The organism is Streptomyces sp. NPDC031379, assembly GCF_055569615.1.
Genome location: NZ_JBVIIT010000028.1, coordinates 1 through 115,343, shown reverse-complemented (window position 1 = coordinate 115,343; position 115,343 = coordinate 1). Strand labels below are relative to the sequence as shown.

The window sequence follows — 115,343 nt, the reverse complement described above, 5'->3', positions numbered from 1 at the left end:
TACTGGTCCGTGGACCCGTATCACCGCGAGATGATGGACGGCGGCTTCGAGCTGAACGCCCCGCTCGAGGGGCGCACGCTCGGCCGGGTCACCGCCTCGCGCACACCGGAACTGTCCGAGGGCGAGATCGTCTTCCACCGGCAGGGCTGGCGCACCCACGCCGTGGTCCGCCCCGAGGAGGTCCGGCGGATCCCCCACCACCCGGGCGTCCCGCTGCCGGCCCATCTGAGCGTGCTGGGCGGCACCGGCCTCACCGCCTACATCGCGCTCACCCGGATCGCCCGGCTGCGTGCGGGTGAGGACCTGTTCGTGTCCGGCGCGGCCGGCGGGGTCGGCACGGCGGCCGGCCGCTTCGCCCGGCTGCTGGGCGCGGGCCGCCTGATCGGCAGCGCGGGCACACCCGGGAAGGCCGCCTTCCTCACGGGCCAGGTGGGTTACGACGCGGCCTTCGACTACCACGCCGGCCCGGTGGGCGACCTCCTCGCCCGGTCCGCCCCCGACGGCATCGACGTCTTCCTCGACAACGTCGGCGGGGAACACCTGGGCGCGGCGATCGGCGCGCTGCGCGTGCGGGGCCGGGTGGTGCGGATCGGCACGATCAGCCAGTACAACACCCCCGACGCCCCGCCGGTCGTCTTCGACCACGCCGCCGTCGTGGAGAAGAGCCTGCGGATCGAGGGCTTCCTGGTGAGCGACTACCGGGACGCGCAGGAGGAGTTGTACGACTTCGCCGTGCCGCACCTGCGCAGCGGGGCGCTGGCGGCGGACGAGACGGTGGTCGACGGGTTCGAGCGGATCGTGGAGGCGTTCCTGCTGATGCTGCGCGGCGGCAACACGGGCAAGATCCTGGTCCGCGCGACCTGACACCACATCAGACGACGTCGCCGTCCCGCCAGTCGAAGACCAGCTCGTGGGCGGGGTCGAGGGGGCCGGCGAGCGCGGGCCACACATGGATGCCCCCCTCCTCCTCCGGCAGACGCACGATCCCGTCCGGGGAGAGGGCGTGCACCTGACCGCTCCACCGCCGCCAGCCGCGGGCGGCGTACAGCAGGGCGCCCTCGTCGCCGGCGGACAGCGCGCCGAAGTCGTAGGCCCGGTCGATCACCCGCTCCAGCTCGGCCATGACCCGCCCGCCGAGCCCGGTCCGCCGTACGTCGGCGCGCACGGCGACGGCTTCCGTGTAGCCGGTGCGCAGCCAGCGTCCGCGGTGCCGGACGCGGCGCATCACGACGGACCCGTGGGCCGCGAGCCCGGCGCCGTCCCGCAGGAGCACATGCATCCCGCCGAGTGCGTGCTCCCAGTCCTCGTCGGAGAGGTCCCCGTCGAACGCGTCGTCCAACAGGGCGCGGAGGGCGCGAAGTTCGTCGGTTCCGAGGTCGGCGGTGTGGGCGAGACGGAGGTGGAGGGTCATGCCACCAGTGTCGCACCCCCTCCCCTCCCTCTAACCCTTTAAAAGCACTTGACCGGTTAGGCAGGTGCGTGCTGGACTGCGTGCATGCCTACGCACCAGGTCCATCACCGCACCCTGACCGTCCGCGGCCACGACGTGTACTACCGCGAGGCCGGCCCCGCCGACGCCCCGGTCCTGCTGCTCCTGCACGGCTTTCCGAGCAGCTCGCACATGTTCCGCGACCTGATCCCGCTGCTCGCCGACCGGTACCGGGTGATCGCCCCGGACCACATCGGCTTCGGCCGCTCGGCGACGCCGGGCGCCTCCGAGTTCCCGTACACCTTCGACGAACTGGCGGCCGTCACCGACGAGTTCACCCAGCTGCTGCGGCTGGAGCGGTACGCCCTGTACATCCAGGACTACGGCGCCCCGATCGGCCTGCGTCTCGCCCTCGCCCATCCCGACCGGGTCACCGCGATCGTCACGCAGAACGGCAACGCCTACGAGGAGGGGCTCGGCGCCGAGGCCTGGGCACCGGTGCTGGCGCTGATCGAGAAGCGGACGCCGCAGACCGAGGCGGCGGTGCGGGAGATCTACACGCCGGACGGCATCGCGTGGCAGTACCTGCACGGCGTGCCGGACCCGACCCTCGTCAGTCCGGACGCCTACGAGCACGACGCCGCCCGGCTCGCCCGCCCCGGCCAGGCGGAGATCCAGCTCGACCTGATCTCCGACTACGGCGCCAACCTCGCGCTGTACCCGGCGTTCCACGCGTACTTCCGCGACAGCGGTGTCCCGCTGCTGGCGGTGTGGGGCGCGCACGACGAGATCTTCGTGCCGGAGGGCGCGCTGGCCTTCCGCCGGGACCTCCCGCAGGCCGAGATCCACCTGCTGCCCACCGGTCACTTCGCCCTGGAGACGCACGCGGACCAGATCGCCGGACTCATGCGGGACTTCCTCGACCGGCGCCTGCCGACCCCCTGAGCCACATGGGAACGGGCCGGGAAGCCTGCTCGATGGTCAGGCTTCCCGGCCCGTGCTCACGGGGGCTGTGGATCAGCCCATGTGCGGGTACGCGTAGTCGGTCGGCGCGACCAGGGTCTCCTTGATGGCGCGGGTCAGCGTCCAGCGCAGGAGGTTCTGGGGGGCACCGGCCTTGTCGTTGGTGCCGGAGGCGCGGCCGCCGCCGAAGGGCTGCTGGCCGACGACGGCGCCGGTCGACTTGTCGTTGATGTAGAAGTTACCCGCGGCGAAGCGGAGCTTCTCCATCGTGTACGCGGCCGCGGCACGGTCGTTGGAGATGACCGCGCCGGTCAGGGCGTAGTCGGAGACCGACTCCATCTGCTCCAGCATCTCGTCGTACTTGTCGTCCTCGTAGACGTAGACGCCGAGGACCGGACCGAAGTACTCGGTGCGGAAGACTTCGTTCTCCGGGTCGGTGGACTCGATGACCGTCGGGCGGACGAAGTAGCCGACCGAGTCGTCGTAGCTGCCGCCCGCGACGATCGTGCAGGTCGGGTCCTCCTTGGCGCGGTCGATGGCGGCCTTGTTCTTGGCGAAGGCACGGTCGTCGATCACGGCGCCGATGAAGTTCGACAGGTCGGTGACGTCACCCATGGTGAGGTAGTCGACCTCGGCGGCGAACTCCTCCTTGAAGCCCGAGTTCCAGATGGAGGCCGGGATGTAGGCGCGGGAGGTGGCGCTGCACTTCTGGCCCTGGTACTCGAAGGCACCGCGGGTCAGGGCGGTCTTCAGCACCGCGCGGTCGGCGCTCGGGTGGGCGACCAGGAAGTCCTTGCCACCGGTCTCGCCGACCAGCCGCGGGTAGGCGCGGTACTTCTCGATGTTGTTGCCGACCGTCTTCCACAGGTACTGGAAGGTCTTGGTCGAACCGGTGAAGTGGATGCCCGCGAGGTCGCGGTGCTCCAGCGCGACCTCGGAGACCTCGATGCCGTCGCCGGTGACGAGGTTGATGACGCCCTTGGGCAGGCCCGCCTCCTCCAGCAGCTGCATGAGGAGGACGGCCGCGTGGGTCTGGGTCGGGGACGGCTTCCAGACGACGACGTTGCCCATCAGGGCCGGGGCCGTCGGCAGGTTGGCCGCGATCGCGCTGAAGTTGAACGGCGTGATCGCGTAGACGAAGCCCTCCAGCGGGCGGTGGTCGAGGCGGTTCCAGACGCCCGGGGAGTTCGCCGGGGGCTGCTCGGCGAGGATCTGGCGGGCGTAGTGGACGTTGAAGCGCCAGAAGTCGACCAGCTCACAGGGGCTGTCGATCTCCGCCTGCTGGGCGGTCTTCGACTGGCCGAGCATGGTGGAGGCGGCGATCGTCTCGCGCCACGGGCCGGACAGCAGCTCGGCGGCGCGCAGGATGATCGCGGCGCGGTCGTCGAACGACATCGCACGCCAGGCCGGCGCGGCGGCGAGCGCCGCGTCGATGGCCTCCTGCGCGTCCTGCCGGGTGGCGTTGCGCAGGGTGCCGAGGACGGCCTTGTGGTTGTGCGGCTGGACCACCTGGAACGGCGCGCCGCCGCCCATCCGCTTCTCACCGCCGATGGTCATCGGCAGGTCGATCGGGTTCTCGGCCAGCTCCTTGAGCTTGACCTCCAGGCGGGCGCGCTCGGGCGAGCCGGGGGCGTAGCCGTGCACCGGCTCGTTGACCGGGGTGGGGACCTGGGTCACAGCGTCCATGAGATCCGTAACTCCTTGTACGTGAGCGGGTGTTCGGGCTCAGCCCTTGCTGACCATCGAGCGGAGGAAGAAGCGCAGGTTCGCCGGCTTCTCCGCCAGACGGCGCATGAAGTAGCCGTACCAGTCGGTTCCGTAGGCGGTGTAGACGCGCATGCGGTGGCCCTCGGCGGCCAGCCGCAGGTGCTCGTCGCCGCGGATGCCGTACAGCATCTGGAACTCGTACTCGTCCAGTTTGCGCCCGGCCTGGTGGGCCAGCTCCTGGGCGATCGAGATCAGGCGCGGGTCGTGGGACCCGATCATCGGGTAGCCCTCGCCCTCCATCAGCGTCTTCAGGATGCGCACGTAGGCCTTGTCGATCTCGTGCTTCTGCTGGTAGGCGACCTCGGCGGGCTCCTTGTAGGCACCCTTGACGAGGCGCACACGGCTGCCGGCCGCGGCGAGGCGGCGGGCGTCGGCCTCGGTGCGGAAGAGGTAGGCCTGGATGACGCAGCCGGTCTGCGGGAAGTCCTTCCGCAGCTCCTCGTGGATGGCGAACATCGAGTCCAGCGTGGTGTGGTCCTCGGCGTCCAGGGTGACCGTCGTACCGATGGCGGCGGCGGCCTCGACCACCGGACGGACGTTCGCGAGCGCCAGCTCGTGGCCGTTCTCGAGCGCCTGCCCGAACATGGACAGCTTGACCGACATCTCGACCTTCTCGCCGAGGCCCAGGACCTCGAGGCGGTCGATCAGCGCCAGGTAGGCGTCCCGGGCGGCGGTGGCCTGCTCGGGGGTGGTGATGTCCTCGCCGACGACGTCCATCGTCAGCTCCAGGCCCCTGGCCGTCAGGTCCTCGATGATCGGGACGATGTCGGCCACGGTCTCGCCGGGTATGAAGCGGTCGACGACCTGCTTGGTCACCGGGGCCGCCGAGATCAGGCGACGCATCCGGTCGCTGCGCGACGCGGCGAGAATCACGGGACCCAGCACGGGGCACCTCCACAGACAAGCACCAAAGCGGCCGTCATCCGACGATTCGGGTACGGCACGGAGAACCACCGTGAAACCTAAGGATCTCTCCGATCGTCAGCCATCGACAGCTGTCACGCATCCGTGCCCGGGATCTCAGACAGATGTATGAAGGCGGCGAGAAATGCGGGAGAATGCCCGAGTGACGGCGGCCTACAAGGGTGACTACCAGGAGCTGGTGGACGAGATCTCGGAGCTGCTGGGCGTTCCGGCGACCCTGGAGAACCGCGACTTCGAGCTGATCGCCTTCGGCGCGTACGACAGCGAGGACGAGCTGGACCCCTCCGCGCTGGACCCGGTGCGCACCCGCTCGATCCTGACCCGGCGTTCCACGGCGACCGTCCGGGCCTGGTTCGAGGGCTTCGGCATCACGCGCGCGACCGGGCCGGTGCGGATTCCCTCCAGCCCGGAGGCCGGGGTCTATCGCGGCCGTATCTGCCTGCCGGTACGCCATCGGGGTGTCGTCCTCGGCTATGTCTGGCTGCTGGACGGCGACCCGGGCCCGACGGACCCCCAGCTGGCCGCCGCCATGCGGGTGGCGGACCGGATCGGCGCACTGCTCGCGGACGAGGCGGAGGCCGGGGCCGGGCTGACCCGCGAACTGCGGGCGGTGCTCACCGCGGAAGGCGGCTGGCAGCGGGACATGGCGGTGGCCGAACTGCGCACCGCCCTCGGTCCTCGGGCGGAGGGCCCGCACACCCTGGTCTGCCTCGCCCCCTGGCCGTCCACCGACCCCGACGACGTCCCCTCTCCGCGTACGGTCCCGCACGCGACGGCACTGTGCACGCTGCCGTGGGGCGCGACGGGCCTGAGCCTCGCGGTCCTGGTACGGCTGCGCAGCACGGACGTGGTGACACCGGCGCTGACGGCGGCCGCGCGGCTGCTGAAGGACGCCGAGGGGGCGGGGGGAGCGAAGGCGCGGGGAACCGGGGCGCGCACGGCCGCCGCCGTGGCGAAGAGGCCCGGCGGGACCGCCGGGGCCGGTGGGGGCGCCGGGTTCGCCGCCGGGGTCGGCGAACCGCGCACCGGTCTCGCCGAGCTGGGCACGGTCTGGCAGGAGGCGCTGGCCGCCGCGCGCGCCGCGCTGGCCGAGCCGCGGTTCGGCCCGGTCGCGGAGTGGGCGCGCATCGGCCCGTACCGGCTGCTGACCACGCTGCCCCCGCAGTCCGCGCACGATCCCGTGGTCGGCCCGCTGCTCTCCCCCGTCCACCGGGAGCTGGCCCGCACCGCCGAGGTCTACCTCGACTGCGCCGGGCAGGCCGGCCGCACCGCCGCCGAGCTGGGCATCCACCGGCAGACGCTGTACTACCGCCTCTCCCGGGTGGAGCAGCTGACCGGGCTCGACCTGGACGACGGGGAGGACCGGCTGCTGCTGCACATGGCGTTGAAGCGGGCGCGGCTGTAGCCGCCCCGGCGGACCGCTGTCAGCCGGGCGCCGGGCGGGTGATCGCGGCGAGGGCGTGGCGGAGGGCGGCCTCGCCCGGCGGGCGGTCGGGCCAGCGGGCGCCGATGTGTCCGTCGGGCCGGACGAGCAGCACCCCGTGCGGGCCGAGGCCGCAGCGGCCGGCGTGCTCGGCGGGAAGTGCCTCGACGCGTACGGGCCAGGGTGCGAAGCGGTGCCGCGCCCAGTGGCCGGGGTCCGGGGTGAGCAGCGCGAACCACTCGCCGCAGGCGTCGAGGGTGGACCGGTCGCCGGTGAGCCAGAGGTGGGGCATGCGGTGGCCCGGCTCCGCGCGGGGGACGTACTCCGTCCCGGTGCCGGCCGGCTCGGGCGGGGCTCCGTCGCCGTCGCCGTCGAGGACCGCGGCGGAGCGGTAGGTGACGCCGAGTACGAGGCCGAGTTGCGCGAAGTACCGCTCCGACCAGGGCAGTTCGATCCGGGCCGGCGCCGCTTCGCCGGTTCGCAGCTGGTCGAGGCGCTGGTTCTGCACCCGCATCATGAGATGGGTGTTGTCCACCGCCTGGCGCAGGGTTTGGTGGGCGACGGGGAGGCGTTCCGTCTCGTAGGTGGCCGGCAGGCCCGGTCCGGCCCACCCGTGCAGGACCCCGGCCAGCTTCCAGCACAGGTTGTGCACGTCGGCGACGCCGGCGTTCATGCCCAGGCCCCCGATGATGGGGACCGCGTGCGCGGCGTCGCCGGCCAGCAGGATCCGGCCGTGCCGGAGACGTTCGGCGACGAACGCGTTCATCGTCCAGTGCTGGACCCGCAGCACGTCGGCCGCGACGCCGGCGCCGGGGCCGAGGGCGCGGGCGACGACGCCGGGCCAGTCGGCGCCTTCGGGGTCCTCGGGTGTCGGACCGAACCAGGCCCAGCCGCCCTCGGGATAGAGCGGGGCGAAGGAGCCGTGCGCGGTGATGTAGACCCCGGCGGGCCGGCGGGCGCACCAGCGGCCGAGATCTGCGTCGAACACGACGGTGGTGAGGGCCGCCAGCGCGCCCGGGCCGGTGGTGCCGATGCCCAGCAGCCGCCGGACGGTGGAGTTCGCGCCGTCGGCGGCGAGTACGTAGCGGGCCCGGACGCGGGCCTCGTCACCGCTTCGACGGTCGACGAGCGAGGCCAGGACGCCATCGGCCTCTTCGGTCAGGCCGACGAGTTCGACGCCGAAGCGCACCGGTGCGTCCGCCGCGCCGAGCAGGGTGGGTTCCAGCCGGTCCTGCGAGGTGACCACCCCGGTCACGGGGCTCTCGGGTACCGGTGCTTCGACGCCGACCATGCCCGCCGTGGCGAAGTCGCGGTCGTACAGGGTGTCCCGGAAGCGGATACGGCCGTACTGCGGCGGGAACGCGCGGGCCGCGATCGCGCCGGCGAGCCCGAGCCGCCGGAAGATCTCCATCGAGCGCACGTTGACCAGCCGGGACCGCGGGAAGGGCGACAGCTCGACGTGCTTCTCGACCAGCTGCGTGGGCACGCCCCAGCGCTCCAGCAGCGCTCTGGCGGTGAGCCCGACCGGCCCGCCGCCGACGATCAGCACCGCCGTCTCGGATTCCGCTACGGGCATCTCGACCACGACTCCGGGAGGGAGGTCCGGCACATGGGGTCAAATCTTCCCCACCCCCCGGAAAGCCGCAAACCGCGCACCGCGTCCGACATCCGGCATCCCGCATCCGGCGCCCCGCGTCCGGCACGGTCGGCCGGGCAGGTCCCTCACGTCCGGGTGGCGGCCTCGATGACCTGGCGCAGGCCCTCGGTGAGCGCCTCCCCGTCGGCAGCGGTCTTCGGGTCGAAGGTCCACTGTGCGATGAGTCCGGTCATCAGCGTGAGGTAGAACCGGCCGAGAGTGTCCGCGGTCTCGTCGGAGACCTCCTCCTCCGGCACGCCCATGAGCAGCGCGACCAGACCGCGTCCGCCCTCGCGCTGGGCGCGGGAGAGGTGCTCGCGCAGCTCGGGGAGGTCGATGGTCATGGCCTCCACGCTGAGCCGCCAGACCGAGCCGCCCCCCCGCATGGACTCGACGATGTTCGACCACACCCACCGGAACCGCTCCAGCGAGCCGGGCGCACCCTCGACCGCCTCGATCCCGGCGCCCTCGAAGCCGTCGGACATGGTCTCCACCAGCGCGACGTAGGCCTGGGCGAGCAGGGCGTCCTTCGAGCCGTAGTGATAGCCGATCGAGGCCAGGTTGGTCCCCGACTCCTTCACGACGTCCCGCGCGGTGGTCCGCGCGAAACCCTTCTCGAGCAGGCAGCGCTTGGCGCCTTCCAGCAGATCCTCACGGTGTCCCATGCCGTTCACCCTACCCCCCGATCCATACATCCGTCCTAGACGCATGACCTATACAAGCGTTCTAGACAAGCGTTTAAGACGCGCGTACATTCCTCGGCATGACGAACTCGACGAGCACCACCACGACCCCGGCCGCCCAGCGCGCCGGCCGCCGCGAATGGACCGCACTGGGCGTGCTGATGCTCCCGCTGCTGCTGGTCTCGATGGACGTCTCGGTCCTGTACTTCGCGGCACCCGCGATCAGCGCGGATCTGCGGCCGAGCGGCACCCAGCAGCTGTGGATCTTCGACATCTACGGCTTCGTCCTGGCCGGCCTGCTGATGACGATGGGCTCGCTCGGCGACCGCATCGGCCGCCGCAGGCTCCTGCTGGCGGGCGCCGCCGCCTTCAGCGCAGCCTCGGTCCTCGCGGCCTACGCGAACAGCGCCGAGACCCTGATCGCGGCCCGCGCGATCCTCGGGATCGGCGGGGCGACGCTGATGCCGTCGACCATGGCCCTGCTGCGCACGATGTTCACCGACCCCGCCGAGCGGGCGAAGGCGATCGGCCTGTGGTCCGGCGTGATGACCGGCGGCATCGCGCTCGGCTCGGTGATGAGCGGCATCCTCGTCGAGCACTTCTGGTGGGGCTCGGTCTTCCTGGTCAATCTGCCGGCGATGGCCCTGCTGCTGGTCCTGGGTCCGGTCCTGCTTCCGGAGTCGAGGAACCCGAACCCCGGCCGCTTCGACTGGCCGAGCGTCCCGCTGTCGATGGCCGCCGTGCTTCCGGTGATCTACGGCCTGAAGGAGATCCCCTCCGAGGGCTGGCACCCGCAGTACGTCGTCTCGGTGACGGTCGGTCTGCTGTTCGCGGCGCTCTTCGTCCACCGGCAGCGCACCGCCGCCTCACCGCTGATCCCGCCGGCCCTGCTGCGGGGCCACGGCTTCACCCCGGCGCTGGTCCTGACCCTGGTCTCGGCGTTCGGCATGATGGGTTCGGCGATCTTCACCACGCAGTACCTGCAGTCGGTCCTCGGCAAGAGTCCACTCTCGGCCGCGCTGTGGAGCCTGCTCCCGTCGGTGCTGATCGGCGTCGCGGGGCCGGTCACCGGAACGCTCGTCGCCCGTGGCGCCAACCGCGGCTACGTCGTCGCCACCGGCTTCGCCGTCTCGGCCGCCGGATACGCACTGCTCGCCTTCACCGGCACCGACTCCCTGTGGCTGGTGCTGGCGGCGGCCGGTGTCCTCGCCTCCGGGGTGGTCATGGTGATGTCCCAGCTGACCGACCTGGCCATGAGCACGGCCCCGGTGGAGCGGGCGGGCACGGCCTCCTCCCTCCTGGAGACCGGCACCGAGTTCGGCGGCGCCCTCGGCATGGCGGTCCTGGGCTCCATCGGTACGGCGGTCTACCGCCACGAGATGCCGGCCGCGGCCCCGGCGGAAGCCCGCGAGACCCTCGGCGGCGCGCTCGCCACGGCCGCCCGGCTGCCCGGCCGTACCGGCGAGTCCCTGCTCGCCACGGCCCGCGAGGCGTTCACGACCGGGATGCACGGGGCGGCGATCGCCGGAGCGGTGCTGCTGACAGTGGCGGCGCTGGGCGCGGCGGTGACGCTGCGGCGGATCGAGGTAGGGGAGGGCGAGAAGTAGGCCGCCGACGACGAACGCCGGACGGGCCGAGGTTCTTCCTCGGCCCGCCCGGCGTTCTCGCGCGGACGCGTCAGACCAGGTTCACGGAGCGGGCGGACGTCGCCCCGATCTCCGCCGCCAGCTCGGCCAGGACACCGGCGGCCACCGTGTCGTCCACGGTCAGCACCGCCAGCGCCTCGCCGCCCGCCCTCGCGCGAGCGACCTGCATGCCGGCGATGTTGATGCCCGCCTCGCCGAGGATGCGGCCGACGGTGCCCACGACACCCGGACGGTCCTCGTAGCGCAGGACGACCATGTGGTCGGCGAGCGCGAGGTCGACGTCGTAGTCGCCGACCGCGACGATCTTCTGGACGTGCTTGGGGCCGGCCAGCGTGCCGGAGACCGACACCTCCTCGCCGGTGCCCAGCGTGCCGCGCACGGTCACCACGTTGCGGTGGTCGCCCGACTCGGAGCTGGTGGTCAGGCGGACCTCGACCCCACGCTCCTGCGCGAACAGCGGGGCGTTGACGTACGACACCGTCTCGTCGACGACGTCCTCGAAGACACCCTTGAGCGCGGACAGCTCCAGCACCTTCACGTCGTGCTGGGTGATCTCGCCGTAGACCTCGACGTCGAGGCGGACCGCGACCTCACCGGCGAGCGCGGTGAAGATGCGGCCGAGGCGCTCGGCGAGCGGCAGACCGGGCTTGACGTCCTCGGCGATGACACCGCCCTGGACGTTCACCGCGTCCGGCACCAGCTCGCCGGCGAGGGCGAGGCGGACGGACTTGGCGACCGCGATGCCCGCCTTCTCCTGGGCCTCGTCGGTGGACGCGCCGAGGTGCGGGGTGCACACGACCTGGTCCAGCTCGAACAGCGGGGAGTCGGTGCAGGGCTCCTTGGCGTACACGTCGAGGCCGGCGCCGGCGACCCGGCCCTCCTTCAGCGCCGCGTACAGCGCGGCCTCGTCCACGATGCCGCCGCGGGCCGCGTTGACGATGCGCACGCTCGGCTTGACCTTGCGCAGCGCCTCGTCACCGATGAGGCCGAGGGTCTCGGGGGTCTTGGGCAGGTGGACGGTGATGAAGTCGGAGACCTCGAGCAGCTCGTCCAGGGACAGCACCTTGACGCCCATCTGCGCGGCCCGCGCGGGCTGCACGTAGGGGTCGTAGGCGACGACCTTCATGCCGAAGGCGGACATGCGCTGCGCGACGAGGGCACCGATGCGGCCGAGACCCACGACGCCCAGCGTCTTCTCGGCCAGCTCCACGCCCGTGTACTTGCTGCGCTTCCACTCGCCGTTCTTCAGCGCGGCGTTGGCCTGCGGGATGTTGCGCGCGGTGGCGAGGAGCAGACCGCAGGCCAGTTCGGCGGCGGTCACGATGTTGGAGGTCGGGGCGTTGACGACCATCACGCCGGCCTTGGTGGCGGCGGAGACGTCGACGTTGTCGAGGCCGACACCGGCTCGCGCGACGACCTTGAGCTTCTTCGCCGCGGCGACGGCCTCGGCGTCGACCTTGGTGGCGGAACGGATCAGGATCGCGTCGACGTCGGCGATGGCGGGGAGCAGTTCGGCTCGGTCGGCTCCGTTGGCGTGCCGGATCTCGAAGTCCGGGCCGAGCGCGTCGACGGTCGCGGGCGACAGCTCTTCAGCGATGAGTACGACGGGTTTCGAGCTCACGTGAGTCCTCACAAGTCCAATGCGGACGGCCGTCCCGACGGCCGCAGGCGGTGGAGGGGCTAGCCGCGGAAGACGCACGACGCTGTGGGCCTGACGCGTGTTGTGCAGCAGTGTAGTGGCGTGGCGGTGGTCGTAATGCGCCTCTACGGAAGGATCACCCGTCCGGGGCTGGACGGGGTGGACAACAGGGGCCGGGGTGATCCGCCCCGGCCCCTGCCTTGAGGCTTACGCCTCCTCGTTGACCCAGCTCATCAGCTTGCGCAGCTGCTTGCCGGTGGTCTCCAGCAGGTGCTCGGAGTCCTGCTGCTTGTACTCGTTGTACTTCTTCAGGCCGCCGTGGTACTCGTCCATCCAGGTCTGGGCGAAGGTGCCGTCCTGGATCTCGGCGAGGACCTGCTTCATCTCGGCCTTGGTGGCGTCGGTGATGATGCGCGGGCCGGTGACGTAGTCGCCCCACTCGGCGGTCTCGGAGACGGACCAGCGCATCTTCTCCAGGCCGCCCTCGTACATGAGGTCGACGATCAGCTTCAGCTCGTGCAGGCACTCGAAGTAGGCGATCTCCGGCTGGTAGCCCGCCTCGACCAGGGTCTCGAAGCCGGCCTTGACCAGGGCGGAGGTGCCGCCGCACAGCACGGCCTGCTCGCCGAACAGGTCGGTCTCGGTCTCCTCGGTGAAGGTCGTCTTGATGACACCGGCGCGGGTGCCGCCGATGGCCTTGGCGTACGAAAGGGCCAGCGGGAAGGCGTTGCCGGTGGCGTCCTGCTCGACGGCGGCGATCGCCGGGACGCCGCGGCCCTCCTCGTACTGGCGGCGCACCAGGTGGCCCGGGCCCTTGGGAGCGACCAGGGCGACGTCGACGCCGGCCGGGGGCTTGATGAAGCCGAAGCGGATGTTGAAACCGTGGGCGAAGAACAGCGCGTCGCCGTCCTTCAGGTTCGGGGCGATGGACTCCTCGTAGACCTGGGCCTGGATCGGGTCCGGGATGAGGATCATGATGACGTCGGCCTCGGCGGCGGCCTCGGCCGGGCTCACCACGCGCAGGCCCTGCTCCTCGGCCTTGGCCTTGGACTTGGAGCCCTCGTGCAGACCGACGCGGACGTCGACACCGGAGTCACGCAGCGACAGCGCGTGGGCGTGGCCCTGGCTGCCGTATCCGATGACCGCGACCTTGCGGCCCTGGATGATGGACAGGTCGGCGTCGGCGTCGTAGAACAGCTCGGCCACTTTGGGTTCTCTCCTTGGTGTGCAGATTGTGCGTCCCACCGTATGCCGGTGGGAGGAAGGGAAGTCTGGGGGTCTCGGCATACGGGCGGGCGGCGATGCACCGACCGCCCGTATTCAGCCTTACGCAGATCGGTCGAGAGCGCGCAGCGAGCGGTCCGTGATCGAGCGCGCGCCGCGGCCGATCGCGATCGTGCCGGACTGGACCAGCTCCTTGATGCCGTACGGCTCGAGCATCTTGAGCATGGCGGACAGCTTCTCGCCGGATCCGGTGGCCTCGATCGTGACGGCCTCCGGAGAGACGTCGACGGTCTTGGCGCGGAACAGCTGGACGATCTCCACGATCTGGGAGCGGGTCTCGTTGTCGGCACGGACCTTCACCAGGACGAGTTCGCGCTGAACGGCCTGGCCCGGCTCCAGCTCGACGATCTTCAGCACGTTGACGAGCTTGTTGAGCTGCTTGGTCACCTGCTCGAGCGGCAGGTCCTCGACGCCCACGACGATGGTGATGCGGGAGATGTCGGGGTGCTCGGTGACACCGACGGCGAGCGAGTCGATGTTGAAGCCGCGGCGGGAGAACAGGGCGGCGATCCGGGCGAGGATGCCCGGCGTGTTCTCCACCAGGACGGAGAGCGTGTGCTTGGACATGGTCTTTTTACGTCTCTCTCGCTCAGTCGTCTTCGTTGTCGCCGAAGTCGGGGCGGACGTCCCGGGCGGCCATGATCTCGTCGTTGGAGGTGCCGGCGGCGACCATCGGCCACACCATCGCGTCCTCGTGGACGATGAAGTCGATGACGACCGGGCGGTCGTTGATGGAGTTCGCCTCTTCGATGACCTTGTCCAGGTCCTCGGGGCGCTCGCAGCGCAGGCCCACGCAGCCCATCGCCTCGGACAGCTTCACGAAGTCCGGCACCCGCGTGCCCTTGGCCTCCGGATTGATGTCGTCCGGGCCGGAGTGCAGCACGGTGTTGGAGTAGCGCTGGTTGTAGAACAGGGTCTGCCACTGGCGGACCATGCCCAGGGCGCCGTTGTTGATGACGGCGACCTTGATCGGGATGTTGTTCAGCGCGCAGGTGGTCAGTTCCTGATTGGTCATCTGGAAGCAGCCGTCGCCGTCGATCGCCCACACGGTCTGCTGCGGCCGGCCGGCCTTGGCGCCCATGGCGGCCGGGACCGCGTAGCCCATCGTGCCTGCGCCGCCGGAGTTCAGCCAGGTGGCGGGCTTCTCGTACTGGATGAAGTGCGCGGACCACATCTGGTGCTGGCCGACGCCCGCCGCGAAGATCGTGCCCTCGGGCGCGAGCTGCCCGATGCGCTCGATGACCTGCTGCGGGGACAGGGAGCCGTCCTCGGGCTGGTCGTAGCCGAGCGGGTAGGTGTCGCGCCAGCGGTTGAGGTCGCTCCACCAGGCGGTGTAGTCGCCCTTGTGGCCCTCGCTGTGCTCCTTCTGCACGGCCTGGACCAGGTCGGCGATGACCTCGCGGGCGTCCCCGACGATCGGCACGTCGGCGGCGCGGTTCTTGCCGATCTCGGCCGGGTCGATGTCGGCGTGGACGATCTTGGCGTAGGGGGCGAAGCTGTCCAGCTTGCCGGTGACGCGGTCGTCGAAGCGGGCTCCGAGGGCGACGATCAGGTCGGCCTTCTGCAGCGCGGTGACGGCGGTGACCGCACCGTGCATGCCCGGCATTCCCACGTGCAGCGGGTGGCTGTCGGGGAACGCGCCGAGCGCCATCAGGGTGGTGGTGACAGGCGCTCCGGTGAGTTCGGCGAGGACCTTCAGCTCGGCGGTGGCCTGCGCCTTGATGACGCCGCCGCCGACGTAGAGGACGGGCCGCCTGGCGGAGGTGATCAGCTTGGCCGCCTCGCGGATCTGCTTGGCGTGCGGCTTGGTCACCGGACGGTAGCCGGGCAGATCCATCGCGGGCGGCCAGGAGAAGGTGGTCTTCGCCTGGAGGGCGTCCTTGGCGATGTCGACCAGGACCGGGCCCGGGCGGCCGGTGGAGGCGATGTGGAAGGCCTGCGCGATGACCCGCGGGATGTCCTCGGCCTTGGTGACGAGGAAGTTGTGCTTGGTGATCGGCATGGTGATGCCGACGATGTCCGCCTCCTGGAAGGCGTCCGTGCCGATCGACTTCGAGGCGACCTGGCCGGTGATCGCGACCATCGGCACGGAGTCCATGTGCGCGTCCGCGATCGGCGTGACCAGGTTCGTGGCACCCGGGCCGGAGGTGGCCATGCAGACGCCGACCTTGCCGGTGGCCTGCGCATACCCCGTGGCCGCGTGGCCGGCGCCCTGCTCGTGGCGGACCAGGACGTGCCGCACCCGGGTGGAGTCCATCAGCGGGTCGTACGCCGGGAGGATCGCGCCGCCGGGAATGCCGAATACCGTGTCCGCGCCGACCTCCTCGAGGGAGCGGATGAGGGACTGCGCACCCGTGACGTGCTCGACGGGGGCGGAGTGCTGTCCTCCGGAACGGGGCCGCGGCTGCGGATGGTGGGCCCCGGTGGCCTGCTCGGTCATCGGCATTCTCTTCTCGATGCTGAGGGTTTTTGCGAGGTTTGGGCGGAGTTCAAGCGCTGCACGAAAGGCGCTCGTGCAACAAAAAACCCCTCGTGCCGAAAGGCAAGCGAGGGGAGCGCGCCGGTGAGGTCGCTGGGGATTCCGGATCGTCCTCCGGTGGGTCCCAGCTCAGCCGACGCGCTGTCCAAGTACGAGAATTCGGGTGCGCATGGCACTGACCCTCCCCCCGGCACGCACCACGTGTCAAGTAGGTGGGACGGGAGTCTCATTATGTGAGCGAAGGGCACTGCCGCCTCCGAGAACAGCGGGGACACCACTTGTGTACACCCCCGCACCCTTGCCCGCGAAGGCCGGTTCGGCCGGTGCGTGCGGCACCGGATAATGGCCGGATCCGAGTGCCCGGCGCAGCCGGTACTCGTCCAGCGGACCGGCGAACGCCATGCCCTGCCCGTGCGTGCAGCCCATCGCGCGCAAGGCGACCACCTGCTCCGGCAGGTCCACGCCCTCGGCGAGGGACTGCAGCCCGAGATCGCCGGCGATCCGCAGCAGACCACTGGTGATCTTGTGCAGGCGCGCGGACTCCACGACCCCCTCGACCAGGCTGCGGTCGAGCCGGAGGATGTCCACGGGCAGCCGCCGCAGAGCGGTGATGGCCGCGTAGCCGCTGCCGAACCCGTCCAGCGCGATCCGCACCCCGAGCCTGCTGAGCGCGGTCAGCCGCCGCTCCAGCTCGTCCAGGGAGAGCCGCGGATCGGTGTCGGACAGCTCGATGACCAGCGCCCCGGGCGGCAGCCCGTGCCGGGTCAGCAGCGCCTCCACGGAGCCCAGCGGCATCGATCGGTCCAGCAGCCGCCGGGCACTCATCCGCACCGTCACGGGTACGACGAGCCCGGTGGCGGCCCGTTCGGCGGCCTGTTCCACGGCCTCCTGGAAGATCCAGCGCTCCAGTTCGGCGGTCTTGTCGCCGTCCTCGGCCACCCGCAGGAACTCGGCCGGCGTGAACAGCACCCCTTGGGAGGAGCGCCAGCGCGCCTGCGCGGAGACCGCCGTGATCCGGCCGTTCTCCAGGCACACCACCGGCTGGTGCAGCAGCGCGAACTCACCGTCGTGCAGCGCGGCACGCAGCCGCGTGGCCAGCTCCGCCTTGCGTACGACGTCCTGCTGCATCTGCGGTCTGTACAGCTCGACCCGGCCCTTCCCGGCCGATTTCGCGCGGTACATCGCGAGGTCGGCGTTGCGCAGCAACTCACCGGCACCGAGCCCCGGCTCGGCGAAGGCGACGCCGATGGAGGCGTTGACCCGGACATCGTTGCCGTCGATGGCGTACGGGTGGGAGAGGGTCACTCTGAGGCGGTCGGCCAGCTCCAGGATGTTCCGCTCCCGGGCGGCACGGTCGCGGGTGCCGTCCCCGACGATCAGGGCCGCGAACTCGTCGCCGCCCAGCCGGGAGGCGGTGTCCCCCTGCCGGACCGCGTCCTGGAGCCTGCGGGCGGCCTGGACGAGCAGTTCGTCCCCGGCCTGGTGCCCGATCGTGTCGTTGACGGCCTTGAAGCCGTCCAGATCGATGAAGAGCACGGCAGTGCCGCGCTGGGCGGCGCCCCGGTCGGTGGCGCGGCGGCCGGACAGCGCCTGCTGGACGCGCCGGGTGAACAGCGCGCGGTTGGGCAGGTCGGTCAGCGGGTCGTGCTCGGCGTTGTGCTGCAACTGCGCCTGCAGCCGCACCCTCTCGGTCACGTCCCGGCTGTTGAAGATCAGGCCGCCGTGGTGGCGGTTGACGGTGGACTCGACGTTGAGCCAGCCGCCGCCGCCCGAGCGGAACCGGCACTCGATGCGCGTGGTGGGCTCCTCCACCGGGCTGGCGGCGAGGAAGCGGCGCACCTCGTGCACCACGCACCCCAGGTCCTCCGGGTGGATGAGCGCGGCCAGCTCCGTGCCCACCAGCTCCTCGGCGGGCCGTCCGTAGACCCCGGCGGCGGCCGGTGAGACGTACCGCAGGATGCCGTTGGGCGCGGCGATCATGATCACGTCGCTGGAGCCCTGCACCAGGGAGCGGAAGTGGTTCTCCTTCTGTGCCAGCTCCTGGGTGAGGGTGATGTTGTCCAGCAGCATGATGCCCTGGCGGATGACCAGCGCGAGCACGACGGCGCCCGCGGTGATCAGCACCACGTGATCGGGCCGGCGGCCGTTGAGGACGTTGTACAGGATGCCCAGGGTGCACACGGCGGCGGCGAGGTACGGGGTGAGCGCGGCGAGGGAGCCGGTGATCGGCCGCCCGGCGAGATACCGGCCGTGCTCGCCCGCCGGGGCGGGGGTGGACGGGTGGTGGCGGCCTGTGCCGCGTTGCCCGGGCAGATGCTCGTGGACCACGCGTGTGTGCCCGTCCGGCACGCGTGCCTCCCGCGCGCCGCGGTGCCGGCGGGCGACCCAGGGGGCGTAGGCGAGCAGCAGTGAACCGGCGAACCAGCCCGCGTCCAGCAGTTGTCCGGAGCGGTAGCTGCTGTGCAGCAGCGGCGAGGTGAACAGCGCGTCGCACATCACGGTCAGCGCGAGCGCGCCGATCGCCGTGTTCACCGCCGTGCGGTTGCCCGGGGCGCGGCGGAAGTGCAGCGCGAGGACCATGCTGACGAGCGCGATGTCGAGCAGCGGGTACGCCAGCGACAGCGCGGTGTGCGCGACGCTCGACCCCTCGATGCGGGCCGCCTGGGCGAGCGCGAGGCTCCAGGACAGGGTGAGCAGCGAGCCGCCGATCAGCCAGGCGTCCAGTGCCAGGCAGATCCAGCCCGCTCGCGTCACCGGGCGCTTGGCGAGGACGAGCAGGCCCACGATGGCGGGCGGCGCGAAGCACAGGAAGAAGAGGTCGGCGTAGCTGGGGCTGGGAACGGGCCGCGCCAGGACGACCTCGTACCATCCCCAGACCGCGTTGCCCAGCGCCGCCATCGCCGAGGAGAGGGCGAACAGCAGCCAGGCGGACCGGAAGCGCACGCGTGCGCTGCGGGCGTACAGGAAGCACGAGACGGAGGCGGCGCCCGCCGCGGCGCTCAGCCCGAAGTCGCCCATGACCAGCGCGACTTCCTCGGTTCCCCAGTCGAACGCGGCTCCGGCGGCGTAGGCCGCGCAGATCAGGGCGAGGACGAGCTGCTCCGTCAGTCGCGTGCCTTCGCGGGCGGGCGGGCGGCCGGGCGGCGGCGCGTCCTGCGGGTGCGGTGCGCGCACCGCTTCGTCGAGGGTGCTCGTCACGGAGGGCGATGCGCTCACCGGGGCCTCCCGGTGAGCGCCGCTCCCGGGTCCCGACGGTCCCGGTGCGCTGGATGGGCATGCCTCCGGCGGCCGCTGTGCCTGCGCTGGTGGTGGCTGTGGTGGCTGGTGTGATGGCCGCGTCTGCGCGTGGCCGTGCGCCAGGGTCGCCGTCGGCGGCTCCGCCGCGTCGGATCGTTCGTCCATAGGCCGTGCATCGCCCGTCGCCCCCCTCACAAATCTGAAATGTCCATCCCCGGCGCCGAACGGTCGGCGGCGCAGCCCCTGTCGGGACGATACACCAGGATCGTCACTCAGGGACATAGGTTCTCTACGCTCCGTGACGACCAGCGGCGATGCGGGTACGGGTCGCGTCCGAAAGATTGCGGAGGGTGCCGGAAGCGGATTACCGCCCGCTTGGTCCCGCCGTGTCAACGTCCGTCGTAAGGATCACGTTCCGCAGGGGCTGCCGGTTCACGAAGCGGGTCAGCTGGTCGGCGAGCAGCCGTTTGGCGCGCGGCAGGAAGGCCGAGGAGGGGCCGCCCACATGCGGGCTGATCAGCACTCCGGGCGCCTGCCACAAGGGATGTCCGGGCGGCAGCGGCTCGGGGTCCGTCACGTCCAGGGCGGCGCTGAGCCGGCCGCGCTCCAGCTCGGCGAGCAGTGCCTTCGTGTCGATGACGGGCCCGCGCGAGACGTTCACGAGCAGCGCCCCGTCCTTCATCCGCGCCAGGAAATCGGCGTCGACGAGCCCCAGCGTGGCCTCCGTGAGCGGGGTGGAGAGGATCACGACGTCCGCGTCCGGGAGCAGGGAAAGCACATCGGTGATCGGGTGCACAAGACCGCGCGCCGTGGTGCGCCGGGAGCGCGCGATGCGCGCCACCCGCGCGACTTCGAAGGGTTCAAGCCGGTCCTCGATGGCGGCACCGATGGAGCCGTAACCGACGATGAGGACGTTCTTGTCGGCGAGGGAGGGATGGAATCCGCTCTCCCAGCGCTCCTGCTGCTGGGCCCGGACGAAGCCGGGGACGCCGCGCAGGGCGGCGAGGGTCAGGGTGAGCGCGAGTTCGGCGGTGCTCGCCTCGTGCACGCCGCGCGCATTGCACAGCTGCACGCCCGGCACGATCGACGACAGCCGTGCGGTGATGTCGTCGACACCCGCGGTGAGCGTCTGGATGACCCGCACGTTGGTCAGCCGCTCCAGCGGGCGGACCTTGACCGGCCACCGCTTCATGTACGGCACCACGTACACGGCGCAGTCCGCCGGGTCCCCGGGAAAGGCCTGGTCACCGTCCTCACCCCCGTCCCAGAACAGATAGCGGGGCCCTTCGGGGAGCCCCTCGATCTCCTCCGGCGGAATGGGAAGCCATACGTCTGCACTCATGGAACGGAGGCTATGTCAGGGGCCCGGGGCGCGGAGGTTAGGTTGGGGGCCGGGCAGAGGGAGGTTCACGAGCAGGTGGAGTGCAGGACGATCGGCGCGGGGGCGCTCGCGGTGGGGGCCGTCGGACTCGGATGCATGCCGATGAGCTGGGCGTACAGCGGGTCACGGCAGCGGGGCGAGGAGTCGGTGAGATGCGTGCACCGGGCACTGGATCTGGGCTCGACCCTGCTGGACACCGCGGACATGTACGGCCCGTTCACCAACGAGCTGCTGCTGGGCCGGGTACTCAAGGAGCGGCGCCGGGACGCCTTCGTGTCCACGAAGGCGGGGCTGCTGGTGGGCGAGCAGCACATCGTGGCCAACGGCCGGCCCGGATATGTGAAGCGCGCCTGCGACGCCTCGCTGCGCCGGCTGCAGACGGATGTGATCGACCTCTACCAGTTGCACCGCGCCGACCCCGAGGTGCCGGTGGAGGAGACGTGGGGCGCGATGGCCGACCTGGTGCGGGCCGGGAAGGTGCGGGCGCTGGGCCTGTGCGCGGTGGGGGCGCGCGGCGGCCGCCGCTCGGGCGGCGGGCTGCACGACACCACCCTGCGCCAACTGCAACGGGTGCAGCAGGTGTTCCCGGTGAGCGCGGTGCAGGCGGAGCTGTCGGTGTGGTCGCCGGAGGCGCTGACCGCGCTGCTGCCGTGGTGCGAGGCGCGGGGCGTGGGCTTTCTCGCGGCGATGCCGCTGGGCAACGGCTTCCTGACCGGCACCCTGCGGCCCGGCGAGGGCTTCGAACCGGACGACGTGCGGGCCCGCCACCCCCGGTTCACGGCCGAGATGATGGCGGCCAACCAGCCGATCGTCGCGGGCCTGCGCCGGGTCGCACGGCGCCACGGCGAGGGCGTCACCCCGGCCCAGGTGGCCCTGGCCTGGGTCCTGGCCCAGGGCCGGCACGTGATCGCCCTGCCGGGCACCAAACAGGAACGCTGGGCCGCACAGAACGCGGCCGCGGCCGGGCTCCGGCTGACCGAGCAGGATCTGGCGGAGGTGTCCGGACTGCCGGCCGCTCTGGGATCGTGGGACTGAGGTCGCCGCGGGGCCGCGTTCTCGGGGTACTCGTGCGTTCCGGCGATCGGTTCTCGCCGATCGGGAACGCGAGCGGGGCGAGCGGTGTATGAGAAGTAGAACCCGCGATGGGATCACCGCCTCGAAGGGACCATGAACGTGCAACGTCGAGCTGTGTCGGCCGTATTGGCCGCGGCCGCCCTCCTGCTGTCGGCCGGCTGCTCCTCCGACGGAGGGGGATCCCCGGACGGCGGGGGGAGTACGGCGCCGAAGGGGACGGCGACCGGCACCGCCCCCTCGGGCAGGGCCACCGAGTCGGCCGCTGCGGCCAAGGGCTCGGTGAGAGTGCTGCGCACGGTCACCGAGGGCCTGAAGACACCGTGGGGCCTGGCTCCGCTGCCCGGCGGCGGTCTGCTGGTCTCCTCCCGGGACGAGGGGACGATCACGCGGATCGACGAGGAGACGGGCAGGAAGACCGAGCTGGGCGCGGTCTCCGGGGTCTCCCCGGCCGGTGAGGGCGGCCTGCTGGGCATCGCCCTCTCCCCGGACTACGCCTCGGACCACATGATCTACGCCTACTTCACCTCGGCCTCGGACAACCGCATCGTCCGCATGATCTACGACGAGCGGAAGCCGGCGGGTGAGCAACTGGGCGCTCCCGACACGGTGTTCAGGGGCATCCCGAAGGGCTACATCCACAACGGCGGCCGGATCGAGTTCGGCCCCGACGGAATGCTGTACGCGGGCACGGGAGAGAGCGGCCAGAAGGGCCTGGCGCAGGACAAGGAGTCTTTGGGCGGAAAGATCCTGCGGCTGACCCCGGAGGGTGAGCCCGCCGAGGGCAACCCGTTCCCGAACTCCCCGGTGTACTCGTACGGCCACCGGAACGTGCAGGGGCTGGCCTGGGACGACAGACAGCGGCTGTTCGCCTCGGAGTTCGGGCAGGACACCTGGGACGAGCTGAACACGATCAAGCCCGGCGACGACTACGGCTGGCCGGACGCCGAGGGGAAGTCCTCCGAGGCGGGCTTCCACGATCCGATAGCCCAGTGGCACACCGACGACGCCTCCCCCAGCGGCATCGCCTATGTCGACGGCGTGATCTGGATGGCGGGCCTGAAGGGGCAGCGCCTGTGGCGTGTCCCGCTGCGCGGCACGGAGGCATCGGCCGCCCCGCAGGCGTTCCTCGAGGGCAAGTACGGCCGCCTGCGTACGGTGGTCCCGGCGGGCGGCGACAAGGTGTGGCTGGTGACGAGCAACACGGATGGCCGGGGGGCGCCGAAGAAGGGTGACGACCGGGTGCTGGAGGTGGAGGTGAAGTAGCCCCGCTCTCCCCCGCTCACGGCTCCGTCGCGTCCTCGTCCGGCTCCTGGTCCGGCTCCGCCCCGGCCGTCTGCCGTTCGGGCAGCCGTATCACGGCCTTCCCGGACGTCAGGTCGATGGGGCCACGGCCGGGGTCGTTGTCCCCCACGTCCTCGCGGGTCAGCTCGAGCCGGTTCTGTTCGTCCCGGGTGTGTTTGCGACCGGGTGCGAACAGTTCCTCGAAGGCGTTGAACACGGCTACTCCCCTTTGCCGGTTTTCTCCAGCGTAGGTCTCAGCCCGTCGATCCGGCAGTGAGCGTCTCGGCAGTGAACAGTTCCAGCCGGTGCGCCACCGCCGCCGCCTCCCCCCGGCCCGAGACACCGAGCTTGCTGAGGATGTTGGAGACGTGGACGCTCGCGGTCTTCGGGGAGATGAAAAGCTCCTCGGCTATCTGGCGGTTGGTGCGGCCGGCCGCGACCAGTCGCAGGACGTCCCGCTCGCGACTGGTGAGGCCGAGGGCCGCGGCCGGGTCGGCGGGAGCGAGGGCCTCGCGCGAGGCGCGGGTCAGGGTGAGGCGGGCACGCTGGGCGAGCCGGGCGACGGCGTCGGCCAGGGGGCGGGCCCCGAGGTGGGCGGCGACCGCGGCGGCCAGCCGGAGCAGTTCCACCGCGCGGTCGCGTTCGTCGTCGCCGCCCTCGGCCAGCAGGGCTCCGGCGAGGCGGTGGCGGACCCGGGCGAGGTCGTAGGGGCGGTCCAGGCACTCGAAGGCGGTGACCACGGGCGACCAGGTGTCGGCGGTGTCCTGGCCCTCGGCGCGGAGCAGTTCGGCGCGGGTCCAGTGGTCGTAGGCCTGCCAGAGGGGGGCGCCGGTGGTGAGCTTCCGTACCGCTTCCCGGAGGCGGCCGAGGCTCTCGGCGCGCTCCGGCCGGGCCGCTGGCAGGGTGCGGGTGTCGGCCTCGGCGGTGGCGGCGGCCAGCAGCAGGGGCCAGCCGTAGCGGTGGGTGCCGGGCGGGAAGCCGACGTCCAGGGCCTGGAGCAGTTCGGTGCGGGCGTCGGCGATGCGGCCCTCCGCGGCGGCGATACCGAGGGCGATGCGAGCCAGGGGCAGGGACTGCTGGGGCATGGGGTCGTGGGTGCCGTAGTGGGCGCGGGCGGCGGCGAGTTGCCGGCCGGCCTCGGCGAGGTCGCCTCGGGCCAGCGCGAGGTGGGCCAGCCTCAGGGTGCCGGCACCGCGGGGCTTGGCGCTGTGGCCGACCCCGGTCGCCCGTGCGGCGGCCTCGGCGGCCTCCTGCCACTGGCCGAGGGAGTAGAGCGCCTCGGACAGGTTGCCCCAGGCCCAGGCCTCGGAATCCAGCAGTCCGTGCTTGCGGGTGAAGGCGATGCCCTCGCGCAGCAGGGGGGCGGCCTCCCGGTCGCGGCCGACGGTCTGCATCACGGACGGCAGGTTCACATAGGCGCGGCCCGCGACATGGTGCACGCCCTCCGTCAGGGTGTCCCGCAGGACCTGCCGCATCTCCTCGAGGCCGGGCTCGTGGTCGCCGGAGTCCACCTTGAGGCCGCTCAGGGTGAGGCGGGCGTGAAGTTCGATGTCACGGGCGCCCACCATGCGCGCGTACTCCACGGCCTGTTCGGCGGCGGCGATGGCTTCGGGGCCGGGCCGGTGCAGCATGGACCAGTTGGCGGCGAGGGCCAGCACCTCGGCGTGCACCTCGGAGGGCGGCAGGCCGCGGATGAGGTCCTGAGCGGTGGCGAGTTCCTGCCAGCCGTCGCCGCGGGCCTGGGCCTGGACCAACCGGGAGCGCTGCACCCAGAACCAGGCGGCGCGCAGGGGATCGGGCTCCTCCTCCAGGAGACGCAGCGCACGCTTGGTGATCTTCAGGGCGCGTTCGCGTTCGCCACCGAAGCGGCCCGCGACGGCCGCCTCGGCCATCAGGTCGAGATAGCGCAGGGGGGTGGTGGCGGGGTCGCAGCCGCACGGCGGGTAGACCTCGGTGTAGTCCACCGGGCGCAGGGCGGAGCGCACCTCCTCGGCGGCGCTGTCCCACAGCTCCATCGCCCGTTCCAGGAGCCGGAGTTGTTCGGTGTAGGCGTGCCGGCGGCGGGCCACGACGGAGGCGCCGAGGACGGCGGGCAGCGCCTTGGCCGCGTCGTGGGCGTGGTACCAGTAGCTGGCCAGGCGCATCACCCGCGCGTCGGAGGCGACGAGCGTGGGATCGGCCTCCAGGGCCTCGGCGTAACGGCGGTTGATGCGGGAGCGTTCGCCGGGCAGCAGGTCGTCGGCGACGGCCTCGCGGACCAGGGAGTGCCGGAAGCGGTAACCGTCGCCGGCCGGGGTGACGGTGAGGATGTTGGCGCCGACGGCGGCTCGCAGCGCCTCGATGAGTTCGTCCTCGGTGAGCTGGGCGACGGCGGCGATCAGCGGGTACTCGACGGTGGAACCGCCCTCGGCGACGACCCGGGCGACCTGCCCGGCGCTCTCGGGCAGCGCCTCGACCCGGACCAGGAGCAGATCGCGCAGGGAGTCGGTCAGGCCGGTGCAGCTGCCCTGACAGGCGGCGACGGCGAGTTCCTCGACGAAGAAGGCGTTGCCGTCGGATCGTTCGAAGATCTCGTCGACCTGGGCGGGGTCGGGTTCGGCGGCGAGGATGCCGGCGATCTGGCGGCCGACCTCCTCGCGGGTGAAGCGGGCGAGTTCGATCCGGCGGACGGTGCGCAGCCGGTCGAGTTCGGCGAGCAGGGGGCGCAGCGGGTGTCGGCGGTGGATGTCGTCGGAGCGGTAGGTGGCGAGGACGTGGAGGCGGCCGGTGCGCAGGGTGCGCAGGAGGTAGGAGAGCAGGTGGCGGGTGGAGGCGTCGGCCCAGTGCAGGTCCTCCAGGACGAGCACGACCGGGTGCGCGGCGGCGACCCGCTCCAGCAGCCGCACGGTCAGTTCGAACAGGCGGGCCATGCCCTGCTCGTCATGGCGGCCGGTGCCGGCCTCGCCCAGTTCGGGCAGCAGCCGCGCCAGTTCCTCCTCCTGGCCGGCGGCCGCGGCGGCGAACTCCACCGGCAGGGCCTCACGCAGGGCCCGCAGCGCGGTGGAGAAGGGAGCGAACGGCAGCCCGTCGGCGCCGATCTCCACACAGCCGCCGAGCGCGACGACCGCTTCCCGGCGGCCCGCGGCCGCGGTGAACTCCTCGACGAGGCGCGTCTTGCCGACGCCCGCCTCGCCGCCGAGCAACAGTGCCTGTGGCTCGCCCGCGGCGGCACGGGCGAGCGCGTCGTTCAAAGTCTTCAACTCGTCGGTGCGGCCGACGAACACGGGGCTGACGGACCTGGTCTCCACGGGCCCGAGCATCGCACGAGGTCCGGACGGCGCGGCACCGGTTTTCCCCGGCTTCGGCGCGATCGCCGTACCGGCGGCCGGGACGGTCGTACCGACGGACGGAAGGGCCGTACGACTCCGCTGGAGAGTCGTACGGCCCGGGTGCGGTGGAGGGCCGACCCCCGTGCGGCCCTCCGCGCCGTCCTTGGTGGTGCCGCCGGGCCCTGGGCCCGCCGGGCCGGCGGTCACGCGGTGCGCGGCTGCCGGTGCCGGCGGGGACTGTCGGTATGGGGCTCGGCGGCCGGGCCGCCGTTGCGGGCGGAGCGCTCCTGGCGGGCGGCGCGGCGGGCCCGGGCGGCCTGGCGGGCCAGGCGCTCCTGCTCGGCCTCGCGGATCAGCTGGGCCGAACGCATCCGGTGGTACTCGATCTCGAACATGGCGTGTCCTTCGAGGAGAGGTGGGTGGTGCGTCGCTTTCTGCGATGCCTCCACTTTCGTCTGCCAGGGGGGTGCGCCACATCGGGAGAGTTCCGCATCTTCGGGCAGCCGCGGGGCCGCACGCGCGCGTAAGGGGCCTTAGGGAGTCCGTAGGGTGCTCACGGATTCCCTAAGGCCCCTGGGACCTGCGGGTTCTCAACCGGCCGAGGGCAGTCCGAGCAGGGCGTCGGAGTACTTCAGGACGGCCAGGAGCAGGCCGATGACGCCGAGCGAGACGCCCGCCCAGGCGACCGACCTGATCCAGGCGGCCTGCGGGCGGCCGGGCACGCCGAACGCGGGCCGCGCGAGCACGACCACGCCGGTGATCAGCGCGGCCAGCGCGAACAGGCCGGCCCACAGGGCGGTGGTGTGCCAGGAGTCGCCGTAGACCTCCTTGATCTGCGTGGCGACGCTCGCCGTGGTGGAGGTCCGCAGCTGGCCGACGAGCTGCTCGCGGGCGCCGGCGATGGTGCCGATCCAGCCTCCGCTGAGCGAGATGAGGCCGAGCGCGGCGGACACGACGGCACCGGCGCCCTGCCCGACGCCGGACCGAACCTTCTCCTCCGGCTCCGGGACGCCGACGGCCTCCTCCTCGACGGGCTCCGCGTCGACGGCCTCGGTGTCCGCCCGCTCCGGGGCGGCTGCCGCGGCCTCCGCCGCCTCGGCCCCCTTCGTCCCGGGTGCCCGCTCCTCCCCGGCGGCGGGGGCCCCGGCCGTCGTCCCGTCGTTGCGCGCCTGGGTGCCGGCCTCGGCGCCTTGCTCTGTCTTCGTTGCCATGCCCGGCACCGTACGGACGCTCTCTGAGAGGCCCCTTAATGATCGTTCTGCGCGGTACGCGCGCGTGCCGCGCGCCATTCGGGGGCGAGCACCGCCCAGATCTCGGTGCTGGTGCGTACGCCGCGGTGCGGGTAGTTCTCGCGGAGCAGGCCCTCGCGGGTCATGTGGAGCCGGCGGGCCACGTCGATGCTGGGCTGGTTCGCCGAGGACACGTGCCACTCCACGCGGTGCATGCCCCGTTCCTCGAAGGCCCAGTCGAACAGGACCCGCATGCCGCGCGTGACGAGCCCGCGCCCGGCCGCCGCGGGTTCCAGCCAGCAGCCGGCCTCGCACACCCCGCCCGGGGTGTCCCAGACACGGAAGAGCAGCCCGCCGACGAGCTTTCCGTCCAGCCAGATGCCGTGCAGGCTGCCGGCGTCGGCGCCGCGTTTGTCGGCGTAGGACCTGAGGTAGGCGCGGGCGGTGTCCAGGTCCGTCACGACGTCCGGCAGGCCGATGTGCCGGCCGATGAAGTCCCGTCCCCGGTCGATGTTCGCGAGCAGCTCCTCGGCGTGCCAGACCTCCAGGGGCCGCAGTTCGGCACCGTCGTCACCCAGGGACATCGCGTACATCCTGTCGCTCTTCCTTCCGCGGTTCGTCGGCCGAGACCTGGCCGAGCCTCTCAGGGGCCGCCCGGCGTTCGGGCGGCTCGATGACGATACGGGGCGGCCGACGCCGTGGCGGGAACGGTGTCGTCGTCCCCGCCCGGCCCCCGGGAGACCGCTTCAGTCGAACTGGTCCCCGAGGGCCATGAACATCGTCCCCGCGATCAGCAGCCACAGGGCCCTGCGGGTACGGCCCCGGTGCCCGAGGACCGCGGCGAGGGCGCACACGACGGCACCGAGCGCGTAGGCGGCGGGCACGAGCACCGGCGCGGACGTGGTGAGCCGCAACAGCGCGGCGGCCAGTCCGGCGAGGCTCAGCACGCCCCCGGTACCGGCGGCCACCCAGCGGGCCCGCCGCGCGTCCTCGGCGTGTTCGTCCTGCTCAGCTGCCTCGGCTATCTCGGGCTCAGCATCGGAATCGGCGCGTCCGCTCATGGCGGTCGAGCGTAACGCCTCCGGCCGGCACCGACGGGAACGGCCCCGGAGGCATGCCTCCGGGGCCGTACACGCAATGCGGGCTCAGCCTTCGCCGACGCCCAGCTTCTCCAGGATCAGCTCCTTGACGCGGGCCGCGTCGGCCTGACCCCGGGTCGCCTTCATGACCGCGCCGACCAGGGCGCCGGCCGCGGCCACCTTGCCGCCGCGGATCTTGTCCGCGACGCCCGGGTTGCCGGCGATGGCCTCGTCGACGGCCGTACCGAGCGCCGAGTCGTCGGAGACGACCTTCAGACCGCGCTTGTCGACGACCTCGTCCGGGGTGCCCTCGCCCGCGAGGACGCCTTCGATGACCTGGCGGGCCAGCTTGTCGTTCAGGTCACCCTTCGCGACCAGCTCGGTGACCCGGGCCACCTGCTGCGGAGTGATCGCCAGCTCTTCCAGCGTCCTGCCGGACTCGTTGGCGCTGCGCGCCAGTTCGCCCATCCACCACTTGCGGGCGGAGGCCGCGTCGGCACCGGCGTCGATCGTGGCGACGATCGGGTCCAGCGCACCGGCGTTGAGGATCGCCTGCATGTCGGTGGCCGAGATGCCCCACTCGGCAAGCAGCCGGGTGCGACGGGCCAGCGGCAGCTCGGGCAGAGCCGCGCGGATCTCCTCGACCCACTCGCGCGAGGGTGCCACGGGGACGAGGTCGGGCTCCGGGAAGTACCGGTAGTCCTCGGCCTCCTCCTTCACGCGGCCCGAGGTCGTGGACCCGGTGTCCTCGTGGAAGTGGCGGGTCTCCTGGATGATCGTGCCGCCGCCTGAGAGGACGGCCGCGTGCCGCTGGATCTCGAAGCGGGCCGCACGCTCCACGGAACGCAGCGAGTTGACGTTCTTCGTCTCCGAGCGCGTGCCGAACTTCTCGGCGCCCTTGGGCATCAGCGACAGGTTCACGTCGCAGCGCATCTGGCCCATCTCCATGCGGGCCTCGGACACGCCGAGGGCACGGATGACCTCGCGCAGCTCACGGACGTACGCCTTCGCGACCTCGGGCGCACGCTCGCCGGCGCCGACGATCGGCTTGGTGACGATCTCGATGAGCGGGATGCCCGCGCGGTTGTAGTCCAGCAGGGAGTGGGACGCCCCGTGGATCCGGCCGGTGGCGCCGCCGACGTGGGTCGACTTGCCGGTGTCCTCCTCCATGTGGGCGCGCTCGATCTCCACGCGGAAGGTCTCGCCGTCCTCCAGCTGCACGTCGAGGTAGCCGTTGAAGGCGATCGGCTCGTCGTACTGGGAGGTCTGGAAGTTCTTCGGCATGTCCGGATAGAAGTAGTTCTTCCGGGCGAAGCGGCACCACTCGGCGATCTCGCAGTTGAGCGCGAGACCGATCTTGATGGCGGACTCGACGCCGGTCGCGTTGACGACCGGGAGCGCGCCGGGCAGGCCGAGGCAGACCGGGCAGGTCTGCGAGTTGGCGTCGGCACCGAGCGCGGTCGAACAGCCGCAGAACATCTTGGTCTTGGTGCCGAGTTCGACATGGACCTCGAGGCCCATGACGGGGTCGTACGACGCCAGTGCGTCCTCGTACGACACCAGGTCGGTCGTGGTGGTCACGGTGAAACTTCCCTCTCAGCCCAGCAGGACGTCGTCGTCGCCCAGCCGCTTCAGCTCGCGGTAGAGGATGGCGAGGCCGGTGGCGATCGCGGCGGCGGACACCGCGGCGTCGATCAGGCGCAGCGTGTCGCTCTCGGCGCGGGCCAGCTTGGCCTGCTTGGCGACACCGACCGCGCCGAACGCGGTCGTGGCGATGGACAGGTACAGGCCGGACTTGGACTTCTTGAAGCCCTTGGCCTTGGACAGTGCCTTGCTCACAGCGACGGAGCCTCCTCCAGCAGCGGGTGTCCCCACTTTTCCACGAAGGCGGCCTCGACGGCGGCGCCCACCTTGTACAGCCGGTCGTCCTTCATCGCCGGGGCGATGATCTGCAGGCCCACCGGGAGGTTGTCCTCCGGGGCGAGGCCGCAGGGCAGGGACATGGCCGCGTTGCCCGCCAGGTTGGTCGGGATGGTGCACAGGTCCGCGAGGTACATCGCCATCGGGTCGTCGGCGCGCTCGCCGATCGCGAAGGCGGTGGTCGGGGTCGTCGGGGAGACGATCACGTCGACCTGCTCGAAGGCCTTCTCGAAGTCCCGCGTGATGAGCGTGCGGACCTTCTGGGCGGAGCCGTAGTAGGCGTCGTAGTAACCGCTCGACAGGGCGTACGTGCCGAGCATGATGCGCCGCTTGACCTCGGGGCCGAAGCCCGCCTCGCGGGTGAGGGAGGTGACCTCCTCGGCCGAGTGACCGCCGTCGTCGCCGGTCCGCAGGCCGTAGCGCAGGCCGTCGAAGCGGGCGAGGTTGGAGGAGCACTCGGACGGCGCGATCAGGTAGTACGCCGACAGGGCGAGGTCGAAGGACGGGCAGTCCAGCTCGACGATCTCGGCGCCCAGCTCCTTCAGCAGCTCGACGGACTCGTCGAAGCGCTGGATGACGCCGGCCTGGTAGCCCTCGCCGCGGAACTGCTTGACCACGCCGATCCGCATACCCGCGACGCTGCCGTTGCGGGCGGCCTCGACGACCGGCGGGACCGGGGCGTCGATGGAGGTGGAGTCGAGCGGGTCGTGCCCGGCGATGACCTCGTGCAGCAGGGCCGCGTCCAGGACCGTACGGGCGCACGGGCCGCCCTGGTCGAGGGAGGAGGAGAAGGCGACCATGCCGTAGCGGGACACCGCGCCGTACGTCGGCTTCACGCCGACCGTGCCGGTGACGGCGGCCGGCTGGCGGATGGAGCCGCCGGTGTCGGTGCCGATGGCGAGCGGCGCCTGGAAGGAGGCGAGCGCGGCGGAGGAACCGCCGCCGGAGCCGCCGGGGATCTTGGTCAGGTCCCAGGGGTTGCCGGTGGGGCCGTAGGCGCTGTTCTCGGTCGAGGACCCCATGGCGAACTCGTCCATGTTGGTCTTGCCGAGGATGACGACGTCGGCGTCCTTCAGACGCTTGGTGAGCGTCGCGTCGTACGGCGGGATCCAGCCCTCGAGGATCTTCGAGCCGACGGTCGTGGGCACGCCCTCGGTGGTGAAGATGTCCTTGAGCGCGAGCGGGACGCCGGCCAGCGGGCCGAGCTTCTCGCCTCGGGCCCGCTTCTCGTCCACGGCGCGGGCCTGGGCGAGGGCGCCCTCGCGGTCGACGTGCAGGAAGGCGTGGACCTTCTCGTCGACGGCCTCGATGCGGGCGAGGTGGACCTCGGCGACCTCGACGGCCGTCAGCTCGCCGGAGGCGATCTTCTCGGCGGTCTGGGCGGCCGTGAGCTTGATGATGTCCGTCATGGTCAGTCCTCCCCCAGGATCTGCGGCACCTTGAAACGCTGCTGCTCCTGGGCCGGGGCGCCGGAGAGCGCCTGCGCGGGGGTGAGCGAGGGACGGACCTCGTCCGCCCGCATGACGTTCGTCAGCGGGAGCGGGTGCGAGGTCGGCGGTACGTCTTGGTCGGCGACCTCGCTGACGCGGGCGACCGCGCCGATGATGTCGTCCAGCTGGCCTGCGAAGTGATCGAGTTCTTCGGGCTTCAGCTCCAGACGCGCCAGCCGGGCGAGGTGGGCGACCTCCTCGCGCGTGATGCCAGGCATGCAGCGATCCTCTGGGGTGAGTGTGTGTGGTTTGGGCCCAATCCTATGGGGCGAGGCCACGTGCCCGTGAAACGGTCGGCCCCGGGCCCTGCCTCACCGGCGCCGCCCGTCCCAGGCCTCGCTCTTCAGGAAGTGGTTGTCGTACAGCTCCTGGACCTCCAGCAGGCTCTCCGGGGTCACCTCGCCGAGGCGGATGCGCTGCAGGTGGCGGAAGTACTCGAAGCGCTCGACACCCGGAGCGATGACGATCAGGAGGTCGGCGGTGCTGCCGGGGGCGGCGGCGAAGGCGTGCGGCCGGTCCGGCGGGACGATGACCAGGTCGCCGCGCCGGGCGGTGACGACGTCGTCACCGGAGAGCAGCTCGGCCTCGCCGTCGAGCAGGAAGAACATCTCGGCGGAGTTGTGGTGCACATGCGGGCGGGCACCGTCGGCACCCTCCGCGAGGGTGACGCGCACGGTGGACAGCGCTCCGCCGCTGGCGCTGCTGTCGGCCAGCAGCCTGACCGTGGTGGGCGCCTGGCCGACCACCTCGGCCTCCGCGTCCCGGACCAGGACGGTGTCGTCGAACTTCGGCACGAACAGCGACATGATTCTTCTCCCCCTGTGAGGTGTCGTCAGACCGCGAAGAGCAGTCCGGCACTGATCAGTACAACGATCGCCGTGGCGAAGTGAATTCCGAACGCCACGGCCTTCGCGCCGCCGTTGCGCAGGACTATCAGGGTGTCGCCGAGCGGGACGAGCGCCACGGCGACCATGAACCAGGCCTCGGCCCGGGCACCGGCGAAGGCGAGCAGGGCCAGGCCCATCAGACCGAAGGTGCCGTCCCGGAGCCCCTTGATCGACAGGTAGGCGCGGGCGTCGCCGGCGGGGTCCGCCGGGACGCCGTAGCCGGCCGCGGCGGGACCCGGCTGGAACAGGAACCGGTAGCCGAGGAAAACGCAGAACAGGTCGAGCAGGACGGCGAGGGTGTAGGCGGTGACGGTCATGTCTCTTCTCCCCTGAACGGTCGCTAGCACTGCTAGGAACAGGAGCGAAGCTAGCAGAGCATCGACAGAAACGCTAGCGATGCTAGAATCACGGTCATGTCGATCCAGACGCGCCGGGAGCGCGAACGAGCGGAACGCGAGCGGCTGATCGTGACGGCCGCCCGGGAGCTGGCGGAGGCCGAGGGCTGGGACGCGGTGACCACGCGCCGGCTGGCCGCCGAGATCGAGTACAGCCAGCCGGTGCTGTACAGCCACTTCAAGGGCAAGGACGCGATCATGGCGGCGGTCGCGGTGCAGGGCTGCGCCGACCTGGCGGTGGAGCTGCGGGCGGCGCGGACGGCGGCGCCGGGCACACGCGACGCGCTGGCGGCGGTGGCGGAGACCTACACGTCCTTCGCGCGGCGCCGGCCCGCCCTCTACGACGCGATGTTCACCCACCTGGTGGATCTGCCGTTCGCGACGCCGGAGGCTCCCTTGGCCCTGCGCGAGGCGTTCGACCAGCTCCGAAGCGTGGTGGAGCCGATCGCGGCGGAGGGCGACGACCCCGGCCTGCTGACGGAGACGTTCTGGGCGAGCCTGCACGGGCTGGCGACGCTGATGCGCAGCGGCCGGCTGCCGGAGGGCGGGCACGAACGACGGCTGGCGCTGCTGATCGGGCACTTCGCCTGCGACGCCTGAGACCGCGGACAGCCGAGGGCCGGAAGGAACGGACGGGCGCGAGGACTACTCGGCGGCCGGCAGCGCCGCGCGCGGCCGCTGCCATCCCCGGGACCCCCGTGCCCGCAGCCACGCCGTCGTCTCGTCGGGGGGCATCGCCGCGGCGACGAGCCACCCCTGCACCGCGTCACAGCCCAGGTCCCGCAGCCGCTCCCACGTCTCGTCGTCCTCCACGCCCTCGGCGACGACGAGGAGGCCCAGCGAATGCGCCAGGTCGACGGTGCAGCGCACGATCTCCGCGTCCTCGGTGTCCACGGCCAGCCGGGCCACGAAGGAGCGGTCGATCTTCAGCTCGCTGACCGGCAGCCGCCGGAGGTGGACCAGGGACGAGTACCCCGTGCCGAAGTCGTCCAGGGACATCTTCACGCCGTGTCCGGTGAGCCCGGCGAGGGTGTCGGCCGCCCGCTGCGGGTCCTCCAGCAGGACGTGCTCCGTTATCTCCAGCTGGAGCGCCCCGGCCGGGACCCCGTGCCGGGCCAGCCGGGCGGCGACCGAGCCGGCGAAGCCCGGCGTGTGCACGTCGCGAGGGGAGACGTTGACGGCGACGGGGACCCTCAGGCCCTGCGCCCGCCACCGGGCAACCTGCCCGAGCGCGGTCTCCAGGACGTACTCGGTGAGATGGGGCATCAGCCCGGAGGACTCGGCGATCGCTATGAACTCGTCCGGCGGAACCTTCCCGCGCTCGGGATGCACCCAGCGGACCAGTGCCTCCAGGCCGGCGACCTGCCCGTCGAAGCGGACCTTGGGCTGGTAGTGCAGCTGCACCTCGTGCGCGTCCAGCGCCCGGCGCAGATCACCCAGCAGGCCGAGGCGGTCCGGGGTGTTGGAGTCGCGCTTGGACTCGTACACCTCGACACCCGTACGGTCCCTCTTCGCCTGGTACATCGCCACATCCGCCCGCCGCAGCAGCCCTTCCGCGTCCAGGGCGTGATCGGGGAAGACGGCGACTCCGGCGCTGGCCTCCAGGACGAGGGTGAGCCCGTCGAGGTCGAGCGGGGAGCTGAGCGCGGCGACGAGGTTGCGGGCGACCCGGGTGGCGGAGGTGGTGGAGTCGGCGACGGGCAGTAAGACGGCGAACTCGTCGCCGCCCAGGCGCGCGGCCTCCGCTCCGCGCGGCAGGGCGAGCCGCAGCCGGTCGGCTATCTGGAGCAGCAGCCGGTCACCGGCGAGATGACCGAGGGTGTCGTTCACCGAACGGAACCGGTCGAGGTCGATCAGCATGAGGGCGGCGCGGGCGCCGATGCGCTCGGCGTCGTCGAGCGCGGTCCAGATCCGGTCCAGCAGCCACTGCCGGTTGGGCAGTCCGGTCAGCGGGTCGCGCAGCTGCTCCTCGGCGCGGGCGCGGGCCATCCACAGGGTGGAGTCGAGGGCTATCAGAGGGATCGCGAACAGCGGGAGCAGGATCGGCTGGGCGTCGGCGACGACACACAGCAGGGGCGCTATGCCGAGCAGCGCCACGGCGACCAGTCCCTGTCTGACCAGGGCGGTGCGGGCGATGGTGGGTACTCCGCCGCCGCGCGGGGCGTGCAGGTACCACAGCAGGCCGCGGCTGACGGCGAGGTAGGCGACCGCGACGAGGACGACCTCGGGCGCGGTGGTGACGCTCCAGGTGTCGGGCCGCCAGGGCTCCTCGACGCTCGGCACCCGGCCGAACGTGCCGAGCAGCAGGGCACCGACGCCGATGCCGAGGATGTCCACCGCGCCGTGCAGCACGCCCTGGCGCCAGCGGTGGCGTCTGGCGATGCCGACGAGGACGACGACGGTGAGGCTGACCATGCCGGCGGGCACCCAGCCGTACAGCAGCAGGACGGCGAGGGTGAGGGCGGCGCCGGAACCGGTGCCGCCCCACCAGCGGGCGCGGCCCAGCATGACGAGGTGGCCGACGATGACGCCGGTGAGCAGGGCCAGCGACCAGCCGACCGTGCCCCCCGGGAAGAGGGCGTGGTGGCCGGTCCAGGCGCGGTAGAAGCCGGCGCCGAGCACGAATCCGGCGGCGGCCACGACGGCCGCGGGCAGTGCGGGCCAGGACAGGTGCCGTTCGGGGTCGGCGTCGGTGAGGCCGGGGGCGGGCTCGACGGCCAGGGGTGTCGGGGCGAGCGGTTCGGTGGCGGTGCCCGGCCCGGCCGGGCGCGGCTGTCCGCCCGTCCGCCCGACGCCCCGTCCCGTCCACCGGTTCCCGCGCCATGCGACCGCACGGCGGCGCAGGCGCAGCCGTGAGTCCGGGGCGACGCTCTCGGTCGGTTCCATTCCCGTCCCTCTCACAGCCGGCGGTGCCCACGCCACGCGGTCCGATGCCCGACAACCATCAGCGGCTCCGCGTCGAAGAAACCTTCCCCGCGCCCTTGTCGGGCAGGGGGATGCCCCAACCGCAGCTGGGCACGGCAGGCGCACATCTCAACAGTAGGCCGCAGAAGGCTTCCACGGGCAGCGGTCGTCGACGGTTGCCCGAATGCGCCCGGGCCACCCGTATGCAACTGATATGCGCCGATCGGGTGGCCTTCAACCGCTACTCCCCGGTCGGAAGCGCGACTTCGGCCGCGGCTTCGGGGCCCTGCTCCAGGAGGACGGCGAAACCGTCCTCGTTCAGGACGGGAACCTTGAGTTGCATGGCCTTGTCGAACTTCGATCCGGGGTTGTCACCCACAACGACGAACGAGGTCTTCTTCGACACCGATCCGGTCACCTTCGCGCCCCGGCTCTGCAGGGCATCCTTGGCCCCGTCCCGGGTGAAGTTCTCCAGGGTGCCGGTCACGACGACCGTGAGCCCCTCCAGCGGGCGCGGGCCCTCGTCCTCACCGGTCGACTGGTCCTCGAGCGGGACTCCGGCGGCCTTCCACTTGCGGACGATCTCGCGGTGCCAGTCCTCGGCGAACCACTCCTTGAGCGCGGCGGCGATGATCGGGCCGACGCCGTCGGTGGCCGCCAGCTCCTCCTCGGTGGCCTGCTCGATGCGGTCGACGGATCGGAACTCGCGGGCGAGGGCCTGGGCCGCGACCGGGCCGACGTGCCGGATGGAGAGCCCGTTCAGGAAGCGGGCGAGCGGCCGGGCCTTCGCCGCCTCGATGTTCTCCAGCAGGGCCAGGGTGTTCTTCTTCGGCTCGCCCTTCTGGTTGGCGAAGACCGTGACGACCTTCTCCTCGCCCGTCCTGGGGTCGCGCTTGGGCAGACCGCTGTCGGGGTCGAGGACGTAGGCCTTGATGGGCAGCAGCTTCTCCACCGTCAGGTCGAACAGGTCGCCCTCGTCCACCAGCGGCGGGTCGGCCGGCTCCAGCGGGCGGGTGAGCGCGGCCGCGGCCACGGCGCCGAAGTTCTCGATGTCCAGGCACTCGCGGCCCGCGAGGTAGGAGACGCGCTCCCGCAACTGGGCGGGGCAGGTACGGGCGTTCGGGCAGCGGAGGTCGATGTCGCCCTCCTTCATGGGCCGCAGCGGTGTCCCGCACTCGGGGCACTCTCCCGGCATCACGAACTCCCGCTCGCCGCCGTCGCGCAGGTCGGCCACCGGGCCGAGGATCTCGGGGATGACGTCACCGGCCTTGCGGATGACCACGGTGTCCCCGATGAGCACGCCCTTGGCCTTGACGACCTCCTGGTTGTGCAGGGTGGCGAACTCGACCTCGCTGCCCGCCACCGTGACCGGCTCGACCTGGGCGTACGGCGTGACGCGGCCGGTGCGGCCGACGCCCACCTTGATGTCGATGAGCTTGGTGTTGACCTCTTCGGGCGCGTACTTGTAGGCGATCGCCCAGCGCGGCGCCCGCGCGGTGGAGCCGAGGCGGCCCTGGAGGCGGATCTCGTCCAGCTTGACGACCACCCCGTCGATCTCGTGCTCGACGGAGTGGCGGTTCTCGCCGTAGTACGCGATGAACTTCCGCACGCCGTCGAGGTCGTCGACCACCTTGTTGTGCCGGGAGGTCGGCAGGCCCCAGGTCTTGAGCAGGTCGTACGCCTGGGAGAGGCGGGTCATGCCCGTGAAGCCCTCCAGGGCGCCGATGCCGTGGACGACCATGTGCAGCGGGCGGGTGGCGGTGACCCGCGGGTCCTTCTGGCGCAGCGAACCGGCGGCGGCGTTGCGGGGGTTGGCGAAGGGCTTGTCACCGGCCGCGACCAGACGTTCGTTGAGTTCGAGGAACTTCTCCATCGGGAAGTAGACCTCGCCGCGGATCTCCACGAGGTCGGGGACCTCGTCGCCGTGCAGCCGGTCCGGGATCTCCGCGATCGTGCGGACGTTGGGCGTGATGTCCTCGCCGGTGCGGCCGTCGCCCCGCGTCGCCGCGCGCGTGAGGCGGCCGTTCTCGTAGGTGAGGTTGACCGCGAGGCCGTCGACCTTCAGCTCGCACAGGAAGTGGTAGTCCTGCTCGCCCAGTTCCCTGGCGATGCGGTCGGCCCAGGCGGCCAGCTCGTCGTCGTTGAAGGTGTTGTCGAGCGAGAGCATCCGCTGGCGGTGCTCGACCGCGGTGAACTCCGTCGCGTACGACCCCGCGACCTTCTGGGTCGGCGAGTCCGGGGTGCGCAGCTCCGGATACTCCTCCTCCAGGGCCTCCAGGGTCTTCAGGAGCTGGTCGAACTCCGCGTCGCTGATGACGGGAGCGTCCTTCACGTAGTACCGGAAGCGGTGCTCCTCGACCTGCTCCGCCAGCTGCGCGTGCTTCTCGCGGGCCTCGGCGGGCACCGCCGTCGTCTCCGCCTGCTTGTCGCCGGCCACCGTGTTGTCCTCCCGTTACTCTGGGTTGTCCGCGAGGGATCTCGCCGCCTGGACGCAGTGGGCGAGCGCTTGGCGCGCGTAGGCGGGGGACGCCCCCGCCAGACCGCACGCCGGGGTGACAGTGACCGCCTCCGCGAGCAGCCCCGGATGCAGGCCCAGCCTGCGCCACAACGTCCTGACACCCATGACGCTACCGGCAGGGTCTGACAATGGGCCGTCCGTGCCGGGGACGACACCGGCGAACAGCCGCGTCCCGCCCTCGACGGCCTCCCCAATCACCTCGTCGTCACGCTCGGTGAGCAGGGCGAAGTCGAAGGAGACGGCGGCCGCGCCGGCCCGGCGCAGCAGGGCGAAGGGGACGTCGGGGGCGCAGGAGTGGACCACGACGGGTCCGCCGCCGTGCGCCCCGATCACGTCCCGCAGGGTGGACTCGACGACCTGCCGGTCCACGGCCCGGTGCGTGCGGTAGCCGCTGGCGGTCTTCACCTGTCCGCGCAGCACGGCGGTGAGGGAGGGTTCGTCGAGCTGCAGCACGAGCCGGGCGCCGGGCACGCGCCGCCGCACCTCCGCCAGGTGCAGGCGCAGTCCCTCCGCCAGCGAGGCGGCGAGATCACGGCAGGCACCGGGGTCCGACAGCGCGGCCTCGCCGTTCCTCAGCTCCAGGGCTCCGGCCAGCGTCCACGGCCCGACCGCCTGTACCTTCAGGTCGCCCTCGTGGCCCTGCGTGAACTCCTCCAGGGCGTCCAGGTCCTCCCCCAGCCAGGAGCGGGCCCGCCTGGTGTCCCGGCCCGGCCGGTCCCCGATCCGCCAGCCGCTGGGCTCCACGCGCGCGTACAGCTCGACCAGCATCCCGGCGGTACGGCCGATCATGTCGGCACCGGGGCCCCGCGCGGGCAGCTCGGCAAGGAAGGGGAAGTCCTCGAAGGACCCGGTGGCGGTCTTGGCGGCCTCGCGCGCATCGCCACCGGGCAGGGACCCGACGCCGGTGGCCCCACCGAACCTGAACACGCTGTTTTCGCTCACCAGGGAAGCCTACGGAACCCTCCGGCCGGGATCAGCGCCCCGGCCGTACCGTCAGGTCGTTGACCTCCGCGTCCCTCGGCAGGTCCAGGGCCGTCAGGATCGTCGTGGCGACCGACTCGGGGTCGATCCACCGCGAGGCGTCGTACTCCTTGCCCTCCTGCTGGTGCACCTTGACCTGCATGGGGCTCGCCGTGCGGCCGGGGTAGACCGAGGTGACCCGGACACCGCCCGCGTGCTCCTCCTGGCGCAGGGAGTCGGCGAGGGCCTTCAGGCCGTGCTTGGAGGCGGCGTACGCGGACCAGCCGGCGTGCGCGTTGAGTCCGGCGCCGGAGTTGACGAAGATCACATGGCCGCGGGACGCGCGGAGCTGGGGCAGGAAGTGCCGGGTCAGCTCGGCGGGGGCGATCAGGTTGACGTTGAGCTGGTGGTGCCAGGACTTCGGGGTCAGGTCGCCGACGTCGCCGAGGTCCACGACTCCGGCGATGTGCAGCAGCGAGTCCACGCGGTCCGGGAGCGTCTGGTGGGAGAACGCCCAGGAGAGCCTGTCCGGGTCCGCGAGGTCGCCGACGAGGGTGCGCGCCCCCGGGAACTCGGCGGCCAGTTCCTTCGCCCGGCCCGCGTCACGCGCGTGCAGCACGAGTTCGTCCCCGCGCGCGTGCAGCCGGCGGGCCACGGCCGCGCCGATGCCCGAACCGGCCCCGGTGATCACATGAGTAGCCATGTCCGCCATGCTCGCATCAGTGGCCGCTGAGGTGCTCCTCCAGGTAGCCCAGGGCACCGGCCGGCTCGTCGGCGAAGAAGACCAGCTCGGACAGCGGTCGCGGCAGGAAGCCCTCGGCCTCCATGCGGCGGAACTGCTCCTGGAGGCCGTCGTAGAAGCCGGCGGTGTTCAGCAGCACGACCGGCTTGGTGGTACGGCCGTGCTTCTTCAGCTCCAGGATCTCGGTGGCCTCGTCGAGGGTGCCGGTGCCGCCGACCATGATCACCACGGCGTCGGCCTTGTCCAGCAGCAGCTTCTTGCGTTCGGCGAGATCGCCGGCGATGACCATCTCGTCCGCGCCGGGCCGCGCCTTGTTCGCGAGGAACTCCACGGAGACGCCCAGCAGCCTGCCTCCCGCCTCCTGCACGCCGTCGGCGACCACCTTCATCAGGCCGACGTCGGAACCGCCCCAGACCAGGGTGTGACCGGCCTTGCCGATCAGTTCCGCGAACTCGCGCGCGGGGCGCGTGTAACGCTCGTCGAGGTCGGCGGCGGACAGGAAGACGCAGATGTTCATGGCCCCTACCGTACGCGGGAAGAACTCGGGGCCGGCCGGCGCTGTCCTGGTATGGCACAAGGACACACGATCACCATCGAACCCGGCGAGCGGCACGTGCGCGTGGTGCGCGGCGACCAGGTGCTCGCGGAGACCGACCGTCCCCTCGTACTGCGCGAGACGGGCTGCCCGGTGCGTTACTACATCCCGGCCGAGGACGTGCGCCTGGATCTGCTGACCCCGTCCGACACCCATACGGTCTGCCCGTTCAAGGGCACGGCGTCCTACTGGTCGGTGCCGGACGCGCCCGATCTGGCATGGGCGTATCCGGATCCGAAACCGGACGTCGCCCGGATCAAGGATCACCTCTGCTTCTACGACGTCGACGTGTCGTGACCGATGAGTCCGGCACCGTGCGGCAGTCTGCACGGCCATGGACAAGAAGACGACTTCCCGCGACGGCACCTCCCTCGCGTACCAGGTGATCGGGCAGGGGCCCACGGTGATCCTGGTGAGCGGCGCGATGTCCACCGGCGGCACCGTGGCGCCCCTGGCCCACCGGCTCGCGGACCGCTGCACGGCCGTCGTCCACGACCGCCGCGGCCGCGGCGCGAGCGGTGACACACCGCCCTACGAGGTCGCCCGCGAGGTGGAGGACCTGGCGGCGCTGATCGACGCGGTGGGCGGCGATGCGGCGCTGTTCGGGGTCTCCTCGGGCGGCGCGCTGGTGCTGGAGGCGGCGGCGAGCGGGCTGCCGGTGAGCCGGGTCGCCGTGTACGAGGTGCCGTTCGCCGACTTCCTGCCGGGCGGCGCCGAGCGCGAGGCCGTCTACAAGGAGCAGTTGGGCAAGGCGCTCGCGGAGGGCCGGCGCGGGGACGCGGTGGAGCTGTTCCTGCGTCTGACGGGCCTGGCCGAGGAGATGATCCAGGGCGCCCGCCGGTCGCCGATGTGGGCCGGTATGGAGGCCGTGGCGCCGAGCCTCGCGTACGACGACGCGGTCATGGGCGACGGCCTGCTCCCCCGGGAACGGCTCGCCGCGGTCTCCGTGCCCGTGCTGTCGGTCGCGGGCGGGGCGAGCCCGAAGTTCCTGCGCGAGGCGTCCCGCGCGATCGCGGACACGGTGGCCCGGGGCACGTACCGGGTCCTGGAGGGGCAGACCCACGTGGTGGAACCGGACGTGCTCGGCCCCGTGCTGGCGGACTTCGTCGCGGGGTGAGGCGCGCTCCCCCGCGCGTGCTAGACCGCCGCCGCCGTCGCGCGCGTGGTCGTCGCGATCGTCGCCGAGCCCACGACCCGCGTGCCGTCGTACAGCACGATGGCCTGGCCGGGGGCGACACCGCGGACCGGCTCGGCGAAGGTGACCTTCAGCTCGCCGTCGACCGGCTCGGCGGTCACCTCGGTCTCGCCGCCGTGGGCGCGCAGCTGGGCGGTGTAGGTGCCCGGGCCGGCCGGGGCGGTGCCGCACCAGCGGGGCTTGATCGCGGTGAGCGCGGTGACGTCCAGGGCGGACGCGGGGCCTACGGTGACCGTGTTGGTGACCGGGGAGATGTCGAGGACGTAGCGCGGCTTCCCGTCGGCGGCCGGGGTGCCGATGCGCAGGCCCTTGCGCTGGCCGATGGTGTAGCCGTAGGCGCCCTCGTGCGTGCCCAGGCGGTTGCCGTCCTCGTCGACGATGTCGCCCTCGGCCTTGCCGAGCCGCTGGGCCAGAAAGCCCTGGGTGTCGCCGTCGGCGATGAAGCAGATGTCGTGCGAGTCGGGCTTCTTGGCCACCGCGAGGCCCCGGCGCTCGGCCTCGGCGCGGATCTCCTCCTTGGTGGTGACCGTGTCGCCGAGCGGGAACAACGCGTGGGCGAGCTGCCTGTCGTCCAGGACCCCGAGGACGTACGACTGGTCCTTGGCCATGTCGGAGGCGCGGTGCAGCTCGCGGGAGCCGTCCTCGTGCACGATCACCTTGGCGTAGTGGCCGGTGCAGACGGCGTCGAAGCCGAGGGCCAGTGCCTTGTCGAGCAGCGCGGCGAACTTGATCTTCTCGTTGCAGCGCAGGCACGGGTTCGGGGTGCGGCCGGCCTCGTACTCGGCGACGAAGTCCTCGACGACGTCCTCGCGGAAGCGGTCGGCGAGGTCCCAGACGTAGAACGGGATGCCGATGACGTCCGCCGCGCGGCGGGCGTCCCGTGAGTCCTCGATGGTGCAACAGCCCCGCGCGCCGGTACGGAAGGACTGCGGGTTCGCGGAGAGCGCGAGATGCACGCCGGTGACGTCGTGGCCGGCTTCCGCGGCGCGCGCGGCGGCGACGGCGGAGTCGACCCCGCCGGACATGGCGGCGAGGACGCGGAGGGGACGGGTGCGCTGCGGGGTGTCAGTCATAGCCCTTCCAGAGTACGGGGGCGCGGGAACCGGGTCCGCCGGATATCCGTTGGAGATCACATGGGGGCGAGCGAGGACCGCGCGGGGGCGGCGAAGGACGACACCGACCGTCGGCTGGGGCGGCGGGCCCTGCTGGCCGGCGGGGCCGCGGCCGCGGTGGGCACGGCCGTGCTGGCCCGCAAGGAGCTGTCCCGGCTGTGGTGGCGGCTGCCGGGCGTGGAGAAGCCACGGGTGGCGGGCGCGGTGGACTTCCGGGGGGCGCGCTGGGTGGCGGCCTCACCGGCGAACTACCGCCTGGCGGACCGGCCGGACGACTACCGCGTGGACCGGGTGGTCGTGCACGTCACCCAGGGCGGCTACGCGTCGGCGGTGAAGGTCTTCCGGGACCCGGCGCACGGGGCGGCCGCCCACTACATCGTGCGCAAGGACGGCCGCGTCACCCAGCTGATCCGAGAACTGGACGTGGCCTTCCACGCGGGCAACCGGCAGTACAACGAGCGCAGCGTCGGCATCGAGCACGAGGGCTTCGTGGAAGACGCCTCCTCCTTCACGGACGCCATGTACGCGGCTTCGGCGCGGCTGACGGCGGCGATATGCGAGCGGTACGGCCTGCCCGTGGACCGCGAGCACATCATCGGCCACGTGGAGGTGCCGGGCACGGATCACACGGATCCGGGGCCGCACTGGGACTGGGGACGCTATCTGAGGCTGGTGCGACAAGCGCGCGCGGCCGGGGCCCGACCGGCACGGCACAGCCGCGCCCTGCCGGCAAAAAAATCAAGGGATTAGCCCTTTTTGTCCGGCTCCGGGAGTTCTATTATGAGGGCAGGCCTACGAGACGAGTGAGGGAGTCCAAGCGGAGTAGCCGACTTCAGCGAGAGACGGACAGTCTCCGCTGGTGCCGACGTCGACGCTCGGGCTGAGAGGCCGAAAGGTTGCTTGGACAGAACCGGACGGCGACCCCCAGATACCTGATCCGGACCATGCCGGCGAAGGGAACCCGCCTCGTAGGTCGTTTCGTGTCTCAGCTCAGCTGAGCCCCGCCGCCCGGGCCCGTTCCACCGCCGGGCCGATCGCCTTGGCGACCGCCTCGACATCCGCCTCCGTGGAGGTGTGGCCGAGGGAGAAGCGCAGGGTGCCGCGGGCCAGATCCGGATCGGTGCCGGTGGCGAGCAGGACGTGGCTCGGCTGGGCGACACCCGCGGTGCACGCGGAGCCGGTGGAGCACTCGATGCCCTGGGCGTCCAGCAGGAGCAGCAGGGAGTCGCCCTCGCAGCCCGGGAAGGTGAAGTGCGCATTGGCCGGAAGACGACCCTCGGGCGCCGGGTCGCCGCCGAGGATCGCGTCCGGTACCGCGTCGCGGACGGCGTCGATCAACTGGTCCCGCAGGGCGCCGATCTCGCGCGCGAACCACTCGCGCTGCTCGGCGGCGAGGCGGCCGGCGACGGCGAAGGATGCGATGACCGGGACGTCGAGGGTGCCGGAGCGCACGTGCCGCTCCTGACCGCCGCCGTGCAGGACGGGGACGGGGGTGTACTCGCGGCCGAGCAGCAGGGCGCCGATGCCGTAGGGGCCGCCGACCTTGTGGCCCGAGACGGTCATCGCGGCGAGACCGGAGGCGGCGAAGTCGACCGGGACCTGGCCGAAGGCCTGGACCGCGTCGGAGTGCAGCGGGATGCCGAACTCGGCTGCGACGTCGGCGAGTTCACGGACCGGCAGGACGGTGCCGATCTCGTTGTTGGCCCACATCACGGTGGCCAGGGCGACGTCGTCGGGGTTGCGGGCGACGGCCTCGCGCAACGCCTCGGGATGGACGCGGCCGTAGGAGTCGACGGGGAGGTACTCGACGGTGGCGCCCTCGTGTTCGCCGAGCCAGTGCACGGCGTCGAGGACGGCGTGGTGCTCGACGGGGCTGGCCAGGACACGGGTGCGGGCCGGGTCGGCGTCGCGGCGGGACCAGTACAGGCCCTTCACCGCGAGGTTGTCGGCCTCGGTGCCGCCCGAGGTGAAGACGACCTCGCTGGGGCGGGCGCCCAGCGCTTCCGCGAGGGTTTCGCGGGACTCCTCGACCGTGCGGCGGGCCCGGCGGCCGGAGGCGTGCAGGGAGGACGCGTTGCCGGTGATGCTCAGCTGGGCGGTCAGTGCCTCCGCCGCCTCCGGGAGCATCGGGGTCGTGGCGGCGTGGTCGAGGTAAGCCATGGTGAGCCGATTCTACGGGGCCCTTGCGGTCGGCCTCGGCCGAGAGTGCCCCCGTCGGCCACGAGCGGCCGCCGTCGACCGGACGGCGCCTCGCGTGAGCCGCAACCGGGCTCGGTGGCGACGCGACCGGCACTGCCGGCGGTCGCGGCTCGGCCGGCCACGGTGGGGACGTGGTCGCGGCTGGGCTGCGGGCCCTTGCGGGCCGCCCCGTCGTCCTCGGGGCGTCAGCTCGTCCTCGGGGCGTCAGCCGTGGGTCACAGGCTCCAGGACACCGTGTGGGACAGCTCCATCGCGGTCACCAGGACCGCCAGGTCGGCCACCCCCAGGGCCAGGCCCAGGTAGGCACGGCCACGGCGGGCCGTCCCGCGCCAGAGGGCGACGGCGGCCAGGGCGATGGCGATCGGGCCGAGGAAGAGGTTGAGGACGAGCAGGCCGAGGAGGCCGAGGATGAAGGACGCGACAGCCATGCCGTCGGCGTCGCGGGTGCGCGGGTGGGGGCCGGCGGCGGTGTCGGTGCGGCCGGGGGCGGGTGCGGTGAGTTGCATGATGCTCAGCTCCTGAGGTCCTTTCCGGCGGTCAGTTGGCCGAGGTGCGGCGACGGCGGCCGTGGCGTTCGCGGATCGCGAAGACGCCGAGCCAGACGGCGATGGCGGCGGCCATCACGGCGGTGACGGTCAGCGGTGCGTGGGCCACGGTGCCCAGCACGACGCCGAACAGCATGAGTGCGGCGACGAGGAACAGCATGGGATCGAATCCCCCCTCCGGGGTGCCTCGTGTTCGGCCGGTGTGAAGTTTCGGTGAACAGTTGTAGTAACAGTTGTTCACTGACTTCGAGTCTAGCGCTTCCGACGGCTTTTCAATTCCAGAGAACAGTTGTTAACTGGATGACATGAGTCACACCCTCGGCATCCGGCAGGCCCAGAAGCAGAAGACCCGGCAGGCGTTCCTCGACGCGGCTCTCGCCCTGCTGGAGGAGCAGAGCCTGAGCAGCCTGGGTCTGCGCGAGGTCACCCGGGCCGTCGGTGTCGCCCCGACCGCCTTCTACCGGCACTTCCGCTCCACCGCCGACCTCGGCGTCGCCCTGGTCGACGAGGCGCTGGGCAGCCTGCATCCGATGGTGCGGACGACGGTGTCCACGACGGGCGACAGCGAGGAACGCATCACGCGTGCCATCGAGTTGATCGCGCACCACGTCGACGCGTACCCGGCACACGTCCGGTTCATCGCCCGCGAGCGGCACGGCGGCGTGCAGCCGGTGCGCGAGGCCATCCGGGACCAACTCGCCCGGTTCGCCGAGGAGGTGAAGGCCGAACTGGCCAAGGACCCGGAGGCGGTGGGCTGGAACGACGACGACCTGCTGATGCTCGCGCACCTCTACGTCGACCAGATGCTCATCACCGCCTCCCTGTTCCTGGAGGCGCTGGAGGCCACGGAGGAGGAGCGGGAGCGGGTGACACAGCTCGCCGTCCGGCAACTGCGGCTGATCAGCATCGGCCGCAGCCACTGGCTCGGCTGAGTCACTCCGCCGGCCGTCGGGACACGCCTTTCGGTTCAGCCCCGCTGGACCTGCCCCGCGGGCTGCCCGCCGGCCTGCCCCCCGCCCGGACCGCCGCAGCCGCCGTCCTGACCGCCACCGGAACGGCCCTGCCCACCCTGCCCGCCCTGGCCACCGGGCGCACCGCTCGGCGCACCCGAAGGCATCCCGCTCGGCACGCCCGAAGGCATCGCGCTCGGCGCACCCGAGGGCATCCCGCCGGGCGTGCCGGACGGCCTGGCCGTGGAGGCTCCCGAGGGCGCGCCGGAGGGAGCCCCGCCGGGCCGGCCGGACGCACCGCCCGTCGGCATCCCGGACGGGGCCCGGCAGCCCTGCTGCCCACCCGAGTCGCCACGGGTGGAGGAGGCGTCGCCGGAGCCGCACGCGGTCAGCAGCAGCGGCGTCGCGGCCAGGAGGGCGACGGCGGGAAGGAGACGGGCACGCTTCATGAGAGTCAGCAGGGCGAAGCGCGCGCCAAGTCCCGGTCCCACCCGGGGTTTCATTCGTCGGCCGGGCTCGCCCCCTGGTACAGGGCCGTGACGGAGCGGGCCCCCGCCAGCAGTTCCGCGCGGGCCTCGGGCGGGTCGAGGACCTCCACCCGGTCGGAGAACGCGAGGAGTTGGCGCACCGCACGCGGCACCGGGTACGACAGCCGGGCGGTGACCCATGCGCTCGTGCCGTCGTCGTCGGGCAGGTCCGTCAGCTGAGCGGCGACCATCCGCCGGAACAGGTCCAGGACCTCGCGCCGGACCCGCACGGTGACCTCGACCCCGTCCTCCCGCTCCTCCACCTGGCGGCGCAGCACCTCCCAGACGGCGCCGAGTTCGACTCCGTCCCGCCGCCGGACGGGCTCGTCCAGCAGCCGGGCCGAGTGCACCCGGTCGGCGCGGAACAACCGGGGGGCACCCCGCCGGTCGGCGACCAGGTACCAGACGCCGGCCTTGGCGACCAGGCCGTAGGGGTCCACGGTGTACGTCCGCGGCTCCCGCTCCCCGCTGTGCCGGTAGCGCAGTCTCAGTCGCCGGTCGGAGAAGACCGCGTCCTGGAGCACCTGGAGGTCGACGGCCTGCCGCGGGCCGCTCTTCCAGCGGGTCGCGTCGACCAGGATGCGCCGGCTGGTCACCTCGGCGGCGGGCCGGTGCGGCGCCGGGAGCGCGGCCATCACCTTGCGCAGGGCCGAGCCTAGGGCCGCGTCGAGACCGAGTGCGGCGTGTGCGCCCTGAGCGGCCAGTACGAACAGGGCGCGGGACTCGTCGGCGGTCAGCCCGGTGACGTCCGTGCGGAAGCCGGCGAGCAGTTCGATGCCGCCGTGCCGGCCGCGCTCGGCGTAGACCGGGACGCCGGCGGCCGAGAGCGCCTCGATGTCCCGGTAGACGGTGCGGACCGACACCTCGAGCCGGTCGGCGAGTTCGTGCGCGGGGACGCGGCCCCGGGTCTGCAGGAGCAGCAGGATCGACAGCAGCCGGCCGGACTTCACCGCGCCAGGATCCCGCCGTGCGGGTGGCCGGGGCAAATGGCCGACGGCCGTTGTCAGGTTCTCCGGGAAGCCCCTGTCGAGCACCCACGCGAAGAAAGGCCGGCCATGCCCACCGATCCCCGCCCGCTGTACACCCGCGCCACGGCCCCAGGCCGCCCGGCTCATCCGGACCGTACGCCCCGACAGCTGACCGGCCCCACTCCCTGTGCCGAGTTCGACGTGCGCACGCCGCTGGGCCATGTCGTCGGCGGCACCCGCCGGATCGCCCTCGTCGGCGAGGGCGGCGACGGTGCGACCGTGCCGCTGTTCGCCCCCTCCCGCTCGACCCGGAGCCGGCCGAGTTCTCCCTCGCCGCCGCGTACGAGGCCCTGCCGGACGGACCGCGTGAGGGCCGTCCCTTCGGCGCACCGGTGCCGGCCCCCGCGGGGGCCGGCGCCTACGAGCGGCTTGCGGCCTGGCTGGGGCGCGAGCCGCTCAGCCGAGCCTGACCCGGGCGAGCTGCCGGGACTGGGCGACCAGGCGGTCCTCGCTGTCCCAGACCTCGGCGTCCTCCTCCAGGAAGCCGCCGGCCAGGTTGCGGGTGGTGATGGACACCCGCAGCGGGCCGGGGGCCGGACGGTGGCGGACGTGGACGGTGAGTTCGACCGTGGGCACCCAGCCCATGAGGCCGATCTCGAAGGCGGTCGGCGGCAGGGCGTCCACCGTGAGCAGCAGGGAGAGCGGGTCGGCGTCGCGGCCGTCGGCGAGGCCGAACCAGGCCCGCATCTCCCCCTTGCCGGAGGGGGCACCGAGCGCCCAGCCGAGGGTGGCGGGGTCCAGCTTGATCATCAGCCGCTCGGTGATGGCCGAGCTGCCCGGCACCGGAGCGGGAGAGTCGTCGGGGCCGAAGCACTGCTCCAGCGGCGGGATCGCGGGCGGGGTCGCCGTCGTACGGACGTCGTCGGGGAGGGCGGCGAGATCGCCGTAGGAGGCGAGGACGCGGATGCGCTCGACCTCGTTGCCCTCGTCGTCGTACTGGAAGAGCGAGGCCTGGCCGGTGGAGAGGGTGCGGCCGGTGCGCACCTGCTCCGTGCGGATGACCGCCGGGCCCGGCTGGGAGGCGGTCAGGTAGTGCGCGGAGACGGTGAAGGGGTCCGGGTGCGGGAGGGTGTCCGCGAGGGCCCTGCCGAGCACGGCCAGCAGATAGCCGCCGTTGACGGCGCTGATGATGGTCCAGCCGGCCGAGAGGTCGATGTCGTAGACGCCGGGCGCGCGCCGGGTGACCGCCGTGTCCCGGTCGAACTCGCTGTCGCCGATCACGGCCCGCGTCGGGGGTCCCCCCGCGCGAGCGAAGCCGAGAGGGGCGGAGGGGGCGGAAGCTGCTTCTGGCATGGATGAACGGTACAACAGGAAATTACTAAGCGGTAGCTTTGGTTGTTGCGGGCGGATGACATCCTCCGGCTGCCGCGCCGCCCCCGGTGGGATCCCGGCAATTTCTCGGTAAGTGTCCCGACACGTCCACAACCCGGGGCCCGTGATTCCCCTCTAGGAGGGCATGAGCCTCACCGGGACCCCGTTCCTCTGCACGGCCGTCGCACTGGCCGTGGTCGCCCTCGTCCTGCCGCTCGCGCTGTGGTCGCGCCTGCGCGGGCCCAGGCCCCTGCGGGCGGCGGCGCGGGTACTGATGCTGCTGTTCGCCCAGGGCACGGCCGTCACGCTGGTCTTCGTCCTGGTCAACAACCAGAACAGCCTGTACGACGACTGGGCCGACCTGCTCGGCACCGGCGACCACGTCCAGCGGGCCGCGGACCTGGGCCCGGACGGTACCGGCGGGATCGCGGTGAAACGGTTGCCCAGGGTCGAGCAGCGCTTCACGGCGGCCCACGGGCCCGGCATGGGTGCGGCCGGGGGCGTCCGGGTCACCCAGCTCAAGGGCCGCGTCTCGGGCGTGAACGCGGAGGTCTACGTCTGGCTGCCGCCGCAGTACGACGACCCGGCCTACCGGCACCGCACGTTCCCGGTGGTCGAGCTGCTGCCGGGCTACCCCGGATCCGCCAAGGCGTGGTTCGGGTCGCTGGGGGCCCACGAGCAGCTGCTGCCGCTGATGAGGAGCGGGCGGGTGGCACCGTTCATCCTGGTCGCCCCGCGCACCAACCTGCTGGCCGGAGCCGACACCGGCTGCGCCAACATCCCGGGCCAGGTCAACGCCGACAGCTGGCTCAGCATCGACGTGCCGAAGATGGTCACGGACAACTTCCGGGCCCGGCCGGCGCCCCAGGGCTGGGCGGTGGCCGGGTACTCGGCGGGCGCGCACTGCGCGGCCAAGCTGGCGGTGGCCCACCCCGACCGCTACCGGGCCGCGGTGAGCCTGTCCGGCTACAACGACCCGATCGGCGAACGCGGCTCCCTCGCCGCCCAGACCCCCGCCCTGCGCGCCGAGAACAATCCCTACCTGCTGCTGAGGAAGGCGCCCGTGCCGCCCCGGGTCGCGCTGTACCTCTCCGGTGAGTCCGGCGACGGCTACCAGGCGGGCGTGGCCCTGGAGTCCGTCGCCAAGGCTCCTACGACCGTGCACGTGGTGTTCCTGCCGCGCAGCGCCGGCGGCCACACCATGGCGCTGTGGCGGCCACAGGTCCCGGAGGTCTTCCGCTGGCTGACCCTGCAGACGGGCGAGAACCACGCCGGGGGACGGGACGGCTCCGGCGGCGGAGCCACCGGTTCCCTCACGCGGACCGAGGCCGGGGCCACCGGATCCACCGCGGCTACTCCTCGGTCACGGTCGACCGGCGGTTCCACGCACGCGGCGCTCGCCAGTGGTACCGCATCGCGAGCAGCCGCAGCACGAAGCCGGTGACGACCGCGAGCCCGCTGGTGAACGGGGTCAGGGCGTCGTAGTGGATGAACAGCACGACCATCGTGGCACCGACGATAGCCGGGACGGCGTACAGATCGCGGTCCCAGCGCAGCAGGGACGGGACCTCGTTGGCGAGGACGTCCCGCAGCACGCCGCCGCCGACGGCGGTGGCGAGGCCCAGGGTCGCCGACGCGGTGAGATTGAGGCCGTAGCTGTACGCCTTCGTCGTACCGCTCACGCAGAACAGGCCGAGACCGGCCGCGTCGAAGACGAGCACCGCCGCCTGGATGCGCTCCACGTGCGGGTGCAGGAAGAAGACGACGAGCGCGGCCAGCAGCGGGGTGACGAAGTACCCGAGGTCCGTGAAGGCGGCCGGGGGCACGGCCCCGATGACCAGGTCGCGGAACAGCCCTCCGCCCAGTGCGGTGACCTCGGCGAGGACGGCGATGCCGAAGACGTCGAAGTTCTTCCGGACGGCCAGCAGCGCGCCGGAGATCGCGAACACGAAGATGCCGATGACATCGAGCGTGTGCTGGACGGAGGGACTGAAGAGTTGCTGGAGCTGCACCCTGACATTCTTACCTGTCGAAGCGCCTGAACCTTACAAAGCCAGGCTCACAGGCTCGGTTTCCCTGTTGTGAACAGCCAGGCATCGAAGAGATCGTCCAGCTGCCGCCCGCTGACGTGCTCGGCGAGGCGGATGAAGTCGGCGGTGTCCGCGTTGCCGTACCGGTGGAGCTTCGTCCAGGCGGGCAGCAGCTCGAAGAAGGCGCTGTCGCCGATCCGCTCGCGCAGCGCCTGGAGCGTCATCGCCCCGCGCTGGTAGACGGCGGAGGCGAACATCGTGTCGCGCTGTGGGTCGGCCACCTCGATCTGCCAGAAGGCGGAGTCGGCCGGGCGGGCGTTGTAGCCGGCCAGGAAGGAGTCGTGGGCGGAGCGGGTGCCCTGGTGCTCCGCCCACAGCCACTGGGCGTAGGTGGCGAAGCCCTCGTTGAGCCAGATGTCCTTCCACCGCGCCACGCTCACCGAGTCGCCGAACCACTGGTGGGCCAGCTCGTGCACGATGGTCGTCTCGCTGCGCACGGCCGAGTAGGCGGGCTTGCTCTGCACCTCCAGCGAGAACCCGGCCTCGGGCATGTCGTCGACGATCGCGCCGGTCTCCTCGAAGGGGTACGGCCCGAAGACCTGGGACCAGTAGTCGGTGGCCGCGGAGGTGACGGCGTACACGTCGACGTTGTTGCTGTTCTTCAGCACCGGGTCGACGGCGACATAGACCGGGATGCCGCCGGGGGTCCGCCCGGTGCGCACGTCGAACTTCCCGATGGTGGCCGTCGCGAGGTACGTGGCCATGGGCCTGCGCTCCCGCCAGTGGGTGTACGTCGAGCCGCCCTTGTCGTACGTCGACACGAGCCGGCCGTTGGAGACGCCGGTCAGGCCCCGCGGTGCCTTGATCCGGATGTCGTAGGTCGCCTTGTCGGAGGGGTGGTCGCTGGACGGGAACCAGGTCGAGGCGGCGTTGGGCTCACAGGCGACGAAGACTCCGTCGTCGGTCTTCATCCAGCCGTACGAGGAGCCGAACACGATGGGGCCGCCGAGGGCCTGCGGCACACCGCCGTAGGTGACGCTCACGGTGAAGTCCCGTCCGGCGCGCAGACTGTGCCGCGGGGTGACGGTGACCTCGTCACCGTCACGGGTGAACCGGGCGCGTCTGCCGTCGACTTCGACCCTGGTGATCTCCAGCTGCTGCAGGTCGAGGTCGAAGGAGGAGAGCTTGCGGGTGGCGCGGGCCGTGAGGGTCGTACGGCCGTCCAGGCGGCCGGTGTCCGGGGCGTAGGCGATGTCCAGGTCGTAGTGCCGGGCGTCGAAGCCGCCGTTGCCCAGCCGAGGGAAGTAGGTGTCGCCGATGCCGGGAGCGCCTGGGGTCGGGGCGGCGGAGGCGGCGATGACGAGGAAGGAGGCCGCCGCGGTGGCGAGCGAGCCTAAACGTGCCGAACGGGAGAGTGCCATGAATCGTCCCTTTCGAGCGTGTACCGATCAGTGGTCGGACACGGACGACTCTGCACTCTCCCGCTCGGGCATGTGCATGACTTTGCCCAGTTGTCATGCGTTACTTGTCGGTTGACTCCTGGGAGTCCTTCCCGGCCTTCTCGGTCGAGACCTTCGCGCCGGGGCCGGTCTTCGCGCCGGACTCCGCCGCGGTCTCGGAAGCAGCGGCCTCCTCGGCAGCCGCCTCGTCCTCGGAAACGGCCGCGTCGCCGTCGGAAGCCGCGTCCTCCGCAGCCGGAGCCTCTTCCTCGGAAGCCGGAGCCTCCTCCTCGGAAGCCGACGCCTCCTCGGACACAGCCGCGTCCTCAGCAGCCGGAGCCTCCTCAGAGACAGCCGCGTCCTCGGCAGCCGGAGCCTCCTCCTCGGAGACGGCCGCCTCTTCGGAAGCCGCCGCCTTCTCGGCGACCGGCTCCTTCTCGGCGACCGGCTCCTTCTCCGCCGCACCGCCGGAGGCCACCGCGTCCGGAACCAGTTCCGACGCCGCCTTCGCCACCGACAGCAGGACCGTGTCCTGCGGCGCCTGGTCGGCGAAGTTCTCCGGGTGGTGGCAGGCGACCCGCTGACCCGGCTTCAGCTCCACGAGCTGCGGCTCGGTCGTCTTGCAGATCTGCGTCGCCTTCCAGCACCGGGTGTGGAAGCGGCAGCCGGAGGGCGGGGCGATGGGCGAGGGCACGTCGCCGCGGAGCAGGATGCGCTCGCTCTTCTGCCCACGGCGCTTGGTGTCCGGCACCGGCACGGCCGACATCAGCGCCTTGGTGTACGGGTGCATCGGCGCCTGGTACAGCGAGCTGCGGTCGGCCAGCTCGACGATCTTGCCGAGGTACATCACCGCGATCCGGTCCGAGACGTGCCGGACGACGGACAGGTCGTGCGCGATGATCACGTAGGTGAGGCCGAGTTCCTGCTGGAGGTCGTCCATGAGGTTGACGACCTGCGCCTGGATCGACACGTCCAGCGCGGACACCGGCTCGTCCGCCACCACCAGCTTCGGCTTCAGGGCGAGCGCGCGGGCGATGCCGATGCGCTGGCGCTGACCGCCGGAGAACTCGTGCGGGTAGCGGTTGTAGTGCTCCGGGCTCAGACCCACCAGTTCGAGGAGCCGCTGGACCTCCTTCTTCACCCCGCCCTCGGGCTCCACGCCCTGGAGCCGGAAGGGCGCCGAGACGATCGAGCCGATGGTGTGACGGGGGTTCAGGGAGCCGTACGGGTCCTGGAAGATCATCTGGATGTCGCGGCGCAGCGGACGCATCTGCCCGGTGCTCAGCCGCGTGATGTCCTGGCCCTCGAAGGTGATCTTCCCGCCGGTCGGGTCCTGCAGCCGGGTGATGACCCGGCCCATGGTCGACTTGCCGCAGCCCGACTCGCCGACCACGCCCAGGGTCTCGCCCTTGCGCACCTCGAAGTCGATGCCGTCGACGGCCTTCACGGCGCCGACCTGGCGCTGCAGGATGCCCTTCTTGATCGGGAAGTGCTTGGTCAGGCCCTCGACCCGGAGCAGCACCTCGCGGTCCTCGGGAGCCGACGCCTGCTTCGGGATCGCGGCCTCGGCGGCAGTGTCCGTCTTCTTGGTCTCACTCACAGCTTCGGCGCAATCTCTTCGGTCCAGATCCGCTGGCGGTCCTCGGTCGAGAGGTGGCAGGCGGACCAGTGTCCGGTGCTCACCTGCTCCAGCTCGGGGCGCACCGTGCGGGTGGCGTTCCCCTTGGGGATGTCCGCGTACGGGCAGCGCGGGTGGAAGGCGCAGCCCGAGGGGACGTTGATGAGGCTCGGCGGGGAGCCCTTGACCGGGATGAGCCGTTCGGAGGTCTCGCGGTCGATGCGGGGCATCGAGCCGAGCAGGCCCCAGGTGTAGGGGTGCTGCGGCTGTTCGAAGACCTCGCCGGCCGGACCGCGCTCCACACACCGGCCGCCGTACATCACGAGGACGTCGTCGGCGATCTCGGCGACCACACCGAGGTCGTGGGTGATCATGATGACCGCGGAGCCGAACTCCTTCTGCAGGTCCCGGATCAGGTCGAGGATCTGCGCCTGGACGGTCACGTCGAGGGCGGTGGTCGGCTCGTCAGCGATGAGCAGCTCGGGGTTGTTCACCAGCGCCATGGCGATCATGGCGCGCTGGCGCATACCGCCGGAGAACTCGTGCGGGTAGCCGTCGACACGCTTGGCGGGCTCGGGGATGCCGACGCGGTCGAGCATCTCGATGGCCCGCGTGCGGGCGACCTTCTTGCTGACGTCGTGGTGCACCCGGTAGGCCTCGACGATCTGGTCGCCGACCTTGTAGTAGGGGTGCATCGCGGACAGCGGGTCCTGGAAGATCATCGCCATCTCGCGGCCGCGGAGCTTGCGCACCTCGTCCGGGGCGGCGGAGACCAGTTCCTTGCCGTCCAGCCAGATCTCGCCGGACATCTGCACGTTCTTGCCGCGGGTGCCGAGCCGGTGCAGGCCCATGATGGCCTGCGAGGTGACGGACTTGCCGGAGCCGGACTCGCCGACGACGGCGAGGGTCTTGCCCTTCTCCAGCGAGAAGCTGAGCCCGTCGACGGACTTGACCAGGCCGTCGTCGGTCGGGAAGTGCACCTTGAGGTCGCGGACCTCGAGGAAGGCCTCGGGTGCCTTGCCGGTGGAGGTGGGCTCGCCCACGGCGGCGCCGGTCTTGGAGAGTTCGGTCACGAGAGCCTCACCCGCGGGTCGGCGGCGGCGTAGAGCACGTCCACCAGGAGATTTGCGATCACGACGAAGAAGGCGGCGAGCAGGGTCACGCCGAGGATCTTGGGCAGGTCGTTGTCGGTGATGCCCTGCACCGCGTACTGGCCGATGCCGGGCAGCGAGAAGACGCTCTCGGTGATCACGGCACCGCCGAGCAGCAGGCCGATGTCCATGCCGAAGACGGTGATGATCGGGGTGAGGGCGGCCCGCAGACCGTGCCGGACGACGACCTTGCGCTCGCGCAGGCCCTTGGCGCGGGCCGTGCGGATGAAGTCCTCGTTCATCGTCTCCAGCATGCCCGAGCGGGTGAGCCGGGCGTAGATGGCGGAGTAGAGCAACGCCAGCGAACACCACGCGGGGAAGAGGGTGTTGGCCCACTGCGAGGGGTTCTCGGTGAACGGGACGTAGGTCTTGCCGAAGATCGGCCATTGGTATTCGAAGAGCAGGATCGCCAGGTTGCCCGTGAAGAACATGGGCAGCGAGACGCCGGCGAGCGCGATGCCCATGAAGCCCCGGTCGAGCACCGAGCGCGGCTTCAGCGCCGAGACGACACCGGCCACCACACCCGAGATCAACCACAGGACGGCGGCACCCACGGCCAGCGAGAGGGTGATCGGAAGACGTGAGGTCAGCTCCGGCCAGACTGCCTGGTGGTTCTTGAAGGAGTAACCGAAGCAGGGCGCGTCGCAGTGCACCGTGGTGGGGCCGAGGTCGTAGGTGGCGCCGGCCACGATCCCCTTGATGAAGTGCCAGTACTGGACGTAGACGGGCTGGTCCAGACCGAGGTTGTGCTTGACAGCGGCGATGTCCGCCTTTGAGGGGCTCTTGCCGATGTACTGCTGCGCCAGCTGGTCCGCTGTCTGGCCGACGAGCCGTGGCAGCAGGAAGAAGATGGCGAAGGTGACCGCGGAGACGACCAGCAGCAGGATCACTGCCGCGAACGTCCGGCGGAGGATGTACGAGATCACGGGGACCGGCGCTGGTGCCCGCGGGCCGCGAAGCCCGCGGGCACCAATGCCTTCACCTGCCTTCCGGGGCTGCTACTTCGACGCGACGCCGATGTTGAGGTAGTCGTACTGACCGCTGAAGGCCGCCGTGGAAACCAGGTTGGTGTAGTTCTGCGGGCGGGCGAGCAGGACCTTGAAGTAGGTCAGCGGGACGAGGACGGCATCGTCCATGGTCTTCTTGTCGATCTGCGTGTAGAGGCTGTTGCGCTCGGTGTCGTCCTGGGTACCGATCGCCTTGCCCAGCAGAGCGTTGACGTCCTTGTTGTCGTACTGCGACAGGTTGGTGTTACCGGACTGGCTGATCGCCTTGCCGTTCAGGATCTGCTGCAGGAAGCCGTAGCCGGAGGGCCAGTCGGCACCCCACTGCATCATCTCCAGGCCGATGTTCTGCTTCTTGGTGAACTTCGGCACACCCGCGTAGTCGGTGAAGTACTTGCCGGACGGGTACTGCTTGAGGGTGGCGTTGATGCCGACGCTCTTCAGCGAGTTGATGATCGCCGTGGCGGCGTCGATCTCCTGCGGACGGTCCGAGCGGGCCGAGATGTTCGTCGAGATCGACGACTTGCCGCAGGCCTTCAGCTGCTCCTTGGCCTTGGCGGCGTCACCCTTGTTGCCCGAGGTGGCGTAGGCGTCGGCCTTCTCGTAGCCCGGGATGTCCGGCGGCAGGACCGTGGAGGCGACCTCACCGCGGATCGGGCCGCCCTCGGCGGTCTGCACCGAGACCTTGTCGATCGCGTACTGCACGGCCTTGCGGCACTCGACCTTGTCGAACGGCGCGACCGTGGTGTTGATCGCCAGGTAGACCAGACGGCCACCGTAGGTGTTGTCCGTGTTGGCCTTCTTCGAGGCGTCGGTGAGCACCTTGGCCTGCGTGGAGGCCTGGACACCCGTACCGGCCAGGTCGATCGCGTCGCCGGCCAGGACGTCCTGGTCGATGGTCTCCGGGTTGACCTTCAGCTTGACGACGATCTTGTCCGGCAGCTGCTTGCGCAGCGGGTCCGTCTTCGCGTCCCAGTTCTCGTTGCGCACCAGGACGGCCTGCTTGCCGTCCTCGTAGCTCTGGAACTTGTAGGAGCCCGAGGAGACGATGTGCTTGACGTAGTCGACGCCGGTGTCCTTCGCCTTGGGCACCGGAGCCGTCTGCGGGGCGGCGACCAGGTAGTCGAACTCCTGGAAGGCCTGCTTCAGGTGGAAGACGATCGTGGTGTCGTCCGGCGTCTGGATGGAGGACAGACCCTTGGCGCTCTTGTCCTTGTACGGGCCCTTGTACTTGTCGCCGTCGGCCATGAACTGCTGGAAGTAGTTCGGGCCGAGGGAGAGCACGTCACGCGCGAAGTTGGAGCGCTCGACGGCGTACTTGACGTCCTTCGAGGTGATCGGCGAGCCGTCCTCGTACTTCAGGCCCGCACGCAGCTTGTACGTCCAGGTCTTGCCGCCGTCGCTCGGGACGCCCTTGCTCGCCGCGAGGTCCGGGACGAGGGTGTTGCCCTTCTCGCCCGCACCGGGCTGGAAGGTCATCAGCGGGCGGGCGTACAGCCGGCTGAGGTTGTACATGTAGGCGTAGTACGTGTTGCCCGGGTCGAACGAGTCCGGGACGTCGGACAGCTCGTAGGTGAGCGTGCCGCCCTTCTTGTCGGACGCGTTGACGACGCCCTTGGTCGCGGCGTTGGCCCCGGCCGACTTGGTGCCGTTCTCGTTCTTGTTGTCATCGGCCTTGCTGCAGCCTGCGAGAAGCAGGCTGACGGAGCCGATGGCCGCCATAGCGGCCAGCGCTGACCTTCGCATGATGGGCGCTTTCCCCTCCATTGTCGGAAACTTTTCGGGCTCTCGGCGGCAGGCGTCAGCGGCTGCGCGGGTCGAGAGCATCGCGGAGACCGTCGCCCAGCAGGTTGAAGGCGAGGACGGTCACGAAGATGGCGAGACCGGGGACGATCATGTACTGAGGATCGACCTGGTAGTAGGTGACCGCTTCGCGGAGCATGCCGCCCCAGGAGGCCTGCGGGGGCTGGATGCCGACGCCGAGGTAGCTCAGGGACGCCTCGAAGAGGATGTTGGTCGGGATGAGCAGCGTCGAGTAGACGATGATCGGGCCGACCAGATTGGGCATCAGCTCCCGGAACAGGATGTACGGGGCCTTGGCGCCCATGCCGCGGGAGGCGTCGACGAACTCGCGCTCGCGCAGGGCGAGGGTCTGGCCTCGGACGATCCGGCCCAGATAGGGCCAGTTGAAGAAGCCGATGACGAAGATGAGCACGCTCAGGTGGAGCGGCAGTCCGTTGAGGCCGAACGCGCCGCCCTGGAGGGTGGCGGAGATGGCGATGGCGAACAGCAGGAGGGGGAAGGCGAGGAAGGTGTCCATCAGCCGGCTGATGATCGAGTCGACCCGTCCACCGTAGTAACCCGCGATGACACCCATGATCGCGCCGATCACGTTGGACAGGATGGTCGCGCCGAAGGCGACCACCAGCGACACCCAGGAGCCCTCCAGGACGCGGGTGGCGATGTCACGGCCGAACTTCGGGTCCACGCCGAGCGGGTGGTCGAGGCTCATGCCGCCCCAACTTCCCTTGGGGAGGGAGGTGTCGGGGGTGATCAGGTCCTGGTGGAAGGCGTTGGGGTCGAGGCCGAACAGGGCCTGGAGGGGGCGCGAGAGGATCGCGAGGGCGATCAGCAGGATCACGATGACGCCGCCGGCGACGGCGACCCTGTCTCTCTTGAACCGGGTCCAGGCGATCCGGCCCAGGGAACGACCCTCGATCTGCCCCTTATCGGCACCCTCCAGCACAGCTTCCGGCTGTGCCTCGGCTGCCGCCCCGGTGGTCTCGATCGGTGCGGTCACGGTGAGCGACCCCTCTCGCCGGTGGTGACCGGCCTGCGCCTGCCGCGGATTGCGGCTTTGTCGACTTGCCATCGATCAGGAGGTCTCGACCTCCTGTCTGACTCGCGAGTCTTCAGCGTCGCTGCGATCACCCGCCAGAGCTGACGGCGAAAGTATGCGCAACCGTGATGCAGTGCAGGGGATTCCGTTATCCGAACAGTGGGTAACGACTCTCGGACGTGGGCCAGTTGGGACAGAACGGCAATTTTGCGCGGTTCGGGACGTTCAGCCGATGTCTACGCGCGCAGAAGTGTGTCGCCTGTGTAAATTCCACACTCCGGCCCCAAGAGGCGGGACACGGAGGGGAGTTGATCAGTAGCCGCCGTGCACCGGCGGATATCCGTATCCGGCGGCCGGGGCCTGCGGCGGGGCCGGGGCCCCCAGCTGGGGCCGGGGCGGGGCCGCGTGGGCCTCGCGGTCGTAGAACGGGCGCGCGTTGGCCCGCATCCACATCACCACCGGATCGTAGTCGTCGGTCATCGCGACCGTGGACACCGGCAGCCCCTCCGGGACCGCCCCGACCGACTGCTGCATCATCGCGCGCACCGAGTCGACCGCGGCCGGCGAGGTGTCGTACACGTCCAGGCCGAGGGCGAGGTACGGCGCCCCGAGGGCCGGCTGCACCCAGGCGCGGCGCAGGGAACGCAGGGCCGGGGTGCGGTGGGCGTTCTGCGCGAGCAGGGCGTAGAACTGCGGGACCTCGATGCCGGGCTCCGTGAGCCGGAGCGGGCCGGCGGGCTGGCGGTCCAGGCCGGTGGCGATACGGCGCAGATCCAGCCATGGGATGCCGACGCCGCCGCCCGGGGCGTGCGGGTTGAGCCAGAGGCCGTAGTGGTCCGGATAGAGGGTGCGCGCCACGTCCAGCCCGTCGACGACCTCGTACGAACGGTTCCAGCCGCTGGCCGACAGCTCCTGGGCGGAGGTCACACAGGGGGCGTAGTGGAAGCCGTCGACCTCCATGTTCCCGTACTGGGCGTCCGGGGAACCGGCCTGGCCGTGCCACAGGAGCATCCAGATCTGGCCGGAGGAGGGGGTGGCGAGGGCGCGCAGCAGAGCCTCGTAGGCGTCGTAGCGCCCGGGCGTGACCTGGCGCAGCATGTGCTCGACGCTGCCGCTGTGGCTCGCGCTCACCTGTCGTACCGGCCCTTCTTTTCAGTGCCCCGCGTTCGGAGACAGCTTAAGCGCCTGGCAACTCGGGTCCTCGGCTTCGTGCTGGGGTGCGGGTGCGTCGTGGTTGGTCACGCGGTTCCCCGCGCCCCTCGAGTCGGCTGCGCCGGCGCCGGCTTTCAGTGGCCGTACTGGTAGAACGGGCGGACGTTCGTCTTCAGCCACTCGGTCACCGGGTCGTCGGCCACGTCGAGGAGGACGAGGTTGACCGGCCACTTGACCGGAACTTTGCCCAGAGCCCTGCCCAGGGCCTCCAGGGGCAGGGCCCGCAGGTCGCCCTCCCACTGGGACAGCTCCACGCCCACGTACATCACCGGGTCCGCCGTCTCGACGGCGGCGAGGCAGCGGCGGGCGCTGAGGACCACGCCGATGCCGGCGAACTCGGCGGAGGCGGCCGAGAGGAAGTCGACCGGGTCTTCCTGCCAGTCGGGCTCGAAGAGGCGGACCCGGCCGCCGGTGCCGGGGCCGTCGAGCGGGGTGCGGCCCACGCGGCACAGCTCGGCGACCGCCTCGGGCGGCAGCGGGATGCCGACCACGCCGCCGGCGTTGACGGCCAGGCCCACCTGCGGGGGCAGGCCCTGGGCGAACTCCACGGCGGGGGCGACGGTGTAGGACATGTGGGAGCCGGCCACCTGGCGCAGCTGCTCCTCGGAGGTGAAGACCGGGACGTACGCCTGGCCGTCGATGTCGACCGTGGGCAGGTCCAGCGGGCCGCTGTGCGGGCCCCCGCCGTTGGGAAGGGGGATCCACAGGAAGCTCCGGCCGAGGACCTCGACGATCCGGCCGCCCGCGGCGGGAACGCCGAGGGAGGCCGAGAGCACCTCCTCCAGTTCGTTGCCGGGCCAACCGCCGTGCGGGTGGGGGTGCGTCTGTGCCGGGAAGTCCGCGGGAATGTCCGCCGGGAAGTCCATCTGCCTACCGCCTGCTGGGAACCATGCTGTGGCTCAAAAGGCTAGCGGGTGGCTGCGACAGTGCCCACGGGGATCAGCTGGAGAAGGCCATGCGGCGCAGGGTGTCCGCCGCGGCCCGGTCCAGCAGGACCGCCGAGCCGCAGCCCGCGGGCAGTTCGCCCCGCTCGACCGCGCCGAGCAGCCGGGCGGTCGTACGGCGGTGGCGGCGGAAGGCGTAGCGGGAGACGCCCCGGCCGCGCTCGCGCTGCCCCGCGCGGGCGGTCTCGGGTGTGACGTCGAGCAGCAGCAGATGCAGGGTGCCGCCGCGGCGGCGGGCCTCGCGGGCGAGCCAGGCGCGCACCCAGGTCTGGGTGCCGCAGTCGTGCACGACGACGCCCTCCTCGGTGCGCAGCGCGCGGCGCAGTCCGGTGTAGTGGGCGAGGCGGACCAGGGGGCGGTAGAGGGCGTACGGCAGGCCGCGGGGCACACGTGCCGCGAAGCGGTCGCGGGCGTCCTGGGAGTCGATGCGCCGGCCGGAGACCGCGCGGTGCATCAGCGTGGACTTGCCGCTGCCCGGCAGGCCGGTGACCACGACGACGTCACGGGGGTCGAAGACCAGGGCGCGGGGGCTGCGGCCGGCCCGGTCGCGCAGATCGCGGACGACCGGGGCGGGGCGCTCCGCGCAGCGCTCGCGGGCGGAGGCGGAGGGCTGCTTCGGCACCGCGACGCCGGTCGTGGTGGCGGGTGCGGCGGCGTACGCCGTGGTCCTCTTCACCGTGATCGTCCTCCCCTGTGGGCTCGGTCATACCCATGCCCGCTGTGTGTAAAGAGAAGGTAATGGCGGAGGGTCGGCGGTTCGGTGCGCGTACTGCCACAGGTCGGTTACAGAAGCGGACCCTGACGGGCGGGGGCCCGGCGTGCAATGATGTGCCCGCCAACTGCATACCGGCCGCTTGAATCCGCGCGGGAGAGTCCCCAGGTCACTGGGGCGCCGAAGGAGCAAGTCCCTCCCTTGAATCTCTCAGGCCCCGTTACCGCGCGGGCGAGGCACATCTGAAAAGCGGGTCGCTGTGACAGTGGCTCCACCCAAGGTGCAAGCCGTGATCGTCCCTGTGGCGGTCGTGGCGAACCTCTCAGGTTCCGATGACAGATGGGGAGGAACGTTCCTCGCCCCGTCCGTGTGCCTTGGGAGACGACCGACCGATGAGCAGTACCGAACCCACTGAGCTGCGCCACACCGCGCTGGACGCGCTGCATCGCTCGCTCGGTGCGACGATGACCGACTTCGCCGGCTGGGACATGCCCCTGCGCTACGGCTCCGAGCGCGACGAGCACCTCGCGGTGCGGACCAGGGCCGGTCTCTTCGACCTCTCGCACATGGGCGAGATCACCGTCACCGGCGCCGGGGCGGCCGCCCTCCTGAACTTCGCGCTGGTCGGCAACATCGCCTCCGTCGGCGTCGGCCGCGCCCGCTACACCATGATCTGCCAGGCCGACGGCGGCATCCTGGACGACCTGATCGTCTACCGCCTGGCCGAGACCGAGTACATGGTCGTGGCCAACGCCTCCAACGCCCAGGTGGTGCTGGACGCGCTGACCGAGCGGGCGGAGGGCTTCGACGCCGAGGTCCGCGACGACCGCGACGCCTACGCGCTGATCGCCGTGCAGGGCCCGGAGTCCCCCGGCATCCTGAAGTCCCTCACCGACGCCGACCTGGACGGCCTGAAGTACTACGCCGGCCTGCCCGGCACCGTCGCCGGTGTGCCCGCGCTGATCGCCCGTACCGGCTACACCGGCGAGGACGGCTTCGAGCTGTTCGTCAAGCCGGAGCACGCCGTGCAGCTGTGGCAGGCGCTGACCGAGGCGGGCGAGGGCGTCGGCCTGGTCCCGTGCGGCCTGTCCTGCCGGGACACGCTGCGCCTGGAGGCGGGCATGCCGCTGTACGGGCACGAGCTGACCACCTCGCTCACCCCCTTCGACGCCGGGCTCGGCCGGGTGGTCAAGTTCGAGAAGGAGGGCGACTTCGTGGGGCGCGAGGCGCTCACCGAGGCCGCCTCGCGGGCCGAGCAGAACCCGCCGCGGGTGCTCGTGGGCCTGGTCGCCGAGGGCCGTCGCGTCCCGCGCGCCGGGTACGCCGTCGTCGCGGGCGGCGCGGTGATCGGCGAGGTCACCTCCGGCGCCCCCTCCCCCACCCTGGGCAAGCCGATCGCCATCGCCTACGTCGACGCGGCGCACGCGGCGCCCGGCACCGAGGGCGTCGGCGTGGACATCCGGGGCAGCCACGAGCCGTACGAGGTCGTGGCACTGCCGTTCTACAAGCGCCAGAAGTAGACACTGGGCGCGGTACGTCCCGACGACGTGACCCTGCGCACATTCCCCCCTGCTCACGAGCAGCTTCAGCAGTCCCCCCTTCACCAGCACTCCCGCGCGTACAGGAGAATTCAGGCCATGAGCAACCCCCAGCAGCTGCGCTACAGCAAGGAGCACGAGTGGCTGTCGGCCGCCGAGGACGGCGTCTCGACGGTCGGCATCACGGAGCACGCGGCCAACGCGCTCGGCGATGTCGTCTTCGTCCAGCTCCCCGAGGTCGGTTCCACCGTGTCCGCGGGCGAGACCTGCGGTGAGCTGGAGTCGACCAAGTCGGTCTCCGACCTGTACTCGCCGGTCGCCGGTGAGGTCACCGAGGTCAACGAGGACGTCGTCAACGACCCGTCGCTGGTGAACTCCGCCCCCTTCGAGGGTGGCTGGCTGTTCAAGGTACGCGTGGCGGAGGAGCCGGGGGACCTGCTCTCCGCCGACGAGTACACCGCCTTTTCCGCCGGCTGAGGAGTCGTAGTCCTATGACCGTCCTGAACACGCCCCTGCACGAGCTGGACCCGGAGATCGCGGCCGCGGTCGACGCCGAGCTGAACCGCCAGCAGTCCACGCTGGAGATGATCGCGTCCGAGAACTTCGCGCCGCTCGCGGTGATGGAGGCGCAGGGCTCGGTCCTCACCAACAAGTACGCCGAGGGCTACCCGGGCCGCCGCTACTACGGCGGCTGCGAGCACGTCGACGTCGCCGAGCAGATCGCCATCGACCGGATCAAGGAGCTGTTCGGCGCCGAGTACGCCAACGTCCAGCCCCACTCCGGCGCCTCCGCCAACCAGGCGGCCCTGTTCGCCCTCGCCCAGCCCGGGGACACCATCCTCGGCCTGGACCTGGCGCACGGCGGCCACCTGACCCACGGGATGCGGCTGAACTTCTCCGGCAAGCAGTTCAACGTGGTCGCGTACCACGTGGACGCCGCGACCGGCCTGGTCGACATGGCCGAGGTCGAGAAGCTCGCCAAGGAGCACCGCCCCAAGGTGATCATCGCGGGCTGGTCGGCGTACCCGCGGCAGCTGGACTTCGCCGAGTTCCGCCGGATCGCCGACGAGGTCGAGGCGTACCTGTGGGTCGACATGGCGCACTTCGCGGGCCTGGTCGCCGCCGGTCTCCACCCGAACCCGGTGGAGCACGCGGACGTGGTCACCTCCACGACCCACAAGACCCTCGGCGGTCCGCGCGGCGGCATCATCCTCGCCAAGAAGGACTTCGCGAAGAAGCTGAACTCGTCCGTCTTCCCGGGCTTCCAGGGCGGTCCCCTGGAGCACGTGATCGCGGCCAAGGCGGTCTCCTTCAAGGTCGCGGCGAGCGAGGACTTCAAGGAGCGCCAGCGCCGTACGGTGGAGGGTGCGCGCATCCTCGCCGAGCGCCTGACGGCCCCCGACGCCCGCGAGGCCGGCGTGAACGTCCTCTCCGGCGGCACCGACGTGCACCTGATCCTGGTGGACCTGCGGGAGTCCGAGCTGGACGGGCAGCAGGCCGAGGACCGCCTCCACGAGGTCGGCATCACGGTCAACCGCAACGCCGTTCCGAACGACCCGCGCCCGCCGATGGTCACCTCGGGTCTGCGCATCGGCACGCCCGCCCTCGCGACCCGCGGCTTCACGGCCGAGGACTTCGCCGAGGTCGCCGACGTGATCGCCGAGGCGCTGAAGCCCGCCTACGACGCGGAGGCCCTGAAGGCCCGGGTGAAGGCCCTGGCCGACCAGCACCCGCTGTACCCGGGTCTGAACAAGTAAGTCGCTTCCGCGGGGTATCGCGCACACTGGGAACCGAAAGGTGTGCGCGATGCCCCGCCGGTGCCCACCCCCGCACCACCACACCCCCCCTCTGCACCACCCCGCAGCACCCCGTCTTGAGGAGTTTCCGTGGCCATCTCGGTCTTCGACCTGTTCTCGATCGGCATCGGCCCGTCCAGCTCCCACACGGTCGGCCCGATGCGCGCGGCGCGCATGTTCGCCCGCCGGCTGCGCAACGAGGACCTGCTCGGTTCCGTCGCGTCCCTGCGCTGCGAGCTGTACGGCTCGCTCGGCGCGACCGGCCACGGCCACGGCACCCCGAAGGCGGTCCTGCTGGGTCTGGAGGGCGCCTCGCCGCGCACGGTGGACGTCGAGACGGCCGACGAGCGGGTGGAGGCGATCAAGCAGGCCGGACGCCTGAAGGTGCTCGGCGAGCACGAGATCCCCTTCTCCTTCGACGACGACCTGGTCCTGCACCGCCGCAAGGCGCTGCCGTACCACGCCAACGGCATGACGGTCTGGGCGTACGACGCCCAGGGCGCCGAGCTTCTGTCGAAGACCTACTACTCGGTCGGCGGCGGCTTCGTCGTGGACGAGGACGCGGTGGGCGAGGACCGGATCAAGCTGGACGACACGGTCCTGAAGTACCCCTTCCGCACGGGCGACGAGCTGCTGCGCCTGACGAAGGAGACGGGTCTGTCGATCTCCTCCCTCATGCTGGAGAACGAGCGGGCCTGGCGCACGGAGGAGGAGATCCGGGCGGGCCTGCTGGAGATCTGGCGCGTGATGCGCGCGTGCGTGCAGCGCGGCATGTCCCGCGAGGGCATCCTGCCCGGTGGCCTGAAGGTCCGCCGCCGCGCGGCCGTCTCGGCCCGGCAGCTGCGTGCCGAGGGCGACCCGCTGGCGCACGCCATGGAGTGGATCACGCTCTACGCGATGGCGGTGAACGAGGAGAACGCGGCCGGCGGCCGCGTGGTCACGGCTCCCACCAACGGCGCGGCCGGCATCATCCCCGCGGTTCTGCACTACTACATCGACTTCGTGCCGGGCGCCGACGAGGACGGCGTGGTCCGCTTCCTGCTCGCCGCGGGCGCGATCGGCATGCTCTTCAAGGAGAACGCCTCCATCTCCGGCGCCGAGGTCGGCTGCCAGGGCGAGGTCGGCTCCGCCTGCTCGATGGCGGCCGGCGCGCTGGCGGAGGTCCTGGGCGGCTCCCCGGAGCAGGTCGAGAACGCGGCCGAGATCGGCATGGAGCACAATCTGGGCCTGACCTGCGACCCGGTCGGCGGCCTCGTCCAGATCCCCTGCATCGAGCGCAACGGCATGGCCGCGGTGAAGGCGGTCACGGCCGCGAAGATGGCGATGCGCGGCGACGGCTCCCACAAGGTGTCCCTGGACAAGGTCATCAAGACCATGAAGGACACGGGCGCGGACATGAGCGTGAAGTACAAGGAGACGGCGCGGGGCGGGCTGGCGGTCAACATCATCGAGTGCTGACCGGCCAGGACGGCGTACCGGCGTCCGCACGGGCTTCGCCGGAAGGGGAGGCGGGTTCCGGGAATCCGCCTCCCCTTCGTCGTCTCGTGTGCGGTCAGCCGGTCGTCAGGGTGGCGTCGTCGACGACGAAGCTGGTCTGGAGGCTGGAGTCCTCGGTGGCGGCGAAGGTCAGCGTGATCTGCCGGCCGAGGTACTGGCTCAGGTCCAGGGTGCGTTCGGTGTACCCGGTGGCCGCGTTGGCGTTGGAGTACGTCTGCTTCGCGGTTCCGTCGACCTTGACCTGGAAGGTGTCGTACGCCGTGGTGCCCGACTCGCCGGTGTCGATGTGCAGCCAGTACTTCAGCGTCGCCTTCGTGCAGCCGGACGGGACGGTCACCGTCTGGCTGATGGTGTCGGTGGCCGCGTAGCCGTAGCCCGCCAGCCACGCGTACCGGGAACCGGAGTGCGCGGACTGGCCGCTGAACGAACCGATCGCACCGGTGTCACCCGTCCACGGCGACGCACCGCTCTCGAAACCGCTGTTGGAGATCACCTGCGCCGCCGTGCAGCCGCCCGCGCCCGTGACGGTCAGCGTGTACTGCGCGGTGTGCGTGGTGGCACCGGTGCCGGTGATCGTGAGGTTGTACGTGCCGGGCGGCACGGAGGAGCCGACGGAGATCGTCGCCGTGGACGAGGCGCCGGAGGTCACCGAGGCCGGGCTGAAGGAGACCGTGACACCCGACGGGGCGCCCGAGGCGGTCAGGTTCACCGTCTGCGCCGAGCCGCTGGTGGTGGCCGTGGAGACGGTGGTGGTCAGCGAGGCGCCCGGGGCGGTGCTGCCCGTGGCGGGGCTCGCCGAGAGCGAGAAGTCGTTCGCCGGGGTGGTGTCCGAGACCGCCTGCTTCCACAGCGTGTAGGCGACGCCGTCGGCGCTGCGGTTGAGCCCGGTGGCGTTGATGTTGCTGGTGGTGTCGCAGGAGGAGTGGTAGCAGCCGTCGTACGCGGCGCCTGCCGTGCCGCCCCACTTGGCCGCCTGCGCCGAGGTCTTGCGGGCGCTCGCGCCCATGGCGTAGCCGGAGGTCGGGATGCCGTAGTTCTCGAAGGAGTAGTCGTCGGAGCGGCCCGCGCCCTCGGTGTTCTCCTCGGGCTGGAGGTTCAGCGAGTCCCAGTACGCCTTCATCGGCTGGGCGGCGGTGGAGGTGAGGTGGTTGATGAAGTAGCCGCCGTTGGGCGAGGCGACCATGTCGAAGTTGTAGTACGCCTTGATCGCCGAGCGTTGCGCGGAGGTCAGCGAACGGACGTAGAAGTCCGAGCCGTTGAGGCCCTGCTCCTCGTCCGTCCACCAGCCGAAGCGGACGCGCGCCGCCATCGACGGACTGGTCTCGGCGAGTTTCAGCGCGACCTCCAGGAGGGTCGCGCTGCCGGAGCCGTTGTCGTTGATGCCGGGCCCGGCGGAGACACTGTCCAGGTGCGAGCCGAACATGTACACCTTCGACGCGTCGCCCTGGGGCCACTCGGCGATCAGGTTGGGTCCGGCGCCGCTGGTGCAGCCGGAGGTGCAGGCCTGCTCGGTGACGGTGTAACCGGCCGCCTGGAGCTTGCCCTTCACATAGGCGACCGAGTCGCGGTAGCCCTGGCCGGTCGACCGGCGCGTGCCGCCGTTGCGGCCGGCTATGGCGTTCAGTTCGGTGAGGTGCGCCTGGACCCTGGTGACGTCGATGTCGGGCGCGGCCGCGGCCAGGGCGGGGGCCGTCGCCGTGTGCGGACCCGCGGGGGCCGCCTCGGCGGTCGCGGGCAGCGCCGCGAGGCCGGCGACGGCCGTGGCCAGCGAGAGGCCCGCCAGGGCGATTCTTCGTAGTCGTAGCACCGTGTCTCCTTGTGGGGTGTGAGGAAACGGGGGGTGGGCGTCGGGATCCGGGGGTGCCGGGCCGCATCGCCCATGATGAGCATGCGCATGCCAACTACAGGTCAAGCCTTGTATCGGTGGACCGGCCCGATCGAGAGGCCGTGCCCACCCGCTCGGCAGCCGTCGGCGCGCATGCCGGGGAGGCGCACCGGGGCCCCGAGAAGTCGGGCGGGCGGCGAAGAGGCTAACGGCAGCGCGGCCCGCCGGCCCCTGTCCGAAACCGGCACGTCCGCTCCTGGCCAGGCGGGCGGCCGGCACAGGTGGCCGAAGCGGCTCTCTGGCCTCCCGTGCGAGGCGCCCCTATCGTGCGCGCATGCATGCGGCGCAGAACCCTCCGCACGGCCGGCGGTCGACGGACTCCGAAGCGAAGGAGGCCTCCGAGGCGAAGGAGGCCTACCTGGCCATGGTGGAGCGGATCGCGATGTCCGGAGTGAGGGATTCCGACACCGAGAAGGAAGAACTCCAGGCAATCTCCACCGAGCTGACCCGATGGCTGGCGGACCGGCGGCTGCTGGACCCGAGCGGTGAGCGGCTCAGCCCTCCGGAACGCGCCCTGCGGCACATCGCCCTGGAGCACCGCCGTCGGCTGCGCGAGACGGTCGAGGAACTCAGCCGCGACGCCCAGGCGATGGAAGACGTCCTGTCCTTGCTCGCGGCCCCGCGGCTCGACGCCCGGGAAGCCGTGGAGACGGAGTACTTCACGGACCGCGAGCACACCCGCAAGCGGCTGGAGGAACTGGACGCGCTCAGCCGGGAGGAGTTCCTGGCGATGCGCAACTCCTTCCCCGACGCACAGGTCCTGGAAGCCAGCCTCGTCTCGGACCTGGAGATGGTGGCGAACGGCGTCCGGATGCGCGTGCTGACCTCTCAGCAGGCCCTGCGGTCACAGGCGCCGGCCCGCTATCTGAACGCGCTGTCCGACGCCGGTGCCGAGGTGCGGGTGGCCACGACGGTGCCGCTCCACATGAACGTCATGGATCGCACCATCGTCGTCATCGGGGCGGGGCCGGGTCCGCAGGGAGAGGGCGGCGACGTCATCCTGCACAGCACGCCCGTCGCCCAGTGCTTCGTCAGGGTCTTCACCCACGCCTGGGACCTCGCACGACCGCACACCGCGCGGCACACCGGGCGCGGGCGCACCGCATACGAACTGTCCGCGCAGGAGCGCGAGGTGCTGGCCCTGCTGGCCACCGGCGCCAAGGACGAGACCATCGCCCGCCGGCTGGCCTGCTCGGACCGCACCCTGCGCCGTGTGATGAACCAGATCATGGAGAAACTCGGCACCTCCAGCCGGTTCGAGGCCGGAGTGACCGCCGCCCGCCTCGGTCTGGTGAGCTGAACCGGGAATGACGTTCCTCCTGGGGCTACCGTGCGGTAACCGCGCGGCCCTACGCTGCGGCCAACTCACCTACGAAAAAGGACAGTTGGCCCATGCGTGGAATGAGACGGACGGCGGCGCTCGTGGGTGCCGCCGCTCTGCTGGCGGTGCTGCCGGGGAACGCCCACGCGGCATCGGCGAAGTTCTCCGAGACGACGGCGATCGGCACGCACAACGCCTACGAGAAGGCCAAGTACCCGTACTTCGCCCAGGCGCTGGACTCCGGCGCCTCGCTGCTGGAGCTGGACGTGTACGTCGACAGCCTCACCCACCGCTGGCGGGTCAGCCACAGCAACCCACTGGGCAACGACAACAACTGCGAGGCGGCCAAGACCCCGGACGAGCTGTACGGCAAGAGCCGCAACCAGGATCTCGGCAGCTGCCTGGACAACATGGCCGCCTGGAACAAGCTGCACCCCGACCATGCGCCGATCGTCATCAAGGTCGAGATGAAGCTGGGCTTCAACGACAGGGCGGGCCTGGGGCCCGACGAGTTCGACACGCTCGTCTCGCAGAAGCTGGGCAGCAGCGTGTACAAGCCGGCCGACCTGCTGGGCGGCTCGCACTCCTCCCTCGACGCCGCCGCCAAGGCGAACGCCTGGCCCGACCGCGACTCGCTGAAGGGCAAGTTCCTCTTCGACCTGATCCCGGGCACGGTGGAGCAGGCCAATCCGTTCGACCACTACTGGACGGACGAGGAGTACGGCGATCATCTGCGGGACCTGTACGCGGCCGGCGACATCGCGGCGGCCCAGGCCTTCCCCGCCGTGCTCGGCGCCGAGAACGGCGACCCCCGCACCAGTCGCTACGACGCCTCGATCCGGCCCTGGTTCGTCTTCTTCGACGGTGACGCGGCCACCTACGTCAACAGCGGCTACGACACCTCGTTCTACTCCACGAACCACTACATCCTGATCGCGACGGACGCCCACAACGTGTCCCCGGCCATCTCCTCCACCGACCCGACGGACGCCGAGGCCGCCGCCCGGCTGGCGTTGCTGGCCGGGAACCACGCGAGCCTGATCACCTCGGACTGGGTGGCGAAGCCGGCGTCCGTGCTGGGTTCGGTGACGACCCGCGGTTGACGCGCCCGGGGCGACCAGTCCCGGCGCCGAGGGATCGTGCGGGCCGCTGCGGGGCATACAACAGTCAACTCCTTTCCCCCCACCAGCGCTTCATGGAGTTGCCCATGCTGCACGGCATCGACGTCAGCGCGTACCAATCCTCGTCGTACGACACGGACGGCCTCTCCTTCGTCTTCATCAAGGCGACGGAGGGCCGCTCGTACGTCAATCCCCGACTCACCGCCCAGACGAAGACCGCCCGTGACGCCGGACTGGTCGTCGGCTTCTACCACTTCCTGTGGCCGGGCAACCTCACCGCGCAGGCCGAGTACTTCGTCCGCCACGCCCCGGACCGCCCCGGCGACCTGCTCGCCGTCGACTGGGAGACGACCGGCGACGGCACCCACGCCGGCAACGCGGAGAAGGACCGCTTCATCCGCAAGCTGAAGGAGCTGCGCCCGGACAACCGGGTCGTCCTCTACTGCAACCGGCACTTCTGGCTGTCCGTCGACACGACCTCCTACGCCGGCGACGGCCTGTGGATCGCCGACTACGTCACCGCGGGCAAACCCCGCATCAAGGCGAAATGGCGGTTCCACCAGTACAGTTCCGAGCCCCACGACAAGAACGTGGCGGACTTCGCCGACAAGGCCTCCTTGCGCAGGTGGGCCGCCCGGGAGTGACGGCCCCGATGCCCGCCCGTCAGCCGTAGACGACGTCACCGGCGAGGACGAAACCGAGCCGGACGAGACGCTCGGCGGTCTCCGGAAGCGGCTGACCGCCTTGGACGGCGAACTGGGAGACGTACCGCAACTTCAGCGGGGTTCCTTGTTCCAGCCACGCGGCACCCGAGCCGACGCTGTTCACGAAACGGAGATCCTCCCACGTCATGCGCTCCAGCAGCGCCACTGCCCGGTCCGAGCACGTGACGCCCAGCTCCGCACATCTCGTCGCCACATCGTGGGGACGGCGCCCGAGCTTGACCACACACGCCAGCACGTGCGTCAACGGAACCGGCGCGCGCCAGTCCAGCCAGGGCGCGTCACCGTCTCTGTCCCGGCTGAGGAGGTCGAGGTCGCTTCGGTCCACCCGCTCGGGCAGGGCCGTCTCGGGGACTCGCAGACCGCACGCCGCCAGGAAGGCAGCGACCTCCGCGGGGCGACGCCGGGTCCGCTCAGCACTCAACAGGATGTGCCCCAAGGACACCGGAGCGCCCCAGTCGAGCCAGGGTTCCTGCCCGTCAAGGCTCTTGCTGAGGTAGACGAGATCGCTGGGATCGAAGACCTCGGGGACCACCGGATCGTCGAGGACGGGGACTCCCAGCTCCGTCAGTCCCCGTGCCACGTCCTCGGGGTGGCACCCGAGGACGTGCGCGGCCACCAGCACCTGCGCCAACGGAACGGGAGCCGACGAGTCCAGCCAGGGCCCGACGCCGTCCAGGTCACGGCTGAGCACGATCAGGTCCTCCGGACGCACCCGTTCGGGCACACGCACGCCCTCCGGCAGGCGCAGTCCCCACTTCTCCAACCGCGACACCACGGCCTGCGGCGTCGAGTCCAGCCGCTCGGCGACCTCCAGTACATGGCCCAGCGGAACCGGCGCAGAGAAGTCGAACGGTGGCGCGTACCCACCCACACCGAGGAGCCTCTGATCGACGGGCAGGGCACTGTCCGGCAGCGTCAGGCCCGGCGGGATCTTCAGCCCGAGGGCCGCCAGTCGCGCCGCCACCACCGCGGGAGACCACCCCGAAGCCTCGGCACAGGACAGCAGGTGTGTCACGGGTACCGGCTCGGCATCGTCCAGCCACGCGGGCTCTGCCTGGCGACGGGCGAAACGGAGGAGGAAGAGGTCGTCCGGGTCCGCCGCCTCGGGCACCACCACGCCCTCCGCCGGCCGCAGCCCCCACTCCGCCAACCGCTGGGCCACCGCTCGAGGCGCACGGCCCAGCGTGGTGGCGGCCGCCAGCACATGGCCCAGCGGCACGGGTGACGTATCGGCGGTCCACGGCGGTCGTCCGTCCCTGCCCCGGCTGAGCAGCACGAGGTCCTCGGGGTCGACGGTCTCGGGCACCCGCACCCCCTCTGCGAGCCGCAACCCCAGCTCCGCCAGGCGTGCCGCCACCTCCCGTGGGGAGCGCCGCAGATCCTGTGCTGTTCTGAGCACATGCCCGAGCGGCACCGGCCCAGTGGGATTGAGCCACGTGCTGCCCTGTCTGTCGTTCGGTGAGGCGTTCGCCGCACTCCCGTCCGCGGCGAGCACGGCATCGTCCGTCGGCCGCGCGACCGGCAGCGCGACGGGATCGACGACGGTCGCCCCGGCGATGGCACCGGCGGCCGCCCAACTGAGTGTGCGCCAGTCCTGGACGGCCGCCGGGACGCTCGCGCCGACGAATCCGCGCATCAGCGAGTCGTCGGTCAGGATCAGGCCCACGTCCGCCGGGAAGCAGCCCACCATCGTCACGTCCAGTTCGTGGCCGTTCACCACCCACGGCCGGTATGCGGCCCGCACCACGGCGTCATGGACCGCGTCGGCCAGCGCCGGCCGGTGCATCACCAGTTCCGAGAGCCAGCCGTGATCCAGCACCTGGCCCTGCTCCAGCAGCAGGGCCGGTATCTCCTGGTACAGCACTTCGGCGACGTGCGCCCGGTCATGGCCCAGCATCCGTCTGCGGTCGACGGTCAGCTGGGGCGCGTACCGCCCGGTGAGGTTGACGACGGCACCGAACAACCGCTCCCCCACCCAGACGCCGTCCGCGAGCACACCGCCGTGGGTACTGGCCCACCACACCTCAGGGCCCGAGGTGGCATCCACCCGCGCGCCCTCCACCCGCGCGGCCTCGACGGAGTAGGGGTCCGAGCCGCCCAACGGCGCCACGGCCGACAACACGTTCGGCTGCCACTCCAGCCTGGTCCCCGCCTCCTCCGCGACGACCTCGTACTCGGAGATCCACAGCAGCCTTCGCAGCAGATCCGTGCAGGAGAGCGGACGGTCGGAGGGGCGGAGGTAGAGGCGCACGGTGGTGCAGGCGTCGTAGCCGCGACCCAGATGCCGGATGCGGAAGAGGGAGCCCGGACCCGCGATGTCCACCTGGAGGCGGCGGCCGGGGTGCCCGTCCCGGTCCAGGCGACAGGTGGTCACCGAGATGTCGTCGGCGATCATGAAGTAGCTGAGCACGCCGATACCGAACCTGCTGTTCGGATGCAGCTCGATGCCCTCGGCCCGCCAGGCGGCGAACTCGTCGTGGTACTCGGGCAGGTCGGCGAAGCGCTTGCCGGCGTGCGAGAAGACCTCGCGCAGTTCACGCTCCCCCATGCCGATGCCGTTGTCGGTGCACTCGACGTACGGACGGCCGACGTCGTCGACGCCCTGGACGAACGTGATCCGTCCCTGCCAGTCGGGAAGTTGGGCACCCTGGCGGCGCAGGTAGGCGGTCCGGGCGCCGCGGTAGCGGCAGGCGTCCAGTGCGTTCTGGTACAGCTCCCTGATCGCCAGGGCGGGATCGCCGTAGAGCTGCTCGCCCATGAGGAGTTCCTGGATGCGGTCGTCGGCGAGCCGGAAGCGCAGATCGGTGGATTCGTAGACGGGTCTGCCGCGGGAGTCCGCCGCCGCGTGCACCTGGTCGGCGGTGGCGTGCACCGGCAGGTCGCGCAGCGGGGCGAGCCGGGGGTCGCTGCCGACCTGGACGTCGACGGCGCCCAGCAGCGCGTCGACCGCCTCGGCCTGCTGCCGCAGGGCGAGCCCGACCGCGGGATGCCGGCAGGCGGCGTTCAGGACGCGGGTGCGACCTCGCGGGTCCCAGCGCGCCGTCCGGATGGTGGTGTGCAGCTCGGCGAGGTCCACGGCGTAGCTGATGCTCAGATGGTCGACGATCACGTCGGGCAGCAGGACCGGGTCGATCGCGAGATGGTGCGCCACGGTCAGCAGGACGACCAGGAGCTGGACGCGCAGGTGCTGCTCCGCGCCCGATCCGGCCGCGAGCTGACGCTCGGACCGCACGACGGTGGCATCGAAGGAACTGCGCAGGCAGCGCAGCAGGGTGGGCAGCGCGTCACCCTCGAGCAGCTCGGCGACGAGGGTCCGGTGGGAGCCGGCCGGGAGGTCCTCCAGCAGTTCCTCGACGGGGCCGAGCAGGCCGGCCAGGACCTGGTCGTGGGCGTCGCCGGGCTGCTCGGCCAGCCAGCGGCGGAACAGCCACCAGGCGATGCCGGACGCCCCGTCGGCCCGGGCGGAACGGGCGGACAGCTCCGCTCGGCGCACGAGCCGGGGACGGCCGGTGAAGAAGTGCTCGTAGGCCGCCCGTTCGGGGGTGGGGGACTCGGCGGTGCCGAGGTTCTCCGGGTCGGCCACCAGCGCTTGGGCCGCCGACCGGTTCGCGCAGGCCACATACAGGTAGGGCACGACGACCATCAGGGCCGCCTCGGCCGGAGACAGCGCCAGCTTCTCGGGGTTGAGGACCTTGGACAGCAGCCAGCCCACCCGGTCGCTCATGCGCTCGGCGAACTCGACGGGCCGCCAGGGGTCGGCGGTCAGCCGCGCCTCGTCCCGGTCGGCCTGCCCGGCCACATGGGCGACGACCGAGACGGCGGCAGCCCGCAGGTTCTCGCTGTCGGGGCCGTCCCCGACCTGCTGCCAGGCGGGATGGGCGCGCGCCGCCGTGACCCAGGGATGCTCTCCGACGGCCCCGGGCAGATCACGGTCGGCCCGCGGGAAGACGACGAACTCGTCGATGTCCGACTCGGTCTGCACCCTGATCTGCTGCCGGGGACAGTTGTGCTCTGCGGTCAGCTCGTCCGTCGCGCTCTGCAGTCGTTCCTTGAGTTCCCGCACGGTGCCGGGGCCGGCCTCGTCGGCCACCACCGTGCTCAGGGCACGGGAGAAGATGCTGAAGGTGGTGTTCCCGGCCGTGGTGTAGCGGGCGCGCTCCCCGGGGGAGCAGGCGTAGACGTGGCAGTAGTGCCGTTCGCCGGTGCGGGCCACCTTCATGTCGGACCAGCCGGCCGCGTTGATCCCGGCCATCTCCTTGAGATCGATGCCCTCGCGGCAGGCGTCGACGAAGACGATGACGTCACCGGCCCGGCTGCGCTCGACGTACCCGCCGAAATCCAGCGGGAGACATCGGCGGCGGAAGTCGTGGGACCTGGTGCGCGCGCCCTTGGGCACCAGGTAGTCCTTGCTGTCGTGGTGGATGCCGTGGCCGCTGAGGTAGAGCAGCAGCGTCTCGCCCGGGGCCGCGTCCTGGAAGAACGCCTCGACGGCCGAGTCGATGCCGTCGAGGTCGGTCTCCTCGGTGTCGTGGACGGTCACGTGATAGCCGGCGTCCGCCAGGACGTCCGCCAGTTCCGTCATGTCGTCGACCACGAACGGAAGGTCGTCGATGGCCTCGTCGCGGTAGTTCGGTACGCCGATGAGCAGGGCGCGGTGGGTGCCGTTCATGCCGACGGCCCGTCACGCACCGAAGGTCAGCGTGATCGCTCCCTTGGCTCCGACCTGAGCCGAGGTGCCGACCAGGGCGATGCCTCCGCTCGCGGTGATCTCGAAGGACACCTGGGCCTGGCGCAGCGGCATGCCCGCGTCCGGCACCTGAAGGCTGCCGAGCACCTGCTGCAGTGCGTCGACGGTGCGCTGCAGGTTGTCACGCAGAATCGCCACCGGGATCTGCCGGAGCGAGGCGTCGCCGCCGTTGCGGCCGAAGATGCCCATGTCGCCCGCGCCCGTGGGCGGTCCGCCGTCGATGGACACCAACACGTCGACGGACGGAACGGTCTCGTCCTGGTCGGTGTGCGCAGCCTTGGCCGTCTCGAACACGGGCCCCCCTCATCTCACCGCCCTGGAGCCTCACATCCTAGGGGCCCGCGTCCCGCGTCGGCCGGGTAACTCGGCATTCGGTGGAACGGGCCCGGCGGCGGTGCGACACCGCCCGGCGATCCCGTGCCCGGGCCGGCCGCCGGACGGTCCGGGTCTGCCGGTGGCAGGGCGTCCGGCTCAGGCCCGGAAGTCCGCCGGCCGTTCCGGGGAGGCGGCCGCCAGGGCCTTCTTCACGCCCTCGACTCCTGCCCGGAGGCCGTACACGGGGGTTCCCGGCTGCTGGTGCCAGGAGTCGTCGATGCCGCCCGCGTCGACGGTGTCGAAGCCCAGTTCGTCGATCAGGTCGCGGACGGTCCGCTTGGCCGCCTCGTCGTCGCCGGCCACCGGGAGGGCGATGCGCTCGGGGTCGCCCGCGGGGCGGGGGCGGTCCAGGATGTCCTGGGCGTAGGTGCCGTTGAAGGCCTTGATCACCGGGTGGCCGAGGTGCTGTTCGGTCCAGCGGCTCTCGGTGAGGCCCTCGTCCTCGACGGCCGCGATCCGGCCGTCGCGCTGCGGGTAGTAGTTGCCGGTGTCGATCACCGCGGCGCCCTCGGCCGCGCCGTCCAGCAGGCCGGAGGGGAGGCCCGGAACCGCCTTCAGGGGGACGGTGACGACCACGACCTGGGCGCCCCTGGCCGCCTCCTCGGCGCGGACCGGGGAAGCCCCGGTCTCCTCGGCGAGTTCCTTGAGCGTCTCGGGGCCGCGCGAGTTGGCCACGGACACGTCGTGGCCGAGGGCGGTGAGCCGCCGGGTGAGGTTGCCGCCGATGTTGCCCGCGCCGATGATGCCGATCTTCATGACACGCCCTCCGGGAGGTCGATGCATGCATGTGCATGCGTCTCTACGGGGGCGTCAACCCGGCGGGGCGGGGGTGTATTCCGACCGCGCGGCAATCGGGTGAGCGGGGTCAGAGCCGTACGACGATCTTCCCGGTGTGGCGGTTCGATTCCATCAGGCGGTGAGCGTCCTGGATGCGGTCCAGGCCGTCGAAGACCTCGGCGACCACGGGGCGCAGGGTGCCGTCGGTGAGACCGGAGCCGAGGTAGTGGGCGGCGCGGTGGCGGCCCTCGGGAGTGCCGGTGAGCGCGATGTTGGCGTACCCGTGGACGGTGAGCGGCCACTGCCGGGGCAGCACGATGGGCTGCTCGTCGAGCCAGCCGTAGCCGACCAGGGTGCCGTCCGCGACGGCCGCACCGCCGAGCGCGGCGAAGCCGGCCCCGCCGATCGCGTCCAGGACGATGTCCACGCCCCGCCCGCCGGTCAGCCTGCGGGCCTCCTTCACCACGTCCTCGTCCTCGCTGACGATCACGTGCTCGGCGCCCAGGTCGAGGAGCCGCTGCCGCTTGGCCCCGGTGCGGGTGGTGGCGATCGGGACGGCACCGGACCGGCGGGCGACCTGGATCGCGGCCGTGCCGACCCCGCTGGAGGCGCCGGTGATCAGCACCCGGTGCCCGGGGACCAGCCCGGCCCGCTCGACCAGGGCGCCGTAGGCGGTCGTGTAGGTCAGCCAGGCGGCGGCGCCCGTGACCGCGTCGACACCGGCGGGGAGCGGGACGAGGGCGCTTTCGGGCAGGACGGCCCGGTCGGCGTGGACACCGTGGGCGCTGAGTTCGAAGTTGGCGGCGGCCAGGACCTTGTCGCCCGGCGCGAATGCGGTGACGCCCTCGCCCACGGCCTCGACCTCGCCGGCCGCCTCGTAGCCGTTGCGGGAGGCCGGGAGGGTCGGCCGGTAGTAGTAGGTGCCCGCGCGGAAGAGGGCCTCGGCGCGGTTGACGCCCAGCGCCTCGGTCTTCACCAGGACCTCTCCGGGGCCGGGTGCGGGCAGATCGACCTCCTCGACCTCGAGGACGTCGGGGCCGCCGAGTTCGTGAAAGAGCACTGTGCGTGCGGTGGTTGTCATGTCGTCGACGCTAAGTGCCTTTGCGGGGACGCTCCATGTCCTTCTGTCTCGGTTTCCTGTCTGATCGTCTCCCTTCATCGGACTGCTCGCTAGAGTCGCCTCATGGACGTGCTCAGCGACGTCGTCGCCGCCATGCGCACCGGTCGGCCGCATTCCGCGCGCCGGTACAAGTACGCGCCGTGGGGCCTGCGGTTCGCCGCCGCCGACGAGGCCGGGTTCCATGTGGTGCTGCGCGGCTCGGCCTGGCTGATCCCGGAAGGCGGGGAGCCGGTGGCGCTGGCGCCGGGAGACGTCGTCTTCCTCGCGCACGGGCTGGGCCACGGGCTGGCCAGCGGGCTCGACGTACCGCTGCGGGACGTACGGCCGCTGCCCGACGGCACCTGGAGCGGGCCGCCCGACGAACCGCGCGAGGGCTGCCCTGACACCGTCACCCTGTGTGGGACCTACCGGCTCGACCGCGCCCGTGCCCACCGGCTGCTGGCCGAGCTGCCGGAGGTCGTGCACCTGCCCGCCCAGGTCGGTGGCCACCGTTCGCTGCGGGCCGCGGTGGAGCTGCTGGGGATGGAGCTGGAGGAGCAGCGGCCGGGCACCGACGCGATCGTCACCTCGCTGCTGGACACGCTGCTGCTGTACATCCTGCGCGCCTGGTGGGAGAGCGAGCGCGCGGCGGGGCGGGACCGGGGCTGGGCGGCGGCGCTGGCCGACCCGGCGGTCGCGGCGGCGCTGCGCGCGATCCACGGCGCCCCGGCCCGCCCCTGGACGGTCGCGGAACTCGGCGCCGCCGGAGGGCTGTCCCGGGCGGCCTTCGCCCGCCGGTTCACGGCGCTGGTGGGCGAGCCGCCGCTGACGTATCTGACGTGGTGGCGGATGACGACGGCGGGCCGGCTGTTGCGCCACGACGACCTCTCGCTGCGCCAGGTGGCCGACCGCACCGGCTACACCTCGGAGTTCGCCTTCGCCAAGGCGTTCAAGCGGGAGTACGGGGTGGCGCCGGGCCGGTACCGCGGGGGCTCCTCCCGTGGCCGCCGTCAGTCGGGGCCGGTGCAGGGCGGCCGGTAGTCGAGGCCGGGAAAGTGGCGGGACCACTGGGCACGGCTGATGGTGCCGCGGACGTGGGTGCAGGCGTGGGCGAGTGCCCAGGACAGGTCGGTGTGCCAGATCTCGACCGTGTGGTCGTTGCTCAGTGTGACGATCGCCCCGCGTGCCGAGAGGGGGAGGACGGTCGCGAGCCCTCCCCGGAGACCGGTCAGCGCGGCCCGTCCGACCGGTCGCGCGGGGTCGCCGGCCGCCCACAGACGTACCGTCCCGTCCAGGCCGGCCGTGAGCAGGGTGCGGCCGTCGGGGGCGAACTCCACCGAGGTGATCATGCCGGTGTGGCCGTCGAGCCGGCCCAGCCGTCGCGGGCGGCGCGGATCGCTCACGTCCCACAGGCGGGCCGTGCGGTCGTCGCTGCCATCGAGGCGCTGGAGGAGCTGCGGTCGGCGCGGCCCGAACTGGCCACCGTGCTGGTCACCCATCACCTCGAGGAGCTGCCCCCGGGTACGACGCACGCCGTGCTGCTGCGTGAAGGGCGGGTGTCGGCCTCGGGGCCGGTGGAGACGGTCCTCACCGGTGACCGGGTAGGCAGGTGCTTCGGTCTGCCGTTGACGCTGGAGCGGCAGGGGGGCCGCTGGAGCGTACGGGTCCGGCGGGCCGGGTGAAGGCATGACGAAGGGGGCGCCCGTCCCGTGGCGTCTCGGTCCGGGACGGGCGCCCTCTCACGAGGACGTCACTTGTTCAGGTAGGCCCAGAACTCGTCGAACGACAGGACCTTGTCGCCGTTGAGGTCACGGGACTTGATGATGGCCTCCGCCACCGTCTCGGTGACGTTCCAGTCACCCTCCTGGGCCAGGGCGGACTTGAACTCCGCGGCGGTGATGAATCCGTCACCGTCCCCGTCGATCCGCTGGAACTGCTTGCGTGCTTCCTCGATGTCCGCCACCGATCCGCCCCTTTTGTTCGTGTTTCTCATGCCGTGCTGGCGTACTGACGCTGGTCAGATTAACGGCCCGTGCGAGCGCGGAGTGCGGCGACCACCCACGCGAAGTCCTCGGCGTGCGGGGGCGCGGGTGTGCGGTTGACGATGGCGAGCAGTTCCCGGTAGCGGGCGACACGGTCGTTGAACCCGGCCGTCATGCGTTCCAGTACGGCGGCCGGGTCGGCGTCCCCGAAGAGATCGCGCAGCACCGCCTCGGCCTCCGGCGCCGTGGGCTCGACACCGCGCTCGCGTGCCGGGGCCACCAGCTCCACCAGCCGCTTGGCGAACCACAGCGACCGTCCGCGCGGTTCCCCGGGCTCCCGGTCGGCCGCGTTGAACTCGACCGCCCGGCGCATCTGGGCCCGGAAGTCCGGATCCTGGAGCATCTCGGCCAGCTCCACCCAGGCGTCGGCCTGTTCGGGCGTGGGATCATCGGCCAGGTCGACGGCGGTGTTCCGCATCCGCTCCTTGATGTCGGGGTCCACGGTGTCGAGCCCGTGCAGCGTCTCCGCCACGAACTCCTCCATGATGCGTTGCCGTTCCGCGGCCGACAGCCGCGCCAGTTTGTTCATCAGGGTCGTCTCCTCAGCGGTCGAGCCGCGTCGCGCCACGGTCGACAGCACCGCCCGGGTCACCTTCAGCGACCGGATCTGCGCGTCCAGCGCCGCCACGTGCGTGGCCGCGACCTGGGCCACGGTCCGCTCGCCGGCCAGCACCGCCCGTACGTCCTCCAGGCCGAGCCCCAGCTCGCGCAGGGTGCGGATCAGCTCCAGGCGGGCGACGCAGGCGGCGTCGTAGAGCCGGTAGCCGCCGGACGACCGGGTCACCGGCGCGAGCACACCCTCGTCGGACCAGTAGCGGATGGTGCGCACGGACAGTCCGGTGGCGCGGGCCAGCTCGCCGATGGTGAGAAGTCCGGTGCCGTCTTCGATCATGTCTGCGAGTCTGGGCCTTCCAGTGGGTGGAGACTCAAGGAGCGGGCCTTGGCGACCTTGCGGGACATTCTCGAGGCGGCGGCGGCCGGTGCCTTTCCGCCCCCGGACGGCGGTACCACGGTCGTGCCGCAGCCCTCGCCCCGGGACGCGGGGGTGATGTCCTTCACCGCGCACTCGGTGGTCTTCACGGACGAGGACCCGCGGTGGGTGTACGAGACGCTGAGCGGGGTGGACTGCGACGCGCTGGCGGCGACGATGAACCCGCGGTTCCTGGCGGCCCTCATGGACCGGACGGGGCGCCGGACCGAGACCATCGACGCGGTGCTCGTCGGTCTGCCGCTGCCGGACGAGCCGCCGCTCGCGCTGACGGAGATCGAGGACCCCGCTCATCCCCGTGTCCGATACGCCCGCGGGCGCCGCAGCGAGGTGCGTGCCTGGGCGGCCGACGGCGGGGTGCTGGTGACGGGGCGCGGGGTCGCCGGCCGGCTGGAGGTGTCGGTGGAGGTGGACGGCGCCGGACGGCACCCGGGCCTCGGGCGGCAGCTGGTGACCGCCGCCCGGTGTCTGGCGACGGAGCCGCTGTGGGCGCAGGTCGCGCCGGGCAACGCCCGCAGTCTGCGGGCGTTCCAGGCGGCCGGGTACCGCCCGGTGGGCGCGGAGGCACTGCTGCGTCCGGGCCGGCCGGGATGACCTCGCCGGCCGGGGCCCGGTCCGGCAGCGCCGCCGGCCGGGCCCCGCCCGCCGCCGCGTCAGCGGAAGATGCCGGTGTGCCCGAGGGAGTAGCGCCCCGGCTGGGGGTAGACCGCGAGGCCGTGCGGGCCGCTGCCGACCTTGACGCGGGCCAGTTCCTTGCCGGTGCGGGTGTCGATGGCGTACACCTCGGAGTTGTAGCGGCCGGAGAGCCACAGGACCTTGCCGTCGGCCGAGACTCCGCCCATGTCGGGGCTGCCCCCGCCGGGCAGGTGCCACTTCCGGGTGAGCCGGTTCCGGGTGAAGTCGAAGATCGAGACGGAGCCCTCGCCCCGGTTGGAGATGTACATCTCGCGGGAGTCCCGGCTGATGTAGAGGCCGTGGGCGCCCTTGCCGGTGGCCAGCAACCGGGGTCGGGTGAACCTGTCCCCGTCGAGGATCCACACGCCGTCGGCCATCATGTCGGCGATGTAGAACAGCTTGCCGTCCGGGGAGATCTTGACGTCCTGCGGCATGGCGCCCTTGAACGGCAGCTTCTCCTGGGCGACGACCTTCATCCGCGCGGTGTCGACCTTGAGGATCTCGCCGCTGAACTCGCAGGAGACGATGAAGTAGCGGCCGTCGATCGAGAAGTCGGCGTGGTTCACGCCGTAACAGCTGACCGGCACCGCCTTGACGACCTTCATGGTGTGCGCGTCACGGAAGACCAGCCGGCGGTCCATGGAGGCCATGACGACGGCGTACTTGCCGTCGGGCGTGAAGTACAGGTTGTACGGGTCGTGCACCTCGACCGGCTTTCCGGCCCTGCCGGTCCTCGGATCGATCGGGGTGAGGCTGTTGCCGAGGTCGTTGTTGACCCAGAGGGTCTTGAGGTCCCAGGACGGTACGACGTGCTGGGGCTGGCGGCCGACCGGGATGGTCTCGACGACCCGGTAGGTCGTGGGGTCGATGACGGTGACCGTGTCGGAGTTGGTGTTGGGGACGTACACCCGGGACGGGAAGTCCCGGACCGCCGGGGAGAGCCGGTTCGGGCGGTCGGCGGCGTAGAGGTCGGTCGGGTCCTCCACGGGCGGCATCCCGGGCAACACGTTCACCTGGGCCTTCCTCACCTGCGGCTGGACCGGTGCCTTGCTCGCGAGCGTCTCGTCCTCGCGGTGCCGGTCCCCGCCGCCGCACGCGGACAGCAGTGTCAGGGCGGTGAGGGCGGCGCCGGCGGCCAGCAGGCGGGCGGCTTTCGTGGTTCGCATCAGCTCAGCAGCTCCGTGGTGGTGACCGCGCGCAGTCCTCGGCGGTCGAGTTCATGGAGGACGCCGGGCAGGGCGGCGACCGTGTCCGGGTATCCGAAGTGCAGGCTCACCACCGATCCGTTGGTCACGTCGGCGAGGACCTTGCGGGTGACGGCGGCGGCGCCGGGGCGGGTGTGGTCGAGGGAGTCGACGTCGTACGACAGCACGTGCGGGTAGCCGGCCGCCCGGGCCAGCCGGGCGACGAGCGGGGAGGCTGCGGGTGCCCGGGAGGGGCGGAACCAGGTGCCGATGGATCCGGTGAGCCGCGCGAGCCGGTCGGCGCAGTCGGTGATCTCCCGGCGGGCGTCCGCCTCGGCGAGGGTGTTGACGGCGATGTGCCGCTGGGTGTGGTTGCCGAGGTCGTGGCCGCCGTCGAGGATGCGCCGGGCGACCTCGGGGTGTTCGTCCAGCCAGCTGCCGACGGCGAGCACGGTGAGGCGGGCGCCCTGCCGCTCGGCCTCGCTCAGCAGGGAGTGGGCGAGCGCGGGGTCGCCCTGGCCGTGGAAGGTGAGGGCGATCTTTGGACGGGTGCGCGGGCCGTGGGTGATCTGCACGGGCTGCCCGGGGTAGGCGCGGGGGGCGGGGGCGGCCTGCTGGGCGGTGGCCGCGGGGCGGCCGGCCCGGTGGGTCGCGGAGGCCTCGGGGCGGGGCGGGGCCGCGGTCCGGTCGGTGCCGCATCCGGTGGCGAGCGCACCGCCGGCGACGAGCCCGGCGCTCGCGCGCAGCACCCCGCGGCGGTTGGTGGTGGTCACCCGCACCATTTAAGGGGCGATGGGCAGGAAAACCGCCGATTGGTCACTTCGGGGGCGTTCTCGGGTCGCACCCGAGGCCGTCCGGGTCCAGGGGGTTTCCGGACGAAGCCCCCCTAGCGGTCGGCGACGCGCATCTCGAACCAGGTCGTCTTGCCGCGCGGAAGCAGATCCACGCCCCATCGGTCGGAGAGCTTGTCCACGAGGAACAGTCCGCGGCCGCTGACGTCCATCTCCTGAACCGGCATCAGGCAGGGCAGCCCGCGCGAGGGATCGCGGACCTCCACACGGATCCAGCCGGGGCGGCGGCGCATCCGGAGGCCGAAGACCCGGGCGCCGGTGTGCCGTACGGCGTTGCCCACGAGTTCCGACACGAGTAAGACGGTGTCTTCGGTGAGCTTGGGGCTCAGCCGCCAGGTGCGCAGGACGACGACCTGGGCGAGCCGCCGCGCGGTGGCCGCGGACTCCGGGCGGGACGGCAGCGGCACCTCCGCCTCCGTCGGGTTTCCGAACAGTTCGAGCGCCTTGAGCGCCTGCTCGTCCTCGACCGCAGGCGACCAGCGCGCCGCGGCCGCACGGCTGTGTCCCCGCGGCTGTTCGATGCCCTCCAGCCCCGCCATGCCCCCCATGATGGCGGCCCGGAGCCGTCTTGGGGGCCGTTCCGGAGGAATACGCCCCCCGTACGCCCCCTTCGCACGCTGGTCGATCGGCATATGCCGAAGGCATACCGATGCCCGGTGCAGCCCGGTTGACCTGCGGCGACACCTCGATTCCGGGCAAGCGTCAAGTTACCTCGACAGGGCGGTTTTAAGGTTGCCTTAAGGCTTTCATAAACCGCCCCATCGAGGGACCCCGGTGAGGCGACGCGTCAATTGCAGGTGCCCACAAGGGAGTTAGGACGCCGTTCACACGGACGGCGCTCAGAGGAACTTGGCCTTGCCCGGCCCCTCCTCCACGAAGCTGCGCATGCCCCGCTCGCGGTCCTCGGTGGCGAACAGGCCTGCGAACCAGTTCCGTTCGACGGCGAGCCCGGTGTCGATGTCGGTCTCCAGACCGGTATCGACGGACTCCTTCGCCGCGCGCAGCGCGATCGCCGGGCCCTGGGCGAGCTTCGCGGCCCAGGCATGCGCCTGCTCGTACACCTCGGCGGCCGGGACGACCCGGTCGACCAGGCCGATCGCGAGGGCCTCGTCGGCCTTGACCTGACGGCCCGTGAAGATCAGGTCCTTGGCCTTGGAGGGGCCGACCAGCCGGGGAAGCCGCTGGGTACCGCCGGCGCCCGGGATCAGGCCGAGCAGGATCTCGGGCTGGCCGAGCTTGGCGTTGTCGGCGGCGATGCGGTAGTCGGCGCACAGGGCCAGTTCGCAGCCGCCGCCGAGCGCGTAGCCGGTGACGGCGGCGACGACGGGCTTGGGGATGCGGGCCACGGCGGTGAAGGAGTCCTGCAGGGCGCGGGCACGCAGGATCATCCCGGCGTGGTCCATGTTCTGCATCTCCTTGATGTCCGCGCCCGCCGCGAACACCCGCTCGCCACCGTAGATCACCACGGCGCGCACGTCGTCACGGCGCGTGGCCTCCTCGGCGAGTTCCTTGAGCCGGTCCTGGGTGGCGATGTCCAGCGCGTTCATGGGCGGACGGTCGAGCCGCAGGGTGCCGACGCCTTCGGCGACTTCGAGAGTGACGGTCATGCAGAGCAGGTTAACGGTGATTAACGGCCGCGGGCCCGGTGCCGTTCCTCACAGCACCGGGCCCGGTCGTCCGGTGGGGTCACTTCTTCCAGTCGGCCCAGGACATGTTCCAGCCGTTGAGGCCGTTGTCCGGGGCCACCGTGCGGTCGTGGGAGTTCTTGACGACCACCACGTCACCGATGATCGAGTGGTTGAAGAACCAGGCCGCCGGGACGCCCTTGTCGTACCCGCCGCGTACGTCCCGCAGGCCGACGCAGCCGTGGCTGGCGTTGTAGTTGCCGAAGGCGTCGCCGCCCCAGTAGTTGCCGTGGATGAAGGTGCCGGAGGTGGTGAGGCGGATGGCGTGCGGGACGTCCTTGATGTCGTACTCGCCGCCGTAGCCGACGGTCTCGCCGTTCATCCGGGTGACGGCCAGCTTCTCGCTCATGACCATCTGGCCGTTCCACGTGTCGTAGCCGGGCTTGCCGGTGGTGACCGGGATGGTCCTGATGACCTTGCCGTCCTGGGTGACCTTCATCGTGTGCTTCTTGGCGTCCACGACGGAGACCTGGTTGCGGCCGATGGTGAACTTCACGGTCTTGTGCTGCTCGCCGTAGACGCCGTCGCGGCCCTCGACGCCGTCCAGGTTGAGGTCGACGGTGACCTTCGTGCCTTCCTTCCAGTACTTCTCCGGGCGGAAGTCCAGGCGGTCGTTGCCGAACCAGTGACCCTCGACGTCGACGGCCGGCTCGGTCTTGATCCTGACGGCCTTCTCGACGTCCTCGGGGTGGGTGATGCCCCGGGTGAAGCGGACGGAGAACGGCATGCCCACGCCGACGGTGGAACCGTCCTCGGGGGTGAAGTGGCCGACGAAGGTGTTCTTCGGGGTCAGGGTGGTGAACGAGGAGTCCTCGGCGGCCTCGCGCCCCTCGGAGTCCTTGGCGACCGCGTGCACCGTGTACTCGGTGCCGGCGGCCAGGTGGGTCGACGGCGTCCAGGAGGCGCCGCCGCCGGTTATCGCGCCGTCGATCTCCGTGCCCTTGGCGTCCTTGACGGTGACCCCGGTCAGCTTGCCCCGGGTGACGTTCACCTTCAGGGCGCCGCTGGTGTCGACGCCCTTGGCGCCTGACGTGGGCGAGATGCTGACGGCGGCCGTCGACTGCTCGCCCTGCCGGGTGCCCTTGCCCTTGCCGTCGTCCGGGCCCGACCCCGAGTCGCCGCCCCCGGCGCACGCGGTGACAGCCATCAGCAGGGCGCCGGATATCAGCACCAGGCCCTTACGGCCCCGTCCCCGGCCCCCGGCCGACGCCCCCGATATAGGCCGCACGTTCAAGTTGTCTCCCCTCGCCGGGCCTGATAAGGCCCGCTCCCCACCACAACTGGTGCGCGCATATTAACCGCCGGGTTTTGAGCTGGGTGTCAGGCGAATGTCACCGTTCCGTCGCAACTTCCGCCCGGTGCCCCCGCCCCGAACCCGGCCCCTCACCTGGTTACTTCTCCGCGCTGCCCGCTTTCCACTCCTTCCAGGCCATGTTCCACCCGCCGAGCCCGTTGTCGGGCGCGACCGTCTTGTCCTCGCTGTGCACGACCTCGACGACGTCACCGACGAGGCTGCGGTCGAAGAACCAGCCCGCCGGGGTGTCCGAACCGCCGCCCTTGACGTCCCTCAGACCCACGCAGCCGTGGCTGACGTTGCTCTGTCCGGGGGCGTCCGGGGCCCAGTAGTTGCCGTGCAGGAAGGTGCCGGAGTCGGTGAGCTTCATGGCGTGCGGGACGTCGGGGATGTCGTACTCGCCGCCGAAGCCGACGGTGCGGCTGTTCATGCGGGTGACCTCCAGCATGTCCATCACCACCATCTTCCCGTTGTACGTCGGGTGCTTGGGGGCGCCCGCCGTGATGGGGACGGTGGCGAGGAGCTGTCCGTCGCGGCGTACGTCCATGGTGTGCTCGGCCGCGTCGACCAGGGAGACCTGGCTGCGGCCGACGGTGAAGGAGAACGTCTTGTCCTGCAACCCGTAGACCCCCCGCGCGCCTTCGACGTCCCGCAGGTCCAGGTCGACGGTGACCTCGGTGCCGGGCTTCCAGTAGTGCTCGGGGCGGAAGTCCAGGCGGCCCTTGCCGAACCAGTGCGGACGGATCTCCACGGGCGGCCGGGCGCTGACGTGGACGGCGCGTTCGACGGCGGCGCGATCGGCGATCTCCCGGCTGAAGGAGAGGGAGACGATCATCCCGGTGCCGACGGTGGCGCGGTTCTCGGGGGTGACGTAGGCGATGAACCGCTCGTCGGGGACGTAGGTGGTGAAGGTGGTGTGCCGGGCGGAGCGGCGGCCCTGGGAGTCCAGCGCGACCACGTCGACGGTGTACCTGGCGGCGAGCGCGAGCCGGTCCGTGTCGGGCCGCCAGGTCAGGCCGTCGTCGCTGATGCGCCCGGGGACCGGGGACTCCTGCGCGTCCTGCGACTTGACGACGGTCACCTTCTCCAGCCGTCCGCCGGGCACCCGGACCCGCAGCCGGTCGCCGGGGCGTACGGCCTTGCCGCCGTCCTCGGGGGTGACGCGGATGACGTCCTGGGGGGCCGGGGGTCTGCCCAGCGCCCCGCCCATGCCCAGCGGTCCTGAGCCGTCCATGGAACAGCCGGCAAGCAGCCCTGTCCCCATCACTGTGGCCGCCAGCGCGGCCCACGCGCGCCGTGCGCGTCCTTGTACGTGCCTCACGCGGGGCTCAACGACCGGGCCCGCTCCGGGGAAACGTGAGTGCGACGCACCCACTGGGCAGAACAGAGGGAAGGACGACACGTTGGGGAGCCGCCGCGCCCGTGTCAGGGGGGTGTGGGGCGCAGCCGTGCCGGTGACCGGGGCTGCCGACAGGCGCGCCCGGCTCTCGGGCGCGGCCTGCTGCGCCGCCCCGGGGCGAGCCACTGAAAGAGGGGCCGACAGGTGACGAGCGCAGCCGAGCAGCGGGCACCGGCCGGGGAGCCGGCCGCCGGGAGCGGGCAACCGGCGGCGGTGAACGGCGCCCGGCGGGCCGTACCGCCCGGCCCGGCGGTGTGGCCGGGTGCGCCGACCCCGCTGGGCGCCCGGTTCCGGGTCGGCCCGGACGGGGTCGCGGGTACCAACTTCGCGCTGTGGGCGGCCGGGGCCGAGGCGGTCCGGGTGTGCCTGTTCGACGAGCGGGGCCGGGAGACACAGGTTCCGCTGACCGAACTGACGCACGAGATCTGGCACGGTTTCGTGCCCGGCGTGATGCCGGGGCAGCGGTACGGCTACCGGGTGGACGGCCGCTGGGACCCGTGGACCGGCGCCCGCTGGAACCCGGCCAAGCTGCTGCTCGACCCGTACGCCCGGGCGGTGGACGGCGAGTTCCGGCTTCCGCCGGAGGTGTACGGGCACGTCCGGGACTGGCCGGAGCAGCAGGTCGCGGACACCGTGCGGGACGAGCGGGACTCGGCGCCGTACGTACCCAAGGGTGTTGTCGTCCACGATGACGACGACTGGTCGGACGACCGGCGCCCCAAGACGCCGTGGGCGGACTCGGTGATCTACGAGCTGCATGTGCGCGGCTTCACCCGGCTGCACCCCGGCATCCCCGAGGAACTGCGCGGCACCTATGCGGGGCTCGCGCACCCGGCCGCGATCGAGCACCTGGTCAGGCTGGGGGTGACGGTCGTCGAGCTGCTGCCCGTGCACCAGTTCGCGCACGAGGACCACCTGCTGCGCCGGGGCCTGAGGAACTACTGGGGGTACAACTCCATCGGCTACTTCGCCCCGCACGCGGCCTACGCGGCCTCCGGCACGACGGGCCAGCAGGTCGGCGAGTTCAAGCGCATGGTGCGGGCGCTGCACGCGGCCGGCATCGAGGTCGTCCTCGACGTGGTCTACAACCACACCGCGGAGGCGGGCGAGCTGGGCCCGACCCTCTCGCTGAAGGGCATCGACAACCGCGGCTACTACCGGCTCCAGGGCGACGCCCGCCGCTACGCCGACTACACCGGCTGCGGCAACACCCTGCACGTCGTCCAGCCCCAGGTGCTGCGCCTGATCACCGACTCGCTGCGCTACTGGGTGACGGAGATGGGCGTCGACGGCTTCCGCTTCGACCTCGCGGCGGCACTGGCCCGCTCGATGCACGACGTCGACATGCTCTCCCCCTTCCTGGCGGTCATCGCCCAGGACCCCGTGCTGCGCCGGGTGAAGCTGATCGCCGAGCCGTGGGACATCGGCTCGGGCGGCTACCAGGTCGGCGCCTTCCCGCCGCTGTGGACGGAGTGGAACGACCGCTACCGCAACGCGGTCCGGGACTTCTGGCGGCACGCCCTGCCGGACGTGCGCGAGATGGGCTACCGCCTCTCCGGCTCCAGCGACCTGTACGCCTGGGGCGGCCGGCGCCCCTACGCCTCGGTCAACTTCATCACCGCGCACGACGGTTTCACCCTGCGCGACCTGGTGTCGTACGAGCGCAAGCACAACGAGGCCAACGGCGAGAACAACCGGGACGGCACCGACGACAACCGCTCCTGGAACTGCGGGACGGAGGGCGACAGCGACGACGAGCGCGTCCTCGCGCTGCGGCGCGGCCAGCTCCGGAACCTCCTCACCACCCTGCTGCTCTCCACGGGCGTGCCCATGCTGGTCGCCGGTGACGAACTGGGCCGCACCCAGCGCGGCAACAACAACGCCTACTGCCAGGACAACGAGATCAGCTGGCTGGACTGGTCCCTGCTCGAGGAGCCCGGCTGGCGGGCGCTGTTCGAGCTGACGTCCCGGCTGATCGCGCTGCGCCACCGGCACCCGGTGCTGCGCCGGCGGGCCTTCTTCTCCGGCCGCGCCCACTCGGCGGACGGGCTGCGCGACCTGGCCTGGTTCACCTCGCGGGGCGCGGAGATGACCGAGGGCGACTGGTACGCGCCCGCGGCCACGCTCGGCATGTACCTCTCGGGGCGGGACATCCCGGGCCGGGACGAGCGCGGGGCGCCGGTCGTGGACGACAGCTTCCTCGCGGTGCTGCACGCGGGCGAACGGCCGACGGGCTTCGTCCTGCCGGGGCCGCCGTGGGCGGAGGCGTACGAGGTGGTCGTCGACACCTCGCTGGAGGACCAGGCGGAGGCACCGGGCGCGGTCCACGCGGCGGGGACGGAGATCACGGTGCCGGAGCGGGCGGTGCTGCTGCTGCGGGTGGCCTGACTGCCCGTGAGCTGTCCGTGACGTGGATCACCGCTGCCGAGTGCAACGCCTTTGCGGTTCAGCCCCTTTCTCCTGGTGTAGGAAGCCGGCGAGAAGGGGGACCGTGGGCATGGAGCAGACTCGGGGGGCGTGCAACACGTCCGTGGCGGCCCGCTGCGCCCGGGCGCGCCCTGCGCCCAAGCTGGTGCGGATCCACCTGATCACCGGCCGGAGCGGGCCGTCCCTGCGAGTCCTGCCCGAACACCCCCGGATGGGCTGACGAGCAGCACCGACAGCCTTGTCCACCGGAAAAGAGGATGCCTGAAGGCGATTTCCCTCAAGGTGGACAGAGGCCGCGGTCAAGGCCGGGAAAACGGTCACCTTCTCCAGGCACCCGGCAGGATTTCCCCAAAACTCCGGGGCCCCTCCCGCCTTCGGTTCTTGAATCGGTTGCCCGCACACGCCGCCATGCTCAACGCTGCCCCTTCACCGAAGGATTCAAGTCCATGTCTGGCAGGTTCCGGCCGCCTGACGCGGAATCAAAAAAACAGTAAGATACGATCTCGATATCGGGCGTGACACCCGATGAGACGAAGTTTCGCCCGTGACGGAGGAGTGCGGCCGAGGTGCTCGGCACGCCGAAGCGCCGGGACCGGCAGGCCAAGGCAGATCGTGGGGCGACTCACCCCTGCCCTGATCACGGAAACGCACTCACGGACAATTCCTGGAAGGATTCCGGCCATGAACAAGTTTGCGCGCGCATCGATCACGACAGGCGCCCTCTCGGCCGCTCTGGTGACGGTTGTCGGGCTTGCGCCGACCGCATCGGCGGCAGGTCACAGCCTGAAGAACGGTTATGGCTACTGCCTGGGAAGCAAGAACGGAGCCGACCGCACCGTTGGCTACATGTGGTCCTGCAACGGTAACCGTGACCAGACCTGGACCCTCAATTATGTCGGCGAGGATGTCCTCGGGGGCTTCTACCAGATAATCAACGGCAACGGCCAGTGTCTGGGCACCTGGGGCGGCTCGACGTCGCAGGGCGCAAACATCGCGGTGTGGGACTGCAACGGAAACCCCGACCAGAAGTGGTACTGGAAGTCGAGCACCAACGAGATCATCAACCGGTATTCGAAGAAGTGCCTTGCCGGGTCCGGCAGCTTCGGCAAGGGAACCACTGCAATCCAGTGGGGCTGCAACGGCAACAAGGACCAGAAGTGGCACTGGTAGAAAACAACGGCTCGGAGTCGCTGCGATAAGTGCCGCAGGGCCGGTGAGCCGCTGAAGGGAACACCGAGAGGGCCCAGGGGATTCGATGTCCCCGGGGCCTTTTCCTTCCGTCCATGACGGAAGGCATGCCACCGGGGATCCATCGGCCGACTCGGTGCGTGAAGTCCGTGCCGGTCCGTACGCTCGCGGTGATGACCTGCGCGGTCTTCGAACGGCGCTACGCCAAGGGGCGCAAGGCGCGGCTGCTGGCCGTCATCTGGAGCCTCATCGTGACGCTGCCCGAACTGGCCATCGGGGCGGCGCTGGTCCTGGGCGCCGTCCGAGTGGCCGACGGCGGGCTGTCGGCCGGGGCCCTGGTCGCCTGAGCACGGCCCTCGCGCTGCGCTGGCCGGTGGACTCGATCGGGTTCCTGCCGGCCATGAGCCAGGAGGCGGCCACCGCGACGGAACGGTACTTCGAGGTGATGGACGAGGCGCCGGAGACGGACACGGACGGTGCCGCCGCCGGGGCGGCCGACGGCCTTCCACCGACGGTCGCCCGCGCCGGACTCCGCTTCGAAGGCGTCCGGTTACGCTACCCCGACGCGCCCCCGGACGCCCCGCCCGTGCTGGCCCTCATCGACCTGCACATCCGTCCCGGCGACTCCATGGCGCTGGTAGGCGCCACCGGCAGCGGGAAGACGACGCTCACCGCGCTCGTCCCCCGCCTGCACGAGGTCACCGCCGGCCAGATCACCCTGGACGGCGTCGACAGCACGGCCGTGCCGGGCGAGGAGCTGCGCGCCGAGGTCGCCGTCGCGTTCGAGGAACCCTACGCGGGATAAGCCCTGTTCGAACTGGCCGTGCCGTGACCCCGCGGGGCGGGACGGTCAGGGGGATCCCGGTTGCCCGGGGCTAGGCCAGGCTGTCCCGCCATGCCCTGTGCAGGTCCGCGAAGCGGCCCGTGCCGGCGATGAGTTCGTCCGGGTGCCCGTCCTCGACGACCCGGCCGTGCTCCATCACCAGCACCCGGTCCGCGATCTCCACGGTCGACAGCCGGTGCGCGATCACCACCGCCGTACGGCCCCGCAGCACCGTCGACATCGCCCGCTGCACCGCACGCTCGCCCGGGATGTCCAGGGAACTGGTCGCCTCGTCCAGGATCAGCACCGCCGGGTCGGCGAGCAACGCGCGGGCGAAGGCGACCAGCTGGCGCTGCCCCGCCGAGATGCGGCCGCCGCGCTTGCGGACGTCGGTGTCGTAGCCGTCGGGCAGCGCGCTGATGAACTCGTGCGCGCCGATCGCCTTGGCGGCCCGCTCGATCTCCTCCCGGGTCGCCTCGGGCCGGCCGATGGCGATGTTGTCCGCGACCGTGCCGGAGAACAGGAACGCCTCCTGCGTCACCATCACCACACCGCGCCGGAGTTCGGGCACGGGCAGTTCGCGCAGGTCCACCCCGTCCAGCAGCACGCGCCCCTCGGAGGGGTCGTAGAACCGGGCGAGCAGCTTGGCCAGGGTCGACTTGCCCGCTCCGGTGGTGCCGACGACGGCGACGGTCTGCCCGGCGGGCAGGGTCAGGTCGAAGCGGGGCAGCACCTCGCCGCCCGTGCGGTAGGCGAAGCGGACGCCTTCGAAGACCACCTCACGGCCCGGGAACTGGCTCTTCGGCGGAGGCAGTTCACGCGGTGCCGCCGGCTCGGGCACGGACGGCGTCTGCGCCAGCAGCCCGGCGATCTTCTCCAGGGAGGCGGCGGCCGACTGGTAGGAGTTCAGGAACATGCCGAGCCGGTCGATCGGGTCGTACAGCCGGCGCAGGTACAGCACCGCCGCCGCCAGCACGCCCAGCTCCAGCGAGCCGGACGCCACCCGGTGGGCGCCCCACAGCACGATCCCCGCCACCGCCGTGTTGGCGACCAGCCGGGATCCGACCACATAGCGGGCCATCTCCAGCAGCGCGTTCCCGTTCGTCCGCTCGTGCCGCTGGTTGAGGACGGCGAACTCGGCCTCGTTCGCCGGTTCCCGGCGGAAGGCGCGCACCGGACGGATGCCGTTCATCGTCTCCACGAACTTCACGATCACTGCGGCGATCGCCGTGGACCGCGCCCGGTACACCCGCCCCGCGCGCCGCTGGTAGACCCGGACCAGCAGATACAGCGGTACGAAGGAGGCCACCGCGACCGCGCCGAGCCCCAGGTCGAGCCAGAGCAGCAGCGCCGAGATGTAGACGAAGGACAGCACGACGGTCACCAGCTCCTGGAGCCCGTCGTTCAGGAGTTCCCGCAGCGACTCGACGTCCGTGGTGGACCGGGAGATCAGCCGGCCGGAGGTGTACCGCTCGTGGAAGTCGACGCTCAGCGCCTGCGCGTGCCGGAAGATCCGGCCGCGCAGGTCCAGCAGCACGTCCTGGCTGACCCGGGCGGAGGCCTCGATGAACGCGAACTGCAGCACGCCGGAGGCGAGGGCGCACAGCAGATAGCCGACGCCGACCGCGATCAGCGGGCCGTGCCGGTCGTCCCGGAACGCCGGTACGGCCCTGTCGATGGCGTACGCCACCAGCAGCGGGCCCGCCTGCACGGCCGCCTGCTGCAGCAGGAGCAGGACCGTGGTGAGTACGGCGCGGGCCCGCATGGGCGCGAGCAGCGAGCGCAACAGGGCCCCGGTGGCGCCGGGCGGCGTGGGCAGGACGTCCTGGTCGAAGGGATCGCCCGGGTCCTGTGGGCCGGCGTGTTCGTCGTCCTCGGCGGCGACGGGGGCGGAGGTGGTCGTGGTGGTCAACGGGAGTCCTCCTGATCCCCGGACATCAGCTGGGCGTACTCGGCGTTGCCGCGCAGCAGTTCGTGGTGGGTGCCGACGGCGGCGATCCGGCCGCCGGAGAGCAGGGCGACCCGGTCGGCGAGCAGCACCGTGGACGGGCGGTGGGCCACGATCAGGGCGGTGGTGCCGGCGAGGACCTGCCGCAGCGCCGCCTCGACGGCGGCCTCCGTGTGCACGTCCAGGGCGGACAGCGGGTCGTCCAGCACCAGGAACTGCGGCCGGCCGACCACCGCCCGGGCCAGGGCGAGGCGCTGGCGCTGGCCCCCGGAGAGGCTGAGGCCCTGCTCGCCGACGCGGGTGCCGGTGCCCTGCGGGAGCGCGTGCGCGAAGTCGGCCTGCGCCACGGCGAGGGCCCGGTCGAGGTCCCCTTCACCGGCGCCGTCCGGGGCTCCCATGAGCACGTTCTCGCCGACGCTCGTGGAGAAGAGCGTGGGTTCCTCGAAGGCCACGGCGACCTGCGCGCGCAGTTCCTCGCGGGGCATCGCCGTGATGTCGACGCCGTTGAGGGTGATGCGGCCGGAGGTGACCTCGTGCAGGCGCGGGACGAGCGCGGTGAGCGTCGTCTTGCCACTGCCGGTGGCCCCGACGAGGGCCATGGACTCGCCGGGGCGGATGTGCAGGTCGATGTGGGTGAGGAGGGGTGGCGAGTCGGGTGCGGCGTCCGGGTAGCGGAACCGGACGTTCTCGAAGCGGAGTCCGGCGTCGGTGCCGGGCGGCGCGTCGCTCGCCGTGCCCGCGGGTGCCCGGCCGGCGGCGCGGCTGTCCGCGACCGAACCGTCCTCCGGCTCCTCGTCCATGACCTCGAAGTACCGCTCGGTCGCCGTCGCCGCCTCCTGGCTCATCGCCAGCAGGAAACCGATCGAGTCCACCGGCCACCGCAGTGCGAGTGCCGTGCTCAGGAAGGCGACCAGCGTGCCCGCCGACAGGTCACCGTCGGCCACCTGCACCGCCCCCAGCACCAGCGCCGCCCCGATCGCCACCTCGGGCAGCGTCACGATGACACCCCAGATGGTGGCCAGCAGCCTCGCCTTGCGCAGCTCCGTGCCGCGCAGGGTGCCGGCCAGTTCGCGGAAGGCCCGCGCCTGGCTGCGGTGGCGGCCGAAGCCCTTGATGATGCGGATGCCGAGCACGCTCTCCTCGACGACCGTCGTCAGATCACCGACCTGGTCCTGCGCGCGCCGCGCCACCTGCGCGTACCGCCGTTCGAAGACCACGCAGGTCCACATCACGGGGATGGCGGGCACCAGGATGACCAGGCCCAGGACCCAGTCCTGCAGCAGCATGATCACCACGCCGACGAGGAGGGTGACCCCGTTGACGAGCAGGAACGTCAACGGGAAGGCGAGGAACATGCGCAGCAGCATCAGGTCGGTCGTGCCCCGGGAGAGCAACTGGCCGGATGCCCAGCGGTCGTGGAAGGCCACGGGCAGCCGCTGCAGACGGCCGTAGAGGTCCGCCCGCATCTCCGCCTCGACGTGCGACAGCGGCCGGGCCACCAGCCAGCGCCTTATGCCGAACAGGACCGCCTCTGCGATGCCGAGCAGGAACAGGTACAGCGCGCCGAGCCAGACGCCCGCGGGGTCCCGGTCGGCGACCGGGCCGTCGACCATCCACTTCAGGACGAGCGGGATCACCAGCCCGGTACAGGACGCGACGACCGCGACGACCGCCGCGGTGAGCAGCCGGGCGCGGATGGGGCGGACGTACGGCCACAGGCGCAGCAGGGTGCGTACGGCGGAGCGTTCCTCGGTGGTTGCACGTGTCGTGGGCATCACCGCGAGCCTACGGACCGGCACGGACGACGCCCACCGAGTTTCGGCCCGGCACCGGTCCGTCGTTGGTCCTACGACCGGGTGTTCGAGGGCCCGGACGAAGCGGTCGTGGCGGCGGCGTCCGGCCTCTTTATTCCATGGAGCACCCGTCCCCACCCTGGATAGGTTCGTTGTCTCCTGTCAGGACGCGCTCCCGGCTGGGCCGAACGGATCGGGGGATGGATGATCGACGCCTACGAGGACCCGGGCACGCCCGACACCCGTGGCGGCTGGCGCTATCTGTGGTGGCTGGTGCTGCGTCAGCCGGGCCGGTCGGCGGCCGGGGCGCTGCTGGGCAGTACGTGGATGGTGCTGCTGGCTGCGCAGCCGTACATGCTGGCGCGGGCCGTGGACGACGGTCTGGTGCCGGGACGGACGGGGGTGCTGGCCGGGTGGACCGCGGTGATGTTCGTGGTCGGGTCGGTGAACGCCTGGCTGAGCATCCTGCGGCACCGGATGATGACCCGGGTCCGGATGGACGCCAACTTCCGCACGGTGAAGGTGGTGGTGGGGCACGTGGTGCGCCTCGGGGCGGCGCTGCCGCGCCGGGCCGGGGCCGGCGAGGTCGTGACGATCGGGGTCGGCGACGTGCAGACCATCGCGCAGGCGCTGACCGTGGTCGGGCCGGGCGTCGGCTCGGTCGTGGTGTACGCGGTGGTGGCCGGGCTGCTGCTGACCGTGTCGGCGCCGCTCGCCGCGGTGGTGCTGCTGGGGGTGCCGGTGATCGCGCTGCTCACCGGGCCGCTGACGCTGCGTCTGCAGGGCGCGGAGAGCGAGTACCGGGAGCGGCAGGGGATCCTCGCCGCGCGCATCGGCGATCTCGCGGGCGGGCTGCGCGTCCTCAACGGCCTCGGCGGCAAGGGTCTGTTCGCGGACGCCTTCCGGCAGGACTCGCAGCGGCTGCGGGCGCAGGGCTACCGGGTGGGCGCGGTGGCCAGCTGGGTGCAGGCGCTCGGCGTGGGCCTGCCGACCCTGTTCCTGGCGGTGGTGACCTGGCTCGCGGCGCGCCTCGCGGCCCAGGGGGAGATCAGCGTCGGTGAGCTGGTGTCGGTGTACGGCTATGTGGCGGTGCTGATCGGGCCGGTGGCGTTCCTGGTGCTGATGGCCTACGACCTGAACCGGGGTGTGGTGGCCGCGCGCCGGGTCGTCCGGCTGCTGCGGCTGGAGCCGGAACCGGACACCGGCACGCTGCCGCCGCCCGACGGCCCGGCCGAGCTGCGTGATCCCGCGTCCGGGGTGCGGGTGGTGCCGGGCCGGCTGACCGCCCTCGCCGCCGCCCGGCCCGCGGATGCCGTCGCCGTGGTCGACCGGCTCGGCCGGTACGGGCCGACCGACGTCACCTGGGGCGGGGTGCGGCTCGACGCGGTGCCGCTGGACGCCGTACGCGGCCGTGTCCTGGTCGCGGACCACGAGGCGGACCTGTTCGCGGGGCCGCTGCGGGAGGTCGTGGCCGCCGGGCGCCCGGCCGACGACGCGGCGCTCGGCCGGGCGTTGTACGCGGCCGCCGCCGAGGACGTCGTACGCGGACTGCCGGACGGGCCGGACTCGCCGGTGGCCGGGCAGGGCCGCAGCCTGTCCGGCGGGCAGCGGCAGCGGCTGCGGCTGGTGCGGGCGCTGCTGGCCGATCCCGAGGTGCTGCTCGCCGTGGAGCCGACCTCCGCGCTGGACGCGCACACGGAGGCGACGGTCGCGGGGCGGCTCCGCCAGGCGCGGGAGGGGCGTACGACGGTGGTGACCTCCACGTCCCCCCTGGTGCTGGACCGCGCGGACACGGTCGTGTTCCTGGTCGAGGGCAAGGTGGCGGCGAGCGGCCCGCACCGGTGGCTGCTGGCCCGTGAGCCGGGCTACCGGGCACTGGTGGCGCGAGACGCCGAGGACACCGAGGACACCGAGGGGGCTGTGCGGTGACGACGGGTGAAGGGCTGCTGCCGGTCGCCGACCGGGCTCAGGTGCGGCGGGCGGCGCTGCGGCTGGTGCGGGCCGACGGGCGGGCGTTCGCCGCCGCGCTGCTGCTGAACGCGCTGGCGGCTGGGGCGGGTCTGGTCGGGCCGTGGCTGGTCGGCCGGATCATCGACGAGGTACGGGCCGGGCACGGGGCCGGCACGGTGGACCGGCTGGCCCTGTGGATCCTGCTGTGCTCGCTCGCGCAGTTGCTGCTGGCCCGCTGGGCACGGTACGTGGGCCACCGGTTCGGGGAGCGGACGCTGGCCCGGGTGCGCGAGGAGTACGTCGAACGGGTGCTGACGCTGCCCGCGTCCGTGGTGGAGCGGGCGGGCACCGGCGATCTGACGGCGCGCGGCACGGCGGACGTGGCGACCGTCGGCACCACGCTGCGGGACGTCGGCCCCGATCTGCTGGTCAACACCGTGCAGGCGCTGTTCGTGCTGGGCGCGGTGTTCGCGCTGGACCCGCTGCTCGGGGCGTTCGGGCTGCTCGGGCTGACCCCGATCTGGCTGGCGCTGCGCTGGTACATGCGGCGGGCCAGGGACGGCTATCTCGCCGAGGGCGCGGCGACCTCCCAGGTCGCGGAGATCGTCGCGTCGACGGCGGCCGGGACCCGGAGCGTCGAGGCGTTCCGGCTCCGGGAACGCCGGATCGCGGCGAGCCGGGACGCGCTGGAGACGTCCCGCCGGACCCGCTTGCACACCCTGTTCCTGCGGACGGTGTTCTTCCCGGCGGTCGAGGTGACGTACACGGTGCCCGTGGTGGGGGTGCTGCTGCTCGGCGGATGGCTGCACGCGCGGGGCACGCTCGGGGTCGGCGCGGTGGTGGCCGCGGCGCTGTACCTGCGGCAGTTCACCGAACCGCTGGACCAGATCCTGATGCGGGTGGAGCAACTGCAGAGCAGCGGCGCGTCGTTCGCGCGCGTGGAGGGACTGGCGCGGGCGCCGCGCGGGGAGGCCGGGGACGGGGCCCCGGTGCCGGCGGACGACCGGATCGACGTACGCGGGGTCCGGTACTCCTACGAGCGTGGCGGCGAGGTGCTGCGCGGGGTGGACCTGACGGTGCGTCCCGGGGAGCGGCTCGCGGTGGTGGGCCCCTCCGGCGCCGGCAAGACGACCCTCAGCAGGCTGCTCGCGGGCATCGACCGGCCGGGGGCCGGCACGGTGACGGTGGGCGGGGTGCCCGTCGCCGATCTGGAGCCGGAGCTGCTGCGCCGCCAGGTGGTGCTGGTCACCCAGGAGCACCATGTCTTCCTCGGCACGGTCCGCGACAACCTGCTGATCGCCGAACCGGCCGCCACGGACGCCGACCTGTGGGCGGCGCTCACGGCGGTGGGCGCCGACGACTGGGTCCGTGCGCTGCCTGAGGGCCTTGGGACCCGCCTCGGGGCCGGCCGGGAGACGGACGGCTCCCAGGCCCAGCAGCTGGCCCTGGCCCGCGTGGTACTGGCGGACCCGCACACCCTGATCCTGGACGAGGCGACGGCCCTGCTGGACCCCACCACGGCCCGTCACACCGAACGCGCCCTGGCCGCGGTGCTGCGGGGCCGCACGGTCATCGCCATCGCCCACCGCCTCCACACCGCCCACGACGCGGACCGGGTGGCGGTCATGGAGGACGGCCGCCTCACCGAACTGGGCACGCACGAGGAGCTGGTGGCGGCCGACGGCGCGTACGCGGCGCTGTGGCGCACGTGGCACGGGGACGCCGCGGCGGACCGGCACCGTTGAAGCCGGGACCGTCCGCCGGAGCCCCTGGGAGCCAACCGTCCGCATACCGAACATGAACATCCGGTCAACGGGGCATTTCCGGCCAAGTTTGTGACGCGGTCCTGACAGGTGTGGTGATCCCCTGTCACTCTTCCTTGGCCGACTCACAGCAACCCCACAGCTTCTGCACGCTGCGCGTGAGCCGGCTCCGCACCTGCACGTGGTTCCGCGCAACGCCCTGATCTGCCCGGACGTCCCAACCCACCGTCCGGTCTCCCCTGGCCGCGCAATCCGCGGTCACGCAGAAGGAGTCAGTGTTGAGTAGCAATTCCTCTCGCGGACGCACCTCCCACACATCGCACCGCACCTCCTCGCACCGACGCACCGCCACGGTCGCCCTCGCCGGCGTCGCCGCCCTGGTCGCCGCCGCCGTCCAGGCGGGCGCGGCCACCGCCGCACCGGCGCAGCCACAGGCCGGCAAGGCCAACCCGGCCCACGTGGCCCTCAAGCTCACCCCTTCGCAGCGCGCCGAGCTGATACGCCACGCCGACGCCACGAAGGCGGCCACCGCCAGATCGATCGGCCTCGGCGGCAAGGAGGCGCTGGTCGTCAAGGACGTCGTGAAGGACGCCGACGGCACGCTGCACACCCGCTACGAGCGGACGTACGGGGGACTTCCGGTGCTGGGCGGCGACCTGGTCGTGGGCACGACCAAGTCGGGCAAGACCATGGACGTCGTCCGGGCCACCAACGCCACGCTGAAGGTCGCCTCGCTCACCCCGGCCGTCTCCAGGGCCGCGGCCGAGAAGCAGGCCGTGCAGCGCGCCAAGGCCCTCGGCGGCACCAAGACGGCCGCGGACTCCGTGCGCAGGGTCGTCTGGGCGGCGAGCGGCAAGCCCGTGCTGGCGTACGAGACGGTGATCGGCGGTCTGCAGGACGACGGCACCCCGAACCAGCTGCACGTCATCACCGACGCGGCCACCGGCGAGAAGCTCCACGAGTTCCAGGGCATCAAGAACGGCATCGGCAACACCCAGTACAGCGGGCAGGTCACGCTGACCACGACCCAGTCGGGCTCGACGTACACGCTCAACGACGGGGCGCGCGGCAACCACAAGACGTACAACCTGAACCACGGCTCCTCGGGCACCGGCACCCTGTACTCGCAGTCCTCCGACACCTGGGGCAACGGCACCAACTCCAACGCCGCCACCGCCGGTGCGGACGCCCACTACGGCGCCGCGGTCACCTGGGACTTCTACAAGAGCGCCTTCGGCCGCAGCGGCATCAAGAACAACGGTGTCGGCGCCTACTCGCGCGTCCACTACGGCAACTCGTACGTGAACGCGTTCTGGGACGACAGCTGCTTCTGCATGACCTACGGCGACGGTTCCGGCAACGCCAAGCCGCTGACCGCGATCGACGTCGCGGGACACGAGATGAGCCACGGCGTCACCTCGAACACCGCGAACCTGAACTACAGCGGTGAGTCCGGCGGCCTGAACGAGGCGACCAGCGACATCATGGGCACCGGCGTGGAGTTCTACGCCAACAACTCCACCGACGTCGGTGACTACCTCATCGGCGAGAAGATCGACATCAACGGCAACGGCACCCCGCTGCGCTACATGGACAAGCCCAGCAAGGACGGCGCGTCCAAGGACAACTGGTACTCGGGCATCGGCGGGGTCGACGTGCACTACTCGTCGGGTCCCGCGAACCACTTCTTCTACCTCCTGAGCGAGGGCAGCGGCGCCAAGGTCATCAACGGCGTCAGCTACAACTCGCCGACCGCGGACAACCTTCCGGTCACCGGCATCGGCCGGGACAAGGCGCTGCAGATCTGGTACCGGGCGCTGACCACCAAGTGGACGTCCACCACCAACTACGCGGGCGCCCGCACCGGCACCCTCGCCGCGGCCGGCGAGCTGTACGGCACCACCAGCGCCGAGTACAAGGCGGTGCAGGACGCCTGGGCGGCCGTGGCGGTCGGTTCGCGCTCCGGCGGCGGCGGGGGCGGCGGCACGTCGTACGAGAGCACCTCGCCGGTGTCCGTCCCGGACAACGGTCCGGCCGTCACCTCGAACATCACCGTCTCCGGCCGGAGCGGAAACGCGCCGAGCAACCTCCAGGTGAGCGTGGACATCACGCACACCTGGCGAGGTGACCTGGTGATCGATCTCGTCGGCCCGTCGGGGACGTCGTACCGCCTGAAGAACTTCAGCTCCTCCGACTCGGCGGACGACGTGAACGAGACCTACACGGTCAACGCCTCCGCCGAACCGGCCAACGGAACCTGGAAATTGAAGGTGCAGGATCAGGCCACGTACGACACCGGGACGATCAACAGCTGGAAGCTGACCTTCCCGTAAACCGCACGTCAAAGGCCCGGGAACACAAGGCCGTCCGAGGGGCCAGCCCCCTCGGACGGCTCGTGTTTACATGCCCGCAATGTTTACCAGGTCGTCGATTTCCAGCCAACATCACTTCAGGGTCCTGACATGTACGCGCCCCTGATGTCACTCTCTCAGCACCCGCCGCAAGCAGCACAGCAACTTCACAACGCCACACTCCGGTCAGTAACCCCACGCTGTCCGGACTCCCCCACGAGAAGGAGCTTGCGTGAGCCCCCTCTACGCGCGTCACAAGCGCACCACTCTGGCCATCGCCACCGCTGTCGCGGCCGGAGCCCTCCTCACCACTGGTCTGACCACCAGTGCCAGCGCCCAGACCCCGGCCGGGTCCGCCGCCGCCAAGCCCTTGGCCGCCGCCCCGACCACGCTGTCCGCCGCGGCCCGCACCACCCTGATCCAGCAGGCCCAGGCCGGCGCGACCGAGACCGCGCAGCAGATAGGCCTCGGCGCCAAGGAGAAGCTGGTCGTCAAGGACGTCGTCAAGGACGTCGACGGCACCGTCCACACCCGCTACGAGCGCACCTACGCGGGCCTCCCGGTGCTCGGCGGCGACCTGATCGTCCACACCGCCAAGTCGGGCAAGACCGAGGGCGTCACCAAGGCGGCCAAGGCGGCCGTCAAGGTGGCCTCGCTCAAGCCGCAGATCACCGCCGCCAAGGCCGAGAAGCAGGCGGTGTCCGCCGCCAAGACCCTCGGCTCCGCCAAGACCACCGCGGACGGCGCCCGCAAGGTGATCTGGGCCGGCTCCGGCAAGCCCGTCCTCGCCTTCGAGACGATCGTCGGCGGCTTCCAGGACGACGGCACCCCGAACCAGCTGCACGTCATCACCGACGCCGCCACCGGCAAGAAGCTCTACGAGTACCAGGGCATCGAGACCGGCACGGGCAAGAGCCTGTACTCCGGCACGGTCACCCTGAACACCTACAAGTCGGGCACGACGTACCAGCTGTACGACACCACGCGCGGCGGCCACAAGACGTACAACAAGGCCCACGGCACCAGCTCCACGGCCGGCACCCTGTTCACCGACGCGGACGACACCTGGGGCACCGGTGCCGCCTCCAGCTCCACCGCGGACCAGACCGCGGCCGTCGACGCCGCCTACGGCGCGCAGGTGACCTGGGACTTCTACAAGTCCACGTTCGGCCGCAGCGGCATCAAGAACGACGGCAAGGCCGCCTACTCCCGCGTGCACTACGGCAACGCCTACGTCAACGCGTTCTGGGACGACAGCTGCTTCTGCATGACGTACGGCGACGGCGAGGGCAACGTGAACCCCCTCACCTCGCTGGACGTGGCCGGCCACGAGATGAGCCACGGCGTCACCTCCAACACCGCCGGCCTGAACTACTCGGGCGAGTCCGGCGGCCTGAACGAGGCCACCTCGGACATCTTCGGCACGGGTGTGGAGTTCTTCGCGGGCAACTCCAACGACGTCGGTGACTACCTCATCGGCGAGGAGATCGACATCAACGGCGACGGCACCCCGCTGCGCTACATGGACAAGCCCAGCAAGGACGGCGGCTCGGCGGACAACTGGTCCTCCACCGTCGGCAACAAGGACGTGCACTACTCGTCCGGTGTCGCCAACCACTTCTTCTACCTGCTGTCCGAGGGCAGCGGCGCGAAGACGATCAACGGCGTGTCCTACAACTCGCCGACGTACAACGGCTCCACGGTCACCGGCATCGGCCGCGCCAAGGCGCTGCAGATCTGGTACAAGGCGCTGACGACCTACATGACGTCGACGACCAACTACAAGGCCGCCCGCACGGCGACCCTGAACGCGGCGTCCGCGCTGTACGGCTCCACCAGCACCGAGTACAAGGCGGTGGCGGCGGCCTGGTCGGCGGTCAACGTCAGCTAGTCCTCACCGGCTCGAGCTTGGGCGGTACCCGGGAGTCAGCCCTCCCGGGTACCGCCCTACGCTTGTGACCCATGTCCTCGGCGCCCTTCACCTACGAACCGGTCGGCGCGACCCGCGACGACCTCACCTTCTGCCCTCCCGGCTTCCGCCCGATGCTGGTGCGCACCCGCCTCGGCGAGGGCCAGGAGGTCTTCCGGCGGGCCGCCGAGGCGGTCCTGACCTGGGAGATGCACCGCGCGCTGGGCGTGGGCATCGACGCCGGCGCCGAGCGCGCGGCCCCCGGCGTCGATGTCACGGTCACCCTGGCCGCCCTCGTCAAGGCCCCCTGCCGCATCATCTGGACGGTGGAGGAAACCCGCCGGGCCGGCTGGGCCTACGGCACCCTGGAAGGCCACCCCGAGTGCGGCGAGGAGGCCTTCGTCGTCGACCGCACCGGCGACGGCACGGTATGGCTCACGGTCGCGGCCTTCAGCAAGCCGGCCAAGTGGTACGCCCGCGCGGGCGGCCCGGCCACCCGCGGCCTCCAACACGCCTACGCCCGCCGCTGCGGAACGGTCCTGAGAAAACTGTGCGAGCACCTCTCGGAGGCGTGACCCGGCACCGGTTCGCGGCAGCCGCCGTGAGAGGGCCTCACCCGCCGCGCCTCACCGCAGCAGCACCCCCGCCCCGTCCACCACGTCCTCCGACGGCACCGCCAGCAGGCCCAGTTCCGCGCTCGAGGCGAGGAGGCGGTGGGTGGGGAGGATGCGGACCGTGTAGCCGTAGGGGCCGGTGCGGTCCAGGGACAGGGGGCCTTCGTAGAGCAGGCGGCCCTCCAGGTCGGGGGCGGCGGTCGGCTTCAGCGGGACGATCGTGGCGTCCGTGATGCGGTCCTCCGCGTCCACCCGGCCGGACACCACCTGCACCTCCACATCGTCCGGGGTCAGCTCGCCGAGCCCCACCCGGACCCGCAGCGACACGGTCGTGCCCAGTTCCGCGGTGGCCGTCGTCGCGGTGGTCTCCACATGGTCGACGCTCACCCCGTGCCAGGCGCCCCGCACCCGGGCCTTCCAATGGGCCAGGTCCCGCGCGGTGTCCGGGGTCAGCGCGCGGTGGGCCTGGGCGGCGGGGCCGTAGAGCCGCTCGACGTACTCCCGGACCATCCGCCCGGCCAGCACCTTCGGCCCGAGCAGGGTGAGGGTCTGCCGGACCATCTGGATCCACCGGTCGGGCAGTGCGCCCCGCCCGCGCTCGTAGAAGCGCGGGGTCACCCGCTGCTCCAGCAGGTCGTACAGGGCCGCCGCCTCGATGTCGTCCCGGCGGTCGGGGTCGGTGCCCGCGCCGTCCGCGGTCGGGACGGCCCAGCCGAAGTCGGGCCGGAACCACTCGTCCCACCAGCCGTCGAGCACCGAGAGGTTGAGGCATCCGTTGAGGGCCGCCTTCATCCCGGAGGTGCCGCACGCCTCCAGCGGGCGCAGGGGGTTGTTCAGCCAGACGTCGCAGCCCGGGTAGAGCTTCTGCGCCATCCCCATGCCGTAGTCCGGCAGGAAGACGATCCGGTGCCGCACCCGCGGGTCGTCCGCGAACCGCACCAGTTCCTGGACGAGACGCTTGCCGCCGTCGTCCGCCGGATGCGCCTTCCCCGCGACGACGATCTGCAGCGGCCGCTCCGGATGCAGCAGCAGCTCCATCAACCGGTCCCGGTCCCGCAGCATCAGCGTCAGCCGCTTGTACGACGGCACGCGCCGGGCGAACCCGATCGTCAGGACGTCCGGGTCGAGAACCCCGTCGATCCACCCCAACTCGGCGTCCCCCGCGCCCCGTTGCCGCCAGGAGGCGCGCAGCCGCCGCCGCACCTCCAGCACCAGCTGCTCGCGCAGGGTGCGGCGCAGCTCCCAGATCTCCTGGTCCGGGATGTCCGCGACCGAGTCCCAGCGGTCGGAGCCGCCGGCGCTCAGCGCGTCCTCGGCCCGCTGGACGCCGACCTGCCGGGCACCGAGCCGCAGCACCTCCGGCGCCACCCAGGTCGGCGCGTGCACCCCGTTGGTCACGGAGGTGATCGGCACCTCCTCGGCGTCGAATCCCGGCCACAGCCCGGCGAACATCTCCCGGCTGACCCGTCCGTGCAGCAGCGACACCCCGTTGGCCCGCTGGGCCAGCCTGAGCCCCATCACGGCCATGTTGAACAGGTTCGGCTCGCCGCCCGGGTACGTCTCCATGCCCAGCGCCAGGATCCGGTGCACGTCGATGCCCGGAAGTTCGGCGTCCGCCCCGAAGTGCCGGGCGACCAGCTCCCGGTCGAAGCGGTCGATCCCGGCCGGGACCGGGGTGTGCGTGGTGAACACCGTCCCGCCGCGCACGGCCTCCAGTGCCGAGTCGAAGTTTGTGCCGTCCACGCACAGTTCGGCGATCCGCTCGAGCCCGAGGAAGCCCGCGTGGCCCTCGTTGGTGTGGAACACCTCCGGCTCCGGGTGCCCGGTGAGCCGGCAGTACGTCCGCACCGCCCGGACACCTCCTATACCGAGCAGCATCTCCTGCAGCAGCCGGTGTTCGCTGCCGCCGCCGTAGAGCCGGTCGGTGACCCCGCGTTCGCCGAGGTCGTTCTCCTCCACGTCCGAGTCGAGCATCAGCAGCGGCACCCGGCCCACCTGCGCCAGCCAGATCCGGGCGTGCAGCGCCTTGCCACCGGGCAGGGCGAGGGAGACCTGCGCCGGGGAGCCGTCGGAGTCCTTCAGCTGGGTGACCGGCAGCTCGTTGGGGTCGAGCACCGGATAGTGCTCCTGCTGCCAGCCGTCGCGGGACAGGCTCTGCCGGAAGTACCCGTGCCGGTACAGCAGTCCCACCCCGATCAGCGGCACGCCCAGATCGCTGGCCGCCTTCAGATGGTCGCCGGCGAGGATGCCCAGGCCGCCGGAGTACTGGGGCAGCGCGGCCGTGATGCCGAACTCCGGGGAGAAGTAGGCGACGGCGGCGGGCAGGCCGTCGGCCTGGGTCTGGTACCAGCGGTCACCGGTCAGATAGTCGTCCAGGTCGTCGGCGACCGCGGTCAGCCGGCGCCGGAACCGGCGGTCGGCGGCCAGCTCGGCGAGCCGCGCCGGACGCACGGTGCCCAGCAGCCGCACCGGGTCTCCCGCGGCGGCGGCCCAGGCCTCGGGGTCGACGGACTGGAACAGGTCGCGTGTTTCCGCATGCCAGGACCAGCGCAGATTCCGCGCGAGGTCGCTCAGCGGCCGGAGGGGGGCGGGGAGAACGGGACGGACGGTGAACCGACGGATCGCCTTCACATGCCACCTCGACGCGTTGCGGGGTGAGACGCACGGCGCTGTACGTCTCGTCGTCACCCTCGACGGTAGTGGTTACCCGGGCGTCGGTGGGGACCTCCTCAGGGTGTGGCGGGATCCGTGAATTCCACGTCGTCGGGAAGAGTGTGTCCGAACTCGCCGAGGCGGTGTGCCACCTCGGAGGCGGTACGGCCCAGACGGTGGGCGGTACGGAGGATGTGGGTGAGGGGAACGGTTTCGGCCGCCCGGAGCCAGGTGTCGCCCGCCCGCGCGTAGCTGGTGCGGAGCAGGGCCGGCTCGTCGCCGCGCTGCCAGTCCCCGGCGGGCGGTTCCGCGGCGGTGCGGTAGCCGTAACGGACCAGGATCCCCACGACCTCGTCGTGAGTGACCCTGCGCTCGTGCGCGGCCCGCACGACGTGGTGCCAGGGGACCGGGCGCTCCGCGTCCAGCCAGGGTTCCTCGCCGTCCTGGTCCCGGCTCATCAGGAGCAGGTCGTCATAGCACCGGGGACGGAGCGGGTGCTCGTCCAGGCTGTGCAGGGCATAGCCGAGTTCGGCCAGCCGTCGCGCCACCTCCGGATCCGGCAGATCCTGCTCCTCGGCCAGTTCCACGATCGTGGCGGGCCGTACGCGGTTCTTCTCGTACCAGCTGCCCGGGTACTGGTACATGGTGGCGTTCGCGAGACGCGTGAGCGGGGGGATGTCCACGTCGGCGGGCAGCTGAGGCGGTGGCATCTCGAGCGCGACCAGTCTCCGCACCAGTTCTTCGATGCCGACGTAGTGGCGCTGGGAGACGGTCAGCAGGTGGTGCAGCGGTACGGCGCGGTCGGCGGGGCGCCAGGGCGGCCGACCATCGCCGTCCGTGCTGACGAGCGCGAGGTCGACGGGGTCGGCCAGCGGGGGCACGGGGCGCGGAGGAAGCCGGTGTCCGGCCTCGGCGAGCGTGGCGGTGATCCGGTCCGGCTGTCCGGGGAACGCACCGGCGGCGACGACGAGATGAGCCGGCGGCACCGCGCGGTCCCGGGGAAGCTCGGCCCGGTTCGGATCGAGGTGCTCGCGCAGCACGAGGGTGGGCAGGTGCCTGGGTTCCGGTGGCCAGTCGATGGCCAGGGGAGCGCTCAGTTCTCCGTCGTCCGGCACCCGGAATCCCAGCGAGGCGAGCAGGGCCGCGGTGGCGTGCGGATCGCGCCCGCCCCGGCTCAGCCGTGCGACGGGCACCTCTTCCCCATGTTCGAGCCAGGGGCCCAGGCCGTCGCCGTCCCGGCTGACCAGCTGCATCAACTGGTCCGGTGAGGACCCGGCTTCGTCGGCGAGGAGATCGGCCGTCCGCTGCAGAACGGTCTCGTCGGGCGGCACCAGACGGAAGTCCCGGAAGCGGTCGGCCACGTCCGCCAGGGTCTGCCCGGTCCTTTCCGCACTGCTGAGGAGCACGCCCAGCGGCAACGGCCGGTCACCTCTCGGTACCGCTTCCAGCAGCATCTCGTCCGTGGGGCGCGCGACAGGCATCGAGGAACGGGGGAGCACTCCGGTCGCCGGAGTGCCGGCGGCCCAGACTCTCGCCCGCCATTCGCTGAGCACGCTGACGCCCTGGTTGATCACCGCGAAGGTGCCGGTCGACCTGACCCGGTCGACCAGTTCCTGGTCGGCGGGACAGCATCCCACGACCGCGGCATCCGCGGAGAGCGTCTCACCGCTGCGGGTGCGGACGGGGAATCGGTGTCCGAGGGCCACGGCGCAGTCGGCGATCCGGTCGGCGAGCCGCCCCTGTTTTCCGGGCCGCCGTTCCGTGGCGAGGGGAGGGCGTGTCAGGCTCCGGCCGTCCGCCGGCCATGCGCCGGTCACCAGGGCGCGCAGCCACTCCAGCGACAGCACCTGCCCGCCCTCGTCGAACAGTACGGGGATCTTGTCGGTGAGCAGCCCTGCCACGTGCTCTTCGTGATCGTCCATCATGACCGACCGGTCCAGGCTCAGCCGGGGAGCGTGGTCGCCGGTCAGGTTGACCACGGCGCCGAAGCGGGCCTCCCCGGCCCACAGCCCGTCGGCCAGGACCGCCCCTCGGCCGGGGCACCACCAGACGCCGTCCCCGGCGTCCTGGGCCGGGACGGGCTCACCGTCCCGGGACGGCCATGCTCCGCCCGGGTCGTCCGCGGAGTCGGGGCCGACATATGCCGAGAGCGTGCCCGGCTCCCAGGCCAGCGGCTCCTTGCCCTCCTCCTCCACCCGCACCGAGAAGTCCGACACCCACAGGTTGCGCCGCAGCACCTCACCGCAGGAGATCTTCTCGTCGGGGTTGCGCAGATACAGCCGGACCTTGGTGCCCGAGTTCAGCACCGACGGCTTGGACTGGATGCGGAACAACGCGCCGGGGCCGTCGATGTGGACGATCAGCCGCTCCTCGGTCCGCATGTGCTTGTCCAGCCTGCTGGTCGTCACCTGGATCTCGTCGGCGAGCATGAAATAGCTGAGCACGCCGACACCGAACCGGCTGTTGGGTTGGAAGGGGATCCCCTCCTTGTCCCACTCGGCCCACTCGGCCAGGAATTCGCGTTCCTCCACGAACCGGCTGCCCGCGAAGGCGAACAGCCTGCGTAGTTCACGGCGGCCCATGCCGATGCCGTTGTCGCGGCACTCGATGAAGGGGCGGCCGTTCTCCGCTCCCTGGGTGAAGACGATCCGGCCCCGCCAGTCGTCGTACTCGTCGGGGTTGTGGCGGTTCCACAGCTCGGTGCGGGCCCGCCGGTAGCGGCAGGCGTCCAGGGCGTTCTGGTACAGCTCGCGCAGGGCGAGGGTACGGTCCCGGTAGAGCTGCTCCCCCATGAGCAGGTCCCGGACGCGGTCGCCGTCGAGCCGGAAGCGTACGTCGGCCGCCTCGTAGCGGGGTTTGCCCTCGTCGTCGGTGGCGGGCATGACCCGGCCCGCGCCGAAGCCGGCCGGAGTGCCCCAGGCGGCGGCGCGTTCGCCCCCGGGACGCCCCAGCACGGCGTGCACCGTGCGGTCGAGGGACTCGGTGTGCTGGCGCAGGGCGAGTTCGACGGCCTGGTGCGGGCACTCGGCGGACAGCACCCGGCGTGGTTCGGCGGGCTGCCAGGTGAGCCCGCGCAGCGCTTCCCGGAAGGCCGTGCCGTCGACGGGATCGCTGATGCCGAGGTGCTCGGCGACCAGGGAGGGCAGCAGCACCGGGTCGACGGCCATGTGGTGGGCGACCGTGAGCAGGGTGCCGATCCTGTTCCAGTCGACGGTGTGTTCGGCGGCCTGGGTGGCGGCGACGGTGTCCGGCTCCCATGTCGGCCCGTGCTCCAGGTCCAGGCCGATGAGTTCGGTCAGCCGCCGCAGCCAGGCGGGGCTGAGTACCTGACGGACGAGCTGCGGTGCGAACTCCTCTTCCTCGGGCCGCTGTTCCAGGCCGGCGAGGCCGGAACGCCGTACGGCCTGTCGTGCCCCGGGCAGCCGCAGCAGCCACTGGCGGGCCAGCCACCAGGCGACGGCGCGGGCCTCGGCGTCCCGGCCTCGCTGCCGGGCGCGTCGCTCGCGGTCCCGCAGTGCCTGGTGCGTGGCGCAGTACCGTTCGAAGGCCGCGCGGGTGGCGAAATCGCAGCTTTCGTCGGCGGGCGGCCCGTCCTCCAGGGTCCACGGGCGGACGGGCCGGGCCAGGTGGGCGAGCCGGGTGCCGTAGGCGGTGTAGAGGAAGGGGCCGAGGACGAGCAGGGCCGCCTCGGTGAGGCTGAGATCGGGTGCGGGGCCCGCGGCGTTGCGCAGCATCATCTCCACGCAGCGCTCCATGCGGCTCTCGCTCTCCGCGGGCCGCCAGATGTCCCCGTGCGCGGCCAGCCACGCGTTCGCGTCGTCGGTGTCGTGCCCCCACAGCCCCACGAGCCGGACGACCGCGTCCCGCACCTGGTCCACGGCCGTGTCCTTCTCGGCCTCGGTGAGTTTCTCGGGCCGCACCCGGCGCCATGCCTCGTGTTCGGCGGCCATCTGCTGCCAGGGGTGCTCCCCGGCCCGGCGCCCGGCTGCGGCTCCGTGGTGGGGGAACAGCAGCAGGCCGTCCGTGCCGGTGGCGTAGGTGATCTGGACGCACTGGTCGGAGGGGCCCCGGTCCTCCCGGGCGATCTTACGGACCCTGGAGTCGAGGAGCGGTTCCAGCGCGTGCAGCGTGCCGGGCGCCGATACGTCACCCGTGAGTTCGGTGAGGGCCTTGGTGAAGTACGAGAAGCCGCTGGTCTCGTCCTTGCCGGGGAGCGCGCCCTCGGCGGACGGCTCGTTCTCGTAGCCGAAGCCCGCCCTGCCGTAGCGGGCACAGGCGTACACATGCGCGTACCGGGGCCGCCAGGGATCGACGTGGCCGCCGTAGCCGGTGTCGCCCTTGCCCCAGTCCCGCGGATCGCCCGCGGATTTCGTCAGCGCCTCGATGGGGTCCCGGCAGGCGTCGACGGCCACGACGAGCTGCGCGGCGTCCGACTCCATGAGGAACGCACCGAACTCGATCCGCAGGCAGTGGCTCCGGAAGCGCAGGGAGTCGCGCCGGGCCGGCCCGGTGACGAGGAAGTCCGATCCGTCGGCGTGCAGGCCGTGCCCGGACAGCAGCAGCAGGAGATGGTCACCGGGCGCGGCCTCGCGGACGAACCGCTCGATCTCCTCCTCGATCGCCTGCACGTGCAGGTCCCCGGCCTCCAGGACGTTCGCCTCCTGGTATCCGGATCCCTCCAACGCCTCGGCCAGCGCGCGTAGTTCCGTGGTGATGAACGGCATCGACCGGAAGAAGCGATACTGGTCCACGCCCACCAGCAGCGCACGGAACCGCTGTGCGCTCCCGCCCGGTCCGCCCCCGTTAGCGCTCACCGCCGGCCGGCCGCAGCGTCAGCTGGATGGCCCCACTGCGCTGTGCTTGCCCCCCGACGCCTACGACGACGACCTGACCGGAAGCCGTGAGCTGGCAGGACACCTGCACCTCGGAGATGGCCCAGCCGTCGGGGCCGGCCGTCTGGAGCCCGTCGAAGGCGTCCCGGAGTCCGCTGAGCGTGCGGGCCAACTGGGCGTTCAGGTCGGCCGGTTTGAAGGTTCGCCGACTCACCCGGCCCTCGCCGTCGCCACGGCGCGATCCGAACGACTTGTCCCGCACGTCTCCCGGGCCGTCGTCCGCCACGAGGAACTCCAGCTCCTCGGCGGCCTCCCCTAAGGCTGCCCCTCCATACGGCTCCATGCCCTGGCCCCCTCGTCGCGCTCGTTCCGGCACTTGGGCGTCGATCATAAGGCCGTTGCCCCGGCGTGAAGACGCGGTCGGCGGGAACTCCGGAAAAGAGGCCGGTCTTGTGTGTGGACGTACGCGTGAGTAGTTAACAAAGTGCCGGATTGCCCACCCGAAAAGGGTGGGAAGGCTCCTCCGGTACACACCCCACAGGCGTAGCCCAGCACCTCCGCAGGACCCACCTCCCCACAGCCATCCGCCCACACCCTCGTTGACGCGGACAGGAGCGGTCATGCCCGCCACGCACCACTCGTCAGCACCCCCGACAAGCAGCAAGGCCAAGGCAGCGGCACAGAAGACAACGGGCTCGAAACCGGTGCAGCCCGCCGCCGGCGTTCCCGGCCCGCCCCCCGCCGCGGAGCGGTCCTCCCCGGACACCTCCGTCACGCTCGGCCGCATCCCCGTCCTCGACGTACGCCCCGTGGTCCAGCACGGGCGCAGGCCCGCCAAAGCGGTGACCGGTGAGTCGTTCGAGGTGTCCGCCACCGTGTTCCGGGAGGGGCACGACGCCGTCGCGGCGAACGTGGTGCTGCGGGATCCGGCGGGCCGGCCCGGCCCCTGGACGCCGATGCGGGAACTCGCCCCGGGCACCGACCGCTGGGGCGCCACCGTCACCGCGGGCGAACCCGGCCGCTGGACCTACACGGTGCAGGCCTGGTCCGACCCGCTCACCACCTGGCGGCACCACGCCCGGATCAAGATCCCGGCGGGCATCGACACGGACCTGGTCCTCACGGAGGGCGCCCTGCTCTACGAGCGTGCGGCCGCCGGAGTCCCGGAGGGGCGACGGCCGGTCGTGCGGGACGCGGTGGCGGCCCTGCGCGACAAGAACCGGCCGGCCGCCTGGCGCCTCGCGGCGGCGCTGGCCCCGGAGGTGGAGGCGGTCCTCGCCCGGTATCCGCTGCGGGAGCTGGTCACCGAGTCCGATCCGATGCCGCTGCTGGTCGAGCGGGAACGCGCCCTGTACGGCTCCTGGTACGAGTTCTTCCCGCGCTCGGAGGGCACCGCCGAGCAGCC

Annotated in this window: 94 protein-coding genes, 2 pseudogenes and 2 riboswitches (1 of these 98 running past the window's edge); of the genes and pseudogenes, 32 read left to right on the top strand and 64 right to left on the bottom strand. The window is 71.6% G+C overall.

All coding sequences use genetic code 11. The features are described from left to right. Positions 1–864: the 3' portion of a zinc-binding dehydrogenase gene (locus tag ACZ5CW_RS33985; RefSeq protein WP_468608291.1), read on the top strand. 129 nt of this gene lie to the left of the window's left edge; the window shows 864 of its 993 coding nt (coding positions 130–993); its start codon lies off the left edge, out of view; the stop codon is at positions 862–864. 7 nt (positions 865–871) lie between these two features. Here ACZ5CW_RS33985 and ACZ5CW_RS33980 read toward each other — a convergent pair whose 3' ends face one another. Continuing rightward, complete coding sequence (locus ACZ5CW_RS33980) at positions 872–1,411, bottom strand: GNAT family protein (RefSeq protein WP_468608289.1); 540 nt, start codon at positions 1,409–1,411, stop codon at positions 872–874. Between the two features lie 84 nt (positions 1,412–1,495). On the opposite strand from ACZ5CW_RS33980, the gene ACZ5CW_RS33975 reads away from it, so the two are divergent. Then, positions 1,496–2,374 carry an alpha/beta fold hydrolase gene (locus ACZ5CW_RS33975; protein ID WP_468608287.1) on the top strand — a complete coding sequence of 293 codons (879 nt, stop codon included), beginning with the start codon at positions 1,496–1,498 and terminating at the stop codon, positions 2,372–2,374. A gap of 72 nt (positions 2,375–2,446) precedes the next feature. On the opposite strand, the gene pruA is transcribed toward ACZ5CW_RS33975, so the two are convergent. Both pruA and ACZ5CW_RS33965 read right to left on the bottom strand, forming a co-directional pair. Next, positions 2,447–4,078 carry an L-glutamate gamma-semialdehyde dehydrogenase gene (gene pruA, locus ACZ5CW_RS33970; RefSeq protein WP_468608285.1) on the bottom strand — a complete coding sequence of 544 codons (1,632 nt, stop codon included), beginning with the start codon at positions 4,076–4,078 and terminating at the stop codon, positions 2,447–2,449. A 39-nt stretch (positions 4,079–4,117) separates the two neighbouring features. After that, positions 4,118–5,044, bottom strand: a complete 927-nt coding sequence (locus ACZ5CW_RS33965) for a proline dehydrogenase family protein (RefSeq protein ID WP_468608283.1) — start codon at positions 5,042–5,044, stop codon at positions 4,118–4,120. A 163-nt stretch (positions 5,045–5,207) separates the two neighbouring features. Here ACZ5CW_RS33965 and ACZ5CW_RS33960 point away from each other — a divergent pair, with 163 nt between their 5' ends. Further along, positions 5,208–6,488, top strand: a complete 1,281-nt coding sequence (locus tag ACZ5CW_RS33960) for a PucR family transcriptional regulator (RefSeq protein WP_468608281.1) — start codon at positions 5,208–5,210, stop codon at positions 6,486–6,488. Between the two features lie 19 nt (positions 6,489–6,507). Here the strand turns inward: ACZ5CW_RS33960 and ACZ5CW_RS33955 are convergent, their stop codons facing one another. Continuing rightward, entirely contained in the window at positions 6,508–8,082 is a 1,575-nt protein-coding gene (locus ACZ5CW_RS33955) for an FAD-dependent monooxygenase (RefSeq protein WP_468608279.1), read from the bottom strand. A gap of 146 nt (positions 8,083–8,228) precedes the next feature. Then, a complete protein-coding gene (locus ACZ5CW_RS33950) occupies positions 8,229–8,807 on the bottom strand; it encodes a TetR/AcrR family transcriptional regulator (RefSeq protein ID WP_468608277.1) in 579 nt (192 codons plus the stop codon). Between the two features lie 98 nt (positions 8,808–8,905). Between ACZ5CW_RS33950 and ACZ5CW_RS33945 the strand changes: the two genes are divergently transcribed. After that, positions 8,906–10,432 (top strand): MFS transporter, encoded by a 1,527-nt coding sequence (locus tag ACZ5CW_RS33945; protein ID WP_468608275.1) that lies wholly within the window; start codon positions 8,906–8,908, stop codon positions 10,430–10,432. Positions 10,433–10,502: 70 nt separating this feature from the next. On the opposite strand, the gene serA is transcribed toward ACZ5CW_RS33945, so the two are convergent. The 6 genes from serA to ACZ5CW_RS33915 form a co-directional block, all read right to left on the bottom strand. Then, positions 10,503–12,092 carry a phosphoglycerate dehydrogenase gene (serA, locus tag ACZ5CW_RS33940; protein ID WP_468608273.1) on the bottom strand — a complete coding sequence of 530 codons (1,590 nt, stop codon included), beginning with the start codon at positions 12,090–12,092 and terminating at the stop codon, positions 10,503–10,505. Positions 12,093–12,317: 225 nt separating this feature from the next. Continuing rightward, a complete protein-coding gene (gene ilvC, locus ACZ5CW_RS33935; RefSeq protein WP_393480571.1) occupies positions 12,318–13,316 on the bottom strand; it encodes a ketol-acid reductoisomerase in 999 nt (332 codons plus the stop codon). A 120-nt stretch (positions 13,317–13,436) separates the two neighbouring features. After that, positions 13,437–13,961 carry an acetolactate synthase small subunit gene (gene ilvN / locus ACZ5CW_RS33930; RefSeq protein ID WP_201843191.1) on the bottom strand — a complete coding sequence of 175 codons (525 nt, stop codon included), beginning with the start codon at positions 13,959–13,961 and terminating at the stop codon, positions 13,437–13,439. A 22-nt stretch (positions 13,962–13,983) separates the two neighbouring features. Beyond that, positions 13,984–15,834 carry an acetolactate synthase large subunit gene (locus ACZ5CW_RS33925; RefSeq protein ID WP_468608270.1) on the bottom strand — a complete coding sequence of 617 codons (1,851 nt, stop codon included), beginning with the start codon at positions 15,832–15,834 and terminating at the stop codon, positions 13,984–13,986. A 243-nt stretch (positions 15,835–16,077) separates the two neighbouring features. Continuing rightward, positions 16,078–19,089, bottom strand: a complete 3,012-nt coding sequence (locus ACZ5CW_RS33920; protein WP_468608268.1) for a putative bifunctional diguanylate cyclase/phosphodiesterase — start codon at positions 19,087–19,089, stop codon at positions 16,078–16,080. Positions 19,090–19,474: 385 nt separating this feature from the next. Further along, positions 19,475–20,452: a 2-hydroxyacid dehydrogenase gene (locus ACZ5CW_RS33915; protein WP_468608266.1), complete on the bottom strand. Its 978-nt coding sequence runs from the start codon at positions 20,450–20,452 to the stop codon at positions 19,475–19,477. Between the two features lie 75 nt (positions 20,453–20,527). Between ACZ5CW_RS33915 and ACZ5CW_RS33910 the strand changes: the two genes are divergently transcribed. Further along, positions 20,528–21,526, top strand: coding sequence for an aldo/keto reductase (locus ACZ5CW_RS33910; protein WP_468608264.1), 999 nt, complete (start codon positions 20,528–20,530; stop codon positions 21,524–21,526). A 132-nt stretch (positions 21,527–21,658) separates the two neighbouring features. Next, a complete protein-coding gene (locus ACZ5CW_RS33905) occupies positions 21,659–22,828 on the top strand; it encodes a PQQ-dependent sugar dehydrogenase (RefSeq protein ID WP_468608262.1) in 1,170 nt (389 codons plus the stop codon). 16 nt (positions 22,829–22,844) lie between these two features. Here ACZ5CW_RS33905 and ACZ5CW_RS33900 read toward each other — a convergent pair whose 3' ends face one another. The 12 genes from ACZ5CW_RS33900 to ACZ5CW_RS33845 all read right to left on the bottom strand — a co-directional run bounded on the left by ACZ5CW_RS33900 (position 22,845) and on the right by ACZ5CW_RS33845 (position 33,076). Beyond that, positions 22,845–23,063 (bottom strand): DUF6191 domain-containing protein, encoded by a 219-nt coding sequence (locus ACZ5CW_RS33900; protein WP_468608260.1) that lies wholly within the window; start codon positions 23,061–23,063, stop codon positions 22,845–22,847. A gap of 37 nt (positions 23,064–23,100) precedes the next feature. Continuing rightward, positions 23,101–26,145, bottom strand: coding sequence for a helix-turn-helix transcriptional regulator (locus ACZ5CW_RS33895; protein WP_468608258.1), 3,045 nt, complete (start codon positions 26,143–26,145; stop codon positions 23,101–23,103). A gap of 212 nt (positions 26,146–26,357) precedes the next feature. Then, a complete protein-coding gene (locus ACZ5CW_RS33890; protein WP_468608256.1) occupies positions 26,358–26,549 on the bottom strand; it encodes a hypothetical protein in 192 nt (63 codons plus the stop codon). A 195-nt stretch (positions 26,550–26,744) separates the two neighbouring features. Then, positions 26,745–27,365 (bottom strand): hypothetical protein, encoded by a 621-nt coding sequence (locus ACZ5CW_RS33885; protein ID WP_468608254.1) that lies wholly within the window; start codon positions 27,363–27,365, stop codon positions 26,745–26,747. Between the two features lie 35 nt (positions 27,366–27,400). Further along, a complete protein-coding gene (locus ACZ5CW_RS33880) occupies positions 27,401–27,976 on the bottom strand; it encodes a GNAT family N-acetyltransferase (RefSeq protein ID WP_468608252.1) in 576 nt (191 codons plus the stop codon). Between the two features lie 153 nt (positions 27,977–28,129). Beyond that, positions 28,130–28,444, bottom strand: coding sequence for a hypothetical protein (locus ACZ5CW_RS33875; protein WP_468608250.1), 315 nt, complete (start codon positions 28,442–28,444; stop codon positions 28,130–28,132). Positions 28,445–28,528: 84 nt separating this feature from the next. Next, a complete protein-coding gene (gatB, locus tag ACZ5CW_RS33870; protein WP_468608248.1) occupies positions 28,529–30,043 on the bottom strand; it encodes an Asp-tRNA(Asn)/Glu-tRNA(Gln) amidotransferase subunit GatB in 1,515 nt (504 codons plus the stop codon). A 15-nt stretch (positions 30,044–30,058) separates the two neighbouring features. Further along, positions 30,059–30,301, bottom strand: a complete 243-nt coding sequence (locus ACZ5CW_RS33865; RefSeq protein ID WP_468608246.1) for a hypothetical protein — start codon at positions 30,299–30,301, stop codon at positions 30,059–30,061. Then, complete coding sequence (gene gatA, locus ACZ5CW_RS33860) at positions 30,298–31,791, bottom strand: Asp-tRNA(Asn)/Glu-tRNA(Gln) amidotransferase subunit GatA (protein WP_468608244.1); 1,494 nt, start codon at positions 31,789–31,791, stop codon at positions 30,298–30,300. Before gatA ends, ACZ5CW_RS33865 begins: the two co-directional genes overlap by 4 nt. Before the next feature lie 2 nt (positions 31,792–31,793). Next, a complete protein-coding gene (gene gatC / locus ACZ5CW_RS33855; RefSeq protein WP_018544665.1) occupies positions 31,794–32,090 on the bottom strand; it encodes an Asp-tRNA(Asn)/Glu-tRNA(Gln) amidotransferase subunit GatC in 297 nt (98 codons plus the stop codon). Between the two features lie 93 nt (positions 32,091–32,183). Continuing rightward, positions 32,184–32,678: a cupin domain-containing protein gene (locus ACZ5CW_RS33850; protein WP_468608242.1), complete on the bottom strand. Its 495-nt coding sequence runs from the start codon at positions 32,676–32,678 to the stop codon at positions 32,184–32,186. A gap of 26 nt (positions 32,679–32,704) precedes the next feature. After that, positions 32,705–33,076 carry a DUF4267 domain-containing protein gene (locus ACZ5CW_RS33845; protein WP_468608240.1) on the bottom strand — a complete coding sequence of 124 codons (372 nt, stop codon included), beginning with the start codon at positions 33,074–33,076 and terminating at the stop codon, positions 32,705–32,707. Between the two features lie 96 nt (positions 33,077–33,172). On the opposite strand from ACZ5CW_RS33845, the gene ACZ5CW_RS33840 reads away from it, so the two are divergent. Next, the gene (locus ACZ5CW_RS33840; protein ID WP_468608238.1) at positions 33,173–33,754 is read left to right on the top strand and encodes a TetR/AcrR family transcriptional regulator; all 582 of its coding nucleotides are present in this window, start codon (positions 33,173–33,175) and stop codon (positions 33,752–33,754) included. A 45-nt stretch (positions 33,755–33,799) separates the two neighbouring features. On the opposite strand, the gene ACZ5CW_RS33835 is transcribed toward ACZ5CW_RS33840, so the two are convergent. The 5 genes from ACZ5CW_RS33835 to ACZ5CW_RS33815 all read right to left on the bottom strand — a co-directional run bounded on the left by ACZ5CW_RS33835 (position 33,800) and on the right by ACZ5CW_RS33815 (position 40,795). After that, entirely contained in the window at positions 33,800–36,040 is a 2,241-nt protein-coding gene (locus tag ACZ5CW_RS33835) for a putative bifunctional diguanylate cyclase/phosphodiesterase (RefSeq protein WP_468608236.1), read from the bottom strand. A gap of 259 nt (positions 36,041–36,299) precedes the next feature. Continuing rightward, positions 36,300–38,495, bottom strand: a complete 2,196-nt coding sequence (gene ligA, locus ACZ5CW_RS33830; RefSeq protein WP_468608234.1) for an NAD-dependent DNA ligase LigA — start codon at positions 38,493–38,495, stop codon at positions 36,300–36,302. A 15-nt stretch (positions 38,496–38,510) separates the two neighbouring features. Further along, positions 38,511–39,518 carry a methionine synthase gene (locus tag ACZ5CW_RS33825; RefSeq protein ID WP_468608232.1) on the bottom strand — a complete coding sequence of 336 codons (1,008 nt, stop codon included), beginning with the start codon at positions 39,516–39,518 and terminating at the stop codon, positions 38,511–38,513. 31 nt (positions 39,519–39,549) lie between these two features. Continuing rightward, on the bottom strand, positions 39,550–40,248 hold the full coding sequence (locus ACZ5CW_RS33820; RefSeq protein WP_468608230.1) for an SDR family oxidoreductase: 699 nt from the start codon (positions 40,246–40,248) through the stop codon (positions 39,550–39,552). Between the two features lie 7 nt (positions 40,249–40,255). After that, positions 40,256–40,795, bottom strand: coding sequence for an LOG family protein (locus tag ACZ5CW_RS33815; RefSeq protein WP_468608228.1), 540 nt, complete (start codon positions 40,793–40,795; stop codon positions 40,256–40,258). A 51-nt stretch (positions 40,796–40,846) separates the two neighbouring features. On the opposite strand from ACZ5CW_RS33815, the gene ACZ5CW_RS33810 reads away from it, so the two are divergent. Both ACZ5CW_RS33810 and ACZ5CW_RS33805 read left to right on the top strand, forming a co-directional pair. Continuing rightward, positions 40,847–41,170, top strand: coding sequence for a DUF427 domain-containing protein (locus ACZ5CW_RS33810; protein ID WP_468608226.1), 324 nt, complete (start codon positions 40,847–40,849; stop codon positions 41,168–41,170). 37 nt (positions 41,171–41,207) lie between these two features. Beyond that, entirely contained in the window at positions 41,208–41,990 is a 783-nt protein-coding gene (locus tag ACZ5CW_RS33805; RefSeq protein ID WP_468608224.1) for an alpha/beta fold hydrolase, read from the top strand. 20 nt (positions 41,991–42,010) lie between these two features. Here the strand turns inward: ACZ5CW_RS33805 and mnmA are convergent, their stop codons facing one another. Continuing rightward, positions 42,011–43,141, bottom strand: a complete 1,131-nt coding sequence (gene mnmA, locus ACZ5CW_RS33800; protein WP_468608222.1) for a tRNA 2-thiouridine(34) synthase MnmA — start codon at positions 43,139–43,141, stop codon at positions 42,011–42,013. 60 nt (positions 43,142–43,201) lie between these two features. Here mnmA and ACZ5CW_RS33795 point away from each other — a divergent pair, with 60 nt between their 5' ends. Further along, positions 43,202–43,930, top strand: a complete 729-nt coding sequence (locus ACZ5CW_RS33795) for an N-acetylmuramoyl-L-alanine amidase (protein ID WP_468608220.1) — start codon at positions 43,202–43,204, stop codon at positions 43,928–43,930. Positions 43,931–44,170: 240 nt separating this feature from the next. On the opposite strand, the gene ACZ5CW_RS33790 is transcribed toward ACZ5CW_RS33795, so the two are convergent. From ACZ5CW_RS33790 to ACZ5CW_RS33780, 3 genes are all read right to left on the bottom strand, one after another. Then, on the bottom strand, positions 44,171–45,340 hold the full coding sequence (locus tag ACZ5CW_RS33790) for a cysteine desulfurase family protein (protein WP_468608218.1): 1,170 nt from the start codon (positions 45,338–45,340) through the stop codon (positions 44,171–44,173). Positions 45,341–45,594: 254 nt separating this feature from the next. After that, positions 45,595–45,885, bottom strand: coding sequence for a DUF4190 domain-containing protein (locus ACZ5CW_RS33785; protein WP_468608216.1), 291 nt, complete (start codon positions 45,883–45,885; stop codon positions 45,595–45,597). A 31-nt stretch (positions 45,886–45,916) separates the two neighbouring features. Beyond that, positions 45,917–46,084: a hypothetical protein gene (locus ACZ5CW_RS33780; protein ID WP_468608214.1), complete on the bottom strand. Its 168-nt coding sequence runs from the start codon at positions 46,082–46,084 to the stop codon at positions 45,917–45,919. A 145-nt stretch (positions 46,085–46,229) separates the two neighbouring features. Between ACZ5CW_RS33780 and ACZ5CW_RS33775 the strand changes: the two genes are divergently transcribed. Continuing rightward, complete coding sequence (locus tag ACZ5CW_RS33775; protein ID WP_468608212.1) at positions 46,230–46,856, top strand: TetR family transcriptional regulator; 627 nt, start codon at positions 46,230–46,232, stop codon at positions 46,854–46,856. 35 nt (positions 46,857–46,891) lie between these two features. On the opposite strand, the gene ACZ5CW_RS33770 is transcribed toward ACZ5CW_RS33775, so the two are convergent. The 3 genes from ACZ5CW_RS33770 to ACZ5CW_RS33760 form a co-directional block, all read right to left on the bottom strand. Beyond that, positions 46,892–47,323: a hypothetical protein gene (locus ACZ5CW_RS33770; protein WP_468608210.1), complete on the bottom strand. Its 432-nt coding sequence runs from the start codon at positions 47,321–47,323 to the stop codon at positions 46,892–46,894. A gap of 50 nt (positions 47,324–47,373) precedes the next feature. Next, entirely contained in the window at positions 47,374–48,351 is a 978-nt protein-coding gene (locus ACZ5CW_RS33765) for a helix-turn-helix transcriptional regulator (protein WP_468608208.1), read from the bottom strand. Positions 48,352–48,825: 474 nt separating this feature from the next. Continuing rightward, positions 48,826–49,722, bottom strand: coding sequence for a thioesterase family protein (locus ACZ5CW_RS33760; RefSeq protein ID WP_468608206.1), 897 nt, complete (start codon positions 49,720–49,722; stop codon positions 48,826–48,828). Positions 49,723–49,885: 163 nt separating this feature from the next. Between ACZ5CW_RS33760 and ACZ5CW_RS33755 the strand changes: the two genes are divergently transcribed. Continuing rightward, entirely contained in the window at positions 49,886–51,184 is a 1,299-nt protein-coding gene (locus tag ACZ5CW_RS33755; protein ID WP_468608204.1) for an alpha/beta hydrolase, read from the top strand. On the opposite strand, the gene ACZ5CW_RS33750 is transcribed toward ACZ5CW_RS33755, so the two are convergent. From ACZ5CW_RS33750 to ACZ5CW_RS33705, 10 genes are all read right to left on the bottom strand, one after another. Then, on the bottom strand, positions 51,093–51,752 hold the full coding sequence (locus ACZ5CW_RS33750) for a trimeric intracellular cation channel family protein (RefSeq protein WP_468608202.1): 660 nt from the start codon (positions 51,750–51,752) through the stop codon (positions 51,093–51,095). The genes ACZ5CW_RS33755 and ACZ5CW_RS33750 overlap by 92 nt on opposite strands. Before the next feature lie 47 nt (positions 51,753–51,799). Further along, positions 51,800–53,191, bottom strand: a complete 1,392-nt coding sequence (locus ACZ5CW_RS33745; protein WP_468608200.1) for a M1 family metallopeptidase — start codon at positions 53,189–53,191, stop codon at positions 51,800–51,802. A 100-nt stretch (positions 53,192–53,291) separates the two neighbouring features. Continuing rightward, positions 53,292–54,809 (bottom strand): ABC transporter ATP-binding protein, encoded by a 1,518-nt coding sequence (locus ACZ5CW_RS33740; protein WP_468608198.1) that lies wholly within the window; start codon positions 54,807–54,809, stop codon positions 53,292–53,294. Beyond that, positions 54,806–55,900: an ABC transporter ATP-binding protein gene (locus ACZ5CW_RS33735; protein ID WP_468608196.1), complete on the bottom strand. Its 1,095-nt coding sequence runs from the start codon at positions 55,898–55,900 to the stop codon at positions 54,806–54,808. The genes ACZ5CW_RS33740 and ACZ5CW_RS33735 overlap by 4 nt, the downstream gene beginning before the upstream one ends. Further along, positions 55,897–56,904: an ABC transporter permease gene (locus tag ACZ5CW_RS33730; RefSeq protein WP_468608194.1), complete on the bottom strand. Its 1,008-nt coding sequence runs from the start codon at positions 56,902–56,904 to the stop codon at positions 55,897–55,899. The genes ACZ5CW_RS33735 and ACZ5CW_RS33730 overlap by 4 nt, the downstream gene beginning before the upstream one ends. Before the next feature lie 72 nt (positions 56,905–56,976). Next, positions 56,977–58,728, bottom strand: a complete 1,752-nt coding sequence (locus ACZ5CW_RS33725) for an ABC transporter substrate-binding protein (protein ID WP_468608192.1) — start codon at positions 58,726–58,728, stop codon at positions 56,977–56,979. Positions 58,729–58,783: 55 nt separating this feature from the next. Next, positions 58,784–59,782 carry an ABC transporter permease gene (locus ACZ5CW_RS33720; protein WP_468608190.1) on the bottom strand — a complete coding sequence of 333 codons (999 nt, stop codon included), beginning with the start codon at positions 59,780–59,782 and terminating at the stop codon, positions 58,784–58,786. 351 nt (positions 59,783–60,133) lie between these two features. Continuing rightward, positions 60,134–60,919 carry an enhanced serine sensitivity protein SseB C-terminal domain-containing protein gene (locus tag ACZ5CW_RS33715; RefSeq protein ID WP_468608334.1) on the bottom strand — a complete coding sequence of 262 codons (786 nt, stop codon included), beginning with the start codon at positions 60,917–60,919 and terminating at the stop codon, positions 60,134–60,136. A gap of 188 nt (positions 60,920–61,107) precedes the next feature. Beyond that, entirely contained in the window at positions 61,108–61,899 is a 792-nt protein-coding gene (locus ACZ5CW_RS33710; protein ID WP_468608188.1) for an enhanced serine sensitivity protein SseB, read from the bottom strand. 73 nt (positions 61,900–61,972) lie between these two features. Beyond that, complete coding sequence (locus tag ACZ5CW_RS33705; protein WP_468608186.1) at positions 61,973–62,653, bottom strand: AAA family ATPase; 681 nt, start codon at positions 62,651–62,653, stop codon at positions 61,973–61,975. Positions 62,654–62,832: 179 nt separating this feature from the next. Next, positions 62,833–62,925: riboswitch (glycine riboswitch) on the top strand. Then, positions 62,926–63,038: riboswitch (glycine riboswitch) on the top strand. Between the two features lie 43 nt (positions 63,039–63,081). On the opposite strand from ACZ5CW_RS33705, the gene gcvT reads away from it, so the two are divergent. The 4 genes from gcvT (at position 63,082) to ACZ5CW_RS33685 (ending at position 67,481) form a co-directional block, all read left to right on the top strand. Beyond that, entirely contained in the window at positions 63,082–64,209 is a 1,128-nt protein-coding gene (gene gcvT, locus ACZ5CW_RS33700) for a glycine cleavage system aminomethyltransferase GcvT (protein WP_468608184.1), read from the top strand. Positions 64,210–64,326: 117 nt separating this feature from the next. Beyond that, positions 64,327–64,704, top strand: a complete 378-nt coding sequence (gcvH, locus tag ACZ5CW_RS33695) for a glycine cleavage system protein GcvH (RefSeq protein WP_468608182.1) — start codon at positions 64,327–64,329, stop codon at positions 64,702–64,704. Positions 64,705–64,718: 14 nt separating this feature from the next. Continuing rightward, positions 64,719–65,984, top strand: coding sequence for a serine hydroxymethyltransferase (gene glyA / locus ACZ5CW_RS33690; protein ID WP_468608180.1), 1,266 nt, complete (start codon positions 64,719–64,721; stop codon positions 65,982–65,984). A gap of 129 nt (positions 65,985–66,113) precedes the next feature. Further along, positions 66,114–67,481, top strand: a complete 1,368-nt coding sequence (locus ACZ5CW_RS33685; protein WP_468608178.1) for an L-serine ammonia-lyase — start codon at positions 66,114–66,116, stop codon at positions 67,479–67,481. A 94-nt stretch (positions 67,482–67,575) separates the two neighbouring features. Here the strand turns inward: ACZ5CW_RS33685 and ACZ5CW_RS33680 are convergent, their stop codons facing one another. Then, complete coding sequence (locus tag ACZ5CW_RS33680; RefSeq protein ID WP_468608176.1) at positions 67,576–69,327, bottom strand: M28 family metallopeptidase; 1,752 nt, start codon at positions 69,325–69,327, stop codon at positions 67,576–67,578. 352 nt (positions 69,328–69,679) lie between these two features. Here ACZ5CW_RS33680 and ACZ5CW_RS33675 point away from each other — a divergent pair, with 352 nt between their 5' ends. The 3 genes from ACZ5CW_RS33675 (at position 69,680) to ACZ5CW_RS33665 (ending at position 72,491) form a co-directional block, all read left to right on the top strand. Beyond that, entirely contained in the window at positions 69,680–70,705 is a 1,026-nt protein-coding gene (locus ACZ5CW_RS33675) for a helix-turn-helix transcriptional regulator (protein ID WP_468608174.1), read from the top strand. 92 nt (positions 70,706–70,797) lie between these two features. Next, a complete protein-coding gene (locus tag ACZ5CW_RS33670; RefSeq protein WP_468608172.1) occupies positions 70,798–71,829 on the top strand; it encodes a phosphatidylinositol-specific phospholipase C domain-containing protein in 1,032 nt (343 codons plus the stop codon). A 104-nt stretch (positions 71,830–71,933) separates the two neighbouring features. Beyond that, positions 71,934–72,491 (top strand): glycoside hydrolase family 25 protein, encoded by a 558-nt coding sequence (locus tag ACZ5CW_RS33665; RefSeq protein ID WP_468608332.1) that lies wholly within the window; start codon positions 71,934–71,936, stop codon positions 72,489–72,491. 19 nt (positions 72,492–72,510) lie between these two features. On the opposite strand, the gene ACZ5CW_RS33660 is transcribed toward ACZ5CW_RS33665, so the two are convergent. The 4 genes from ACZ5CW_RS33660 to ACZ5CW_RS33645 all read right to left on the bottom strand — a co-directional run bounded on the left by ACZ5CW_RS33660 (position 72,511) and on the right by ACZ5CW_RS33645 (position 79,552). Continuing rightward, positions 72,511–77,241 carry a wHTH domain-containing protein gene (locus tag ACZ5CW_RS33660; RefSeq protein ID WP_468608170.1) on the bottom strand — a complete coding sequence of 1,577 codons (4,731 nt, stop codon included), beginning with the start codon at positions 77,239–77,241 and terminating at the stop codon, positions 72,511–72,513. 12 nt (positions 77,242–77,253) lie between these two features. Continuing rightward, entirely contained in the window at positions 77,254–77,613 is a 360-nt protein-coding gene (locus ACZ5CW_RS33655) for a Pepco domain-containing protein (RefSeq protein WP_468608168.1), read from the bottom strand. Between the two features lie 177 nt (positions 77,614–77,790). After that, positions 77,791–78,450: an NADPH-dependent F420 reductase gene (locus ACZ5CW_RS33650; RefSeq protein WP_468608166.1), complete on the bottom strand. Its 660-nt coding sequence runs from the start codon at positions 78,448–78,450 to the stop codon at positions 77,791–77,793. A 109-nt stretch (positions 78,451–78,559) separates the two neighbouring features. Then, positions 78,560–79,552, bottom strand: a complete 993-nt coding sequence (locus tag ACZ5CW_RS33645; protein ID WP_468608164.1) for a zinc-dependent alcohol dehydrogenase family protein — start codon at positions 79,550–79,552, stop codon at positions 78,560–78,562. A 102-nt stretch (positions 79,553–79,654) separates the two neighbouring features. Between ACZ5CW_RS33645 and ACZ5CW_RS33640 the strand changes: the two genes are divergently transcribed. Beyond that, entirely contained in the window at positions 79,655–80,611 is a 957-nt protein-coding gene (locus tag ACZ5CW_RS33640; protein ID WP_468608162.1) for an AraC family transcriptional regulator, read from the top strand. Here ACZ5CW_RS33640 and ACZ5CW_RS33635 read toward each other — a convergent pair. Further along, a complete protein-coding gene (locus ACZ5CW_RS33635) occupies positions 80,581–80,919 on the bottom strand; it encodes a hypothetical protein (RefSeq protein WP_468608160.1) in 339 nt (112 codons plus the stop codon). The two genes, ACZ5CW_RS33640 and ACZ5CW_RS33635, sit on opposite strands and share 31 nt — an antisense overlap. Before the next feature lie 87 nt (positions 80,920–81,006). Between ACZ5CW_RS33635 and ACZ5CW_RS33630 the strand changes: the two are divergent. Then, positions 81,007–81,252: pseudogene (locus ACZ5CW_RS33630) on the top strand (ABC transporter ATP-binding protein); the annotation flags it as partial. A gap of 68 nt (positions 81,253–81,320) precedes the next feature. On the opposite strand, the gene ACZ5CW_RS33625 reads toward ACZ5CW_RS33630, so the two are convergent. Both ACZ5CW_RS33625 and ACZ5CW_RS33620 read right to left on the bottom strand, forming a co-directional pair. After that, positions 81,321–81,533: an EF-hand domain-containing protein gene (locus ACZ5CW_RS33625; protein WP_468608330.1), complete on the bottom strand. Its 213-nt coding sequence runs from the start codon at positions 81,531–81,533 to the stop codon at positions 81,321–81,323. A gap of 59 nt (positions 81,534–81,592) precedes the next feature. Beyond that, complete coding sequence (locus ACZ5CW_RS33620) at positions 81,593–82,504, bottom strand: helix-turn-helix domain-containing protein (RefSeq protein WP_468608158.1); 912 nt, start codon at positions 82,502–82,504, stop codon at positions 81,593–81,595. A 48-nt stretch (positions 82,505–82,552) separates the two neighbouring features. On the opposite strand from ACZ5CW_RS33620, the gene ACZ5CW_RS33615 reads away from it, so the two are divergent. After that, positions 82,553–83,194, top strand: coding sequence for a GNAT family N-acetyltransferase (locus ACZ5CW_RS33615; protein WP_468608156.1), 642 nt, complete (start codon positions 82,553–82,555; stop codon positions 83,192–83,194). Positions 83,195–83,253: 59 nt separating this feature from the next. Here ACZ5CW_RS33615 and ACZ5CW_RS33610 read toward each other — a convergent pair whose 3' ends face one another. The 6 genes from ACZ5CW_RS33610 to ACZ5CW_RS33585 all read right to left on the bottom strand — a co-directional run bounded on the left by ACZ5CW_RS33610 (position 83,254) and on the right by ACZ5CW_RS33585 (position 89,610). Continuing rightward, complete coding sequence (locus ACZ5CW_RS33610; RefSeq protein ID WP_468608154.1) at positions 83,254–84,441, bottom strand: YVTN family beta-propeller repeat protein; 1,188 nt, start codon at positions 84,439–84,441, stop codon at positions 83,254–83,256. Next, positions 84,441–85,241 (bottom strand): polysaccharide deacetylase family protein, encoded by an 801-nt coding sequence (locus ACZ5CW_RS33605; protein WP_468608152.1) that lies wholly within the window; start codon positions 85,239–85,241, stop codon positions 84,441–84,443. The genes ACZ5CW_RS33610 and ACZ5CW_RS33605 overlap by 1 nt, the downstream gene beginning before the upstream one ends. Positions 85,242–85,345: 104 nt before the next feature. Continuing rightward, positions 85,346–85,849 (bottom strand): ATP-binding protein, encoded by a 504-nt coding sequence (locus tag ACZ5CW_RS33600; protein ID WP_468608150.1) that lies wholly within the window; start codon positions 85,847–85,849, stop codon positions 85,346–85,348. Positions 85,850–86,149: 300 nt separating this feature from the next. Beyond that, entirely contained in the window at positions 86,150–86,917 is a 768-nt protein-coding gene (locus ACZ5CW_RS33595; RefSeq protein WP_468608148.1) for an enoyl-CoA hydratase/isomerase family protein, read from the bottom strand. Between the two features lie 79 nt (positions 86,918–86,996). Beyond that, complete coding sequence (locus tag ACZ5CW_RS33590; protein WP_468608146.1) at positions 86,997–88,229, bottom strand: L,D-transpeptidase; 1,233 nt, start codon at positions 88,227–88,229, stop codon at positions 86,997–86,999. 157 nt (positions 88,230–88,386) lie between these two features. Continuing rightward, positions 88,387–89,610, bottom strand: a complete 1,224-nt coding sequence (locus tag ACZ5CW_RS33585; protein WP_468608144.1) for a L,D-transpeptidase — start codon at positions 89,608–89,610, stop codon at positions 88,387–88,389. 222 nt (positions 89,611–89,832) lie between these two features. Between ACZ5CW_RS33585 and glgX the strand changes: the two genes are divergently transcribed. The 4 genes and pseudogenes from glgX to ACZ5CW_RS33565 form a co-directional block, all read left to right on the top strand. Beyond that, a complete protein-coding gene (gene glgX / locus ACZ5CW_RS33580) occupies positions 89,833–92,076 on the top strand; it encodes a glycogen debranching protein GlgX (protein WP_468608142.1) in 2,244 nt (747 codons plus the stop codon). 109 nt (positions 92,077–92,185) lie between these two features. Continuing rightward, positions 92,186–92,335 carry a hypothetical protein gene (locus ACZ5CW_RS33575; RefSeq protein ID WP_468608140.1) on the top strand — a complete coding sequence of 50 codons (150 nt, stop codon included), beginning with the start codon at positions 92,186–92,188 and terminating at the stop codon, positions 92,333–92,335. Between the two features lie 461 nt (positions 92,336–92,796). Beyond that, the gene (locus ACZ5CW_RS33570; protein ID WP_468608138.1) at positions 92,797–93,285 is read left to right on the top strand and encodes an RICIN domain-containing protein; all 489 of its coding nucleotides are present in this window, start codon (positions 92,797–92,799) and stop codon (positions 93,283–93,285) included. Between the two features lie 230 nt (positions 93,286–93,515). Further along, positions 93,516–94,096, top strand: a pseudogene (locus ACZ5CW_RS33565) (ATP-binding cassette domain-containing protein); the annotation flags it as partial. 82 nt (positions 94,097–94,178) lie between these two features. Here ACZ5CW_RS33565 and ACZ5CW_RS33560 read toward each other — a convergent pair. Both ACZ5CW_RS33560 and ACZ5CW_RS33555 read right to left on the bottom strand, forming a co-directional pair. Further along, on the bottom strand, positions 94,179–96,038 hold the full coding sequence (locus ACZ5CW_RS33560) for an ABC transporter ATP-binding protein (protein ID WP_468608136.1): 1,860 nt from the start codon (positions 96,036–96,038) through the stop codon (positions 94,179–94,181). After that, complete coding sequence (locus tag ACZ5CW_RS33555) at positions 96,035–97,849, bottom strand: ABC transporter ATP-binding protein (RefSeq protein WP_468608134.1); 1,815 nt, start codon at positions 97,847–97,849, stop codon at positions 96,035–96,037. Before ACZ5CW_RS33555 ends, ACZ5CW_RS33560 begins: the two co-directional genes overlap by 4 nt. Before the next feature lie 222 nt (positions 97,850–98,071). On the opposite strand from ACZ5CW_RS33555, the gene ACZ5CW_RS33550 reads away from it, so the two are divergent. From ACZ5CW_RS33550 to ACZ5CW_RS33530, 5 genes are all read left to right on the top strand, one after another. Next, positions 98,072–99,796 carry an ABC transporter transmembrane domain-containing protein gene (locus ACZ5CW_RS33550; protein WP_468608132.1) on the top strand — a complete coding sequence of 575 codons (1,725 nt, stop codon included), beginning with the start codon at positions 98,072–98,074 and terminating at the stop codon, positions 99,794–99,796. Next, positions 99,793–101,562: an ABC transporter ATP-binding protein gene (locus ACZ5CW_RS33545; RefSeq protein WP_468608130.1), complete on the top strand. Its 1,770-nt coding sequence runs from the start codon at positions 99,793–99,795 to the stop codon at positions 101,560–101,562. The genes ACZ5CW_RS33550 and ACZ5CW_RS33545 overlap by 4 nt, the downstream gene beginning before the upstream one ends. 296 nt (positions 101,563–101,858) lie before the next feature. Then, entirely contained in the window at positions 101,859–103,913 is a 2,055-nt protein-coding gene (locus ACZ5CW_RS33540) for a M4 family metallopeptidase (RefSeq protein ID WP_468608128.1), read from the top strand. 250 nt (positions 103,914–104,163) lie between these two features. After that, entirely contained in the window at positions 104,164–105,822 is a 1,659-nt protein-coding gene (locus ACZ5CW_RS33535; RefSeq protein WP_468608126.1) for a M4 family metallopeptidase, read from the top strand. A gap of 71 nt (positions 105,823–105,893) precedes the next feature. Beyond that, positions 105,894–106,415, top strand: coding sequence for a DUF1990 domain-containing protein (locus tag ACZ5CW_RS33530; protein WP_468608124.1), 522 nt, complete (start codon positions 105,894–105,896; stop codon positions 106,413–106,415). 51 nt (positions 106,416–106,466) lie between these two features. On the opposite strand, the gene ACZ5CW_RS33525 is transcribed toward ACZ5CW_RS33530, so the two are convergent. The 3 genes from ACZ5CW_RS33525 to ACZ5CW_RS33515 form a co-directional block, all read right to left on the bottom strand. Beyond that, positions 106,467–109,085 carry a glycosyltransferase family 1 protein gene (locus tag ACZ5CW_RS33525; RefSeq protein WP_468608122.1) on the bottom strand — a complete coding sequence of 873 codons (2,619 nt, stop codon included), beginning with the start codon at positions 109,083–109,085 and terminating at the stop codon, positions 106,467–106,469. Between the two features lie 98 nt (positions 109,086–109,183). After that, positions 109,184–113,857 carry a wHTH domain-containing protein gene (locus tag ACZ5CW_RS33520; protein WP_468608120.1) on the bottom strand — a complete coding sequence of 1,558 codons (4,674 nt, stop codon included), beginning with the start codon at positions 113,855–113,857 and terminating at the stop codon, positions 109,184–109,186. A 52-nt stretch (positions 113,858–113,909) separates the two neighbouring features. Continuing rightward, positions 113,910–114,281: a Pepco domain-containing protein gene (locus ACZ5CW_RS33515; RefSeq protein ID WP_468608118.1), complete on the bottom strand. Its 372-nt coding sequence runs from the start codon at positions 114,279–114,281 to the stop codon at positions 113,910–113,912. A gap of 277 nt (positions 114,282–114,558) precedes the next feature. Between ACZ5CW_RS33515 and ACZ5CW_RS33510 the strand changes: the two genes are divergently transcribed. Beyond that, positions 114,559–115,343: maltotransferase domain-containing protein (locus tag ACZ5CW_RS33510; RefSeq protein WP_468608116.1), on the top strand; the 785-nt coding region annotated here is incomplete at its 3' end.

Excerpts from the sequence above, each read along its gene's own strand:
- ACZ5CW_RS33980 (WP_468608289.1), bottom strand. The coding sequence starts at position 1,411 with ATGACCCTCCACCTCCGTCTCGCCCACACCGCCGACCTCGGAACCGAC.
- ACZ5CW_RS33975 (WP_468608287.1), top strand. The coding sequence starts at position 1,496 with ATGCCTACGCACCAGGTCCATCACCGCACCCTGACCGTCCGCGGCCAC.
- pruA (WP_468608285.1), bottom strand. The coding sequence starts at position 4,078 with ATGGACGCTGTGACCCAGGTCCCCACCCCGGTCAACGAGCCGGTGCAC.
- ACZ5CW_RS33960 (WP_468608281.1), top strand. The coding sequence starts at position 5,208 with ATGCGGGAGAATGCCCGAGTGACGGCGGCCTACAAGGGTGACTACCAG.
- ACZ5CW_RS33955 (WP_468608279.1), bottom strand. The coding sequence starts at position 8,082 with ATGCCCGTAGCGGAATCCGAGACGGCGGTGCTGATCGTCGGCGGCGGG.
- ACZ5CW_RS33950 (WP_468608277.1), bottom strand. The coding sequence starts at position 8,807 with ATGGGACACCGTGAGGATCTGCTGGAAGGCGCCAAGCGCTGCCTGCTC.
- ACZ5CW_RS33945 (WP_468608275.1), top strand. The coding sequence starts at position 8,906 with ATGACGAACTCGACGAGCACCACCACGACCCCGGCCGCCCAGCGCGCC.
- ilvN (WP_201843191.1), bottom strand. The coding sequence starts at position 13,961 with ATGTCCAAGCACACGCTCTCCGTCCTGGTGGAGAACACGCCGGGCATC.
- ACZ5CW_RS33925 (WP_468608270.1), bottom strand. The coding sequence starts at position 15,834 with ATGACCGAGCAGGCCACCGGGGCCCACCATCCGCAGCCGCGGCCCCGT.
- ACZ5CW_RS33915 (WP_468608266.1), bottom strand. The coding sequence starts at position 20,452 with ATGAGTGCAGACGTATGGCTTCCCATTCCGCCGGAGGAGATCGAGGGG.
- ACZ5CW_RS33905 (WP_468608262.1), top strand. The coding sequence starts at position 21,659 with ATGAACGTGCAACGTCGAGCTGTGTCGGCCGTATTGGCCGCGGCCGCC.
- ACZ5CW_RS33895 (WP_468608258.1), bottom strand. The coding sequence starts at position 26,145 with ATGCTCGGGCCCGTGGAGACCAGGTCCGTCAGCCCCGTGTTCGTCGGC.
- ACZ5CW_RS33890 (WP_468608256.1), bottom strand. The coding sequence starts at position 26,549 with ATGTTCGAGATCGAGTACCACCGGATGCGTTCGGCCCAGCTGATCCGC.
- ACZ5CW_RS33885 (WP_468608254.1), bottom strand. The coding sequence starts at position 27,365 with ATGGCAACGAAGACAGAGCAAGGCGCCGAGGCCGGCACCCAGGCGCGC.
- ACZ5CW_RS33880 (WP_468608252.1), bottom strand. The coding sequence starts at position 27,976 with ATGTACGCGATGTCCCTGGGTGACGACGGTGCCGAACTGCGGCCCCTG.
- ACZ5CW_RS33875 (WP_468608250.1), bottom strand. The coding sequence starts at position 28,444 with ATGAGCGGACGCGCCGATTCCGATGCTGAGCCCGAGATAGCCGAGGCA.
- gatA (WP_468608244.1), bottom strand. The coding sequence starts at position 31,791 with ATGACGGACATCATCAAGCTCACGGCCGCCCAGACCGCCGAGAAGATC.
- gatC (WP_018544665.1), bottom strand. The coding sequence starts at position 32,090 with ATGCCTGGCATCACGCGCGAGGAGGTCGCCCACCTCGCCCGGCTGGCG.
- ACZ5CW_RS33850 (WP_468608242.1), bottom strand. The coding sequence starts at position 32,678 with ATGTCGCTGTTCGTGCCGAAGTTCGACGACACCGTCCTGGTCCGGGAC.
- ACZ5CW_RS33845 (WP_468608240.1), bottom strand. The coding sequence starts at position 33,076 with ATGACCGTCACCGCCTACACCCTCGCCGTCCTGCTCGACCTGTTCTGC.
- ACZ5CW_RS33840 (WP_468608238.1), top strand. The coding sequence starts at position 33,173 with ATGTCGATCCAGACGCGCCGGGAGCGCGAACGAGCGGAACGCGAGCGG.
- ACZ5CW_RS33835 (WP_468608236.1), bottom strand. The coding sequence starts at position 36,040 with ATGGAACCGACCGAGAGCGTCGCCCCGGACTCACGGCTGCGCCTGCGC.
- ACZ5CW_RS33820 (WP_468608230.1), bottom strand. The coding sequence starts at position 40,248 with ATGGCGGACATGGCTACTCATGTGATCACCGGGGCCGGTTCGGGCATC.
- ACZ5CW_RS33815 (WP_468608228.1), bottom strand. The coding sequence starts at position 40,795 with ATGAACATCTGCGTCTTCCTGTCCGCCGCCGACCTCGACGAGCGTTAC.
- ACZ5CW_RS33810 (WP_468608226.1), top strand. The coding sequence starts at position 40,847 with ATGGCACAAGGACACACGATCACCATCGAACCCGGCGAGCGGCACGTG.
- ACZ5CW_RS33805 (WP_468608224.1), top strand. The coding sequence starts at position 41,208 with ATGGACAAGAAGACGACTTCCCGCGACGGCACCTCCCTCGCGTACCAG.
- mnmA (WP_468608222.1), bottom strand. The coding sequence starts at position 43,141 with ATGACTGACACCCCGCAGCGCACCCGTCCCCTCCGCGTCCTCGCCGCC.
- ACZ5CW_RS33795 (WP_468608220.1), top strand. The coding sequence starts at position 43,202 with ATGGGGGCGAGCGAGGACCGCGCGGGGGCGGCGAAGGACGACACCGAC.
- ACZ5CW_RS33790 (WP_468608218.1), bottom strand. The coding sequence starts at position 45,340 with ATGGCTTACCTCGACCACGCCGCCACGACCCCGATGCTCCCGGAGGCG.
- ACZ5CW_RS33785 (WP_468608216.1), bottom strand. The coding sequence starts at position 45,885 with ATGCAACTCACCGCACCCGCCCCCGGCCGCACCGACACCGCCGCCGGC.
- ACZ5CW_RS33780 (WP_468608214.1), bottom strand. The coding sequence starts at position 46,084 with ATGCTGTTCCTCGTCGCCGCACTCATGCTGTTCGGCGTCGTGCTGGGC.
- ACZ5CW_RS33775 (WP_468608212.1), top strand. The coding sequence starts at position 46,230 with ATGAGTCACACCCTCGGCATCCGGCAGGCCCAGAAGCAGAAGACCCGG.
- ACZ5CW_RS33770 (WP_468608210.1), bottom strand. The coding sequence starts at position 47,323 with ATGAAGCGTGCCCGTCTCCTTCCCGCCGTCGCCCTCCTGGCCGCGACG.
- ACZ5CW_RS33760 (WP_468608206.1), bottom strand. The coding sequence starts at position 49,722 with ATGCCAGAAGCAGCTTCCGCCCCCTCCGCCCCTCTCGGCTTCGCTCGC.
- ACZ5CW_RS33755 (WP_468608204.1), top strand. The coding sequence starts at position 49,886 with ATGAGCCTCACCGGGACCCCGTTCCTCTGCACGGCCGTCGCACTGGCC.
- ACZ5CW_RS33745 (WP_468608200.1), bottom strand. The coding sequence starts at position 53,191 with ATGGCACTCTCCCGTTCGGCACGTTTAGGCTCGCTCGCCACCGCGGCG.
- ACZ5CW_RS33725 (WP_468608192.1), bottom strand. The coding sequence starts at position 58,728 with ATGCGAAGGTCAGCGCTGGCCGCTATGGCGGCCATCGGCTCCGTCAGC.
- ACZ5CW_RS33715 (WP_468608334.1), bottom strand. The coding sequence starts at position 60,919 with ATGCTGCGCCAGGTCACGCCCGGGCGCTACGACGCCTACGAGGCTCTG.
- ACZ5CW_RS33710 (WP_468608188.1), bottom strand. The coding sequence starts at position 61,899 with ATGGACTTCCCGGCGGACATTCCCGCGGACTTCCCGGCACAGACGCAC.
- gcvT (WP_468608184.1), top strand. The coding sequence starts at position 63,082 with ATGAGCAGTACCGAACCCACTGAGCTGCGCCACACCGCGCTGGACGCG.
- gcvH (WP_468608182.1), top strand. The coding sequence starts at position 64,327 with ATGAGCAACCCCCAGCAGCTGCGCTACAGCAAGGAGCACGAGTGGCTG.
- glyA (WP_468608180.1), top strand. The coding sequence starts at position 64,719 with ATGACCGTCCTGAACACGCCCCTGCACGAGCTGGACCCGGAGATCGCG.
- ACZ5CW_RS33675 (WP_468608174.1), top strand. The coding sequence starts at position 69,680 with ATGCATGCGGCGCAGAACCCTCCGCACGGCCGGCGGTCGACGGACTCC.
- ACZ5CW_RS33670 (WP_468608172.1), top strand. The coding sequence starts at position 70,798 with ATGCGTGGAATGAGACGGACGGCGGCGCTCGTGGGTGCCGCCGCTCTG.
- ACZ5CW_RS33665 (WP_468608332.1), top strand. The coding sequence starts at position 71,934 with ATGCTGCACGGCATCGACGTCAGCGCGTACCAATCCTCGTCGTACGAC.
- ACZ5CW_RS33660 (WP_468608170.1), bottom strand. The coding sequence starts at position 77,241 with ATGAACGGCACCCACCGCGCCCTGCTCATCGGCGTACCGAACTACCGC.
- ACZ5CW_RS33650 (WP_468608166.1), bottom strand. The coding sequence starts at position 78,450 with ATGAAGATCGGCATCATCGGCGCGGGCAACATCGGCGGCAACCTCACC.
- ACZ5CW_RS33645 (WP_468608164.1), bottom strand. The coding sequence starts at position 79,552 with ATGACAACCACCGCACGCACAGTGCTCTTTCACGAACTCGGCGGCCCC.
- ACZ5CW_RS33640 (WP_468608162.1), top strand. The coding sequence starts at position 79,655 with ATGGACGTGCTCAGCGACGTCGTCGCCGCCATGCGCACCGGTCGGCCG.
- ACZ5CW_RS33635 (WP_468608160.1), bottom strand. The coding sequence starts at position 80,919 with ATGATCACCTCGGTGGAGTTCGCCCCCGACGGCCGCACCCTGCTCACG.
- ACZ5CW_RS33620 (WP_468608158.1), bottom strand. The coding sequence starts at position 82,504 with ATGATCGAAGACGGCACCGGACTTCTCACCATCGGCGAGCTGGCCCGC.
- ACZ5CW_RS33610 (WP_468608154.1), bottom strand. The coding sequence starts at position 84,441 with ATGCGAACCACGAAAGCCGCCCGCCTGCTGGCCGCCGGCGCCGCCCTC.
- ACZ5CW_RS33605 (WP_468608152.1), bottom strand. The coding sequence starts at position 85,241 with ATGGTGCGGGTGACCACCACCAACCGCCGCGGGGTGCTGCGCGCGAGC.
- ACZ5CW_RS33600 (WP_468608150.1), bottom strand. The coding sequence starts at position 85,849 with ATGGCGGGGCTGGAGGGCATCGAACAGCCGCGGGGACACAGCCGTGCG.
- ACZ5CW_RS33595 (WP_468608148.1), bottom strand. The coding sequence starts at position 86,917 with ATGACCGTCACTCTCGAAGTCGCCGAAGGCGTCGGCACCCTGCGGCTC.
- ACZ5CW_RS33575 (WP_468608140.1), top strand. The coding sequence starts at position 92,186 with ATGGAGCAGACTCGGGGGGCGTGCAACACGTCCGTGGCGGCCCGCTGC.
- ACZ5CW_RS33570 (WP_468608138.1), top strand. The coding sequence starts at position 92,797 with ATGAACAAGTTTGCGCGCGCATCGATCACGACAGGCGCCCTCTCGGCC.
- ACZ5CW_RS33555 (WP_468608134.1), bottom strand. The coding sequence starts at position 97,849 with ATGCCCACGACACGTGCAACCACCGAGGAACGCTCCGCCGTACGCACC.
- ACZ5CW_RS33550 (WP_468608132.1), top strand. The coding sequence starts at position 98,072 with ATGATCGACGCCTACGAGGACCCGGGCACGCCCGACACCCGTGGCGGC.
- ACZ5CW_RS33530 (WP_468608124.1), top strand. The coding sequence starts at position 105,894 with ATGTCCTCGGCGCCCTTCACCTACGAACCGGTCGGCGCGACCCGCGAC.
- ACZ5CW_RS33515 (WP_468608118.1), bottom strand. The coding sequence starts at position 114,281 with ATGGAGCCGTATGGAGGGGCAGCCTTAGGGGAGGCCGCCGAGGAGCTG.